The following is a 114,460-nucleotide window of genomic DNA, read 5'->3' as shown; positions in this document are numbered from 1 at the left end:
CACGAACGCACGGCGCTGCCCGGCACGTTCCGTCCGCGCGGCTGAGCCGGAGCATGTCCACTTCGGCCGCCCTGCTGTGCAGGGGCCGGCAGACGGTGTCGGGCAGTGCGATGTGTTCCGCGGCGGCCGGCACCGCGACAACCCCACACCTGCGAGGCCGGCACGAGCACACATGCAGCCCGGCGCTCCGCCGTAACCGCCCATATTCGGCTGAGGACGCTTTCGTCCAGAGCAGTGCCCCTTTACCCGGGCGGTTGCGGACCACGGGCTCGACCACGACGATCGGGCGCAGTTCCTCGCCGGCATCGACCTCATCACCGCGGGCATCACGGCTGGGCATGCACACCGATCAAGTTTCCTGTTACCCCTGCTGACGCTCACTCCGTCTCACCCTCGCCTCCCTCGCCGCGCCCTCACGCCTCAAGGGTGGATCAGCCCATGCCCGCGGCCCCACCGGCGACCGAGCGATTCAGCGACCCGACACGGCAGGTGCAGCTTGCGGGTCGGCCTGGGTCGACTGCCGCACGACGACGGACTCGGAGAGGGCCTGCGGGCTGCGCCTTCCCCTCCGGTCGGCGATGAGCGCGAGGGCGACTCCGAAGACGATCCATCCGGTCAGGACCAGGGCGGGCGATCCCGCCGTCGCGCTGTCGAAGAAGGCGTTGGTGCGCAGGAGACTGCCGGCGGCCCCCGGAGGGAGGAGCTGACCGAGGGTGGCCCAGCCCGAGGGGAGCCAGTGCGGGCCTGTGGCCAGACCCGACAGAGGATTGCCCAGCAGCATCATCAACGCTCCACCGAAGGCGAACCCTCCCATCCCCAGGAGTGCCTGAAGCCCGAGGAGGGTGGTGGACATGGCGGTCATGCCGAGAACGACACCGAAGGCGTTCAGCCAGTAGTCACCAGTGATGGAGTGGGTTCCGAACTGGAGGACTGCGGCAACGGCCACGCCCGCCACCAGGGAGAACAGAACAGCACCGGCCAGCCGGGTACGCAGGCCACGATGCCCGGGAAAGACGCCGCCGAGAATCAGGGCCGGGAAGATTCCGCCGAAGATCATCGGCATCAACGCCGCGGTGAGGCCTGAGCCACGAGGATCGTCCTGGGTGAAAGGCACCAGGTCGTGAACGGTCGCAGCGACGTTCCGGTCCGCGGCCAGAGAGTCGCCCAGAGCGGCTACGGCGCCGGTCGCGGAGGGGGCGCCGGCCGTGGCGGTGTAGACGTCGAGCGTGCCCGGCTGCAAGGCCAGACCGCCGACGACATCCTGACCCTCGACTGCCGCCTGGAGCTCCGACGTACTGGCGTACACGTCAACGTCCCACGTGTCACCGTCAAGGCCTCGCTGGAGGTCCTGCGCGGCCTGCTGGGTTCCGGTGACACCGATGGGGATGTGGTGGGGGCCGCTGTGCAGCGAGGGCAGGGCGAAGGCACACAGCATGGTGGTGATCAGAGCTGCCAGACCGAGGACAACGATGACCAGCTTGCGGTGCGAGTTCGTGGGTGCGGGGGCGGAGTGGCCCATGAAGATCATTTCCGATCGCCCGTCCCGCCGACAAGCAGGGCGGTAGGGGGCGTGACTGGGACGGGACGGCGGCGCGGGCGACGAACACATCGAGGCAAACCACCATCAACTTGAAACTCGATTACAGCTTAGATGTATACGGGAGTCAAATGTGGGCGCACGGGTCGCACAGCGTGGTGGACGGGTGCGTGCGGAGTCCCGTACGGCTGGATGTCGACCACACAGACGCTGGCCGGTACGGATCAGTCCCGGCGTCGAGGATGTCCTCGACCGTGCCCACCAGGAGCACGGCTTCTCGCTCCAGATGTGCACGGTGCGCTACATCGGCCGGTTTTCCCGGACGACCTACTGGAAGCACCGTGGCGGTGGTCGAGCACCTGGCCGCACAGCTCGGGATCAAGGACCCGTCGGTGGTGAAGCGGTACATGGAGCGGCCGAGACGGCGTACGAGCACGCGTGGGAGATTCGGGACGCCTGCGCGTACCACGAGTACGACAGTGTGGAGTGGCCGTCGGCGGCTTCGTACGTTCTTGCACGGCCGGGCGTGGGCGCACGCCGAGGGCCCGCATGCGGGTCTACCGGTCCCGAGACCGTAAACGGTCGGTGGGACGGGATCCCGGACGCTGCAGGCCATCGGCGTCGGCGTGCCCGGTGTCCGGGTGCCAGTGGACAACGACGTGAACGTCATGGCCCTGGCCGACCGACGCCGGGCCCGGTCCGATGCCCTACGCCTGTTGTATCCGAAGGTAGGCACGGGCATCGGCTGCGGCGTCATCGCCGGCCACGTCGTCGCGCCCGTGCGCTCTGCACAGCCGGCCGACGAGTTCACCAGAGCCGTCACCCGTCCCCTTAAGGCGTCACTGAAGCGCGTCAACGCGTCCGCGGGGACAGACACTCGGGCTTCAGGATCATCCCGTTACCCCTTTGGTGCACATCTCGCCCCCCTCACCCGCCTGGCCACGGGAAGACGGTGCGGTTGCTGTCAGGAACGTGCACTTGAGTAACAGGAATCCCGAACGGACCTGGCAGCTGAAACATCACGAAGGTTCCCGCGACGTGCCGCCCACCCCGGCCGAAGCCCCGTCAGCCCTTGAGTTGCTCCTACGAGCGCGCGCCGTCCGCGGGAGGAAGCGCGACGGCACGGAGGAAGGCGTGTGCGAACACGTCGACGGCCTCCCTCTTCGTGGTCAGGTACTCAGCGGCGACCTGACCCGTAACGGGGCGCAGCAGGAAGTGCAGGAGAAGTGGGCTGACCATCTGCTGAATCAGCAGAAGCAGGGGGAGATCGCGGATGCGCCCGGCGGCCACTTCCGCGGCGAGCCACTGCCCGAGACCGGCCAGCATTCGGGGGGTGAGGTTCTGGAAGGCGAACTGGACGCTTGCGTCCCCAGGGCGAGCGAAGACCTCCGCCAGAAGGGCCGGCAACACTCGCGGTTCGCGCTCCATCGCGTCACCGAGCAGGCGGTAGAGCTGGTGAACGGTCGCTTCCAGGTCGCCATGCGGTCCGGCCAGAAACGCCTCGACGTCGACGATCGGACTGTAGCGATCGAACACCGCACGGAGGAGTTCATCACGCCCCCCGAAGGTCACGTAAAGACTGGGCACCGAGCACTCGGCCGCCGCCGCCACGCGCTCGAACGTAACCCTCCCCAAGCCCTGCTCACTGATCAGAGCGCCCGCAGCCTCGATCGCACGCTCCTTGACCGGTTTCCGTCCTCCGAGGTCGACTCCGGCAGCTCGCAGCGCCTCGTCCAGCGAACGCCGGCTGCCGCCCAGCCTGCGCAACAGCGTGCTGCGGGACATTCCCGCCGCTTGGGCGATGTCCCGCAGAGTCACGTCGGCCGGAGGCTGGTCCCGCTCGTCGGCGGCCCGCAGCGTGGCCTCCACGATCTCCCGGGGAACACTGCCGACCAGCGCATTTTCGATACGTGACATGTTGCTCACTGTAATTTACATTCACGTGTCAGACCACCCAGCTGACACCTGCCACTGCGCCTCGCCGATCACCCCGAACCTACCCGCCCGCAGCCCCGTCGCCAGCGTCAAACAGGGGCAGACGGCGCCCGCGGCCGAACAGCACTGACAACAAGGTGCAGGGGTAGACTGAAACGCGACTACACAGTAGGTTAATACGAGTGTCACACATCAGGGTGTGTACGGAGTCGCGGCATGCGCCCGCACCAAAAGCGCCCCGCCACGCACAACGACCCGCATGCCTGCCCGAACTGCCCTGGAGACATCGGCCCCCCTCGGAACTCCCGGGTGGAAGCGCCCGCCCCACGGCAGGTGCCGAAAATCGGATGCGGCGTGCCGTGAAGGAGCTGGGCGAGCGGTGAACTCCGCACCGTGCAGGTACGTGAAGGAGAGCGAGTAGGTATGTCTGCAACACGCGACGACAGCGCGGTGGTCAGCGCGACGGCGGCCGGCTCCCGGCAGCGGCGGTTCGCACCGCCTGCCGATCTGGCCGCGAACGCCAACGTCACAGCGGAGGCGTACGAGCAGGCCAAGGCGGACCGGCTGGGCTTCTGGGCCGAGCAGGCCCGCCGCCTGACCTGGGCCACCGAGCCGACCGAGACGCTCGACTGGAGCAACCCGCCCTTCGCGAAATGGTTCGCGGACGGCGAGCTCAACGTCGCGTACAACTGCGTGGACCGTCACGTCGAGGCGGGCAACGGCGACCGGGTCGCCATCCACTTCGAGGGCGAGCCCGGCGACAGCCGTGCCATCACCTACGCCGAGCTGAAGGACGAGGTCTCCCGCGCGGCGAACGCGCTGGCCGAGCTCGGTGTCGGCAAGGGCGACCGGGTTGCCGTCTACCTGCCAATGATCCCCGAGGCCGCCGTCGCGATGCTGGCCTGCGCCCGCATCGGCGCCGCGCACTCGGTCGTCTTCGGCGGGTTCTCCGCCGACGCCATCGCCGCCCGCATCCAGGACGCGGACGCCAAGGTCGTCATCACCTCCGACGGCGGCTACCGCCGCGGCAAGCCCTCCGCGCTCAAGCCCGCGGTCGATGACGCCGTCTCCCGTATCGAGAGCGTCGAGCACGTCCTCGTCGTCCGCCGCACCGGTCAGGACACCGCGTGGACCGAGGGACGCGACGTCTGGTGGCACGAGATCACCGCCCGTCAGTCCACCGAGCACACCCCCGAGGCGTTCGAGGCCGAGCAGCCGCTCTTCATCCTCTACACGTCGGGCACGACCGGGAAGCCCAAGGGCATCCTGCACACCTCCGGCGGTTACCTCACGCAGGCGGCGTACACCCACCACGCGGTCTTCGACCTCAAGCCCGAGACCGATGTCTACTGGTGCACCGCCGACATCGGCTGGGTGACCGGGCACTCCTACATCGTCTACGGCCCGCTGGCCAACGGTGCGACGCAGGTCATGTACGAGGGCACGCCCGACACCCCGCACCAGGGGCGCTTCTGGGAGGTCGTCCAGAAGTACGGCGTCACGATCCTCTACACCGCGCCGACCGCGATCCGCACGTTCATGAAGTGGGGGGACGAGATCCCCGCCAAGTTCGACCTGAGCAGTCTCAGGGTCCTGGGCTCGGTCGGTGAGCCGATCAACCCCGAGGCGTGGATGTGGTACCGCAAGCACATCGGTGCCGACAAGTGCCCCATCGTGGACACCTGGTGGCAGACCGAGACCGGCGCCATGATGATCTCGCCGCTCCCCGGCGTCACGGAGACCAAGCCGGGAAGCGCCCAACGCGCCCTGCCCGGCATCAGCGCCACCGTCGTCGACGACGAGGCCCGCGAGGTCCCGAACGGCGGAGGCGGCTACCTCGTCCTCACCGAACCGTGGCCCTCCATGCTGCGCACCATCTGGCGCGACGACCAGCGGTTCCTCGACACCTACTGGTCGCGCTTCGAGGGCAAGTACTTCGCGGGCGACGGCGCCAAGAAGGACGAGGACGGCGACATCTGGCTCCTGGGCCGGGTCGACGACGTCATGCTCGTATCCGGGCACAACATCTCGACCACCGAGGTCGAATCCGCCCTCGTGTCGCACCCGGCGGTCGCCGAGGCCGCCGTCGTCGGCGCCGCCGACGAGACGACCGGTCAGTCCATCGTCGCGTTCGTCATCCTGCGGGGCACCGCGACCAACTCCGAGGAACTGGTCGCGGAGCTGCGCAACCACGTCGGCACCACCCTCGGCCCCATCGCCAAGCCCAAGCGGATCATGCCGGTCGCCGAACTCCCCAAGACCCGCTCCGGCAAGATCATGCGACGCCTCCTCCGCGACGTCGCGGAGAACCGCGCCCTGGGCGACGTCACCACACTGACCGACTCCTCGGTCATGGACCTCATCCAGACCCAGCTGCCCGCCGGCGCCTGACCTCGGCGCAGGGCCCTCTCCGAACCGCGCCTCCGCCCGACCAGGTGGTGCGGCTACCGGCCGCACACGGCGGAGAGGGCCCTGCGTACCCGCACGGGCTCGAACGTGGGTGATGCCATGGAGAGCACCACCAGAGCCGTTCGGCCCAAGTGGTTCGCCAGCGCCAGGGCGGCGGCATCCGGGTCGCGCGCCATGACAGCTTCGGCGATCTTGTGGTGCTGTTCGCTCGTGCCCGCTTGCCACTCGAGCGGATTCCAGGTGACGAAGGCCATGCGATACCGCGTGGCATGGTCGGACAGCAGGGCCAGTTCCCGCTCCAGGCGCTCGCCCGAAGGGTGGACCAGCGCGCGGTGAAACTCTTCGTGCGGGCATTCCCACTGCTCGACGTCGCCGGTACGCGCCGTCTCGTCCATCTCGTGCAGTAGCTGGTCGATACGGTGGAGATGTTCCTCAGTCATGCGCGGCACGGCGATTCCCACAGCCAGCGCTTCGAGACTGATACGCATGGCGTACAACTCGTCGAGGTCGTCGTCGCTGAACGTCGCCACCCGGGCGCGGTGCTGGGATTCCTGCTGGATGAAGCCCTCACGCTGCAGAATTCTGAGCGCTTCCCGCAGGGGCCCGCGGCTCACCCCGAGCTGCCGGGCGAGCTCGACTTGGGAGAGTGGATCGCCGGCCCGCAGTTCGCCTCGCATGATCGCCCGCCGCACAGCGTGATGGGCTCTGCTCACCTCGTCGGGATGGGCGAGCTTGTCCGCCACCTCGACCGACCCTGCTGTCATCGTGTGCTGGCCTCTCCCACGCTTCGACGTCCGATCGGTCTCCGGACCGCGGACTGGTTGCGGTACTACCGTAGCCGACTCGGTCCGCAGGACTGCCGACACTTTCCGATGACGTCGTTGCACCGCCGATGCAGCATCACAGTCCTGCCGCGCCTCCTACGCCGAATAGACAGCCTCTTCGCGCACCGTACACCGCAAAATGTTGACACCCCCCTACGATGCGACGTCGCCTACGTCCTCACGAACGGCATCGCGATCCCCGTGAAGGGCGTCCAGGATGTACTCGTTCAGTCGACCTGCTGGTCACTGCGCCGTGCCGCCAGACGCCCATGCGGCATCAACCGGGTCACCAGCCGCCGGGCCGACTCCCGATGGCCGGGTCGGGTGGACTCGACGAGCGTGACAGCACGTGCAACGACGACCGCCTGCCGGCGAGCACTCCCTCGACATACATGTCGAGATCGAGCTTCATGACGTTCCGGTCCCGGGCAGAACCTCGTGACCAAGTGAGGCGCCGAGGCGCGTCACCAGATCGTGGGCCGCGTCCGGGATCACCGTTCCCGGCGGGAACACGGCCGCCGCGCCCGCCTCGTGCAGCGCGTCGACGTCCTGCGGCGGAATCACCCCGCCCACCACGATCATGATGTCCTCACGGCCCTCGGCCGCGAGCTCCGCACGGAGCGCCGGTACGAGCGTGAGATGGCCGGCGGCCAGGGAGGAGACGCCCACGATGTGCACGTCCGCCTCGACCGCCTGCCGGGCGACCTCGCCCGGCGTCTGGAACAGCGGGCCGACGTCCACGTCGAAGCCCAGGTCGGCAAAGGCGGTCGCGATCACCTTCTGGCCGCGGTCGTGCCCGTCCTGGCCCATCTTGGCGACCAGGATCCGCGGACGCCGCCCCTCCGCCTCCTCGAACGCGTCGACCAGCGTGCGGGTGCGGTCCACGGACGGCGACTCCCCTGCCTCATTGCGGTACACACCCGAGATCGTACGGATCTGGCCCGCGTGCCGGCCGTACACCTTCTCCAGGGCGTCCGAGATCTCGCCCACGGTCGCCATCGCCCGTGCCGCGTCGACAGCCAGCGCCAGCAGGTTGCCATCGAGACCGGGACCCGGATCCCGCCCCGCTGCCTCCGTCAGCGCGCGCAGCGCGTCCTGGCAGACCCGTTCGTCGCGCTCCTCGCGCAGCCGTCGCAGCTTCTCCAGCTGCTGGGTGCGCACCGAGGAGTTGTCGACCTTGAGCACGTCGATCTTCTCGTCGGTCTCGACGCGGTACTTGTTGACGCCGATGACGGGCTGGCGGCCGGAGTCGATGCGGGCCTGGGTGCGGGCCGCCGCCTCCTCGATACGGAGTTTGGGGATGCCGGCGTCGATGGCCTTGGCCATGCCGCCCGCCGCCTCGACCTCCTCGATGTGCTGCCAGGCCCGCCGCGCCAGGTCGTAGGTGAGCTTCTCCACGTACGCGCTGCCGCCCCACGGGTCGATGACCCGTCCCGTGCCGGACTCCTGCTGGAGCAGCAGCTGGGTGTTGCGGGCGATGCGGGCCGAGAAGTCGGTGGGCAGGGCGAGCGCCTCGTCGAGGGCGTTGGTGTGAAGCGACTGGGTGTGGCCCTGGGTCGCGGCCATCGCCTCCACACACGTGCGGGTGACGTTGTTGAACACGTCCTGCGCGGTCAGCGACCACCCCGACGTCTGTGAATGGGTGCGCAGGGAAAGGGACTTGGCGTTCTTCGGTTCGAACTCCCTGACCAGCTTGGCCCACAGCAGCCTGGCCGCCCGGAGCTTGGCGACCTCCATGAAGAAGTTCATGCCGATCGCCCAGAAGAACGACAGCCGTGGTGCGAACGCGTCGACGTCGAGGCCGGCGTCGCGCCCCGCGCGCAGGTACTCCACCCCGTCGGCCAGGGTGTACGCGAGCTCCAGGTCGGCCGTGGCTCCGGCCTCCTGGATGTGATAGCCGGAGATGGAGATCGAGTTGTAGCGCGGCATCTTGCTCGAGGTGTACGAGAAGATGTCCGAGATGATCCGCATCGAGGGCTTCGGCGGATAGATGTAGGTGTTGCGGACCATGAACTCCTTCAGAATGTCGTTCTGAATGGTCCCGGCCAGCATCGAAGGCGCTACGCCCTGCTCCTCGGCGGCCACGATGTACAGCGCGAGGACGGGCAGCACCGCGCCGTTCATCGTCATCGACACCGACATCCTGTCCAGCGGGATGCCGTCGAACAGCTGCCGCATGTCGTAGATCGAGTCGATCGCCACACCCGCCATGCCCACGTCGCCGGTCACCCGCGGGTGGTCACTGTCGTAGCCGCGGTGGGTCGGCAGATCGAACGCGACCGACAGACCCTTCTGCCCGGCCGCGAGGTTACGGCGGTAGAAGGCGTTGGACTCCTCCGCGGTGGAGAAACCCGCGTACTGCCGGATCGTCCAGGGCTGGTTCACGTACATCGTCGGGTACGGACCGCGCAGATACGGCGCCACCCCCGGATACGTACCGAGGAAGTCGATCCCCTCCAGGTCCCGGCCGGTGTACAGCGGCTTGACCGCGATGCCCTCCGGGGTCTCCCACAGCAGGTCGCCGTCGGAGCTCCCGGAGGACTCCTTGACCGCGGCACGCCACTGGTCCTCGGTCACCTCGGCGCCGCCGCCCGGCCCGAGCTCGATGTCGGAGAAGTCGGGGATACTCATCGGGGCACTTCCATGCGGTCGAGGGCGGTGGACAGGGCGGCAACCGCATCATCACCGGCGAAGAGGTATGCGTCGACGCCCGGGTACTTTCCTGGTCCGCCGGCCAGGAAGACGTACTCGGCGCCCTCGGATCTGAGCTCCGAGGCGACGGTGGCTGCCTGCGCCTCGTAGTCCGCGTCGCTGCCACACATGCAGACGTGGCGCGTTCCGCTCTCGGCGAGACGTCCACCCGTGACCGGCTCGATCCCGCCCGCCTGAAAGAGATTGGCGGCGAAGGTGAGGCGAACCGTGTGCTCCGCCACGGTTCCGATGCCGGTCAGGTATATCCGCGGGCGGCTGCCGGTGGTGGCGAGGTGTGCGTCGGAGCGTGCACGCAGAACGTCGAACTCGTCGTCGCGCCGGACGCGGGGCAGCCCGCCGGTCGATGACCTGTGTCCTGGCGTACGTACCACCGGGTCCTCGGCCAGGTGCGGGAACTCGCTGACTCCGGTGATCGGTTCCTCGCGTGTGGCGAGTCGCCTCGCGCGGGCGGACCAGGTTGCGGCGAGCTTCTCACCGACCATGCCGGACCGGACAGCTTTCCTCTGCCCGCCCGTGCGCTCAATAGCCTGGAAGAAGTCCCATCCTGCGTGGGCGAGTTGGCCGGTCAGGCTCTCCACATACCAGGAACCGCCCGCCGGGTCGATCACGCGCGAAAGATGCGACTCCTCCATGAGGATGGCCGACGTGTTGCGGGCGATCCGTCGGGCGAACCCGTCAGGCAGGCCGAGTGCATCGTCGAACGGCAGCACGGTGACGGCGTCCGCGCCGCCCACACCGGCCGAGAGCGTCGCGATCGTGGTGCGCAGCATGTTCACCCAGGGGTCCCGCTTCGTCATCATCACCGATGAGGTCACCGCATGTTGGAGCTGACCTCCCCGGTGAGGGATACCGCAGGTCTCCGCCACGCGCGCCCACAACCGCCGCGCGGCCCGCAACTTGGCGATGGTCAGGAACTGGTCGGCAGTGGCTGCGTAACGGAACTCCAGCTGTGAGGTCGCTTGTTCGACGCTCAGACCCGCCCGGGTCAGTTCACGCAGATACGTGACGCCGGTCGCCAGCGCACACCCCAACTCCTGGGCGGCCGAGCCACCGGCTTCGTGGTAGGGCAAAGCGTCCACGGTCAGCGCTCGCAGTCCGGGATACGTGTCGGCACAACGCTGCGCCAGATAGGCAGCCATTTCGAGGTCGAGCACCTCACCGGTACGGGCCTCGTGGCCCAGCGGATCCGCGCCCAGATTGCCCCGGGCATCCCCGCGCGCGACTCCCCGCGTCTCGTACAGGCGCAGCAGTTCGGCCGACGCCGAGGCGGTTTCGCCACCCGCGTCGAGGGCGACCGGCGCCAGGTCGAGATGCACGCCGCCCAGAACACGGTTGAGCGCGGTCGCGGGGATGCCCTCGGAGCCGACGACGAGCCAGAGTGAGGTGACGCCGTTCTCCAGATCGGTCAGGACGGCGGAGTTGTCCGACACCGTGTGCCGCTGCCTCACGTCCCAGCCTGCGACGCTGTTGCCCGCGGCACGCGCCCCGCGTACGAACGGGGCGAGACCGGGAAACCCTGGATCGGGTGCTGCGTCGTCTGCCGTGTACAGGGGCTGGGTGACGATCCCGTCCTCCACGAAGGTCGACAGAGCCTCCTCCGCGGTGGAGTCCGCGGACTCCTCCCCCGCTCTGCGCAGGACACCGCGCACAAGGGCCTGCCACTGCTCGGAAGAGGCGCTGGGGAAGTCTCCGGCAAGCGGCAGGCCTTCGTCGGGCAGGACTGTCATGGAGGCCCTCACAAGATCGTTGGTAGCGGTGGCATCTCCCCAGCCGGTGGGACGTGTTGACCGTCCCTGGGATCAGTCGGGTGGTCCAGGCGTCGCCCCCTGAGTCCGCTCGGCGGATGCAGGGGCTTTGCGGCGGCTTACCGGCGCCGGCTGAAGCGTCTCGGGCTCAGGAGCCACGAGTGTGCGCGACCGACCCGGGGAAAGAAGTCGCCGCCCTGAGCAGAATAGTAGAAGCCGATCAAAAAATGTCAACACTTTGCGCGAACGGCGACAACCCGACCCCACCCCTGCCACACAAGGCCTCCCCGTGAGGCACACGACCCGTGCGACGCCAGCACGAGGCGCGAGCGGCCCCAGAGCGGCCCCGTTCAATCACAGAACACCCCTCGCACCCTGGGCCTGGTCGAGCACACCCCCACACCACCCTGACGTGGCGCACGGAGTTCGCCTCCACACATTCCCAATCATCAATGTTGACATTTTAACTCCCAGTGCGCCTATGGTGCTCCTGACCGCCACCCATTCCGCAGAGCCGGCCACGGCGGTCGCGCACAGGCAGTGAAGTCACCGCGTCCGCCTCACGGCAACGGGGTCCGGTCCGAGGACTGGCCGTCCATCGCCACCTGCCCCGCATCCGAGGGCACTGGCCCATGGACAGGTACACGTCTCCCACCGGCCACCCCCCGCCCGCGGCCCGTCAGCTCCGTCAGCTCCGTCAGCACAAGCGCCCGGCCTGCACGCTCAGCAAGAATCGAGTGCACGCTCATGTCGATAGACATCGCCCTGTTCGAAGAGGGACAGCCCTTCCAACCTGCCGGACACCATGGCGTCGGCCCGGTCCATCTTTTCGGCGGCCAGGACTACACCGGCGCCGTGACGGTCGCCCTGTCGCACTATCTGCCCGGCGGCCGGGCGGACCTCTCACCTGTCCCCGCGGAGACCCTCTACCTCGTGGTGACCGGCACACTGTCCCTGACCGACGGCGACGGCGTCACGCACACGCTGCGCGCGCTCGACGGCGCACGACTCCCGGCCGGCACCGTTCGCAGTGTGGAGAACTCGACCAACCTGCCTGCGAGCATGCTCGTCATCCGGCCGAACCCGGCCGCTACGCCGACGAGTGACGCCGAGGCCCAGTCGTGAGCGGGGCGCTCGACGGACTGCTCGTCGTCGACCTCACCCGAGCCCTGGCCGGACCGCAGGCCTCCATGATGCTGGCCGACCTCGGCGCCCGCGTGATCAAGGTCGAGAGTCCCGCCGGGGACGACACCCGCTCCTGGGGGCCGCCATTCGTCGGCGGGGACGATGGAATCCCCGTGTCGACCTATTTCCTGTCCTGCAACCGCAACAAGGAATCGATCACACTCAATCTGAAGTGTGACGAGGACGCGCAGGTGCTGGCCCAACTCGTGGAACGGGTCGACATCCTCATGGAGAACTACAAACCCGGAGCGTTGCAGCGACTGGGATTCGGCACCGATCGGCTGATGGAGCTCAACCCGCGTCTGGTGGTGCTCTCGATCAGCGGGTTCGGGCACGACGGACCCGAGGCCCATCGCGCCGGCTATGACCAGATCGCCCAGGGCGAAGCGGGGTTGATGTCGGTCACCGGACCGGACCCGGCCCATCCACAGCGCGTCGGTGTGCCGATCGCCGATCTCATGGCCGGGATGAACGGAGCCTTCGGCGTCCTCGCCGCGCTGCGGGAACGCGATCGCACCGGTCGTGGACAGATCGTGCGCACCTCACTGCTCGCCTCCGTCGTAGCCGCTCACGCGTTCCAGGGCACCCGGTGGACCGTCGCGGGTGAGGTCGGCGCCGCACAAGGCAACCACCACCCCGCCATCGCCCCCTACGGACTGTTCCGCTGCGCGGGCGGCAGCGTGCAGATCGCCTGTGGCAATGACGCCATGTGGGGCCGTCTCTGCGCGGCGTTCGATCTGACCTCCGACGACTCTCGGTACGGGACCAACACCGACCGCGTGGCGCATCGGGACGATCTGACCGCACTGCTGGAGTCCGCCTTCACGCGCTTCGAGCCCGATGAGCTGCTGCGACGACTCGCCGATGCCGGAGTGCCCGCCGGTCGGGTCCGAGCGCTGGACGAGGTCTACGCGTGGGAACAGACCCGCTCGCAACGCCTGCTCGTCGACGTCGAGCACCGGAGCCTGGGAAAGATCTCGCTCCCCGGATCGGCCCTGCGCACTTTCACCGTGGACACAGCAGGCACGGAGACAGAGACCACCCGTGTCGACCACGTGCCGCCGCCGGCCCTCGGCGCCGACGCCGAGGCCATCCGCGGCTGGCTGGACCGTTCCCCGACGCAGGCATAGGGGCACCTCCGCCATGGCCTCCGGCCGGGCGTGCTCCGGCACGCAGTCCGATCCCGTCACAAGAAGCGCACACCTGTGTCGCTACGACGTATGACCTGTACCGCACAAAGAGCATTCAAGTGTGCACAGCTTCGCCATCCCATCGATGGGCGATCAAGCTACTTTCGCGACGCAATCCCGCAAAGAGCCATGTAAATCGGCGAATCAAAGAGTGACGCATGAAACCTGCCGACCAAAGTGTTGACATTTTAGCGGCAAGAACTAGTGTTCAGGACAGGCGTCACGCGCGTATCACGTTCGCGAGGCACCAGCGAGACCGGCCGGGTCCGCGGCGAAAGTTGCGGCATCCGAGTGCGCGGCTCGACATCGACAGCCTCATCACAGCGGCTCTTCCAGGCACCTCGCCTGCGCAGTTCCCCGTCATCAGCACCATCCCGCACTACCTGGCGGCACCCAAGTGAGCACGCCCCACCTCGACCGAGGCGGACACTCGGCAGCTGCCGAACGAGGAGATTGAAGTGAGAGGTATCGAGCCGGTGACGGCAGCCGACCAGCTGCGGCGGGCCTTCGGGTGCTTTCCCTCCGGAGTCGCAGCGGTGTGCGCGCGCTACGACGGCGAGCCCGTGGGGCTGGCGGCGAGCTCGTTCACGTCGGTATCCATGGAGCCCCCACTGGTATCCATGTGCATTCAGCACACCTCGACCACCTGGCCGAAGCTACGGGAACAGCCGCGCCTGGGGCTGAGCGTACTGGCCGAGGGGCAGGACGAGATCTGCGCGCGACTGGCGAGCAAGGCGGCCGACCGCTTCGCCGGCACGGACTGGTTCGCTTCCGACGACGGCAGCATTTTCGTGGACGGTGCGACGCTGTGGCTGGACTGCACCATCCGCGAGGAGGTCCCCTGCGGCGACCACGACATCGTGCTGATGGAGATCCACGGTCTCAGCGCGACCCCGGACACCTCCCCGCTCGTGTTCCACGGCAGCAGGTTCCGGCGACTGGCCAGCGTCTGACGCTCGGCCCGCTGACCCGATCCCGCCATGTCCCGACCCACGAAGGCAGAGAACCATGCTGCGCACAGGAAGATTCGCAGGACCCGTCGTCGGACTGCGGTTCGAGACCCCTACCCACTCGGGCTTCACGGACGATGACGGCACATTCTGGTTCCGGGACGGCGAAGTCGTCGTTTTCTCAGTCGGGACGGTTCTGGTCGGTGCAGCACGCGGAGCGGAGAGGATCACCCTCGCCGACATCGTCGCGCGGGTCGACGGCAACATCGACAAGCTGTCCGATCCGGGGCTGACGAACATCGTTCGCTTCCTGCTCACACTCAATCGCAACGACAGCCCGGACGAAGGAATTCACCTCGCCCCGGAAACCCACGACCTGGTGGGCGGACGGGCCGTCGACTTCCGCTACGGACTCGCGTCGCTCCCGGGCGGACCGGCCGATCCCGTCCAGGCGTTCACCGACGATCCGACCGTCGCGAAACTGATCGACGACCTCAATCAGGCGGAGATCTACACCGGCGCCGAACCTCGTCGGCTCGCTTCGGCGTCGGCGGCACGCAACGAGGTACGGCGCAACGTCCTCGGAATCCGCCGCTTCCGCGATGTCAGGATCCCTTTGCGCAACGGCTCCTTCGTATACGCGGACGTCTATCGTCCGGACACCACGGAGCCGGTCCCCGTCGTCATGAACTGCGGTGTGTACGGCAGGGCTTTCGTCCATCACTCCCTCGCAAGCGATGTGGACGCCGAGCGCCACGAGGCGATGGAAGAGCGCTACTTCCGTGGGAATCCGGACGGGTACGAGTACGAGAACCACGAGAGCATCAATACCGAGGCGTGGATCCCGCGAGGTTACGCGCTCGTTCGCGTGGACAGTCCTGGCGCCGGCAAGAGCCCGGGAACGCTTGGCATTTGGGGAATCGACGAGGCGGAAGCGTACTACGACGCCATCGAGTGGGCCGCGGCACAACCCTGGTCGAACGGCAACGTCGGTCTGTGGGGCATGTCGTACTACGCGGTGAGTCAGCACGCGGTGGCCAGCCTCAATCCGCCGCACCTCAGGGCCATGATCGCGATCGGCACGGACACAGACCTCTACGAGGAGGTCATGTATACCGGGGGGATCCTCAACGAGGAGTTCTTCCCCGGATGGTTCGAGCACGGCATCGTTCCGGCGATCTGCGGCGAGGTCGACGCCAAGGACTTCCTGGGGATCGCCAGGGCCAACCCCTTCAGGGACTCGGACCCGTCAGCGATCTTCGGGCCCCGGGCCGAGGTGCTGATGAGCCCCGCTCTGGGCGAGGTGACCGTGCCTCTGTGGACGGTCGCCGCGACCACGCATCCCGGCAACTTCCACCAGCTCGGCAGCAGCGAGACCTACCTGAACACCGTCACACCGAACAAGAAGATCGACTTCTGGGAGGACTGGTTCCTGAAGTCCTACTCGACCGCAGCGGTCGAGGACCACATGGCCTTCTTCGACCACTGGCTCAAGGGCATCGACAACGGGATCATGGACAAGCCCCCGGTCCGCCTGGAGATCCGAACGGGAGGGGGTGCCTCCTACCTCCAGGAGGAGCACGAGTGGCCGGTGGCGCGCACGCAGTACGTGCGCTGGTACCTCGACGCCTCTCCGTCCGGTCCGGACGTCGATCTGCCCTGCGACAACGTCCTGCGGCTGGTACGGGCCACGCCGGAGGACGACGGGTCCGTGACCTACTCCGCCGAAGTGGATCCGACCGCACCCCGCTTCCCGCCGGCGACCGGTGAAGGCGCGGTGATGACCGCGCCGTGCAGCCCGGGTGCGACATTCGTCAGCGGGCCGCTGGAGGAGGACACGGTGCTCGCCGGGTACAGCACGGCGGTGCTGTGGATGGCCGGCACGAGCGAGGACATGGACATCTACGTGTCCGTGCGCGTGCTCGATGCCGACAACCGCGAGGTCGACTTCTGCGGACCTGCTCTGATTCCCGGCATCTCCACCCGGTTCTATCCGCTGGCCAAGGGATGGCTCAAGGCCTCGCACCGCACGTTGGACACCGAGCGGTCGACGGACTTCCGGCCGAAGCACACGCACCTGCGGAACGACTACGCCCCGCTTGGGGACGGCGAGATCGTGCCGGTGGAGATAGAGATCATTCCGAATACCGGTCTGGTGAGGAAGGGGTATCGCATCCGTATCGATGTCCAGCCGTACACAGGCGTCGGGCATGGAATGCGCCATGCCTACGACCCGACCTATCACGACGGCGCGCACAACACGATCTACACGGGTCCGAGCCATCCGAGCTATGTGCAACTTCCTGTTCTGCCCGCGAGGAAGTCCTGATCCGGTTCAAATCCTCACAAAAATGGCTCAAGGTATTCGTCTTCAGTGAGAGGAAAACATGAACATCGATGAACTGAGCGCCCGTGCCCACATCCACGACGCTCTGCTCCGGTACTGCCGCGGCCTCGACAGGGTGGACATGGACCTCGTGCGCGGCGTCTTCCACGAGGATGCCTGGGTCCAGTTCCCCGAGAGCCTGCACATCGGTCCCGTGTCCGGGTTCATCGAATTTCTGAGCGGTGAAATGCCGCGCTTCGTGCGGACCATGCACATGCTCGGAAACAGTCTGGTCGAATTCGACGGCCCCGACACCGCCCACGTCGAGACATATCTCCAGGCCGACCATCAGGGTTCGGAGAGCCACCAGTGGAAGGGTGAGTGCGTCAAGCTCTGGGCCCGTTATCTCGACCGTTTCGAGCGACGTGACGGCGTATGGCTGATCGCCCGCCGCCGACTTCTCGTCGACTGGATGTACAGGTACCCCGCGGACGGCTGGTTCGACGACCACCCCGACGCCTCCGCGGGCCGGCGGGACGGCTCCGATCCGGCCCTGCGACAGGTCGCCGGATTCGGCGGGGTGCCGTCCGCGGGCGACACCTGGCCCTCCTGATCCGCCCCGTCACCCCTCCGGAGACCGGGCCGCTGGCGCTGCCACCGAACGGCGAACCAGCAGACACGGACGCGCACCACTAGAAGATCGCGAGGCTTGAGACCATGGGCAGCAACACGAAAGCGCACCCTTCACAGGCTGAAGAGATGGTCGGACGCATTACCGAGCTGCGGCCCTGGCTTCGCGACCAGCAGCCCGTGGCGGAGCGACAGCGCCGCATCCCCCAGGAGAACATCGAGCGCCTGGACGCGGTCGGCGTCTTCAGCCTGACCACACCGAAGCGCCACGGTGGCGCGGACTTCACCACGCGCGAACTGCACGACATCTACCGCGCCCTCGCGGCGGGATGCGGGGCGACCTCGTGGGTCGTGTGGGCGGCCGCAGGGGGGAACCTGTGGAGCTTCTCCTTCGCGGACGACGTCGTCGCACCGGTGTACGAGGCTCCCTGGGCCGGGAACCGCACGTTCGCGGTGGGGGGATCGAGCCGACGGATGTCGGGAACCGCGCGGCGCGTGGATGGCGGCTGGATGGTCGAGGGGAAGTGGCCGTTCGCGACCGGGAGCGTCCACGCGTCCCACGGATATCTCGCTGTGTACTGCGACCCCACCGACGACGCGAAGGTCGGCATGGTCCTCGTTCCGAAGGACAGCCTCGTCGCCAAGGACGACTGGGAAGCCATGGGGCTGGCCGCCACAGGCAGCCAGACCGTGGCCACCGACGGCGAGCTCTTCGTACCCGACGAGCGGTTCAGTACTCCCGCCCTGCTCGCCTCGCGGATCGACGAACTCACCGCGCGGGGACTCGGGCCGCGGCGCGGCGGGCTCGCCCGTTCGCTCGTGACGGGCACGGGTACCGCGCTGGGCATGGCCGACCATGCGATGGAGGTCTTCCTCGGAACGCTCGGGAAGCGCACCCTCCCCTACTCGCCGTACGGGAACCAGGCCGATGCCCCCATCACCCATCTCACCGTAGGCCGGGCGCACAGCCAGATCCGGGCCGCGGGTCTGGTGGCCGATGCCGCGATCGCCGCTCTGGACGAGTGTGAACGCCAAGGAGTGGATCCCACCGACCGTGAGGTCCTCCAGTTCCACACCGACGTCGCCTATGTCTGGGACGCCTGCAGCTCGGCCGTCGAGACGCTCTTCCACGCCTCCGGGGCGTCCGCGATCGCGAAACGGCAGCCGCTGCAGCTGATCGCCAGGAACTGCCGCGCCGGCAGCCTGCACGCGGCCCACACCATCGACACGTGGCTGGAGAACCTCGGACGAGCACTGTGCGGGGCCGACTCCGCACCGACGTTCACGACCGTGCTCGAACGCCGCTCCTAGGGAACCTGAAGACGTTGAGAAAGCGCACACACGATGCCGGGCATGGCCCCGAGTCCCACCGTTCGGCGGCCACACACGAAACGGTCCGGGCGGCCGTCGTCGAGGCTCCGGGTGCCGAACCGCGCACGGGGTCGGTCGCCTGGAGGCCACGAGGAGAGGGCGAGACCTCCATTGCCGTGGTCGCGGCGCCGTTGAACCCGCTCGACCTGCTCATCGCCTCCGGAACCTTCCACTCGGCCCGCCACGAGGATCCGTACGTCCCGGGCAGCGAGTGCACAGGAATCGTGCTCGACTCCGACCTCTACCAGCCCGGCACATGGGTCTACGCCGAGTCCCACGCTTCCCCGTCCGCCCCCGGCACCTTCGCCGCCAAGGTGCTGGTCTCCGACGAGGACGTACTCCCGCTGCCCGGCGGACTCGACCCCGTGCGAGCGGCGGCTGTCGGGAACTCGGGGACCGCGGCGTTCATTCCGCTGCTCGAAGCAGCCGGTCTCCGCCCCGGGGAGACGGTGCTGATTCTCGGAGCCACCGGCGTGGTCGGGCGACTCGCCGTCCAGATCGCGCAGCGCAGCGGGGCGGGCAGGGTGGTCGCCGTGGCCCGCGACGCGGCAGCGCTCGAGTCACTGCTCGCCGTCGGCGCGGATGCCGTCGTCGTACTGCGCCCCGACGAGGGACCCGACGAACTGGCGGCACGGTTGTCGGCGGCGGCCGGCCCGGTGAACGTCGTTCTCGACGGCGTGTACGGGCCACCTCTGGAGGCTGCGCTGCGTGTATGCGCACCGCGCGCCCGCGTGGTGAACATCGGCAACCCGGCCGGTGCGACCGCCCAGGTGCCGGCGGGACTGCTCCGCGGGAAGCAGCTCACCCTGTCCGGCTTCGCAGGCCTGCACACCCCACTGCGGGACAAGCGTGCAGCGCTGACCTGGCTGTGGTCCGCCCTGGCCCGCGACGAACTGTGGATCGACGTGCGCACCGTCGCACTCGATGAGCTCCCGGCGGCGTGGCGGGACCAGGCTGCCTCACCTCACGCCAAGTATGTGGTCCTGCCCGCCGACGGCGAAGCTCACCGCACCACAACCGGCACCACCTTGACACCACCGGAGCGCTCGAACGTGAACGTGCCCCCCGTACCACCTGCCGTGGTGCCGGCCGACCCCCCGTTCGGGCCTGATGCCAACAGCCACACGGCGAAGGAGCCGGACGCATGACCGCCTCAGCAAAGAAGTCCGAACCGGCGCCGCTCCTTCGGCGGGCCGTGGACTGCGTCATCATCGGCGGCGGACCCGTCGGTCTGCTGACTGCCGTCCTGCTGGGCCAAGCCGGTCTTCGGGTGTCCGTCGTGGAGCGCTGGCCCGCGCGGTATCCCCTGCCTCGAGCGTGCACCATCGATCACGAAGCCCTCAGGATTCTCCAGGCTGCTGGGGTCATGCGTGACCACACAGACCTCTTCGAACCCTCCCAGGGCGAGCGCGGCGGGTACGAGTTCCGCAACGGTGAGGGCGAGCTGCTGCAGGCCATCGACTGGAACAGGCCGGCCGAGTCGGGCTGGGCGAACACCAACGGGTTCTACCAGCCCGACCTCGAAGCCGCTCTGGAGGATCTGGCCGCCGCGACACCGGGGGTGACCGTTCACCGTGGCTGGACCTTCCTGTCACTGGCCGACGAACACGGGCACGAGGGTGTGTCGGTCCGGGTATCCCGCACGGAGCAGCCGGACGAGGTCGAGCACCTTCGGGCGCGATGGCTCATCGGCGCCGACGGTGCGAACAGCGCCGTGCGCACGCAGCTCGGCATCGAGGTCGGAGATTCGGGATTCCAGGCCGATTGGCTGGTGGTGGACTACCGGCCGAAGGGCGAGGAGAACTGGAGCGCCTTCGTCACCCAGTACTGCGACCCGGCGCAGCCCGCGACCGCCGTCAACAGCGGGCCGGGTCGGCGGCGTTTCGAGTTCATGCGCCGCGAGGACATGGCCGTTGACGCACTGAATCGGGCCGACACGGCCTGGCGCCTCATGGAGCCCTGGGGCGTGACCCCGGAGACGGCCCGCCTGGAACGGCACGCCGTCTACACGTTCCGCGGGCGTTGGGCGCGTACGTGGCGGAAGGGGAACGTCTTTCTCGCCGGTGATGCGGCCCACCTCATGCCGCCGTTCCTCGGTCAGGGACTGTGCGCGGGTCTGCGTGACGCGCGCGCCCTCAGCTGGCGTCTCGCGATGACGCACCAGGGCCTGGCAACTCCCGCCGTGCTCGACACGTACGGTCCGGAACGCGGTGGCCATGTCCGGGAGATCATCGACGAGGCGGTGGCCGCCGGACGTGTCATCTGTGAGCTCGACCCTGTCAAGGCCGCTGCCCGCGACGCCGAAATGAAGAAGCGGTCGCGCGATCCGCTGGCCGACACCCGGCAGCCTCCGCACCCTCGCCTGGGCGAACCGTCGTTGACGATGACGAGCACCGGGTCCGAGGGCCGGCTGGCGCCGCAGGGGCGGGTCCGGTCCGGACGACGGGAGGGGCTCTTCGACGATGTGGTAGGCCAGGGGTGGCAGCTGATAAGCCGTGCCGGGAATCCCGCCGAGTGCTTGGGCGGGGCGGACCTGTCCTGGTTCCGGCAGATCGGCGGTGTGGTCGCCGACCTGTCGGGTCGGGGTTCCGTCGAGGATGTCGACGGCGTCTACGCGCGGTGGTTCGACGAGCACGCGTGCGAAGCGCTCCTCGCACGGCCGGACTTCTACGTGTTCGCGGCCGGCGAGCACGCAAGAATCCCCGCTTTTGTCTCTCAACTGCGCCGAACGCTTCAGCCCGATATGGGGCGGCACCGTCGGCGTCATGCTCCCGGGCCCCTCCATGAGGGTGAGGGCCGGTGAGCCCGTCACCGGCCGCAGCGCAATTCGGCGGCGCAGCAGATCGTGATCAACCGACGAAGAAGGGCATGACGACATGGCGGGGATGCGACATTCACACCACAGCGATGAGCTTCCCGAGGCACACCTGCCGCGGCCGGGTGGTTCCTTCGACGCGACCGCGGTCACCTTCGCCGCGATGGGCCTGTTCGACGCGCTGACCGCCGAGCAGCGGGCGAAGGTGCTGTTGCTGTCAACGGATCCGGGCCGGAAGCACTGGAACTTCCTTCCCGAGTCCGGCCGCCACGGCCTCGCTCTCGGGGAGCTCGACCGTCATCAGGAGGTATTGGCGCACCGGCTCATCGCCGAGTCGATGTCGATTCCGGCGTACGCGCGCTTGATCCAGGTGATGGCCAACGAGCATGTGCTGCGCGAGCTCAATCTGCCCGTGTTCGGTCACATCGCGGCGACGTTCCGTGATGCCCGCGGTTACTTCCTCACCTTCTTCGGACAGCCGCAGCCGGACGCTACCTGGGGCTGGCGCCTGGTCGGGCACCATCTGTCGGTCAACGTCACCGTCGTGGACGGCGACCTGGTCAACGCCACCCCGTTCCTGCTCGGCGCGGAACCCGCCCGCTTCGGTCCGTTCCGGATCCTCGGTGAGGAGGAGGACGCCGGCTTCGTCCTCCTGGACGGCCTCACCCATGCGCAGCGGGAAGAAGCGATCATCCACTCCAAGCCTCCGGCGGACTTCGTCACCCGCACCGTGGAGACCATCGGCGAAGTCGAGTACCCCGCCTACCACGGGGTCGGCCGTCGCGACGCGATGATCACCGATGTCGACCGCAAGGCTCTCGCCTACTTCCGCGCGCACCCTCGCGGTGTCCGCGTCGGCGACCTCTCGACAGCCCAACGCACCCAGTTCGACGACCTGCTCGCCCTGTTCGTCGAGCGGGCACGCCCCGGCCTGGTCGGCTTCGAGATGGATCGCATCACTGCCGCCGGCGGCGTCGAGGAGTTGCGTTTCGCCTGGGCCGGCGGCACGTCCGTCGACCAGCCGCACTACTTCCGTATTCAGGGGCCAGTGACCCTCGTCGAATTCGACAACGCCGAGGACAACGCCAACCACGTCCACAGCGTCTGGCGCGACCCCTCCAACGATTTCGGCGCGGACCTCCTCGTGCAGCACCACCTCGCGCACGACCACACGGGCTCGCCCGAGGACAGCGTCGACCAGTAGACCCGCAGCGCAGTGGAGACCGGTCAGGAACTCGAACCGGTTCCGGCAACGGGGTGGTCGGCAACAGACGGCTCCCAGGTCGCGTACACGCACCCGAGAAGCAGAAAAGGACAGACGATGAGAATAGTAGGCATCAAGCGACTCCACGACAGTTGCGGCGTGGAGGTCGCCGCGCTGATCGAGGAGCAGAAGCAGGTCTCCGTCATCGCCCCGCTCGCAGATTTCTGGGCCGATCCGACAGGGCATCTCTCACGGCCTCCCACCGGGCGGACACTTGCCCTCGCCGATGTCGAACTGGTTCCTCCGGTACTCCCCGACGCCCGCGTCTTCTGTATCGGACTCAACTACGCGGAGCACGCCGCGGAGGGCAGTTTTCGGGATCAGGACCTTCCCCCGTATCCCACCCTCTTCGCGCGGTGGACCCAGTCTCTGACCGTTGATGGAGCTGAGGTCCCCGTACCCTCGAACGAGGAGGGACTCGACTGGGAGGGCGAAGTGGTCGCCTGGGTCGGAACACCTCTCGTCGATGCCACCCCCGAGGCAGCCGTGCAAGCCGTCATCGGATACTCCACGTTCAACGATCTGACCGCTCGCAAGGCCCAGAAGCTGACCACCCAGTGGTCGTTGGGGAAGAACGGAGACCGATCCGGACCGATCGGCCCGATGGTTCCGGCCGCGGAGGTCGGCGACCTGAAGGACGGCCGGCGGCTGCGGACACGGGTCAACGGCGAAACCGTTCAGGACGCCAGTACCAGTCAGATGATTTACGGGGTCGGGGAAACGCTGTCGCTGATCTCGCACACGCTGTCCCTGCGCCCGGGCGATCTGCTCGCGACCGGCACACCGTCGGGCGTCGGCTACGCCCGTACGCCTCCGCAGCTGCTGCAGCCGGGGGACACGGTCGAGGTCGAGGTCGAGGGCTTGGGCATCCTGCGCAATGCCGTGGTCGGTAACCACTGCCGGTCGGTCAGCACGGCCATCTGACACTGCCACGCTTCCGAACCACCGTAGATGAGGGATACGTAGTAGGCGCACGTCTTCAGTGAGTAGGGCCTGCGCATGTGCGAGACCGTGGGCGGACAAGCGCGAAGGTGCTCCGGCAGGACACTCCCTGTGGGCCATCGCGTCCCCAGCGGGTCATCCGGGCGAGCGGCGGACCCCAGGTCGAGACTGGGAACGGCTCCTCCTTGACACATGTATGGGCCTCCGCGCTCGTTGACCGAGCGCGGACACCATGCGTCAGCGGGCTGACTCAGGCTGGCGGGAGTCCCGTCTCCGTTGTGGTGATCGTGCGCAGGAGGCGGTCGTAGTAGGCATGCAGACGGCCGACCATGTCGAACTGGTCAGGGTTGAGGGACCACTGGATCCGCAGTCCGTCCATGACGGCGATGATCTCCTCGGCGATGGCTACGGGGTCGACGTCCGAACGGATCTCACCACTGTCGATACTGCGCCGGAAGGCTCCAGAGATGTTGCCCACCAGCCGGGCGTAGCGCTGTGTGAAGAAGGCATGGGCGGGGTGTCCCGGCTCGGCGGCCTCCGCGGACAGCACGGTGAACATGCGCACAAGGCCGGGACGGGTGGTATTCAGGGCGACCAGCTTCAACGCGGCAGCCACGTGCTGCGCAGCTGTCACCTGCCGAGTGTCCGTCAGGCCGTCGTCGCTGAAGACCCACGCGCGGTCGCGTTCCTCGCTCTCGCCGAGAACGGAGAGCAGTAGGTCTTCCTTGCTGCGGAAGTGGTGCAGCAGGCCGCCCTGGGTGATGCCGACGTCGTGAGCGATCCGGGCGAGCGAGCTGGCGTGGTAGCCGTTGCGGGCGAAGTGCTCGACGGCTGTATCCAGGATGCGCTGGCGTCGTTCATCGCCCACGGCGTAGCTGCCACGAGGCTTTCGGGGAGGCATATGCCCAGCCTACGGGTCCGAAGGACGCGGATCGATATCGATCTCCATGCCCGATTCAAGTGCGACCCACGCCATGACTTCAAACCTGTCCTCGACTTTCATGACGGTTCGTCGCTTCTCCGGCGGACCGTCGACAGCAGCTCGACCGGACCGCAATGCCACCATTCGTCGGCCGGCCCGTTCGCTTGAGAGGCACCCCGGATCCCCGGTCGCCGCAACCAGCAGCCGCACCTACCTGACAACTACTGAACTTGATCGGGTGATGTCGGGCTGTTCGTCAGACAGCGTGAAGCTGGCCTCGGTAGAACTTGTCCGGTGAGATATGCGCAGGGCGGCGGCTTGACCGATGTCGAGAGAGCCGCGCGGGAACGGGTCCGGCGCCAGGCTGTGACTCACTTCGAGGCTGGCGGGAAGAACCGCGAAATCGCTGCCACGCTGCGAGTCTCGGAGCGGTCAGTGGAACGTTGGCGACGCCAGTGGCGCGAGGGCGGCCACGCTGGAGTCGCCTCGAAGGGGTCACCTGGTCGACCCTGACTATCTGACGCGCAGATGACCAGGCTGGAGCGGGAGTTGGAGCACGGCCCGCTGACACACGGGTGGGCCGACCAACGCTGGACGCTGGCCCGGGTGAAGACGATGATCGGCCGGCTGTTCCACGTCTCGTACACCGTGGAGGGCACGTGGCGACTGCTGCGGCGCTACGGCTGGTCCTGGCAGCAGCCGACGCGGCGTGCGATCGAGCGTGACGACGGCACGGTTGTGGAGGCGGGAGGTGTGGCCGCGGGTAAGAGCACCGCGGCGGCGAACGGAGCCTGGGTGGTCTTCGAGGACGAGGCCGGCCAGTCGATGACGCCGCCGCTCGCCAGGCCCTGGGGCCGCAGGGGTAGCACTCCGGTCGTCCGCGTTCGCGGGCGGGGATCGGGCCGAGTCTCCATGGCAGGGATGACCTGCTACAAGCCGGGTGAGCGGTCTCATATGTTCTACGCGATCCGCGAGTACCGGGGCCGCAAGGACGAACCGAAGGGCTTCGGCTGGAAGGACTACCGCGACCTGGTCATCCGCGCCCACACACAGCTCGGCTGCCCGATCGTGCTGGTGTGGGACAACCTGCGCATGCACCTGGTCGCGCCCCTGAGGGAGTTCTTCGGGGCCAACGCCTCATGGCTCACTGTGTTCCAGCTGCCGACGTATGCCCCGGACCTCAATCCGCAGGAGGGCATCTGGTCTCTGGTCAAACGCGACATCGGCAACCTGGCCGCCGCCGACCTTGGCCAGGTCACCCGCGCTGTGAAGCGCAAGCTCAAGATGCTGCAGTACAGGCCGGAGGTGATCGACGGATGCCTGGTCGGCACCGGCCTATCCCTGTCGATGTGATGGTCAGAAGATACCGAAGAAGCGATGCCACCAGCTGGGCCGCTGAACGTGCGAGGGCAGTCGGCTCGGCCCGTCGTAGTCGCTCTCCAGTAGTTCCTCGGCAACCACGGCATAGCCAAGCTCGGCCAGCGCCCGGTTGACCTTGGCAAGGTCCGCGCCGTCCAGCTCGCCCTCGGCCTGGGCGTCAGCCGTTCCGAGGAAGGCGCCCGGGTTGTCGGCGCAGACCAGAGCCAGTGAGCCGAACTTGCTCACGCAGACGACGATCCGAGTGCCGCATAGTGTTGCGTCCCCGGGCACGACGACGCGTCCGTACTCGCTGGAGTTCTGGGTGTCCTGCTCGGCCGTGCAGCGAGCTGCGAAGTCACCTTCGAGCCGGGCCGCCAGAGCACCGAAGTACATTGCGGCCTCGCCACGGTCATAGTGCTGCGGACGCTCCAGCCACCCCGGATCATCGAGCCCGCGCAGCAGCGCCGGTAGATCCGCATTGCTGTCACTCATGCGCTCATCCTGGCGCAGCAGCTCGGGGCACCACCACACTCACCGTTCCCCGACATCACCCATTCAAGTTCTGCAGCCGCCGTACCCTCTTGGCAACTTCGCGCAAGGCTCCGTGGCCTTCGTTCAGCCTGAGTCCAGCGTGTGGCCTGTCGGCCCGATGGTGATCGTCACGTAATGGCAGCCTCCAGGAAGGGCGAACTGGCCCTCGCCGCCGTGTGCTTCGGCCTCTGCGGCAGTGTGATCCGCATCGTCGCCGGGCACAGCATCTGGTGCAGCAGCCAGCCGCGGCCGATGGTTTGGGAATGCGCGGTTCATGGTCCCGACGGTGACCGCACGGTCCTTGAACCAATGCCGACCACTCCCCCCGCCCCCCTCTTGAGCTTTGCGATATCGCTGCGTTCCGGCTGGTTCGTGCGGTCAAATGGTCAAGTGCGGGCCGACAGGGCGGTCGGTGGCGAAGGGGGCTGCAGTGATACCTCGTGTCGAGACCTCTGCCCTACTATGCCCTGAGATATTCTGGCGGGTCGAAGAAGTACCGGCGTCAGTACGAGCAGCCATCGCCCATCGTCTAGAGGAGGTGACCGAGGCCCGCGGAGGCCTCCTCCACGCTTGCAGCGCGTTCAACTCCATCTACTTCGACTACGACCCGCGCCTCCGCCGCTATGTGCGCGACCCAGATCCCGACTGCTTCGCCACGGTCTCGGTCGGCGGCAGGCTTCCCGTGCTGCCAGCAGGGACGTTCGTCCGATTGACCCGCGGCAGTCGTGAACTATGGGGCGAGGTCGCTGCGGTGCTCGGCGCAGCAGCGGATGTCGATGAGGACGGTTGGACGGGAGCAGGCCGGTCCGGCGCTCCGGCGGAGGCGGATCAGGACCGGCAGCGCGTCATCATCGACACAGACATCTTTGGTCCCCTGAGTGTCAGCGAGTCGATTGAACGAGGGCGATGGCTCAGGCCAGGTGGCGGGCTAGAGAACGGACAGCTCTTAGGGCCCGTCCCTTCCTCGTGGGGCGATATCTCCGCGCGGGACCAGATCGGCTCGTTCGCCGCCTATCTCGCCGGTCCCGCCCGAGCTCTTCTCGACCTCGGCCCCCTGCCTGGCTGGCTCGCGTCCGACTCTACGAAAGTGAGCGACGCCGATATCGCGCGCTCAATCCGGACGGCTGTCGAATGCTTAGCGCAGATCATGACCACCGCCCCGGGCCTGCGTACGTGGGGCCTGTACGCCAGGCCTGCCGCCGACGCGGTCTCGTTCAGCACCTCGAATACGTTCCAAGAAGTGCGGAGGGCTGCCTGCCGGCCCGCCCCCGGCAATCGGGCCCGCTACTCAGCTCTGTGGCCGCTCCTGGACGCCCTTGTCCGAGGAGGTGAGCACGGAGGTGGCCTCACCGGCGTCGCCGGGGCGGCCTTGGCGATAGACGCGAACCTGGCTCTCGCGGACGCGACGACAGGCCGCCAACTACCCGACGGCATTGATCTCCGCGTAGATGACCTTTGGCAACATGGAGGCATCTGGAGGGCGCAACGTCTACCAGTGAATGACGTCCTCCGAGAACTCGACCCCCTCACCCCGGCCGGCATCGGGTTCACGGAGAGCCGCGAATCACGCACTGGTGTCCTATTGCCTCCATCCCCATCGGCCGGGTCGAGTAAGGCGAAATGCGGTGCGAGCCGGGTCACCGTCGTGCACATCGATGACGAGCTCATCGTCCTGTCAGTCGCGGTGAGCCAGGCTGACCTGTCGGCCGGCAGGCTACGACTCACCCGCGCCGTACTGGATCTACTGCCGCCCGGTGATCTGATTCTGCAGCTCCACCACGGCGGCTCCCCTCATTCGGACCACGGGGCAGAGCAACATGTACGCAGACACGAAGACGCTGTCCAAGCGATCAATTGGCCGACCGCGATACCACCAGGGCTTCACCTGACCGTCGCGGCGGCGCGCGCCGGAAGACGGCTGGTAGCCACGAGCCTTCGGCTAGCGAACCCCTTGGACGTCGCTGGCTTCGGGACCGTGAGCTGGCAATTCGACGAAGCACTCTTTTGCCTCGGCACCGGGTTGGACACCCCGCAAGGGACTCAGCAGAGTTGGCAGCCATGGGCGCCCCTGGTGACCAGGGGACCATGGCGACCGGCCGTGGCGGCGTTGGAACACCTAATCGTCGAGGCCCTTAAGAGGGACGGCGATCGGGGACTTGCCGACAGCCGCCAACTCGACGGCCGTCGTCTCACCGCGGCCCTCTTTGGTCCGAACGTACGTTCCGCTGCCCTGCTGTGGACCATCATTCACACCTGCGAAGACATGACCGTACTCGGATTGCTGACTCAGTCCCCGGGTCATTCGGGCGGGCCAGACGTGTTCACGTGGTGGCCGTCCACCCCTGAAGCAAAGGAAGCCAAAGCGGCGGCGGAATGGGGTGCCGATGATGCAGGTCCGCCTCTCAGTCGTCGCTGGATTCGCCCTCAGCGACGTCGGCTACCGCCTGAACAACGGCCTTCGCTCAAGGCGCAGCTCGACTACGCCCAGTGGCGTGTAGAAGTCGAGGGCATCAATGCCGACACCAAACTCCCGCCCGGCACAACCTTCGTGCACGGGCATCTGAAAGGGTCAGGGCCCGGGAAGCCCTGGCACCGACATGTACCCCATGAGCTGGAAGGCAATTCGGGAAACGGATGACCAAGGTCAAGATGACGTCTAAACCGCGCACCAAGGCTATCGGCCCGCCTCCCGAACTGGCGGAGGCAGTCAAAGAGGGGCTCGAACGACTAGGCGATCCCCTGAGTGATGTTCTCACCCTGCTCGATCAGTCCCGCCTGAGTGACCTACTCAATAGAATGGGCAAGACTCGGCGGACGCGCCTACTGCAGCGACTGCACGTCCCGGCCATGGGACGGCTCACACCCACCGTCTGTTCACACGCGTTGACGCAGCTACGTTCAAGTCGGCCCCCTGCACAGCGGCAACAGGATGCCGAAACCCTTGGCAGCCCCCTCTTTGAAAGCCTCGCCCAGGAGCGAGCCGAATGGCTGGAGGGTCGCCGCAGCGGCGCTCTGGAGGAGAGCCTTGAGCAGGCCCCGCGCGACGAGCTGCTCCTCGCGGCGATCGCCTTCTGGGATACAGATCCCAGTCAGTCACACGTGCTCGCCTGGACCCTGCTGAATCGGGCATTGCCATCCTGGCCCGCAACGGAGGTGGAGACGCTCGCACGCTCATGTGCCCGGCTTTCCACAGAGTGGGACGCGCTCTACGCGGTCGATCGGTTCTCGCCACCCGAGGCGGCGACAGGCCGGCCGACGTCTACAGAAGAATGGCCCACAATCGTTCTGGACGGCGCCCGCCAATGCGAAGACACCGCTGAGCGGCTGGAGACCCTGTTGGAGCAGGCAACCAGCTCCGCGCGACAGGCCTGGGAGTCTCTTGGCCGGGGAGTCTTACCAGACTCGAACGCTTGGGAGTCCGTCCAGGCACTCCATTCGATGGCAGGAGCGCTGACATCCGCTCTGACAACGATCGATCCTGCGAGCGGATCTTTGTTTGAAGTTCCGGTTCGACTCGACAGTCTTCTGACGGCTCTTCACCACCGCGGAGTTGAGCTCAGAGAGAGGGAAGACTTGTTGTCTGGGCTTGACCGCGTCGTGCGCGTGGTGACGTCCCAGTCTCATCCTGCATTCGACAGCCTTCGAGCCCAGGCAGACAGGCTCGCTGCGCATGCAATCTGGTCCGCCGAAGACGTAAACCTCGCCAGGCTGCTTACAGACGTCGTCGCACTCTCCGACGCCGTCCAACGCGACGACGATCTGGGAGTGGAGCACCTAGACGGACGGTTGCGTGGGGCGCTGCCCGAGGAGCTGCGCGCGGTCGTGCTCCTCGTAGTCCGCGGCAAGGCCTCATTCCCAGCGGACGCCGACACGAACCGGGCCCTACCCGCACCGCGCGCACCCGCCGCCGCGGCCACGGCGCCCGAGCACGAGTCAGCTGATCCAGTGGTTTCCGCGACCCAAGGCGTATCGCGTGATGCGCCGGAAACTGGCGACCCTCTTGGACTGGGAAACGTTGCCGGCACAACTGTTCCTGCTGCGATCGAACCGTTGGCGAACGACCCCCACGAGGTTCCCATCCCGGAAGGTACCTCGTCTCTAAAGAACGACGGAGCCACTCCTGGTCTGCCCCCAGGTGCCGACGATCAGGACCTGTCGCAAGAAGCGGAGCTGAGCCAGCCTCACATCGCAAGAAACTCCGATGCTGCTCACGCCGCGGCCGTCGAAACCCCTCCGAGAGTCCTTCCAGCCATTCCTCAGGAGCAACCCACCACTCCCGCGCCATCCTCGAATGAGGAAAGCAGTCATTCGAGCATCGTCCTGGAGTGCCTAGGCCAGCACGAGATCGCCCTGGCATATCACGCAGCGCAGGCAGCAGGCCTAGGAGAACTCGCCCCGGCCCTCAAGCTGTTCATCCTGGCCGACACAATGCGCAGCGCGACTGGGGTCTGCGCGGACATGTTCCTCAACGAGTCGGCGAATCGCCCCACCGAACCAGACAAGAGCCTCGGCTCGGTTGATCTCTTGCTGCGCGCCGCGGCCTTCCTACGTGTCTGCCTCGTCTGTGGAGATCCGGGAGTAGGCGAGGCCCTCCGCTTCGTCGCCGACCACGTTCAAGGCATGCCAACGCTCCACTCCATGCTCACGACGGTCGCTGAAGTCTGCGCCCGAGGCCAGTTGACCGGGCAGACGTTCGGACAAGAGGTAGATCGCCCCGCTCACGAAAACGATCTGAACGTCGATGTGACGTCGGTGAGCGCCCTGGCTCGCGAAAGCCTCACGGAGCCCCGAACCCTGCACTTCCCGCGAGCCAACGAAATCGTTCGTGCGTGGTGGGCCGAACACGGGCCCATCGGCTCGCTCTTGCATGCCGCTGCTGAAGACGACCGAACTCGCCTCGACACGGTCCGCTCCCAACTCCTGGCCCTGCGCAAGCCTGAGGCGCTGGGGAAGCTACTCTCCAAGACCGACACCGCTTTGAAGGGAAAGTCTTCTTCACGGCTCCAAGGCGCAGCGCGACGGCGGATCCTGCACTACGCGCACGAATCACTGGAGATCGTGCACGAGTGGCTGACCTCCGTCCGGAACTCGGCACCTATAGCGCCTTCACCCATCTTCAGCCACCTGGCCTCCCGTCTGGCTCCGCTGGCCACTGACCTGGCCACGGAGATCCGCGCATTGGAGGACTCCGTGAGCGCTTCTCGCGATGCCCTGCTGCCAACTGCAGCACATCTGACGCTCGCATCCGTACGCGGGAGCATTGCCCTCTTGCGCACAGGACAGCTCGGCGGCCTCGAAAGCGCGCCGAACATCGCGCTCAACGCCGACCTACTGCGATGCACGGACCTTGAGTTCGACGCTGAGCTCTCCCCGCTGCGCGATGCGACGTCAGATGATGTGTCCAAAGCACTCGTCACTTCATGGGAGACGGCAGCACGTGACCACGCCTCAGCGGAGAACTACGCCACCGCCCGCACATCTCTGGAAATGCTCGAGTTGCAGGGCGGCCGCAGCGAAGTCGTGAGCAAACTCAGAGGAGAGCACCACCGCCTGCGTGCCGACAGCCGTCGCGAGGTGGAAGCCCTGCGCCTCACTGTCACGCACCGTGCGGAGACAGCAGCTCGTCTCGGCCAGCTGGAAGAACCAGGACGCTCTCGAATCTCGGCACGCCTGGAGGCAGTCAAGCGGAACCTCGGAGGAGACAACCTGGGGACGGTACGACGCGAGTGCACAGAGATCCTCGGACAGCTCGACATCCAGAGGGAGGAGGAACGGACCAAATTCCAGACCAAGGCAACCCAGTTACTGAACAACTCCGACGCCTCAGCATCCATGGCAGACAAGATCCGCGCGTTGATCTCCCAAGGAGACCTGGCGACCGCTGAGGAGTTCCTACTGGCCGTGCGCGAGGGGAACGAGCCGCCGACCGTCGAGCCCGCCACAGACTTCAACGCCTTCTTTCCCACGGTCTGTGACGCACTGGAGTCAGGCATCACCCCCGAACTCATCCGGGAGGCCGGCAATGGAGGGACCCACCGCGGACTGGACTTCTCGGACCTGGCGCCCGCTCAGCGATCTCAGACCGCTGACGCCCTGACCGCCCTGCAACAACTGCACACCCAGTGGAATACCTTCCGCACCCGCAAGCACCACCTGAAACTCACTCTGCGCCTGGCAGGCATCGAATACATCGACGAGACAGACGCGGGACTCACGGGGCCGGCTACCCGGCGCTGGTTCGACATCACCGACGTGAAACTGGTCGGACCCTGCCGCCTTCCACAGTTTGGCTCGGGCTCGGACGGCCGACTGCGGGTAATGACCACCAGATCAGTATCCGACGCCCGCACCCTACTGGGTTGGATCGAACAGGACGTCAGTCCGCTCCCCGTGCTCGTGGTGGTAGCCGGGTCGCTAGGGGTCGCACAGCGACAGGCCCTCGCCCGTGAATGCGTGTCCCGACGGGACAAACCAGTACTCGTTCTCGACGCGTCCGCCCTGGCATTCCTGGCCGCTCGCGGCACCGGCCTGTTCGCCACGACCGAACGTGTCCTGGCGCCCTTCAGCGCAGTGATCCCCTACTTCCCGGAAGCAAGCGACACTCTGCCCGCCGAAATGTTCTACGGTCGCAGTGATGAACTGTCCGCCGTCCTGGACGCCCAAGGTTCGAGCATCCTGTACGGCGGCAGGCGGCTCGGAAAGTCCGCACTGTTGAAGGCCGCAGCCGCGCGGTACAGGAAAACACGGCATCACGTCAGTCGCTACATCCCACTGCCCTCGGGGATGGGCCTGACCCCGGGAGACATCTGGGACCTACTCGCGCGCAGCCTGCATCAGTCCGGCATCGCCGAACGGCGCGCTCACAGGGCGAGCACCATGCATCAGGTCGAGGAAGATATTGACCGCTGGCTCCAGCACGACAAGGCACGCAAACTACTCATTCTCTTCGATGAATGCGACGAATTCTTCGACGGCGACGCTCGCGAGAATTTCGTACACACCACGGCCCTACGTAACCTCATGAGTTCCAGCGGACGAAGATTCAAACCGGTATTTGCCGGCCTCCATCAGGTTCAGCGCTTCGCCTCACTTCCCAACCAACCGCTGGCCGGAGCTCACTTCGGAGAGCCCCTGGTAATCGGCCCCCTCAGCCCCGGAGCCGCATTCCGACTCCTCTACGATCCCATGCAAGTACTCGGTATCCGCTTCGAGAGCGACACCCTGATTCACCGCGCCCTCGCCTATGCGAACTACCACCCGAAGATTATTCAGCACATCGGGCTTGCACTGGTACTTGAGACACACAACCGACGAACCCCCGCAGAGGGGCCACCTTGGACCATCAACGAGGAGACCCTGGAACGAGTCATCGGGTCCACCTCACTCGACAAAAGCATCCGGGACACCGTCCGCCTCACCCTCCACCTCGACCCGCGGTACAAACTCATCGCACTCGTCCTGGCACTGCACGCATTCCGCCACGGAGTGGACCAGCCCATCGCAGGTCGCGAACTGCGCACCGAATGCGCCGAGTGGTGGCCAAAGACCCTCTCCGTCACTCCTCCCGACGAATACCGCGCGCTACTTGAGGAAATGGCCGGACTGGGCATCCTCGCCGCAGACGATTCCGGATGGCGTCTACGCTCATCCAACGTACTGAGGCTCTTGGGCAGCCCCACCAGCATCGAGGAAGAACTGTCCTCCCAGGAGGGCGAAGCCGTTACTGCTCTGTCTGCTGCACACTCGCGCAGGCCGCTCCCGGGCGGACTCATCAGCCCCCTAACCGAGGCACAGATCGCAGACCTGACCAGGCGCCGCAACGGCCTCAGAATCGTGATCGGCACCAGAGCAGCAGGGCTCGAAGACGTCGAAGCAGCGCTTGTCGGTCAACAAGAACGTGTCACAAGCATCGCACCCCTGATCATCCCCAGCTCACCGAAGGACTACCGCAAGGAACTGCAGGCGGGTCGGGCAGGCCGCCAGCACCGAATCATCGTCAGCGACACCCGAGGTTTCGGCCCCAGTGCCTTGCGTCAGTCGCTGGACCAGGCACTGGCACTCCAGCCCCCGGAGGGCGTAAGCCGCTGTGTGGTCGCACTCTTGGACCCCTCTCAGATGGAACACCTAAGTGAGTTGACCAGCGCGGACGAGGAAAATATCGTGCTCCTCCAGCTCACCACCGCGGACGGCCTCCGTAGCTGGACCTCCAGCGAGGACCCAATGACGCCTTACTACGAACCTGCGCAACGAGCTGCGCTCCTGGAGACCACCGGCGGATGGCCGATTGTCCTCAACCACCTCCTGACACTGGCCGTCAAGGGATACTCACCGCGAAAAGCCCTTGCGCAACTCACAAACGAGATCAAGGGCAATGAAGGTGTCCGCCTACTGGAAGCAACCGGTCTGACTGATGCCGTCGCACTCCACCCCTTGATGCACCAGCTGGTCGCAGAATTCGATGCCCCGCTCCCTCTCGACGACCTTCACGAACTACTCCAACCCGAGTATCCAAACATCGAATTCCTATTGACAGCTCTGCGCCGGATGAACGTCCTTGTCTATGGCGATTCACAAGGCCTCGCGGTAGAGCCGATCCTCGCCGCCGCATGGCGTCACCACGGGCCGCATTGATCCGAGACGGTGCCCCCGGCCGGACTGTGGGCCCGCTGAAACTACCCCAAGTCCACACCTCAAACACCACAGCTCCTCCAGCCGACCGCCACCGCGTGAGATATCTGTTGGTCGCGCACTGGTCCCACCCCTGGCCGACGCTCTTCGGCCAGGGGTGGCTACTTTCCGAGGTTGTTTTAGCCAAGGAGGGTGGATAGGAGGCCATGCCCAATGAGTCTGGGTCCCGACCCGTCACGTGGCTCTTGTTTCGGAACGCGGTGAGACAGGCAGCTGCGGATATGCAAGCGAGGGCGACGAACAGGCGGGGGTATCCGCCAGGGCGGCGTCATTCAGGTGACGTGTCCTGGTTGATCACATGATGCCGAGGGTGATCAGTGGACGGTTTGCGTCGCGGGTGTGGTGGCGGAGTCCAGCGGCGATGTTCGTCTGGCTGGCGAGTCGGAGAGCGCCGATGGCCAGGTTGCGTAGGGATGCCATGGCACGTGGAGCGGTGCCGGTGCGAACGCGGGAGGCGTCCTCGGCGTACGTGGTGTCTCTCACGTGGTGGATCTTGTTCTCGATGCCCCAGTGGTTGCGGACGCGGCGTGCGATCTCGGTTGCGTCGGCCTGCTCCGCGGTCAGGTCGGTTACCCCGTAGATGCGTTCCAGTGTGACCTTGCCGGTAGTGACGATCTGTCTGCGGCGCACGATCTGGATGGCCTGCACCGCATGTGGGAACGGGATCCCCGTCACGGTGGCGGCCTTGATCCGGCGGATCTCGTCGCGGCCGTGTGCGGTGGCCCGGGTCTTGTCCTGAAGTGGTACTTCCCGCCATGGCAGGGCCTTCAGCCACCGTTGCAGGGTGGGGTGGTTGCCCTTGATCAGTGCGATGTAGTGGGCGTGCTTGTCCTCGACGAGGAAGCGTGCGTGAGCGGTCTGCGAGTGGAGGGCGTCGAAGGTGACCACCGTGCCGTGCAGGTCGAGCGGGGCTAGTGCTGTGACCGGGAACGTTTGCCGGGTTGGGGTGGCCTGAGCCCGTTGTCAGAGCCTCCCGATAACGTGCCGGCAGCCAGATCCGACTCTTCTCCGGGAGAACATCCGTGGACATCTTGCTCATCGCCGGCCTGTGGTTCGACGGATCCGCATGGGACGAGGTCGTGCCCGAACTCACTGCACTCGGCCACCGTCCCTTGCCGCTCACCCTCCCCGGCCAGGGCGACGGCACCGCCTCCGCGACGCTCGATGACCAGCTGGCAGCAGTGCTCGCCGCCGTTGATGCGGCACCGGGGAAGCCCCTGGTGGTGGGGCACTCCGCTGCATCGAGCCTGGCCTGGCTGGCCGCCGACGCGCGACCGGAGAAGGTGGCCAAGGTCGCATTGATCGGCGGCTTCCCTGCCGCCGACGGGCGGGCTTACGCCGATCACTTCGCGATTGAGGGCAGCACCATGCCGTTCCCAGGCTGGGGCCCGTTCGAGGGAGCGGACTCCGCCGACCTGGACCAGGAGACCAGGGACCGCCTTGCGTCCGCCGCTGTTCCTGTCCCCGAGGGGGTCGCCCGGGGAGTCATGCGCCTGACCGACGAGCGCCGTTTCGACGTCCCCGTTGTGCTCATCTGCCCCGAGTTCACCCCCGCCCAGGCCAAGGAGTGGATCGCCGCTGGCGAGAGCCCTGACCTCGCCCGCGTGACCCACCTTGAGTACGTGGACCTCGACTCGGGCCACTGGCCGATGGCCACCCGCCCCCACGAGCTCGCCCGCATCCTGGCGGAGGCCGCGAACTCGTAGTGCTGTGGCGGGGTTGGGTCGTCAGGCCACTTCCGGTAGTGGTCTGCCGCCCCAGCGGATGCCCTTTTCGCTGCGGATGCGGGCGCGTTCCTTGCGTTGGGCGGCGAGTATGTCGGGGTGTCGGGCGTTGGCGTTGCGCCAGCGCAGGTAGGCGTGCAGGGCCCGGGTCTGCACCGGGTGGTTCGGGTGGTTGGAGTTGGCCAGGGTGAACTGCCGCAGCGGCCCGAAGTGCGCCTCGATCGGGTTGGCCCAGGAGGCGTAGGTCGGGGTGAAACATAGCTCGACCTTGTTGCGGGCCGCCCAGGCGCGGATCTTCGTGCCGCAGTGCGCGGACAGGTTGTCCAGGATGACGTAGATCGGGGCGCCATCCGGACGGGCCGCCCGAATCGACTTGAGCGCGGCGAGGGTGGGGCCGGCGCCTTTGCGGCGCCGGTTGACGCCCCATAGCCGATCGGTGCCCACGGCGTAGCAGCCGTGGAAGTAGGTGACGCCGTGGGTGCGGTGGTAGGTGGCCGGCAATCGGTCCGGCTTGCTCAGCTGGGCCCAGCAGGATCCGGCGGTGGGCCGGATACCGAGCGGCCCGAACTCGTCGAAGGCGAAGGTCCTATCCGGCCGCTCATGCAACGCGAATTCGATCCGCGCCAGCTTCGCCTCGAAGTGGGGATCCGGTGACTCCTTCCAGGTCTTGGTGCGCTGGAAGGTGATCCCGCGGCGGGACAGTAAGCGGCGCAGCGCCTCACGGCCAATGCGGATCGGCCCCGATGGCAGGCGCTGCAGGTGCTCGGCGAGCTTGCGGATCGACCAGCGGGTGAACGGCTTGCCGAGCCTGGTCGGGCGGGTGGTGGCCGTCGCCACGACGAGGTCCTCGTCGTCAGGCGTCAGTAGGCGGGGACGACCTCCCGCCCATCGAGGGTCCAGGCAGGCTAGGCCGATCTCGTTGAAGTGGTGAATGACGTCGCGGACGGTGTCCTCGTCCGCGGCCACCAGCCGGGCGAATACCGGCACGGTGTTCCCGCCGGCTGAGGCCAGCAGCATCATCGCCCGCCGATAGCGCACCGTGTTGGTGCTGCCCCGGCGCACGATCTGCTGCAGCCTCTGCCCCTCCTGCTCGGTCAACCTGCGGACCCTGACTGGTGGCGCCACCATGCCTCCCCACCCGAACGGACAGATCTCCTCCATCCAATCCGGGCAGGCCCAGCCACCGGGCAGAAACCGGTGAACCTATGTGGTCACAGCACTAGCTTCTCGCACCACGATCGTGTGGCCGTGCAGCGGCTGCCTGAGCGGATTGACCTGTTGCGCTATCGGGTCTTCGAGGGCGGCCTGCTGAGCTTGCTGCTCGTCGACTCCTCGCACGGCTCGGCGACCGCTGGTTCGTCTCGGCGGACCAGGGAGCGGAACGCTGCGGCCATCAGCCCGCCGTCGATGCAGACGACTTATGGGCCGGTGGGCGCGAGTCTCGTCCCGGCGTGCTTGCGGGATCTGTACAAGGAGTTGGACGAGGCGCTCACGGCATGGGACGAGGTCGAGGCGGCGGCCCTCCGGCACTACATCGCCTACCGACGGTTGGTGAATGTCGCCTCCGTGATCTTCCGTCCGAAACACGAGGCGATCCTGGTCTATCTCAGACTCGACCCCGACACGGCCGAACTGGAGGAGGGCTTCACCCGGGACATGCGCGGCATCGGACACCTCGGGACCGGCGACCTGGAGGTCCGCCTCGTCTCGGCGGGCGACCTGGAGAAGGCGGCACCGCTCATTCGGCGGGCGTTCGAAGCCGCCTGACACACCAGGAAGGGCGGCTGATGCAGCGGCTACTCGATGCACCAGCCGCCCTTCGGCGTTCCGCGGCCCGGCCCAGAGTTGTCCGCTCTCATACTCACGCCTCCGGTCCGGCGAGCTCGAAGTCATCCTTCGTCAGTTCGGCCCGCAGCCGCTCCTCGGCGACGTCGGCGTAGTGCGCGGACAGCTCGACCCCCACGAAATGGCGTCCCTCGCGCAGGGCAGCGACCCCCGTGGAGCCGCTGCCCGTGAACGGGTCTAGGACGGTGCCCCCCTCGGGGCAGACCTGGACGAGCTGCTGCATGACCTCGACTGGCTTCTGGGTGATGTGAACCCGGCCCTTGCGGGGCTGGGAGGCGATGTAGTGGCCCGGCAGGTAGAGGTCGCGGGTGTTGTCGAGGGAGCCCTTGACGCCCCAGATGATGAACTCCGAGTCCTGCTTCGGTCCGCCCTTGCGGGGCCGGCTGGAGGGCTTGATCCACGAGATGGTGCCGCTCCAGGTCCATCCCGCCATCTGCAGTGCGTCGGAGGTGGTCGGCTCCTGTCGCCAGTCGGTGAAGACCATGGCGACCGCGTGCTCGGCCGAGGCCCGGTAAGCCTCGGTGAGCAGTTCGGTGAGCCAGGAGCGGTAGGAACGCTGGTCGCGGTTCTCACCGGGGAAGTTGGCCAGGGCGTGGGCACAGTTACTGGTGACGTATTTGGCTCGCGCAGTGCGCCCGGTGCGGTCCGAGCTGGTCCGCCCGCCGGAGTTGTACGGCGGGTCGGTGATGACGGCGTTGACACTCTCGTCCGGGAGGGTCTTCAGCACGGTGAGGGCATCGCCTCGGTGCAGCGTGTAGCTCATGTGCGGGGCCTCTTTCAGGGCACGGCGGGACTGGACCAGCTCCGGACGTCGCTCATCAGCGTTCGTTCCGAGCGGGGTTGCGCCGGACGTTAGCCGCGTTTTCCGGCCAGCCATAACGAGCCGTTGCGCCGGCCGAGGACGCGGGCGCGAGTCGTTTGGTGCGGCCGGGATCCGGGTCTACTGTCTCGCCATGTCACCGGGGCGGAACAGCGCTCCACCCCAACTGACCTGTGCTTATTCGTGCTGTCTCCTCCAAATGGGCGACGCGACGGGCCCGTTAGACCCCATCTGAGTGGCCGTGAGGAGAGCTGGTGTACCACCTGAGATTACGAGCGCGGCTGACTGCCGCGCTTGACGCAAGACCGGCGTCCGGGAACTACCAGTTCCCGGACCCGGGCCCGCCCTGAAAGGCGGATTCACATCGGCGCAGTGCCGGCGGCTTTGCACGAGAAGCCGGCACTGCGCCTCCTACGAACCACGAGGAGCCGCTGCTATGCAGCATGCCCTGATGCACCCACGTTCCGACCCGATACCTCTGTCCCCCTGGCTCGACCTGGCCAGTGAACGGCAGCGACAGTGAAGAAGACCACCGGAGCCGTCGTCGGTCTCCTCGCGTCCGGTCCGCTATTGCTGGCCATTCCGATCGTCGCCTTCGGAGCCAGTACGGCGTCAGCCTCCTGCTCTGCCGGCGAGGCACAGTCTGTGGACGCCGCAGCTGTTGCCTCGCAGGTGAAGGCCATCCTGGACGGCGGCGACAAGGGTGCGGTCCCGGTGGCGGGGCTTGATGATCCTGTCGGCCAGATACCCAACGCCAAGACGATCCAGGCCACCGGCGTCGCGATGAACGTTCCGGCCCGGGGGCAGGTCGTGGCCCTGGCCACTGCCCTGCAGGAGAGCGGCCTGCGGAATCTCACCTACGGCGACCGCGATTCGCTGGGCCTCTTCCAGCAGCGACCGTCGCAAGGGTGGGGCACGGCGAACGAGATCCTCGATCCGGTCCACTCCTCGACCAAGTTCTACGAGGGGCTTCGGAAGGTCTCCGGCTGGCAATCCCTGTCCGTCGCGCAGGCCGCTCAGGCCGTACAGCGGTCAGGCTTCCCGGACGCATACGCCAAATGGGAGCCCCTGGCCACAGCCTTGCAGAAGGCCATCGAACCCCTGCTGTCGAACGCCGACGGCGCGGCACCGAGCCCCTCCCCCTCTGAATCTGCTGGCACCGGGACCCCTTCATCCGGTACCGCGGGGGGTTGCACGACCGACGGGGACGGAACCATCCCTCCCGGCGCGGTACCAGACGAGTACAAGATCCCGGCCCATGCTCCAGCAAAGGTTCAGACAGCGATCCGCTGGGCCCTCGGTCAGCTCAAGACGCCGTACCAGTGGGGCGGAAGCTGCACCGACTCCCACGGCAAGACCCCGATGGGCCGCTGCGACTGTTCCTCCCTCATGCAGCAGGCATACAAGGCCGCCGGGGTCACCCTGACCCGGACCACGTACATGCAGGTCAAGGATGGCAAGGCCGTATCGGTCGACGCTCTGAAGCCTGGCGACCTCCTCTTCACCGAGGGGACCGCCGCCGCGCCCGAGCACGTCGGAATGGCGATCGGGCAGGGCTTGATCGTCCACGCCCCGCACACCGGTGACGTCGTGCGAATCACGACCGTCGCGTCCTGGAAGTCGCGCGTTCTCGCGGCCCGCCGAGTCGTCTGACCGGCGCTCCACCGTTTCTCACTTCGCACACCGCTGCTTCGCCCTTCCGGACTGCGGCGCACTCATACGAACTGGGGTTCCCCATGCATCTCGCTGATCAGGTCATACAGCTCGCCTACGACCCCGGGATCCGGCCGAACGAGGGCGGCCTGCCTGGGCTCAGCGTGCTCAAGCAGGTGATGGGCTCGATCAACCTCTTCGGCATCATCGCCGTGGTCGGGGCCCTCGCGGTCAGCGCAGGCGTGTGGGCATGGGGCCACCACTCCGGCGGCCACCAGTCGGAGGCCAACGGCAAGAAGGGTGTGATGGTCAGCGCGGGCGCGGCCCTTCTGCTGGGAGCCGCGAACGGTGTGGTCGCGTTCTTCAGCACGCTGGGGACGCAGGTCCACTGATGCCCTCCCACTCCTCGAACCCCGGCGGCACATCTCGCGTGCGCCGCCGGGCGCTGCTCGGCACCGTCGTTCTGGTGGTGCTCGTCGCCCTCGCCGGCCTGGCTGCCTACCTCACCCGCGAGGGCAGGGGCTCCACCGAAGCTGACGCACATCCCGCGGGTTCGCCCTCCTCCTCGTCGACCCCCTCACCGTCCAGGTCGCCCTCGCCGAGGTCCCACCCACGGTCTCTCCCGGCGCCACTGGACACCCACGATCCGATCGCTTTCGGGAAGGCGGCCGCCGATGCGTTGTGGTCCTACGACACCCGCGTGTACTCCCAGCCAGAGCTGCTGACAGCCCTGCACCGGTGGTTGACCACGGAGCGCAAGTACGCCGACCCCGATTCGGTCGACGCAATCGTTCCCTCGCCCGTGCTGTGGAAGGAGATGGCCGCCAACGGCCAGTTCGCCACCTCCACGGTGAACGAGGGGCACTTCCCCGAAGCGTTTTCCCGCGCCCTGCAGGAGGATCCCGGAACGATCACGCAGGCGTACGTCTACGCCGTGACGGTCTCCGGTAAGCAGTCGATCGCCTGGAAGGGCTCGCCCGCCGGCGGCGCGGAGAACCGTGTAACGACGCTCGCGGTCCAGTGCCGCCCCTCCCACCCCTGCGCGCTGGCCGGCGTCATGCCGTCCGTTGCGCCCTGACCTCGAACCCTGAAAGGAGGTATCCCCATGGGAGTCTGCGACTTTCCGCTGATGGACAAGGTGTGCGGTGCTGTTGACTTCGCCAGCAACCCGGCCGGGGCCGTTACCGACGGCATCGGCGCGTGGATCGCCAAGTCGATGGGCGAGCTGGCATCCGCCGCTGCGGATCTCGCCGCCAAGGCGGTCAACGGAACCACCCTCATCGACCTGAACGCCGGATGGTTCAGGGACAACTACGAACTCCTGCTTCCCATCGGTCTCGCACTGACCGTCGGCACGTTCTGCATCCAGCTGATGTCCGCGGCCTGGCGACGTGACGAGCGCGCCCTGGCCCAGGCTGCCATCGGCACCATGACCGGCGTGCTGTTCAGCTTCTGCGCCGTCGCCTTCACCACTGTCGCCATCACCGTCGTCGACGCATTGTCCGACGGCTTGTTCAAGGCAGCCAACAGCTCCATCGACGACGCAGTCCGGCGCGTGGTCAAGGTCACCGAGCTGGGAGCCATGTTCGGCATGGGCTGGGGCGTACCAGCCATGGTCGCCCTGGGATGCGCCATCGGCGCGTTCATGTACTGGGGCGTGATGGTCGCCCGCAAGGTGGGGGTCCTGGTCATGGTCGCCCTCGTCGTGTTCGCCGGCGCCGGCGGCGGGTGGGAGGTCGCCAAACGGTGGCGGCGTGGCTGGATCGAGGCCACCGCCACCCTGATCGTCTCTAAGTTGCTGATGACCGTGGTGTTCCTGATCGGTGTCTCGGCGATGGGCAAGTCGGATGCGCACGGCGGCATGGCCGCTCTCTCCGACGCGATGTCCGGCATCGTCGTAATGGTCCTGGTGCTGCTCTGCCCGTACGCCACCTATAAGTTCGTCCACTGGGCCAGCGACGGCGGCGGCCACGACGACCTTCATCGCACCGGCGTCGCCGGTATGGCGGTGGCCGCCGGAGCCGCGAAGACCGCGGGCACCCTCGCCATGCGGGTAGGCACCGGCTCCCCCGCACCGCAGGGTCCCAGTCAGGTGCCCGGCGCGAGCACCGATGGTGTCGCCTCCGGAATCAACCCCACCGGCAGCACGCTCAGCAAGGAGGGGATCGACTCCGGACCACCCAAGGCGCAGACCAACTTCCGGTACGGCGAAGACCCGAACGCGACGGGCGATAAGGGCCGGGCCCTGATCCAGCGCCCCGGAATCCCGCCGCTCATCAACCGACCCGGCGGGGGCGGATCGGGAGCCTCCGAAGGAGACACCGCGGGCGGCGACCTCGTCGCCGCTCCGGCCCCGGGCAGCAGCGTGACGCGCGCCGGCAGCGCACCACCGGCGGCTCCTGCTGCAGCACTGCCCTCCTCCACGGGGCCGTCGGCAGCCGGTTCCCCGACGCCGACCACCTGGGTGCACCCCAGCCAGCCGCCCTCGGGTTCCTGACCCATCGCATCCGGGGGCGGGCTGTACTCGCGGCCCGCCCCCGTGCCCCGCACCGCCGATCACCAGAAACGGAGTCCCGCCATGACGTCCAGAAGAGCGCCGTGCGCCCCGCCCCCCGCCCGCTCCCACTCTCTGGAACAGCCATGTCCCACAAGCACCAGGCCGAAGCCACCACGGCCAGCGTCAAATTCCCGCACCGCTCGCGGCGCGGCATCCTGCTCGGCCTGACCGCCTCGCAACTGATTGTCGTGAGCCTCACCGGCGTGTTCCTGCTCGCGGTGATTGTCACCCGCGGCGTGGTCGGTGCCCTCGAACTCATTCCGGTCTGGGCCGCCATCGCCCTCCTCGTGTTCGTCCGCTACCGAGGCCGCGCCCTGGCCGACTGGGCCCCGATCGTCACCCGGTACGCCCTGCGACGTATGGGGGGCCAGTTGATCTGGCTCACCCGGCCTTCCCGCCGCCCGATCCGCGACGGTCTGCTCCACCTGCCCGGCACAGCGGCGAGCCTGCGCGTGGTCACCGCTCCCGACCGCCGATACGGCGCGGTCCACAACCCCCACACCGGCACCCTGACCGCCGTCGTCAAAGTCTCCTCCCGCGCCTACGCGCTGCTCGACCCCGGCACCCAGAACGCCAACGTCAACGGATGGGGACGCGTACTGGCAGCGCTCGCCCGCACCAGCCAGGTCGCCCGGATCCAGGTGATCGAGCGAACCGTGCCGGACTCCGGCGACGCGCTGCGCCGGTACTGGGAGGAGCACGGCCAGCCCCATGCCCCCGTAGCGGGTGCCGTCTACGGCGAGCTGATCCAGAGCGCCGGGCCGGCGGCTGCGCCACACGAGGCGTACGTCGCGGTGTCCCTGGACGCCAAGGCTGCACGACGGCTGATCAATCAGGCCGGTGGCGGCCTCACCGGCTCCTTCAGCGTGCTGGCGCAACTGACCTCGACCTTCGACCAGGCCGCGCGAACCGCTGGCCTCAACCCCACCGGCTGGCTCACCGCCCGCGAGATCGCGGCCGTCGTACGCACCGCATACGACCCCAAGGCCCATGCCTCACTGGACCGTTGGTCCACCGCAGGGCATCCGGAGGCCGAGCCTTCGGCGGCAGGCCCGGTCGTGGTCATCGAGAAGGCCGACCACATCGTGACCGACTCGGCCGTCCACGCCACGTACTGGATCGAGAACTGGCCCCGCACCGAAACGTCGGCAGGCTTCCTGCATCAACTCCTGTTCACCGCCGGTGTCCGCCGCACCCTGTCGCTGTCGTACGAGCCGAAGGGTCTGGACGCCGCCCTACGGGACGTCCAGCGTAAAAAGTCCAGCGTGATCGCGGATGCCGCCGAGCGAGCCCGACGGGGCCAGGTCGACTCCGAGGCGGACTCGATCGAGTACCAGGACATCAAGTCCCGCGAGCGCCAGCTCATCGCCGGCCACGCGGATGTCGCCCTGACCGGGCTATTGACCGTCTCGGCCGACTCGGCGGACGAACTCCGCTCCGCCTGCGCCGTCGTGGAGACCGCGGCCGTCGGCGCCCAGATCGACCTCCGGCCACTCACCTGGCAGCAGGCCGAAGCCTTCACCGCCGCCGCCATGCCGCTCGCCCTCGCCGCCTGACGCCGGCCCAGCCCCCTCCGAAAGAGCACCCCATGTCCCGCACCGCCAGCCCGTCCCCGCAGGACTTCGTGCCCTTCGCCACCGCCGCCCTCGACTTCCATCGCTCGCTCAACATTCCGGGCGGTCCCCTCGTCACCACCCGCGCCGAACTGGACACCCTGCACGCCCACCTGGTCTCGCTGCACGGCTTGCTCGACGCCCACGCCGCCCGCACCGGCCAGCTCGTTCCGGTCGAAGGCGACCAGCTCCGCGCCACCCGCACCCGGATCTGGCAGGCCGCCGACCACATCCACGCCGCGTACCACGCAGCACCCCGGCCAGACTCCGGCGAGGTGCCCGAACGCGAGTCGTGCCAGGCGGGTCTGCCTGAGGGGGCTCCGGAGCTGACCATCTGCCAGCGCCACCAGCGCACCGCGCACCTAGTACGTCGCCGCACCACCCCGGCCTGCACCCCGTTGCCCTTGTGTCCGGCCCCGTGTCGGATCTGCCGGGAGAAGATCCCGTACAGCGCCGCCACGGTCGACACGTCCATCAGGACCACCGTGTCGCAGGCTTCGAGCCGTACCTGCAGCGTCGAGTTGTAGTTGCCGTCGATCACCCACCGCGGCTGCGCGACCAGTTCGCGCTGCACGTCGGTGAACTTGTCCATGGGCAACGCGTTCCACTCGTCGTCGTAGAACGCGGCGTCCAGGTGCGTCACCGGGGCGTCGAGGATCCTGCCCAGTTCGCGGGCCACGTGGGATTTGCCGCTGCCTCCGCAGCCGACGATGGCGACCTTCTTCATGGTGCTCCAGCGTAGAGAGGTTCGGGTGTCCGGCGGCCCCATCCTCCGGGACGCGCCCGGAAGATCCGCGCGCCGTGGTCGATCGAGCGGTCTGCATCAAGCAGCTCCCCGCTCGGTCGCGGTGGCCTGGAGGAGGCCGTGCAGGACGGACTCCAGGGTGTTGACCTGCTTGCACAGGCCGAACAGGCGCAGCCGGTCCACACATGCGGCGATCAGGGCCGCGTGCTGCTCGGTGCCGGCGATCTCGCGCAGGTAGGAGAGGCGTTCGAGCACGTCGTCGCCTGAGCGCACGACCAGCTCCTTCGGGACGAACCGGTCGGCGAAGCGGATGTCCGCCGGGGCCAGGGGCAGGCATCCGGCGAGCACGGCCTCGAAGATGCGCTGGGTCATCTGCCCAACGGCGGCGTACCGCTCGGGCAGCATGAGCACCGTGGCCAGGGAGCGGCCGTAGATGTCGGCGGCGTCCTCGAACGGGATCCGGCCCGCGAAGCGGACGTGCGGCCAGCGGCCGGTCTTCGTCCACTTCCCGGCGACCAGGTGCTCGACGCGGGCGGCGGCCGGGGCGAAGAAGCGGTCGAAGGATTCGTCCCGGTCGTACTGGTTGCCCACGTAGCCGAGCGCGAGATCCCGAGGCCGCGCCGCGAGGGTGAGGGGATCGGTCTGGGCGAGGAGGTCCTCGGCGACGGGGAAGAGCAACGAGTACGCGCCGGGGCTCGGGGCGAGGGCGGCCTCGCAGACGCGGGTGTGCGCAGTGCGGCGCCACACGCTTTCGGCTCGTAGGGTGCGGTCCTTGTCCCAGATCACCGTAGGTGTCTGGTGCCGCACGGTGTAGTGGTTGATGAGCTGGGCCTGGCGGTGCAGGTCGCAGGTGTGTCCCTCGCTCCCGCACACGGTGGTGTTGCGGCCGGTGATCGCCCAGCGCCACTCCAGGAACAAGGCGTCGATGTCCGGAACGCCATCGTCGAAGGCGTACGTGCCGCCGAGGTCGTCGTCGGCTTCGATACGGTCGCGGTCAGCCTGCAGGAAGACGACGTCGTGCCCGCGGTCGAGGAGGGCGTCGATGAAGGGGCGGCGGTGGCTGCGGCCCCCGTCGGGGGTGTCGGTGACCCCGTTGCCGAGGAAACCCCAGAAGCTGTATCCGATTTTCACTTGGTGATCCACCGCCCTTCGAGGAGCAGGGCATCGAGCCCGGAGTTGGACAGGCAGTCCAGGGCCATCTCCGGTGTTCCGCAGATGGGCTTGCCCTTGACGTTCAGGGATGTGTTGATCAGCACGGGCACGCCGGTACGGCGACCGAAGGCGGTCAGAACCGCGTGCATGAACGGGTTCTGCGCCTTGGTGACGGTCTGGAGGCGGGAGGTGCCGTTGGCGTGCACGATGGCCGGCACGTGCTCGCGCGCCTTGTCCGTCACGCCGGAGGCCATGGACATGTACGGCGCCTGCTGGCCGAGGGTGAAGAAGTCCGCGGCACGCTCGGCCAGGATCATGGGGGCGAAGGGCCGGAACGGCTCGCGGAACTTCACGGTGGCGTTCAGCCGCTCGACGACGCCGGGCTCCAGTGGGGAGGCAAGGATCGAGCGGTTGCCCAGAGCCCGCGGCCCGGCTTCAACGGCCCCCTGGAACAGCCCGACGATGGTGCCGTGGGCCAGCTGACTGGCAAGAAACTCTGCGGTTTCGATGCCCAGGTTCTTCTGGTGAAGGCCGGGCCAGGTCGCGAGATCGAGGGGCCGGTCCTCGTAGGACGGGCCGAGGTAGCAGGTGCGGGCGACGCCGACCACCGGGCGTGGGCTGTGGCCGTCGACGTGCACGGCAAGGGCAGCACCGATCGCGGTGCCGGCATCACCGGGCGCGGGCGGCACGAAGACCTCTTCGAAGATGCCGGCCTCGATGATCCGCCCGATGCTCACGCAGTTCGTGGCGACTCCGCCGGCCACACACAGGCGGCGGGAACCGGTGAGCACGCGAGCACCGCGGGCGAGGTGCACCATCACCTGCTCGGTCCGTTCCTGAAGGGCCGCCGCCAGGTCCCGGTGGACTTCGGCCAGGGGCTCACTCGGGTGCCGTTCGGGGCAGGTCTCGGCGATGAAGCGGGGGGACGTCCGCTCGTATCCCGACGTCAGGGTGCGCGTGGGGAAGTAGGCGGGGTTGATGCGGAATCCCGTTGCCGTCGTACGGACGGCCTGGGCGAACAGGCGGCGGAAGCGGGCCGGATCGCCGAGGGCGGCCAGCGCCATCACGGTGCCCTCCTCGTCGCCCCGGCGCCAGCCCAGGTGCTCGGTGACGGCGCCGTACACATACCCCAGAGAGGCCGGGTCGTTGATCGCCTCCAGGGTCTGCGCGCGGGGCCGGAGCGTGTCGTGGCCGAGAGCGATGGTGGTGGTCTGGCGCTCGCCGAGGCTGTCGACCACGAGCACGGCGGCTTCGTCCCAGCCAGAGGCAGCGAAGGCCGTGAGCTGGTGGGCGCGATGGTGCAGGACCGGCATGACGCGGGCGGCGGGGAACTGCCGACCGATCAGACGCATGCGCTGCTGGGTGCGCACGGCCACCTTGGCGAACCCGTGTGCTCGGGCGATGGCCCGGTCGCGCGTCGCCGGGGAGAGCGCCAGCCGCAGAGCAGCGGGCGACTCGGCGAGGTAGCGGGCGGGCTGGAAGTTGTAGGCGACGGCGTCCACGTCGGCCGCGGTGAGCTTGGCCTGGTCGAGCAGCCATGCGACCGCGTGGGCCGGGTACGCCTTGGTGTGCTTCTGCTCTGAGAGGCGTTCTTCCTCGACAAAGCCGACCAGTTCGCCGGCCACCAGCAGGGCTGCCGACGAGTCATGGGTGTACGAGCACAAGCCGAGGACGACCGCGGGGGTGCGTTTCATGGCGGCCGTCACCTCGCCCCGACTGTCGCGGCGAGCTTGGACGAGCGACGTTCCAGCTCGCCGTACCACGCAGTGAGGGCCTGGCCGAGGGGGCCGTCGATCCCGACGGCCGCCCGCCACGCCTGGGTGCGCTGTCCGTCCTTCCACAGCCGGTAGCTGCGCAGCGTCTCGGACATCACGTCCCAGCCGGGGTGGCCGGTCACGTCGCGGGCCTCGACCTGGTCGAGCAGGCCGTCGAAGCCCTTCCACGGCGTTCTCAGTTCGGGCATGACCGGGCTCGCCGCCAGTGAGGTCAACTGCTCGGCCTGCTCTACGTGGTGGTCGTAAATGTGCAGCGAGCCAACGTGCAGGTGAAACTCGCCCAACTCCGCGTCGAGCCACCCGGCAACCAGCTCGTGCAGCACGGTGTAGAAGAACACGTCGTACGGCATGCCGATCCACACGTCCTGGCCACGCATCATGGTCGCCATATGCAGGCAGCCGGCGCGCAGATGGAAGCGAAAGCCGAGGGTGCAGGGCACGTCCTTGTGCCCGGTGGCGTCCTGGGCCGGGTCGTAGAGCTGGATCAGGGCCCGCCGGGAGTCGGGGTCCTCCTTGAGGATCTCCACCACGCGGGCCAGCTGGTCCACCTTGCCGACCCAGTTCCGCATCCTGGGCCCGTACGCGCCGAGCAGGACGCCGTCATCGGCGTACTTCCGCAGCCGCGCGTTGTAGTCGAAGATCCAAGGGGCGTCGGAGCCGGACAGGTGCCAGACGGTCTCGGCGACCGCGAAGGCCGGATTCACGATCCGGGCCGGGGGCGCGTAGAGCAGACGGGCGCGCGGCTGGGTGAGCAGGAGGTGGACGTCGCGGACTTCCCGGGTGGCCATGCCCCGGGGGCTGACTTTCTCGCCGGACTTGGCCAGCATGATGGCGCCGGAGAACAGCTCGGCCATGCTGTCGGCGGTGAGGTGCGTCATCGGGCAGGGACTCCTTCACCCTGGGGCGGCACAGAGTCCGCGCCGTGGGCATCGTGGTGGACGTGATCGAAAGACGTGACGCGGGCTTCGGCGCGCTGGGTGATGAGGCGAGCGACCTGGGCCGCGCTGTTGCCGCGCCACCGGCACACCGCGTCCGTGGCCGTCTGCGGGACAGGCGGCTGTGTATCGCGCAGCGCGGAGAGCGCCTCGGCGACGTCGTGAGCGTTGCTGCACCGCGTCGCGAGGCCATGGCTGGCCAAATCCAGCGTGCGTTCGCCCGGCGCGCCGATTTCGAGGACAGAGAGGCCGAGGAGAGCGGCCTCGATCCCGCACGTCGAATACGCGCTCGCCAGCACGTCGGCACCGGTGAGGCAGCCGCGGGCACCGACCCGCGGATCGGCGACGGCCACACGGGGCCCTCCGTCACTCCGCAGCAGTCGGGCGAAGCCGTCGGTGCTCTGTGCCGGATGCGGGGCGATGACGAGCCCCCAGTCGCCATCCGCCTCACGCAGTCCGTCCAGGAGAAGGTCTGCCTGGGCCTTGAGCCGATCGGGGCCGAACGGCTGGCAGGCCCATACCGCGATACGGGCAGGAGCGCGGCGGCTGCCGGGAGCCAGCACCTTCTCCAGGTACCGCCGCTGCGCCTCACGGCCGAGGTCCGCGAGAGCATCGAAGCGGGGCTGCCCCAGCACGTGCACCTCGGCGGCGGGGTGGCGCATCCACGCTGTCGCCAGCGGGCGGTCCCGTTCCCCCATCACGACGATGTCGCGGCTGTGCAGTGCCGGCCAGGCGACCGACTCCGCCGTCCACGCCCCGTGCTGGACGTGGACCGTGTTCGCGCCGTGGCGGTTGGCCGTGTGCACGGCCAGGGCGCCCAGCGGGCTGGTGTCGTTGCTGAGGAGGACGGTATGTGGCCGGGTCGCGGCAAGGACACCGGCCAGCCACGTTTCCGCTTGGACGAGGGCCCGCCACGAGGGCTGTGTGCACCCGCCGCTGGATTCCAGGAGTACGGACAAGAGTCTTACAAGTCGCGCAAGTTGGACGGAGTGGTCTTTGATGCGGACGGTGTGGTGGTCCTCGGGCAGGTGGAGGTCCTCGGCGGTGCCGGAAAGGGAGAAGAGGCCGCTCGGCGACGTGCACAGGTCGATACCCGTGCTCGCCGGTGCCGGGCATCGCTCCGCCGGGTCGGTGGCGAGGTCGAGCATCAAACTCGTCCGCCCGCCGCGCTCCAGCTCGACGAGCACAGGCATCAAGGTGTCGGCGTGCCGGGAGGACCAGGAGAGCGCTACGACGTCTCTCTCCCGTAGACGCGAAGGGAGCGGACTCGGCTCCGTGTTCGCCGTGCTGGCCGGGGAGAGATTGCGTAACTGGGCGGAGCGGGAGGGGTTGTACGGTGCCGCTGCTCCGAGCAGGTAGGCGATGCCGGACCAGGTGACGGTGTAGGCGAGGTACTCCCTTGAGCTGCTCGAACGCAGACCGACGAGCCCTTCGTACGGAGCAAGGGCCACGGGCCCCGGAGCTGCCGAGAACGGCTCCCAGGCGCTCAGGGCCAGCAACTTGCGCAATACCTCGGCCACGAAGCGCCGAACGGGAACGTGCTGCACATGCAACCAGCTGGCCCCACCAGGCGTCGACACGAACGCAGCGCTGTAATTCTCCAGGGCGGCCATGACGGTCTCGACAAGATGACGCAGTTCTTTTCGGTCGAGGGGGGCGGCCTCCAGCTCAGCCGTCTTGATGCACTCGGTCTGCACGTGGCCGAGGGCACCGGTGCCGACGAGAGCCCATCGGGGCTGGCCACCGAGGTCAGAACGGACCAGGCCCAGGCCGCCGGCAGGACGGATGCTCACACCAGGCTCCCCTCGATGAAGGGTTCGGACGGCTCGACGGAGTGGAGGAGCTGCAGCAGTTCCTGCGGAGACGCGAGGATCTCCGGAGTGGGTGAGGCGGGCTGCCCGTACCCCCACCCCGCGTGGACGTACGCGACGCCGGCGCGAGCCGCCGACTCCTGGTCGACCGCCATGTCCCCCACGTACGTGGCTTCAGAGGGATCGACCCCCAGGTCGATCAGCGCCAGCAGGATCGGGTCCGGTGCCGGCTTCGCGCGGCCCAAGTTGCCCGGCGTGCGAACCGTCGCGAAGGGGCAACCGAGTTGAGCGAGAAGCGGTGCGGCGCGGTCCAAGGGCTTTGACGTCACGACTCCCAGCCGCCAGTCCGCGGCAGCGAAGGCATGGAGGACCTCCGCGATGCCGGCGAACTGCCGGGCGAGGTGGGAGGCGGACCGGGACGCCGTCTCGTACGTCTCATTGACGAGCTCGGCGTCCCCCACTCCGAGGCGGTGCATGATGTCGATGAACTCGCGCCCCAAGTGGTGCTCGTACGAGGCAAACGGCATGGCGAGTCCGTGAGTCGCCTGGACCTCACGCCACGCCCTTTCCATGACCGGCCGGGTGTCGAGCAGGACACCGTCGAGGTCGAGGAGTAGGGCACGTGGTGACGTACCGGAGGAGGTTCGCTTCGTCGGCGCAGAGACAGACGAAGGCGGAGGGATCGAGTGGGTCGTCACAGCGAGATCTCCTCGAGGAAGGGGATGCGGTAGCGGGCGAGTGCGACCATCCGGTGTCACAAAGGCCGGCTGCACTCGCCGGACAGGAAGAGAGCGGTGTGCCTGCCGAGCCAGCAGCGTTCCTGCTCGGCCCACCCGTTCTGGAGGGCCTGGACCTGTTCCTCTGTGAAGCCGCGCTGCCATGGCCTCTCGTCCGGCTCGGCTCCGCGCCCGGGACAGACGCGTACGAGGACGTACAACTGCCCGCCGGGCCGCAGCCACCGTCGTGCTCCGACCATGAAGCGCTGGTGATCGATGAACGGCAGGACGTTGCGGCAGACGATGAGATCGAGCGAGTCGGGCTGCAACTGGGGCGGGATCGCGTCCGCGTCAACGTCGTGGACGCCGTAACGCAATCGATCTCCGGTGCCTTGTCTCTGAGCGGTCTGGATCGCCGCCGACGAGAAGTCCAGGCCCAGCACGTCGTACCCCCAGTGGACAAGCTGCCTGCTGAAGCGGCCGATGCCACAACCGACGTCGAGCACGGACGACCCGGCGGACGGGGTGATGTGCTGGAGGAAACGTTCGGTCTCGGAGGCGGTCACAAGGCGGTCTACGGCGCGGCCCTCGCGGTACCAGGTATCCCACTGGGCGGAGCTGAGGTGGTCCACGGCCGTCGTCATGCCTCGTCCTGAGGGAATCCGGGCAGAGCTGGAAGACGCCACTCCCCCAGAGGCCGGGAGACATGCGAGGCGGCGGAAGCGGTAGAGATCGAAGCCGCCATCGCGCATCTCGCCGGCGGGACCGGCGTGAAGGTCCAGCCCGGCCTCGCCGGGCGGTCCCGGGGCAGCGTCCTGGATGGCGAGGAGGGCCTCGCCATGGTCACGGCGCGGTGGGACTCGCGGCGCCCCGTCGGTGTGCCCCTCGAACGTCATGCTGGTCCCCCTGGTCAGGTGTAGTGGTAGGTGATGGCGAGCACGGCGAACACGGCGGCGATGAGGAGGACCTGGGCGCTGACCTGTCTCCAGCCCCAGCCCTTCGCATCCATCCAGAGCAGCGGATGCCTTCAAGTCGGCGCGTCCGGCTTTTCAGGGATCACGAGGTGCACGAACGCCTGGTACCGCTCGCCCAACTCCTTGATTACGGCGCGGTACTCGTCGTCATCCGAGCTGATGTTGTGCCGGTCGAGAACGATCACGCCGTCCGCGAAGCCGCCTCGGATCAGACGCTCTACCTCGCCCCAGCCAGGACGCTTCCAAGGTGGCGTGTAGACGCCACGGCTGGTGCGCGAGCCGGGGAAGTACGTCGTGGTCACGGGGACGGCCACGTCGTGAAGGCGTGCTCCCATCGCGTATCCGCACTGCTCGGCCTCGACCTGGAGGGTGTTCCAGTCCTCGTCCGGGCTCGCGCCCCGACCCAGCACCAAGCTGTATGCCAACACGCGGAGTTGGCGATCACTGGCACAATGCTCATGCCTTGCGGTGGCCTCGCGGCGGAACTGCTGACGAAGCCGACGAAGCTGCCCGCTACGCGACGGACGCTCCAGCGTGGAGGGCCCTTGATGCCAGCTTCGGATCCGAGAGTTGTCGGCATCCATCAGGTCAGCGGGCGTCTGCATCTCCGTGGGCACATCACGGTGGGTCGTCGTAGATGACGATGAACGAGGCATGACGAAACTCCCATCTGGGTCCAGCCAAGTTGCGTGCGGAACGGGGTGAGTGGCGCAGACGAAGTACAAAGTGCGTGATCTGGCGACTACGTTGAGCCAACCGCGGATTCGCGGAGAGGGACATCCCTGAGCGGCTGTCAGGGCCGCCAAAGTCGCCAAAGATCTTTTAGGAACCGAGGGGCACGCCATGGCCCGTACACGTAACAGCGCTCTCGCTGCGGTACTCGCGGAAACCGGCTGGTCGCAGACGCAGGCAGCGGCGGCCTTTGTCCGGGTTGCGTCCGAGTGCGGGGCCCGAGACCTGGTGGGAGTCTCGCGCTCGCATGTCTCGATGTGGGTGTTGGGCACGCGCCCGAGCGGGCAGGCACCCCATATCCTCTGCGAGACGTTGTCCCGCAAGCTCGGCCGCCGTGTGACTTCGGGGGAGATCGGGCTCGCTGCCGTCCCCGGGCAGTCGGAAGGCGGTTCCGACTGGAGCGTCGACCCTTTGACCCTGTTAGCCGAACTGGGAAGCGACGACTTGGACATGCATCGACGCAAGATGCTGGCAGCGACCGTCTACTCCGTAGCTGGTCTTTCGCTTCCGCCGGCAGCTTGGTGGGAAGCCGCCCCTGCCGCCGCAAAGGGCCGGCAAGCTGCCTCCTTCCGACGGGTATTGGCGGAGGACATCGATGATCTGCGCGACCTCACCAGCTACTTCTCCGCCCGTGACCAGCAGCGTGGCGGCGGCAGAGGGCGTCGCGCGCTCGTGGGGTACTTGCGGGAGGAGGGTGTGCCTCTGCTGAGTAGACACTTCATCACCGAGAAGATGCGACGCGAGACATACTCTGCCGTCGCAGAAATGACGTACCTCGCAGGCTGGATGGCCTTCGATGCCTCCGAGCACCGTACCGCTCAGCGCTACCTCACCCTCGCGGCCCGAATCGCGGCCGAAGGGGACGACGGACCGCTCAGCGGCCATATCCTGCGAGCTCTCGCCCACCAAGCCGTGGACTTGGGCCACCCCCAGCGGGCTCTTGACCTGGCAAGCGCTTCCATGTCGAGCGAACGCTACGGCCAAGCCGGTCCAAGGGAACGGGCCCTACTCAGCATCGTGTATGCACGTGCCCTCGCGGCAGCTGGCGACCACACCGGCACCCTCAGCGCAATCCGCCGAGCCGAACGGGACCTGTCCCACGCCGACACCGACGAAGCTCCAAACCGCGTCGGATTCTTCCAGGAAGCATCGCTCGCCCACGAGACGGCTTGCGCCCTCCGCGACCTCGGCCAGACTCGTGACGCAGAGATTCACTTCCAGCGAAGCGTCGCAACCCGCCGCCGTCAGCTTTTTGCCCGCACCCACAGCGTGACCTTGGGATACCTCGGCGCGGTCCAGGTCAAGCAGGGACACCTGGACGAGGCCTGCTCCACCTGGAACCAAGCTCTCGACGCCATGGCCGGAATCCACTCCGGCAGGGCACGCGACGTAATCGTTCGCATGCAGAGCGACCTCTCACCCGTCCGGAAGCGCGGTGGCCGGCACGTTGCGGAACTGGACCGCCGCGCACGCGAAATCCTGCGCACCATAGGGTGATCGCATAACTCGGCAGTTGGACCGCGGTCGGCTCGCATTACCAGTTGTAGCGCGAAGGGAGAGCGAAGAACGGTGACTACATACGAGGTCAGCTCGATCGCGACCATCGTAGGGGGCCACGAGCGCGTCCTGGACGATCACCAGGGTGGCGTGCAGTCCATCATCCGCGTCCACAGCACGTATCCGCTCGAAACGCTTCAGGGAATCGAGGAGTTCTCGCACCTGACGGTGACCTGGCGCTTCCATCTGGCATATCCCGAAGATGTGCAACTGCATGCTCGGAGCCCGCGAGGAAACCCGCGGTGGCCGGCGACAGGGACGTTCGTCCACCGCAATCACCGCAGGCCGAATCAGCTCGCGGTCAGCTACCCGCGTCTGCTCGACGTGGATGGCCGGGACCTCCTCGTCACCGACCTCGATGCCGTAAACGGCACTCCCGTGCTTGACCTGGCACCCTACTTTCAGCAGATGGGGCCCCAGGGCCCTGTTCGTCAACCCGCTTGGCCCGGAGAAATGCTCGATCCGTGCTATTGGGCGGACGCGAGCGATCGGCCCACACCTGACGGAGCACCGCAAACACCTGGGCTTGATTCGCTTTGACGGGCAGTCGAGATCTGGGGTTCAGCCCCGGGAGGACGCCCATCGTCGAGAGCATGGGGGAAGAAGAAGCCTTCGGTCCGGGACTGGGTAAAGCAGGCCAAAGTCGACGCGGGCGAGCGCAACGGGCTGACCAGCAGTGAGCTCGCAGGTCTGGCCGCGTTGCGGCGGGAGAACCGCAGGCTGCGTGACGCAGTTGCTGCTGGACAGCCACCGCGCCCTCGCCGACAGGTACCCGACTTCTCCCACGTGATGTACGGGGCCATCCTGCGCGGCGCGCGTCCGCTGAAGGCGAAGAGATCCTCCACCAGATCCTCATAAGCTGCGGCCAGGGTGGGTGAAGGCAAGGGCATAGGCCCGCTGGGGCTGGCTGGTTGCACGGTCGCCCGCGATGGAGACAGCACGAAGAATAGCGGCGGCCACGGTGAAGTCGAAGACGTCGGTTCGTACGGCGCGACGCAACGGGCACGAGTCGATCGGACTTGGGGCGACGATCGGCGCGCTGGGTACCGAGCGGGCCTGAGAGCTCCCGGCCGCCGGGGCGACGCTGGAACCTCGGTGCCTGGCCATCGTTCCCGAGCTGGCCCCGGCACGTCCGTAAGGGAGAGCTGCTTATTCTGGTGTCAGACTCATCTCGAACCACACGAGCTTGCCAGCTGAGAGCCTGGTTGCCCCCCACCGTCTGGACAGCCGGTTGACCAGGAAGAGCCCGCGCCCGCCTTCGTCGGTTTCCAGAGCGCGCCGCTGCTGGGGCAGATGCGGTGAGTCGTCGCCGACCTCGCAGCGCAGGATGTCGGTCCGCAGCAGCCGCAGGGTTACCGGCCGCTCCGCATACCGCACGGCGTTAGTCACAACCTCGCTGACCAGGAGCTCCACCACGTCCGCGATGTTGTCGAGCCCCCATCGACTGAGCGCCCTGCGGGCCCGCTTGCGGGCCCGCCTGGGTGCCTGGTCGTTTGGCTCCAGGAGTTAATAGGCGACGTCACTTGGCGCAATCCCGTCGAAGCGGGCGGCGAGCAGCGCGATGTCATCATCCCGGTCGCCGGGCGCCAGCACGGCCAGCACGTCGTCACAGATAGCCTCCAGCGGCGGTGACTGGTCCGGACTGGCTAGCTGGGTTGCGGCGGCCGCGAGCCGCTCTCGAAGCATCTCGATGCCCGTCCAGACATCCCGTGCCCGGGACTCCACCAAGCCGTCCGTGTACAGCAGGAGCGTGGCCCCTGCCGGTGCGTCCAGCTCGACTGCCTCGAAGCCGACCCCGCCGACGCCGATCGGGGCACCTGGCGGCACCTTCAGTACCTCGGCCCGACCGTCGATGTGGAGCAGGATGGGCGGCGGGTGGCCGGCGTTGGCGATAGTGACGCGGTGCGCGACCGGGTCGTACACCACGTACAGGCACGTCGCCATGCGGTCGCTGCCGAGACGCTGTGCCTGCTCGTCCAGGTGATGCAGCACCTCCTGTGGCGGCAGGTCGAGCCCGGCCAGCGTTTGGGCGGTGGTACGGATCTGGCCCATGATCGCCGCGGAGGTCATCGAGTGGCCCATGACGTCGCCCACGACCAGGGCGACCCGGCTGCCGGGCAGCGGAATCGCGTCGTACCAGTCGCCGCCGACCCGGGCCGTCTGAGCGGCGGGGAGGTAGCGGGAGGCGAGCCGGACCCCGGTGGGCTGGGGAAGTGAGTCGGGCAGCATGATGCGCTGGAGCTCGTCGGCGAAGTACGCCTCACGGCCGTACAGCACGGCCTTGTCGACACCGAGTGCGGTCTGGGTAGCGAGCTGAGCGGCGGCCAGTAGATCGTCCAACTCGAAGGCGGGCCGCCTGGCTCCGCGCAGGAAAACAGCGGCACCGATCACCCGCCGTCGCCCGCGCAGCGGCGCCAGAATCGTATGGCGTCCAGTGGGTTCGGTTCGATCGGGGCCTATCAGCTCGAGAAAGGCAGCTTGGGCAACAGCGGAATGCCCGAACACCGGCCGTACGCCACGCAGCACCTCAGCCAGTGAGCTGTTCGGGCGGACCTCGCTCACTTCGAGCACGGGCCAATCGATGGTTTCAGCTTCGCCAGCCAATCCTTCCCGCTGTTCCAAGCGACGCAGCTGCAACACGAGCGGGAAGGCTGGCCGTTCGTTGCCGACCGGGATCTGGTCACAGAGGTAGACGAGTACGGCGTCGGAGAACGCTGGCACGCTCGCTCTGCACAGGCCCAGCACGATCTCGTCCAGGTCGATGCCACGGGAGATGCGTCGGGTCGCGGCGCCAACGAACCGGAATCGATCTGAATTTCTTCGCACGACTAGCTCGGCTCCCGGCCCATCAACCCTGGTGGGGCGGTTGTTCAGGGTTGTTCGGGACAATCCTTCTTCACTGGGTGCCCACCTGTCGACCTCGAGAGTTTCAGGAATCAGGACTTCCGGCCCGAGTCCTTGCTGTGGGTCCGCAAGAGAGCTACGCCACCCCAGCTCGTCAGCAATTTCGTCGACGGTGTCATGCTCACGGTCGAGTAGAAAACGGGCGGTTTGGAGCGCTTCGTCTACCTGGTCAAGGGTGCTGTCCTCGTCGGAAGGGCCGGTGAACTGCTGGGGGAGTTCGATTTTGGAGGCCGACTCGGGTGAGAAGCCTGGATTGCCTGCGGTCCGGAGTTCCTGAATCTCGGCTTCCAGTACGAGAATCCGGCGCGCCGCCATATCTGCGACAGCCTGAGCCCGTACCCGTTCGGTTTCTGCTCGGGCGAGGTGAAGCTGCAGGTCTTCGCGCTGTGCTGTGGCGCGTCCCAGGCGGTGCTGCAGGGTTCCGGTGTCCGCGATGCCTGGGCTGCTCGGGGCTGCGGTCATTGCATCCAGACGCCGCGTGAGACCGGAAATTTGTGCCTGCGCCTGCCCGAGAAGGTTGAAGAGGACTGTGGCAACCTGCAGGGACTGGTTACGGGCTCGCTCGCTGGTTTCATACGCCTTGCGTACTCGATTGAGCTCTTCCAGTGCGTTGAGGGCTCGTTCCTGCGCCTGGAAGACTTCTCGTACGGATACCGCAGGTTCGCCGTCGGGGGCTATCACAGTGGGCCGAGCCTGAGCTGCCTCCCACAGAGTTCGAGCGGGTTCCATGCGACGGGTTGTCACCGTTTGCGGTTCGTGGTGAAAACACGAGTCCGCAACCGCCTCAACCAGGTCCCATGTCAGGCCGTCGCCAGCGAGCCGTTCACGCAACTTCCTCAGTGGGGGAACCACTCCGTCGTGGAAGTGATCCGCGACAAGCTGAGCGTGTAACTCCGGAACACGCATTTCCGCTTCGTCCAGCCACGACCTGACGATACCCACAAGATCATTGATCTCGGTGCAGGGCCCCCTGGCCGCCGCCCATGGACGGCCCGGCCGCTTCACAGCAGTCACCCTTTGTGTCCCTTCAGGGGATGTTGCGAACAACCCGACGTTGTCAGCAGAACAACATCCAACCCACGCATGGGGGCCCGTCGCAGGTGGATCATCAAATTGCCCGCCGGCAGGCGCATACCGCCAGTCGACGTCCGGCTGCGGGCGTAGCTTCCAGCCCCACCGGACTTCCGCACATCACCGAAGGAACGGAGTGCCTCGTGCACAGCAGCCACGACACCAACCCAACGACGAACCCCTCAGGGCGAGCTCACCATGCAAGGGCGTGGCTTCTGCGCCGACGTCCTGCCCTGCTGTCTAGCGCTCTCCGCGGTGCCGCCTATGCCACCGGGGCCGGCCTCGTAGGTCTCGGCTTCTGGTGGCTCCAGCAACAGTTGTAAACCGCACCAACTAGCAGAGCAGGCGATGCGCCGGGCCAGCTCGGCGTGCGGTGCCGCCAGCCCGACGGCCGCAGGGTGCGTCGAACGACGACGGCACCGTGACGGGTGTTCGACGACACCAGCCACCGGGAGCTTGGTGCGCAGCCCGCTTCGAATTGTCGGGGCGCGAACAAGTACAGGCAGTGATGGTGTGCTCGCACTGCCGGGCACTTCGAATGGGCGCGGATAGTCTCCTGGCATCCGGTGAAAGGGGCGGGGCATGCTCACACTCGGCGCGCAGGCGGCCAAGCGTCTGGCGTTCATCAAGTTGCTCTACCAGCAGGGCGTTGAGCAGGGGAGACTACCAATGCCGATGGCAGCGACGAGCCTGCTCTCGCTGCACGATTCAGTTGAGATGTTTCTTGTTCTCACAGGCGACAGCCTCCATGCTCCGTTGGACGCCAGGGTCGATTTTCTGGAGTACTGGCGGAAGCTGAGGATGGGGGGTGCGGGGGTCCAACTGAGTGCAGTTGCTGGCATGCGTCGGCTGCATGACCACCGAAACGGCCTGAAGCATGTGGGAAACACGCCCGTTCCCGATGTTGTGGCGCAGGCCGTCAGCGACACCACCGGGTTCTTCGAAGACAATGTTCCCAGGGTCTTCGGTATCGACTTTTTCACTCTCGACATGTCGGATGTGATTTCTCAGCCGCACATCAGAGACCTCGCGAAACAGGCTGTTAGCCGCTTCGCCGCCGGGAGCCATATGGAGGGCATGGGCGACCTCGCGTTGGCGTTCCGGGACCTCTTTGACGACCAGGTGCAGGGCAGCGGGTGGCTACCTGCCGCCTCCCTTGGACGGCCTATGCGAGAAAACCCGTCCTGGGGTAACGAGATCGCCCACACCCTGGCTGCACTGCACAACCCCGGCACCCAAAACGGTCCGACACCCCGCGAGGAGAAGATCGGCCGCATGATCAGCGACACCGCACACGCGGTAGCTGGCATGCAGAAAGTCCTTCATCTGATGGCGCTGGGCATCGGATACGAGGAGTACCTGCGCTTCGATCAACTGACACCAGACGTGCACGGCAGTCGGAGCCACCCCCGGCTGACCGTCCCGACGGGATACGCGCCGACGGAGGAAGAGTTTGACTTCTGCCACCAGTTCATTGTGACGGTCTCAGTGCGCCTGGAGAGCGCGCGGTCACACCGCCGGTCCCCGTCCTGGGCATCTGGGGCTACGGACGCAGACGAGACCTTCGCCCATGAATGATGCCGTCGGTTCGTCGGCCAGACCGTTCACCCGAGAGACACCCCGGGTCCCCCGGTCGCCTCAACCAGCAGCCTACCTACCTGACGACCAGTCAGGAAAGTCAGCATTGAGTCAGCATTCGTCCTGGCACACAAGGTCAGACGCGGGCACAGACGGGAACGTCGGTCCAGCGGAAGACCTTCCCCCGATGCACCCTCAGCCGCTTCCAGACCTCCCCCGCCAGCAGCACGACGCGGGCATGATCGGGGACGCCCCGAAACCCAAGAACCCGGAAGAACCCGCAGCTCAGCGCACCCGTCCACGCGGTTTCAGGGGCACAGCGGGCAGTGCGGGAGCCGGGAGTGGCGCACCGTCATAGCCACGTACGGTGCCGAACCGATCGCCGTTCATCCAGTCCTCACGCGCATGCGTGATATCGTCCTGGGTTCTGGCCACGAAGTTCCACCACATGACGATCTCCTCCTCGAAGGGCTCACCGCCCACGAGCATCAGACCGGCGTCGGACTCCGCGCGCAGCGGGAGTTCGGTGCGGCCGCAGCCGAGGTAGAGCATCGAACCCGGCAGGACGGGTACGCCGTCGACCTCCGCCTCACCGGACATCGACAGCACCGCGTACTCGAAGTCGGGGTCGAGCGGGAGACGGGCCTCGGCGCCCCGGCGCAGCGCCAGGTCGGCGCCGACGATCGGGGTGTACGCGGTGCCGGGCGAGAGCGCACCGTCGAGTTCGCCGAGGATCACCGTCGCGGTGAGGCCCGGGGCCGTGACCGTCGGCAGGTCCGTGTGGTGCTGGAAGTGCGGCTCGACATCGCGGTGGGCGCCCGGGAGCGCGACCCAGAGCTGCGCGCCGTGCAGCAGCGCGGCGTGCGGCCTGGGGCTCTCCTCGGAGTGGCTGATCGCCCGGCCCGAGGTCATCAGGCCGAGTTCGTACGGGCGGATGGTGGCCAGGCTGCCGAGGCTGTCGCGGTGCAGGACCTCGCCCTCGTGCAGCCAGCTGACCGTCTGCAGGCCCATGTGGGGGTGGGGCGGCACCTGCATCCCGGGCTCGTCGGTGATGTCGTCGGGGCCGTAGTGGTCGACGAAGGCCCAGGCACCGACCATGCGGCGGCCGAGGTTGGGCAGCAGTCTGCGCACCTCGGTGGACTCCCCGAGCTTCACGCGACGCGGGGTGAGGAGTTCACGTACCGGTTCGGCCACGACGAAGCCGCGCCCTCCGCAGGCGGAGGGAACTGCCTGGCGATCCAGATTGCTCATGGCGCTCAACCTATTCCCGTACGGGCCCGGCCGGACGGCACCCACGCCGAATATTTAGTGGAATGTTAAACCATCTGGGAGTGTTGTGACCATCGACGCATCCGGGACGGGCCCGGCGGCGAGCCTCGACCGGGGAGGACGAATGAGCGACACCTACTACGAGTTCGGTACCGCAGCCGAGCGGTGGGAGCGCGCGCAGTTCTTCTTCGAATCGAAGGAGTACCTGGTCGCGGCCCGGATCCTGGGCGGGCTGGTCGAGGAGGTGCCGGAGCAGGTCGCCCCGCGCCTGCTGCTGGCGAGGGCCTACTACCACTCGGCGCGGCTCGGCCGGGCCGAGACGGAGCTGCGGGCGGTGCTGGAGCTCGATCCCGTCGAGCACTACGCCCGGCTGATGCTCGGCCGCACGCTGGAGCGCCAGGGGCGGCAGACCGAGGCGTCGACGCACCTGCGGGTGGCGGCCGCGCTGTCCGGGGACTTCACCCCGGCAGGCGGCGCGTAGCCGCAGGTCGACCGAGGGCGCCGGCGGTCGGCGAAGCATGCGGTAAGGGCGGGCGGTCACCAGGAGATATCCGGGTGCGGCCCGCCCGGACCGCGTGATAGTCCACTGCGTCATGACCGTTATCGATACCCCGCGCCTCCTGCTCCGCGCGATGAGCGCATCCGACGTCGAGCACGTGGTGGAGGGCCGGCCACCGGAAGGCGTCCGGTGGGCGGCCGGATACCCGTCCCCGGGCGAGCGGGCGGCGGCCGCGCGCGTCGTGCGCACCATCGCCGAGACCGGGGATCCGACTCCGTTCGGCTCGTACGAGATACGGCTCGGTGCGGACGGGCCGGTGATCGGCGGGCTGGGGTTCCACGGAGTTCCCGACGAGGCCGGACACGTCACGATCGGCTACGGGCTCGTGCCCTCGGTCCGCGGCATGGGGTACGCCTCCGAGGCGCTCCGCGCGCTGCTGCGGTTCGCCCGCGACCGGGGCGTCGCCTGCGTGCACGGGGACACCGACCTCGACAACATCGCCTCCCAGCGCGTCATGACGGCCGCGGGGATGCGCCTGGTGCGTGAGGACTCCCTGCTGAAGCACTACCGCGTGGACTGGGACGGTCCCGCGGAGCGGTGACGCGCACCGGCCCGTGGCGCGGCGGAACCCGCGAGAAGAACTCACCTCGCGGGTTCCGGCGCCGCACGGGCCCGACGGCACGTCCGGGCGGGTCAGCGCGCCGCGGCCGCGGCGCGTTCCGCCGTTCCGCTTCCGGCCCGGGCAGGCTGTGCCCTCGGCACCAGCAGCCGTTCGGTGAGGTAGCCGAAGAGCAGCCCGAAGGTGGTCCACAGCGTGACCTGGACCGCGAGCGTGGCCAGCCTGAACTGCCACAGCAGGGTGGCCGGGAAGTCCTTTCCGACCTCGTTGAACGAGGGCAGGAAGACGTACGCGAGACCGATGAGCAGCACGTATCCGGCCGCTGCGGCGATCGTCGCGTTCCAGGCGCCCAGGCGGGGTGCCAGCCGCTTGCCGAGGATGACGGCGGCGACGGCCAGCAGCACGCTGAGGGCGACCATCAGGAAGAACAGTGCCGTGCGTCTGCCGATCGTGTCGGGGTTGCCGACGGCCGGCGGGTTCGCCGGGTACTTCAGGAACGGCACGACGTACACGGCCAGCAGGGCCGCGCCCGCGATCAGCGCCGCGGTGGCGCGCGGGCCGAAGCGGCCCGTCCGGCCGAGTGCGTAGCAGAAGACGAGTGCGGCGATGCCGCCGATGGCCACCCCGAAGACGAGTACGCCGGTGGCGAGTCCCGCGGTGGACTGCATGGTGCGGCTGACGAGTTCCTCGCCGCCGCCGTGGTCGTGGCTGTGCGCCTCCTCGAGGGCGATGGCGGCGTCCACCCGGGACTCGCCGAGGAAGTAGGCGACGGCCAGCGCGAGCGCGCCCGCGACGAGGCCGGCCAGCATGCCGCGGACCAGCAGAGCTCTGACAGATATGGAGTTCATGAGGGATTCCCCTGGATCAGCCCGGTGGGTCAGTGGCAGGGGAAACCGAGCAGGTGACGGCCGTCGTGGACCCACTCGTGCACGCCCGCGCCCGAGATGACGGAGGTGGCGCCCTGCTCGGCGCCGACGAAGTACAGCAGGATCAGCATGAGGATGCCGAAGAAGACCGCCCAAGGGGCGATGGCCTTCAGCGAGATGGGAGTGATGGCGGGTGCGCCGGTGGCGGGGGCAGCAGTCTGTGCCATGGCAGAACCTCCTGTGGGAACACGCGTCCCGATCGTGGTGCCTGAGACGAAGGTGCTGGGTCTGACTTCCCCGCACAGGTGCGGGTTCACAGTGGCGCGACCGTGCCGGATTCTCACCGGACTTCCGTCACACCCTCGTCGTGTCGTCGCGACCATACCGCCTGGGCGTGGGCGCCGCCATGGTGCGGTCCGGGCATCCGGGAAGCCCGGATGCCATGGTGTGGTTGGCCAAGTGGCCACCGTTCAGGGAGTTGAGAGCAGTAATGACGGTACGGGTGATGTTGATCTCACCGGCGATGAACGCGGCGCTGCGCGAGGCCCGGTTCGCCGGTGACGCGCCGCTGGACGACGCCGGGCTCCGGCAGGCGCGGGACGCCGCGCCCGCCGTGCCCTCGGCGGCCAGGCACGTGCGCGGCCCGTCCATGCGCTGCACCGCGACCGCGGACGCGCTGGGACTCCGCTCCGATCCCGAACCCGCCCTGCGGGACTGGGAGATGGGCCGCTGGACCGGCGCCCGGCTGACCGAGGTGAGCACGGACGAGCCGGACGGGGTGGCCGCCTGGCTGACCGATCCTGCCGCCGCGCCGCACGGGGGTGAGTCCCTGCTGGAACTGTGCGCGCGGGTGGGCTCGTGGCTCGACTCCCCGCACAGGAGCGACGACGGGCAGGTGCTGGCGGTGGCCGAGCCCGCCGTGATCCGCGCTGCGGCTGTCCACGCGCTGGACCTCCCGCCGCAGGCCTTCTGGCGGCTGGACGTGGCACCGCTGACGGTCACGGAGCTCAGCGGCAGGTCGGGGCGGTGGAACCTGCGCTGCGGCCGGCCGCTCCCGGCGGCACCGGAGAGCTGACGAACGCGGCGACGGGGCGGTAGGCCGGTGCGTGCAAGAACTGTGGTCTGCCAAGAGCCTTGACACGCTCTTGGTTCACTTCTTAAATCACGAAGTGAACTAAGGCCGCAACTCCCCCACGTGGCCGCCATGCCCCCACTTGTCATATGCATGGTGAGTCACATTCCCTCCGTCCCGTACGGAAAGGAAATCCACATGAGCTCCCCCCACCTGACCAGGCGCCTCCTGGTCTCCGCACTCTCGGTACTCGCCCTCGTCTCCGCCACCTCCGGCCTCGCCTCCGGCGCCCCCATGCCGTCTCCGGCCTCGAAGGGATCCGTCACCACGCAGGCGTCCGCCGCCGCCGCGACGTTCACCGACGACTTCGACGGAGCCGCAGGTTCCGCCGTTGACGGCGGCAAGTGGCAGATCGAGACCGGTGACAACGTCGACAACCACGAGCGGCAGTACTACACCGCCGGGAACAGCAACGCGGCGCTGGACGGCCAGGGTCATCTGGTCATCACCGCGCGCAAGGAGAACCCGAACAACTACCAGTGCTGGTACGGCACCTGCGAGTACACCTCGGCGCGGCTGAACACCTCGGGCAAGTTCACCCAGACCTACGGCCACGTCGAGGCCCGGATGAAGATCCCGCGCGGCCAGGGCATGTGGCCCGCCTTCTGGATGCTCGGCGACGACATCGGACAGGTCGGCTGGCCCAACTCCGGCGAGATCGACATCATGGAGAACGTCGGCTTCGAACCCAGCACCGTCCACGGCACCCTGCACGGCCCCGGCTACTCCGGCTCCGCCGGCATCGGCGCCGGCTACAGCCTCCCCGGCGGCCAGGCCTTCGCCGACGACTTCCACACCTTCGCCATCGACTGGGCCCCCGATTCCGTCACCTGGTCCGTCGACGGCAACGTCTACCAGCACCGCACCCCCGCCGACACCGGCGGCAACACCTGGGCCTTCAACAAGCCCTTCTTCCTCATCCTCAACCTCGCCGTCGGCGGCTACTGGCCCGGCGACCCCGACGGCAACACCACCTTCCCCCAGCAACTCGTCGTCGACCACGTCCGCGTCACCACCAGCGACACCCAGCCCCCGGCCTGAGCGAAGAGGTCCCGCCGGGCGGTCGCCCGGCGGGACCGCGTGCGCCGCCTGCGGCGCGGCCGTGAGCCCTGGCGCGGCTTCAGCCGCGAAGAGAAGCGGGTCGTTGTCCAGCGCTCGGCGCCACGGCCAGGGCGTCGATCTCGACCCGGAAGTCCGGGTGAACCAGGCCGGCGACCCCCACCAAGGAGCAAGCGGGCGGGTTCTCCGCGTCCTGGTGCTCGTCCCGCACTTTGCGGAACGCGCCCAGGTCGTCCAGATCGGTCAGGTAGACCGTCAGTCTGACCACGTGTTCCAGACCTGAGCCTGCTGCCTCCAGCGCGGTGATCAGGTTCGCGTAGACCTGCCGAACCTGGGCCTCCGCATCCTCTTTGCCGACCGGATTGCCGTCACCGTCCACGGGGACCTGCCCCGAGACGGCGACCATCGCTCCGGTGAAGGCGACCGCGTGGCTGTAGCCGTTGACGGGCGGTGAACCGCTGGGACGTATGAAGTGCTCCATGGCCGCCGATCATGCCACGACCGGAAATCGGCTACCTGTGGGCGGCGCCGCGACCCGCAGGGCCGGGGCCGCGGTTCGCGGTCCCGGCCCTGCGGGCCTCCCGGCCGTCAGTGTGCGGGGTACGTCATCGGCTCACGCCGGGTCGATGCGCGAGATGCTGCCGCCGATGGCGAGAACATACAGTTCGCCGTCGCCGCCCTCCACGAACGAAATGACCTCGCCGCCCTGGACTCCGAGGTCACCCTCGCCGGTGACCTCGCCGTTCTCGATCTGCAGGGTGCGGATCGTGCCGTCGCAGTAGTCGCTGAACACGTACTTTCCCTTGAGGTCGGCGATGGCATCACCGCGGTAGACGTAGCCGCCGGTGACCGAGCAGCCGAGGCCGCTGCGGTCGTACTCGTGGACCGGCGGCACGTGATTCGCGGGCTCGGTACCGCCGCGGAAGGGGTGGTTGCCTTCCATAGAGGACCAGCCGTAGTTCTCGCCGCCCTTGCTGGCCGCGGGAGCCCAGTCGATCTCCTCCCAGTCGCTCTGGCCGACGTCCCCGATCAGCAGGTCGCCCGTGCCCGCGTCGAACGAGAAGCGCCACGGGTTGCGCAGTCCGTACGCCCAGATCTCGCCCTTCGCCGCCGGGTCGTCCACGAACGGGTTGTCCGCCGGGATCGCGTACGGGTCGCCGCCGCCCGGATCGATCCGCAGAAGCTTGCCGAGCAGCGTGCCGAGGTTCTGGCCGTTGCCGTCCGGGTCACCGCCCGATCCACCGTCGCCGAGGCCGATGTAGAGGTAGCCGTCGGGACCGAACATGATGTCGCCGCCGTTGTGGTTCGAGTACGGCTGGGTCTGTGTCAGAACGGTGCGCCGGGTGTCTTGCCTGATCGCGCCGCCCTCCATGGCGAACTCGTCCACGGTGCTTGTGCCTTCGAGGTCCGTGAACGAGATGTAGAAGTGGGCGAAGTCCGGGTCGAACGCGATGCCCAGCAGGCCGCGTTCGCCGTCGATGGTTGTCTCGTCGGAGATGTCCAGGACCGGCTCGCCGATCCCCTGGGCATTCAGAACCCTTACGGTTCCCGCGCGTTCGGCGATCCAGACCGTGCCGTCCGGCCCGGCGGTGCCGGCGGACGGGCTCGTGGCCCGCGCGACTTCGTTGAGGACGACCGACGCCGACTGCTGCGGGGCGGCCGACGCCGTGGCGAGAGCCAGGGACGCGGCGAGACAGGCAGCGCCGATGGTCGCCGTGATTCTGGTGCGTACTTTCACCGTGGCCTCCTGGAGGCGGTGAGTGGGGGGAGGTTACCCAGCCGCTCGGGACAGAGTCGGCTGGGCATCGCGCTCGCCGGCACGCAACCAGGGGTGGGGAATGGCGTGCCGCTGGCACGCACGAGGATAGAGGGACAGGACCCTCTTGGCCTAGACCACAGAAGGGATGGCCCGTTCCGCCCACCGCACCCGCAGGCCTTCGCCGTCCGGCCTCAACTGCCGCTGCTACCCACGGAACGTCTCCAGGAGCCGCAGCCAGATCTCGCTGATCGTCGGGTAGGCGGGTACGGCATGCCAGAGCCGCTCGATGGGGACTTCCGCCGCGACCGCGATCGTCGCCGAATGCAGCAGCTCGCCGGTCCCCGGACCCACGAACGTGACGCCGAGCAGGATCTCCCGGTCGAGGTCGACGATCATGCGGGCGCGGCCCCGGTAGCCGTCCGCGTACAGCCCGGCCCCCGCCACCGCGCCGAGGTCGTGGTCGACGGCCCTGACCCGGTGGCCCGCCTGCTCCGCCTCGGCCAGGGTGAGGCCGACCGAGGCGGCCTCCGGGTCGGTGAAGACGACCTGGGGGACGGCCGCGTGATCGGCGGTGGCCGCGTGGGCGCCCCAGCGGTCCGTCTCCAGCAGCGGGACGCCCTGGGCGCGGGCGGCGATCGCCGCCCCGGCGATGCGGGCCTGGTACTTGCCCTGGTGGGTAAGGAGCGCCCGGTGGTTGACGTCACCGACGGCGTAGAGCCAGCCGGTGCCCTCGACCCGGCAGCTGTCGTCCACGCCGAGCCAGGAACCCGGCTTCAGGTGCACCGTCTCGAGGCCCAGGTCGTCGGTGCGCGGGGCGCGGCCGGTGGCGAAGAGGATCTCGTCGGCCTCGATGCTCTCGCCGTTGTCGAGTTCGACGGTGACCGGTCCGTCGGGCGCCGGGCGCCGCAGCGCGGCGGCCGAGACGCCGAACCGGACATCGGCTCCGGCGGCGGTGAGCGCCTCCGCCACCAGCTCACCGGCGAACGGCTCCATCCGGGGCAGCAGCCCCGCGCCCCGCACCAGCATGGTGACCTCGGAACCCAGCGCGCCCCACACCGTGGCCATCTCCACACCGACCACTCCCCCGCCGACGACGACGAGCCGGCCGGGCACCTCCTTGGCGCTCGTCGCCTCACGGCTGGTCCAGGGGCGGGCCTCCGCGATTCCCGGCAGATCGGGGACCACGGCCCGGCTGCCCGTGCAGACGGCGACGGCGTGCCGGGCGGCGAGCCGGTGCTCCGTGCCGTCGGGCGCAGTGACGGAGACCGCCTTCGTCCCGGTCAGCCGGCCGGTGCCCCGGTAGATGTCCGCGCCGATGCCCTCCAGCCAGGCCACCTGACCGTCGTCCTTCCAGTGCGAGGCGTACGCGTCCCGGTGGGCGAGGACCGCCTCGGTGTCCAGCGGTCCCTGCACGGATCCGCTGAGCCCGGGGACCCGGCGGGCCTCGGCGCGGGCGACGACCGGGCGCAGCAGCGCCTTGCTCGGCATACAGGCCCAGTAGGAACACTCACCGCCGATGAGCTCGGACTCCACGATCGCGGCACTCAGGCCGGCGGCCCTGGCCCGGTCCGCCACGTTCTCACCCACCGGACCGGCACCGATGACCACGACGTCGTACTCGACAGGCTCCACAGCATGTGTCATGAGGACCATTTTGGTCATGGGTGTGCGCGGCGGCCACATGGGCAGGCGGAATAGTGCAAGCAAAGGCACCGTTGTCCGGGGACACGTCCGCACGGGCACAGGAAGAGGTAGCAGAGCATGAGCACCGTAGAGCTCACCAAGGAAAACTTCGATCAGGTCGTCAGCGAGAACGAGTTCGTCCTGATCGACTTCTGGGCTTCCTGGTGCGGCCCGTGTCGGCAGTTCGCCCCGGTCTACGACTCGGCGTCCGAGCGTCACGCCGATCTGGTCTTCGCCAAGGTCGACACGGAGGCGCAGCAGGAGCTGGCCGCGGCCTTCGAGATCCGGTCGATCCCGACGCTCATGATCGTCCGCGACAACGTCGCGGTCTTCTCGCAGCCGGGCGCGCTTCCCGAGGCCGCGCTCGAGGATGTCATCGGTCAGGCCCGGAAGCTGGACATGGACGAGGTCCGCAAGTCCATCGAGGACGAGCAGAAGGAGCAGAAGTAGGCGTTTCGTACAAGCGCGCGAAACGCGTCGGGGCCCGGCCGGGACGGCCGGGCCCCGACGCGTTTCGGGTCGGCGGCCTGACTCAGCCGTCCGTGCCCTTCTCCGGGACGGGCTGCTCCGGGCTCTGCTCGTCCGAGGCCGGCTGGTCCCGGACAGGGTGCTCCGGGGCCTGCTCGTCCGGCTCGGACCCGTCCGAGATCCGGGCCGAGATTCCGTAGTCGAGTTCCGAGCCGTCGACCAGAATCGCCTCGACGGTCTGCGTGGCCGGGTCGATGTCCGCCACCATGCCCTCCCCGGCGTATCGGGGGTAGCCGGACTCGCCCGTCGCGCCGGTCGCCTCCACGACCGCCGACCGGATGGTCCGCCCCGGGCCGGGGGCGCCGGCACCGGCGTCCTTGGTGTCGGCGAACTGGGGGACCAGCAGGATCTCGTAACTCTGCGGATGGCTCATGGTCATGACGCTAGGCAAGGGAGGTCCGCCGCGCACGTTGCCGCGCTGGAGGGGCCGCTCAGCTCGATTCGCGGTGGACGGCCCGCGCCCGCAGCAGGTCGTGCCGCTCGGGTTCCTTTCCGGGACGCCGCACCAGCCGGTCGACCAGGTCGGCGAGCGACAGCTCCGTGTCCAGTCCCATGCGCACGCTGCTGAGCCTGGGCCGCAGCAGCCTCCCCAGCATCAGGTCGTCCGCGCCGACCACGGCGGTCTCGCCGGGGATGTCGATGCCCGCGTCCTGCAGCGCCCGCATCAGGAGCATCGCGTGGATGTCGTCGTGCGCGAAGACGGCGTCCAGGCCGAGCGTGCGCCAGCGGGCGGCGAGCGCGGCGGCCGACTCCTCGTCGTGGCGCAGTGGCAGTGGCACGATGCGGGCCCTGCCTTCGGCGGCCTGCCGGGCGCCGGTGAGTCTGGGTCCGGCGAACAGCGCGGGGCCCGGCTCCCCGGGCATCACCACGCCGATCCGGCGCCGGCCGCGTTCCAGCAGGTGGCTGACGGCGCAGTGGCCGACCTTGCGCTGGTCCATGATCAGCGCGTGGGCACCCGCCACGGGCTGCGGTCCGAGCGTGATCACGGCCTTGGCGCCGGAGCGCCGAAGCACGGCGGTGCCCTGCGGGGTGAGGGGGACGGAGCCTGGCGCGATGACGGCGACGGGCCGCAGCTCCGCCCAGGCGCGGGCCGCGTCGTCTGCGTCCAGTCCGAGGGAGCCGTACTGGACCACGGTGTAGTCGAGGCGGCGCAGTCCGGATTCCAGCTCGTGGAGGAAGCGGTGGTGCAGTGGGCCGGCGGGAAATCCCCCGATGGGCAGCAGCACCATGCGGGAGTGCCCGGCGCGCAGGCTCCGGGCGGCGGCGTGCGGTACGTAACCGAGTTCGGCGGCCGCGTCGCGCACCCGGCGGCGGGTCGGATCGCTGATCCGCACGGCCGCGTTGTTGTTCAGTACGTAGGACACGGTGGCCCGGGAGACGCCGGCGAGCCGCGCCACGTCGGCGCTGGTCGGAACGGGGCCTTCGGCGGGCTGCTCGGGTAACTGAATCATGGCGTCGGGCAGTCTTACAGACCCGTTCGGTACGGCCGCGCTCCGGTCCCCGTAGCGGTTTCGCAGCCCCGCTCCCCGCGAGGGGCCGTGCAGGTTCTACGGTGTTGCGATGACCATCCAGCACCGCAGCGACATCAATGACGGCTCGGCCGCCTCTCCCGGCCGCACCGGGCCCGGCGCCACCTCCGAGGCCGACCCGCACGGGGTGGGCCCGGTCCGCGCCACGTACGCCCCCGACCGGGACGGCGATCCCGACCCCGGCGAAATCGTCTGGACCTGGGTGCCGTTCGAGGAGAACGACGGGCGCGGCAAGGACCGTCCGGTTCTCGTCGTGGCACGCGAGGAGGCGGGCACCCTGCTCGCCGTTCAGCTGTCCAGCAAGCAGCACGACCAGCAGCGCGAGTGGGTGGCGCTGGGTGCGGGGCCCTGGGACAGCTCGGGGCGACAGTCCTGGGTCGATCTGGACCGGGTGCTCCGGGTCCACGAGGACGGGATGCGGCGCGAGGCGTGCGCCCTGGACCGGGACAGGTTCGACCTGGTCGCCGGGCGGCTCCGGGAGCTCTACGGCTGGAAGTGACGGCTCCCGCGGCCCGTCGCTTCCAGGGGTGCCCCCGTGGATCAGTGGCGGGCCGCGGACCCGAACGGCCCAGACCGGCCGTGCCGGCTGGCGTCGAAGCCTACGGCTCAACGTCAGGGTGAGGGTTGACCCGTCGCACCGAACACGCGATCGAAGGCCGCTCTGGTGGGCGATGCGCCGTCGCGGTCGAGGATGCCGAACACGACCTGCTCGAAGTGGCCCGCGAACCGGCCGCCGTCGGCCAGCAGCGCGCGGAACACGCCCGCCACCTCCGCCGGATCGTTTTGGAACACGCCGCAGCCCCAGGCGCCCAGCACCAGCCTGCGGTAGCCGCGCACCGCCGCGACCTCCAGCACCCGCTCGGCCCGGGAGGCGAGGGCGGCCGCGATCAGGTGCGCCGAGCCGGGAGCGGTGCGGCGGATCACCCCGGCGTTGGGGGCGGGCGAGGTGAGGAATCCCGCCATGTACGGGGTGCCGAGGAGCCGGCCCCGGTCGTCGCGGAAGACCGGCACGCCCGGTGAGTGGATGACCCGGTCGGTGTAGAAGGCGCTGCGTTCGGCGCAGTGGTGGGCGTAGAACTCCGGGGCGCGGCGCAGCGTGGCGTACAGGGCGGAGCCCCGGCACAGGGCCTCCTCCTGAGCCTGGGCCCCGTTGAGGTAACCGCCGCCGGGATTGCGGGCGGAGGCGTAGTTCAGGACGGCGACCCTGCCCGGCCGTTCGCCGGTCATCCGGGCGGCCGCACGCAGGCTGCTCTCGCCGGTCACCTCGATGGCCGGTGTGCGGTCGCGGTCCGGCGAAGCCACCGGCACCGGCTCGGGACCGTACAGCGCGGTGCCCGAGAGGGCGGCTTTCAGCGCCCTCTCGATGCTCACTTCCCGCCCCTGCGGCGTGCGGTAGAACCCCGCCTCGACGATGGACTCGGTCTCACGCGCGATGCCGCGCAGCCGGGCGCTCACCGGCCCTCCCCCTTATGGTGCATACGGGGCATGATCGACGCTCCCCCGGCTCGGACGCAACCGGGTTTCCGATGCGCCGGGGCACTCTTGTGCGAACTCCCGGCAGGGGTTTGGGTAGGACGGACGCACCGGCAAAGGAGGCCCGGCATGTCATCCGAAACGTCCGGCGGCCACGGTCCGCCCGACCACGCCCCGCCCCTCGGCGAGGGCGAGGCGGAGGATCTACTGCGCGGCATCTGCTTCAAGACGGGACCGCCGCGCATCGTTGGGGTCGAGCTCGAATGGCTCCTGCACGATCGAGACCGTCCGCACAGTCCCGTCCCGCACCACCGCCTCGAAGCGGCCGCAGCCGCCGTCCGGGCGCTGCCCCTGAACGCCGCGGTCACCTTCGAACCCGGCGGACAGCTGGAGCTCAGCTCACAGCCCGCCGATTCCCTCATGGCGTGTGTCAACGACACCGCCGACGACCTCGTCTGCGTACGTGCCGCGCTCGACCGGCTGGGTCTCACCGCCGTCGGGCTCGGCGTCGATCCCTGGCAAACGCCGCGCAGGCTGCTGCGCGAACCCCGCTACGAGGCCATGGAGAAGGCCCTGGACCGATGGGGTCCGGCGGGCCGCGCCATGATGTGCACGACCGCGTCCGTCCAGGTCTGCCTGGACGCCGGGGAGGAGGAGCCCGGCCCGCTCGGTTACGGGCGGCGCTGGCAAATGGCCCATCTGCTGGGTGCGGTGCTGGTGGCGGCGTTCGCCAACTCGCCGTTCCGGCAGGGCAGGCCGACGCCGTGGCGGTCCGCGCGACAGTCGCTGTGGGCCGACCTCGACCCGCTGCGCACGCTCGCCCCGGCCGGATCGCTGCCGGCCCGGGACGCCTGGGCCTCGCACGTCCTGGACACGCCGGTCCTGTGCATCCGTGGCGAGGAGGCGCCGTGGTCCGTACCCGAGGGGCTCAGCCTCCGGGAGTGGATCCGCTCCGGGGCGCCGCGCCGCCCGGACCGGTCCGACCTCGATTACCACATCACCACGCTGTTCCCGCCGGTCCGTCCGCGCGGGCACCTCGAACTGCGCATGATCGACGCGCAGTCCGGTACCGACGGATGGCTCGTGCCGCTCGCGGTCACCACTGCCCTGTTCGACGACCCGGAGGCCGCCGAGACCGTGTACCGCACCGTCAAACCGCTGGCCGAGACCGCGGGGCCGCTGGCCGCTCCGCGCAATCCGCTCTGGCTCGCCGCCGCCCGGGACGGGCTGGCCGATCCCGAACTGCGGGTGGCGGCCAACGCCTGCTTCGAGCTGGCCCTGGACGCGCTGCCCAGGATGGGTGCGACGCGGGCGGTGCGGGACGCGGTGGCGGACTTCCACGACCGGTACGTCGCACGGGGCCGATGTCCCGCCGACGATCTCCGGGCAGCCATGCTCGCACCCGACCGGACGGACGGCCGGTACGACCCGAAGGGGACCCTCTCATGACCGACTCCCCCGCGACCTCACCCGCCGGGCCGCAGCGCCCGGACGCACCCGGCGCACTGGACCCCGAGGTGCTCCGCGAGCGCGCCGTCGCCGCGCTCCTCACCGCACGGGAGCGCACCACGCTGCTCACCGACAGCGTGGACGACAACGAACTCATCGCCCAGCACTCACCGTTGATGTCGCCCCTGGTCTGGGACCTCGCGCACATCGGCAACCAGGAAGAGCTGTGGCTGCTGCGCGACGTAGGCGGACGGGAGGCGATGCGCCCGGACATCGACGGCCTGTACGACGCCTTCGAGCATCCCAGGGCCACCCGCCCCTCCCTCCCGCTGCTGGCCCCCGCCGAGGCCAGGTCGTACGCCGCCGAGGTGCGCGGCCGGGCCCTGGACGTACTGGGGGCGGCCCCGCTCGGCGGACGCCCGCTGCTGCGGTCCGCGTTCGCCTTCGGGATGATCGCGCAGCACGAACAGCAGCACGACGAGACCATGCTGATCACCCATCAACTGCGTTCGGGGCCCGCCGCGCTCAGCGCCCCCGAGCCGCCCCGGGCATCCGACGCGACCACGCTCCCGGCCGAAGTGCTGGTCCCTGGCGGCCCCTTCACCATGGGCACCTCGACCGAGCCGTGGGCCCTGGACAACGAACGCCCCGCGCACCGGCGCGAGGTTCCCGCCTTCTTCCTCGACACCGCCCCGGTGACCTGCGGTGCGTACCGGGCGTTCATCGAGGACGGCGGCTACACCGAGCAGCGCTGGTGGGCGCCCGAAGGATGGGCGATGGTCCGTGAACACGAGCTGACGGCACCGCAGTTCTGGCACCGGGAGGCCGGCCAGTGGCTGCGCCGGCGCTTCGGCGTGACCGAACCGGTGCCGGCTGACGAGCCGGTGCTGCACGTCAGCTGGTACGAGGCGGACGCGTACGCCCGCTGGGCCGGGCGCAGGCTGCCGACCGAGGCCGAGTGGGAGAAGGCGGCCCGCCACGACCCTGCCGCCGGACGGTCCCGGCGCTTTCCGTGGGGCGACGAGGAGCCCACACCGGAGCGCGCCAACCTCGGCCAACGTCATCTGCGGCCCGCCCCGGCCGGGGCGTACCCGGCCGGCCGGTCGCCGTCCGGCGCGGGGCAGCTGATCGGGGACGTGTGGGAGTGGACGTCGAGCGACTTCCTGCCCTACCCGGGCTTCGCGCCGTTCCCGTACCGCGAGTACTCGGAGGTGTTCTTCGGTCCGGGGCACAAGGTGCTGCGCGGCGGTTCCTTCGCGGTGGACGCGGTGGCCTGCCGGGGTACGTTCCGCAACTGGGACCTGCCGGTCCGGCGGCAGATCTTCTCGGGGTTCCGGACCGCGAGGGATGCCTGATGTGTCGTCATATCGCATATGTGGGGCCGCCGGTGCCCCTGGGCGAGGTGCTGACCGAGCCCGCGCACTCGCTGGTGCGCCAGTCCTGGGAGCCGCGCCGGCAGCGGCACGGGACGGTCAACGCGGACGGCTTCGGCGTCGGCTGGTACGCGGACGGGGACCCGGTCCCCGGACGTTACCGCCGGCCGGGGCCCGTCTGGGGCGACCGGACATTCGCGGATCTGGCCAGAGTGGTGCGCAGCCGTGCCGTGCTGGCCGCGGTCCGCGATGCGACCGAGTTCGATCCGGACGGCGAGGCGGCGGCCGCGCCGTTCGCCGGGGGCGAGGTGCTGTTCAGCCACAACGGCGCGGTGAAGGGCTGGCCCGGGTCGATGGCGCCGCTCGCGGCGACCCTGCCCGCGGCCGAACTCCTGCGGCTGGCCGCACGCTGTGACTCGGCGCTGGTCTGGGCCCTGGTGCGGCACCGGCTCGCGGCGGGCGACGCGCTCCCGCAGGCCGTCGCGGACACCGTGCTGGAGGTCGCCGAGGCGGCCCCCGGCTCCCGGCTCAACCTGTTGCTCACCGACGGTTCCACGATCGTGGCGACGGCCTGGGGCGACACCCTCTGGTACCGGTCCGAGCCCGGCCGCCACGCGATCGTGGCCTCGGAGCCCTACGACGACGATCCACTCTGGCGCGAGGTCCCCGACCGCACCCTGCTCACCGCGACCCGCGCCGATGTTCTGCTGACCCCGCTCAAGGAGCCCACCGAGTGAGTCCCTTTCTGCTGACCCGCAACCTGCCGGTGGACGCGACGGACGCGGCGCTGCGCGCCGACGTGCTGGACGGTCTGACCCGGCAGCCGAAGACCCTGCCGCCCAAGTGGTTCTACGACGCCCGAGGCAGCGAGCTGTTCGAGGAGATCACCCGGCTGCCCGAGTACTACCCCACCCGTGCCGAGCGGGAGATCCTGATCGACCGGGCCGGCGAGATCGCCGCCGCGTCCGGCGCCCGGACCCTGGTGGAACTGGGTTCGGGATCCTCGGAGAAGACCCGGCACCTGCTCGACGCACTGCCGGAGCTGCACACCTACGTGCCGGTCGACGTGAGCGAGAGCGCGCTGCGCGGGGCGGCCGAGGCGCTGCTCGAGGAGCGGCCCGGCCTGTCCGTGCACGCGCTCATCGCCGACTTCACCGGCGCGCTGACGCTGCCCGAGACCCCGGGGCCGAGGCTGGTGGTGTTCCTGGGCGGCACCATCGGCAATCTGCTGCCCAGGGAGCGGGCCGCGTTCCTGACGTCCGTGCGCTCGCTCCTCTCCCCCGGTGACAGCCTGCTGCTCGGTACGGACCTGGTGAAGGACGAGGACGTGCTCGTAGCGGCGTACGACGACGCCGCGGGAGTCACGGCGGCGTTCAACCGGAACGTGCTGTCGGTCGTCGACCGGGAGCTGGGGGCCGACTTCGAGCCTGCCGACTTCGAGCACGTGGCCCGCTGGAACCCGGAGCGGGAGTGGATCGAGATGCGGCTGCGGGCCCGCCGGGACCTGACGGTGAAGATTCCGGAGCTGGATCTGGTGGTGCCGTTCGAGGCCGGTGAGGAGCTGCGGACCGAGGTGTCCGCGAAGTTCCGCGAGGACGGTGTACGGGACGAACTGGGCCGGGCCGGGCTGCGGCTGGCTCAGTGGTGGACGGACGCTGCGGGCAGGTTCGCGCTGTCGCTGGCCACGGTGGACTGAGCCAGCCGGGCCAGGGCACGGCGGCCGGGCACCGTGCCCGCCGGGATCGGCGTGGCTACGTGGATCCCGGCGGTCAGCCCGGCCGCCCGCACCACCCGCCAGAGCGAGGCGGTCAGCGGGTCGTCGCCGACGAAGGCCGCGGCGCCCGCCCGGGCGCGGTGGTCCCGCGGTCCGTGCAGGTAGCGGATGCGCAGCGGCTGGACCGCGGCCCCGGCGTCGATCGCGGCCTGGAACGCGGCAGGCCGGAACCGGCCGCCCGGCCCCCGGCCGCACCAGGTGCTGCCCTCCGGGAAGACCACGACCCGCGCGCCGCCCCGCAGCGCCGACGCGACGGCGCGCACGGTGGCTGGCAGCGCACGCAGCCGCTCGCGTTCGACGAACAGGGTGCCGCCGAGCGCCGCCAGCGGGCCGAGCAGCGGCCAGCGGCGGATGTCGCTCTTGGCCAGCATCCGGCCGGGGCACACGGCCGCGACCAGCGGGATGTCCAGCCAGGAGACATGGTTGGCGACCACGAGCACCCCCGGGGCGCCGCCGCCTGCGCTCGCCGCGCCACCCCGCGCGGCGGGCGGCCCGGTGACCCGCACCCGTACCCCGAAGGCCCGCAGCACGCCGTGCGCCCAGCACCGGATCAGCCGCTCCCGGCCGGCCCCGCCGAGCAGGGGCAGGGTGAGCGGGGCGCACAGCACCCCGGCGAGGGTCAGCGCGCATCCGGCCAGCAGCAGGGCCCCCGCGGGGACCGGGTGTCTGGCCCGGCCGTCGTGGACCGCGCAGCCGGGCGGGGTGCACGGGGAGGCGGGCAGCCAGTGGCTCATTGCTGCGGGGCGAGCGAGAGGAAGTGGCGGAGGTAGCGCGGGTCGGTGCCGCGCAGCGACAGCAGTACGTACAGATCGGCGACGTTGAACTCGGGGTCGTGGGCGGGCGCCCCGCAGACGCGGGCGCCGAGGCGCAGATAGCCGCGCAGCAACGCCGGGAGCGCGGCGAGCCCGCCGGGACCGGCGGGAAGCGCGGCAGGGGCCTGCCAGAGCCGGTGCGGGGAGACCCAGTAGTCCTCGGGTGCCAGGTGCTTGTTCCGTACGGTCTCCCAGGCGCGGGCCGCCGCCCCGCCGCCGTCGGTCAGGGGTATCGAGCAGCAGCCGGCCAGCCAGTTGTGCCCGGTCCGCTCCATGTAGCGGGCCAGGCCGGCCCAGATCAGGGCGATGACGGCACCGTCGCGGTGGGCCGGGTGGACGCAGGAGCGGCCGACCTCGACCAGGTCGTCGCGTATCGGGTCGAGCCTGGCGAGGTCGAACTCGCCCTCGGCGTAGAGGCGTCCGGCGATCCGGGCCCGCTCGGGCGGCAGCAGGCGGTAGGTGGCGACGATGTCGCCGGTGGACGTCTCGCGGACCAGCAGGTGGTCGCAGTACGCGTCGAACGCGTCGCTGTCCAGGCCCGGTTCGGGGCCCTCGAGGCGGGCGCCGAACTCGGCGGCGAAGACCTGGTGGCGCAGACGCTGGGCGGCGCGCACCTCCTCCTGGTCCACGGCGAGGGAGACCCGGTAGCGCGGCGGGGCGGTGGGGCCGGCCTGCTGCTGCGTCTGCTGCCGCTGCGTGGGAACGGGCGGGACGGGAGCGGCAGGAGCGGCAGTGGGGGTCGGGGAGGTGGCGGGGGCGGTGGGCAGCGCGTGCATGACGGTCTCCGGGGACGGATCGGCAGGGGCGGCTGCCGGGCCGCCGCAACGGTGCGGCGGCCCGGCTCCCTACTTCTTCCGTGACCGGCTGGATTCGACGTGACCGCCATGGAGAGCCGGGATGTGCGACGGCTGAATCCCGCGGTGCGCGCCGGTCCGTCCCACCGTCCGACCGCTCGCGGTCAGCTCCCCGCGAGCACTGCGGTGATCTTCTCCGAGGCCGTCTTCGCCTCCTTGGCCGGGTCACCGCCCTCGAGCACGGCCGTCATGTACAGCTTGATCGGGTTGTCGGCCTCCACCGCCGCCCACTGCGGCGAGTTGGGGGTGGCGTGGCCCTGGGCGGCGCCCTCGGCCATCGCGGCGGTGCTCTCCTCGCCCTCGATGACATGGGCCAGGGTGGTCTTGTTGGGCACGTAGCTCATGGACTTGGCCAGCGCCTCCTGCCACTTGGCACCGGCCAGCTCCTTGATCACGTCGATGCCGGCGCTGCGCCGGTGCGCCTTCTCCGGGACGATCAGATCGGATCCACCGGTGAATACGGAACCGGGTGCCTTCGCGGTCTTGCCCGGGATCGGGAAGTAACCCAGTTTTCCCTTGAGTTCGGGATTCGCCTTCTCGATCAGCGTCGCGGTACTGGGAGTGGAAATGATCTGTGCGACATCCCCCTTGGCGAACACATTTGCCTGTGGGGGCTTTTCCTCGTCCGCGTCCTTGGGCCCGGCACCGAGCGCCTGGAGCCGCTCGTAGAACTTCATGCCCCTGAGGGCCGCGGCGGAGTTGAGCGCACCCTTCCAGTCGCCGGTCTTCTCGCTCGCGAGTTCGCCGCCCTCGTCCCAGATGAACCCGGCCAGTACGTACCAGTTCTGGCCCGGCAGATACATGCCCTGATCACCGTCGCTGTTCAGCATCTCGCTGTCCGCGATCCACTGCTCGCGCGTCTTCGGCGGGGACTTGATGCCGGCCTGCTCGAAGAGGTCCTTGTTGTAGATCACCACCCGGTTGGCCGCGTACCAGGGGATTCCGTACTGGACGCCGCCGATGCTGCCCGGTTCGGCGAGGCCGGGCAGCCAGTCCTCGCTGCCGAGATCACGCATGGACTCCAGGGTCAGATCGCGCAGTCCGCCGCTCTCCGCGTACTGAGCGACCTGGGTGTTGCCGACCTCGATGACATCCGGGGTGTCCTTTCCGCCCAGGGCTTTGATGACCTTCGGCCCGATACCGCTCCAGCTCTGGATCCTGAAGTCCAGTTCGACCGATGAGTGCGCCTCTTCGTACGACTTCTTGAAACGGTCCAGGAAATCGGGACTGACGCTGTCCTTCATCAGCCAGATCGTGACTTTCTTGCTGCCGGAGCCACCCGAACCGGGGATCACTCCGCAGCCACCCAGTGCGGCTACGGATATCAGGGCAACAGCTCCTACGAGCATGCGGTTCTTCACGGGGTCACCTTCTGCGAAACGGCACGACAAAATCAGGACCCGGTGTGGGGGACTGCGGGCTGCGCTCGCACGGGCGTGGCTGGATTTTGGTATGGACCAATACTTTGGTCAAGGCGGGTTCCGGACGCGCGACCGCCCGGCCAGCTCTCGCGAACCCAGCCAAGGTGGGGCACCTTGGTAGAGGCGAGAGGAGACATAAGATGTCAAACCATACGTATCGCGTCACAGAGATCGTAGGAACCTCCCATGAGGGCATCGACGCGGCAGTCCGCAACGGGGTCGCGAGAGCTTCGGAAACGTTGCACAATCTCGACTGGTTCGAGATGACCGAGGTGCGCGGCCAGATCAAGGACGGCCGGATCGAGCACTACCAGGTCGGCATGAAAGTCGGCTTCCGGCTCGACGACAAGGACTGAATCCGGGCGCTCCGGGCCGGGACCCCCGACCGGGCCACGCAGGATCCCGGACGGGCCGGGGCCCGCTACGACGGCCGCCGGAGACCCGGACGGGTCACGTACGCCCCTCCCGCTCCTGCGCGTCCTCCATCGCGGGTGACGTCCGCGCCCAGCGGGCCCGCACCACGGTGAATCCGGCCAGTTCGGCGGCGTCGCAGACCAGCTCGTCGTCGTCGACCAGCACCCGCACCTCACGCTCCCGGCCCAGCCGCTCAAGGATCTCCAGCTTGGTCCGGCGGGCCGGCCGGCGGTCGTCGTTGCGCCGCATGCGCAGCCTGCCCTCGGGCAGGCCGTGCCGGGCCAGCCAGGCCACGGTGTCCTTCCGGCAGCGTTCGGGGCGGCCGGTGAGGTAGGTGACCTCGCACTCCACGGCACTGCTCAGGGCGCACGGCCGGACACGACCCGGGCGTACGGCGGGACTCTGCGGACACGACCTAGAATCGGACTGTTTGTCCCGGCCGGCCCGCCCCGAACCGTACGGAGTCCCCACCCTCATGCCCACTCCCCACGACCCGTACGTCAGGGTCCGCGGCGCCCGCGAGCACAATCTGCGCAACGTCCGGGTCGACATCCCGCGCGACACCCTCACCGTCTTCACCGGCGTCTCCGGCTCCGGGAAGTCCTCACTGGCCTTCGGGACGATCTACGCGGAGGCCCAGCGCCGCTACTTCGAGTCCGTCGCCCCGTACGCGCGGCGGCTGATCCACCAGGTCGGCGCACCCGCGGTGGGCGAGATCACCGGGCTGCCGCCGGCCGTCTCGCTGGAGCAGCGCCGCTCGGCGCCGGGTGCCCGGTCCTCCGTGGGGACGGTGACCACGCTGTCCAACTCGCTGCGGATGCTGTTCTCGCGGGCCGGGACGTATCCGCCGGGCGCCGGGCGGCTGGACTCCGACGCGTTCTCGCCCAACACCGCCGCGGGGGCCTGTCCGCGGTGCCACGGGCTCGGCCGGGTGCACCGCACCACCGAGGAGCTGCTGGTCCCCGATCCCTCGCTGTCCATCAGGGACGGCGCGATCGCCGCCTGGCCGGGGGCCTGGCAGGGCAAGAACCTGCGCGATGTGCTGGACGCCCTGGGGTACGACATCGGCCGGCCGTGGGGCGAGCTGGACCCGGCCGACCGGGAGTGGATCCTGTTCACCGACGAGCAGCCGGTGGTGACGGTCCATCCGGTGCGTGACGCGGGCCGGATCCAACGCCCCTACCAGGGTACGTACATGAGCGCGCGGCGCTATGTGATGCACACGTTCTCCGACTCCAGGAGCCGGGCCCTGCGGGCGAAGGCCGAACGCTTCCTGACCAGCGAGCCGTGTCCGGTCTGCGAGGGCGGCCGGCTGCGGCCGGAGGCCATGGCCGTCACCTTCGCCGGCCGTACGATCGCGGAGCTGGCGGGCCTCCCGCTGACCGCGCTCGCCGAGGTGCTGGCGTCGGCCGGCGGCGGTGAGACGGCGCGGGTGCTGACGGAGGACCTGCTGACCCGGATCGAACCGGTCACCGAACTCGGCCTCGGCTACCTCAGCCTGGACCGCACGGCCCCCACCCTCTCCTCCGGCGAGCTGCAACGACTGCGACTGGCCACGCAGTTGCGGTCGGGACTGTTCGGCGTCGTCTACGTCCTGGACGAGCCGTCCGCCGGTCTGCACCCGGCGGACACGGAGTCGCTGCTCGGGGTGCTGGGCCGGCTGAAGGAGGCCGGGAACACGGTCTTCGTCGTGGAGCACCAGATGGACGTGGTGCGGCGGGCGGACTGGCTGGTCGACGTGGGGCCGCTGGCCGGTGAGCACGGGGGCCGGGTGCTGCACAGCGGCCCGCCGGCCGGTCTCGCCGACGTCGCGGAGTCGGCGACCCGCCGCTTCCTGTTCGACGACAAGCCCGCCCCGGCGCGCGAGGTGCGGGCGCCCGCCGGGTGGCTGCGGCTGCACGGCGTGGAGCGGCACAACGTGCGCGGCGTGGACGCCGCCTTCCCGCTCGGCGTGTTCACCGCCGTCACCGGGGTCTCGGGGTCGGGCAAGTCGACGCTGGTGGGCCAGGTCCTGGCGGACGTCCTGGCCGACCGGCGGGCCCCGGCCGAGGCGGAGGCCGGTCAGCCGCGCGAGCGGCCCGCACCGGGGTGCGCGTCGGCCGAGGGGCTGGCGGCGGTGGACCGCCTCGTCCAGGTCGACCAGAAGCCGATCGGCCGTACACCCCGTTCCAACCTGGCCACGTACACCGGGCTGTTCGACGTCGTGCGCAAGCTGTTCGCCGCGACGGACACCGCGGTGGAGCGCGGCTACCGGGCCGGGCGGTTCTCCTTCAACGTGGCGGGCGGACGGTGCGAGACCTGCCAGGGCGAGGGGTTCATCTCCGTCGAGCTGCTCTTCCTGCCCAGCACGTACGCGCCCTGCCCGGACTGTCACGGCGCGCGGTACAACCCGCAGACCCTCGAAGTCACCCTGCGCGGGCTGAACATCGCCCAGGTGCTGGATCTCACGGTGGAGTCGGCGGCCGGTTTCTTCGCCGGCACGCCCGCCGCCGAGCGCAGTCTGCGGACCCTGCTCGACGTGGGGCTGGGTTATCTGCGGCTCGGGCAGCCGGCGACCGAGCTCTCCGGCGGCGAGGCGCAGCGGATCAAGCTGGCCGCCGAGCTCCAGCGCGCCCGCCGGGGCCATACGCTGTACCTGCTGGACGAGCCGACGACAGGCCTGCATCCGGCCGATGTCGAGGTACTGATGCGGCAGTTGCACGGGCTGGTCGACGCGGGCAGCACTGTGGTGGTCGTCGAGCACGACATGGCCGTGGTCGCGGGCGCCGACTGGGTGATCGACCTCGGGCCAGGCGGCGGCGACCGGGGCGGCCGGATCGTGGCGACGGGACCGCCGGCCGAGGTGGCTCGGGCGGAGGGCAGCCGGACGGCGGCGTACCTCCGGGCCTCGCTCCACCTCGAATGACCGCTCTTTTCTACCCAACTCCCCTATTTGCCCTGCCGGTTGCCGGTTCGGGCAGGGGAAGGGAAATGAAACAGTAAAGAACGTTGACAGTTACTTGGTCCAGACCAATTATGGGCATGCCTCACGGCCGCTCCTCGCCGTGCGGCATGTGACCCCCGGCCGGGAATCACAGGAACGGACCACGCCCTCGACGGGCGTGGCAGAGCCGTGCGATCCGCCCGTTGTCTCAACTCCGCTGGGAGCTACCCCATGAGACGTCCAAGAACAGTCGCCGCCGTCCTGAGCGCCCTGGCCACGGCCGTCGCGTCCGCAGGCCTGGTCCTCGGATCAGGCGTCGGCGCACAGGCCGCCGCGACCGCCGCCACTCCCCTGCCCGCGCATGTCTTCGCCCCGTACTTCGAGGCGTACAACGGAGACAGCCCGGCCGCTCTCTCGCAGGCGTCCGGTGCCAAGTACCTGACCATGGCCTTCGTCCAGACCGAGGCCAAGGGCTCCTGCACCCCGTACTGGAACGGCGATTCGAGCACGCCGATCGCCCAGTCCGAGTTCGGCGCCGACTTCACGACCATCCGGTCGCGGGGCGGCGATGTGATTCCGTCGTTCGGCGGGTACGCGGCCGACAACGGCGGCACCGAGATCGCCGACAGCTGCACGAGCGTCGACTCCATCGCCGCCGCGTACGAGAAGGTCATCACGACCTACGACGTATCCCGCCTCGACATGGACATCGAGGACAACTCGCTCACCAACAAGGCCGGGATCGACCGCCGCAACCAGGCGATCACGAAGGTCCAGGACTGGGCCGCCGCCAACGGCCGCTCGGTGCAGATCTCGTACACCCTGCCCACCACGACCAGCGGTCTGGCCGCCAGCGGGCTCGCCGTGCTCAAGAGCGCGGTGGCCAACGGTGCCCGGGTCGACGTCGTGAACCTGATGACGTTCGACTACTACGACGGCGCCTCGCACAACATGGCCCAGGACACCCAGACGGCCATCACCGGCCTGAAGGGCCAGCTGGCCAAGCTCTACCCGTCGAAGACCGAGGCGCAGCTGTGGGGCATGACCGGCATCATCGAGATGCCGGGCATCGACGACTACGGCCCCGCCGAGACCTTCACCACGGCCGATGCCACCTCGGTTTACAACTGGGCCGTCTCCAAGGGTGTCAGCACCCTGTCGTTCTGGGCGCTCCAGCGCGACAACGGCGGCTGCCCCGGCACCGGCGGCAGCGACACCTGTTCCGGGATCGCGCAGGACACGTGGTACTTCAGCCACACGTTCGCACCCTTCACCACCGGCGGCGGCACGGGTCCGGTGACGGACGACTACTCGGTGGCCGTCGCACCCGGTTCGGCGACGGTCGCGCCCGGCGGTTCGGCCACGGCGACCGTGAACACCTCGGTCACCTCCGGCAGCGCCAAGACCGTCGCTCTGACGACGAGCGGGGCGCCGGCCGGTGTGACGGCAACGCTCAGCCCGACGTCGGTCACCGCGGGCGGCACGTCGGCCCTGAAGGTCACGGCCTCGGCGTCGGCGGCGCCCGGCACGTACAAGATCACGGTGACCGGCGCGGCGGGCACGCTGAGCCACGCGGCGGTCTTCACGCTGACGGTCTCCGGCCCCGGGGGCGGCACCGGCTCACTGGTGAACGGCGACTTCGAGACGGGTTCGCTCGGTCCCTGGACCTGTGAGTCCGGCGGCTCGGTCGTCTCCACCCCGGTACACGGCGGCACCCACGCGCTCGCGGCGGCGGCCACCGCCTCGCAGACCGGCGAGTGCACGCAGACGCTCACCCTGTCCCCCAACACCAAGTACACGCTGAGCGGCTGGGTACAGGGCAGCTACGGCTACCTCGGCGTCAAGGGCGGGGCCACGGCGAGCACCTGGGGCTCCTCCAGCGGTTACGCCAAGCAGTCGGTGGCCTTCACCACCGGGGCCAGCGGCGCGGTGACGGTGTATCTGCACGGCTGGTACGGGCAGGGCACGGTCCACGGTGACGACCTCACCGTGACGTCCTGACCCGCCGGGACGGCTGAGTCCCCGGTCCCGGAGGCGGGCGGCCTCCGGGACCGGGGCTCTTCGGCGGACTCAGCGGTGGACCTTGCGGGTCGCGCGCAGCCACTCCTTGTTCATCGCGGAGATCGACGGCAACGGGATGCCCTTCGGACAGGCCGTGGCGCACTCCCCGGTGAGGGTGCAGCCGCCGAAGCCCTCGCTGTCCATCTGCCCGACCATGTCCAGGACCCTGGTCTCGCGCTCGGGGGCGCCCTGCGGCAGCACGTTCAGGTGGTTGACCTTCGCCGAGGTGAACAGCATCGCGGATCCGTTGGGGCAGGCCGCGACGCAGGCACCGCAGCCGATGCACTCCGCGTGCTCGAAGGCGAAGTCGGCGTCCGGCTTGGGCACGGGCGTCGCGTGCGCGTCGGGTGCCGTACCGGTCGGGGCGGAGATGTAGCCGCCGGCCTGGATGATCCGGTCGAAGGCGGAACGGTCCACCACCAGGTCCTTGACGACCGGGAAGGCAGAGGCCCGCCACGGCTCGATGTCGATGGTGTCGCCGTCCTCGAAGGACCGCATGTGGAGCTGGCACGTGGTGGTGCGCTCCGGGCCGTGCGCGTCCCCGTTGATGACCAGGCTGCACGCGCCGCAGATGCCCTCGCGGCAGTCGTGGTCGAAGGCGACGGGGTCGTCGCCCTCCAGGATGAGTTCCTCGTTGAGGGTGTCGAGCATCTCCAGGAACGACATGTCCTGGGAGATGCCCTCCACCCGGTAGGTGGACATGGCGCCGGGGGCGTCGGCGTTCTTCTGGCGCCAGACGCGCAGGGTGAGCTTCATGCGTAGCTCCGCTGAGTGGGGTGGACGTACTCGAAGACCAGGTCTTCCTTGTGCAGGACGGGAGCGCCGCCGGTGGCGGTGAACTCCCAGGCGGCGGCGTAGGAGAACTCCTCGTCGCGCCGGGCGGCCTCGCCGTCCGGGGTCTGTGACTCCTCGCGGAAGTGCCCGCCGCAGGACTCGGCACGGTGCAGTGCGTCGAGGCACATCAGCTCGGCGAGCTCCAGGTAGTCGACGATGCGGTTGGCCTTCTCCAGCGACTGGTTGAACTCCTCGCCGGTGCCGGGCACCTTGATACGGCGCCAGAACTCCTCGCGGATCTGCGGCAGCCGGTCGAGTGCCTTGCGCAGCCCCTCCTCGGTGCGGGCCATGCCGCAGTACTCCCACATGAGTTCGCCGATCTCCCGGTGGAAGGAGTCGGGCGTCCGGTCGCCGTCGACGGCCAGCAGCAGGTTGATCCGGTCCTCGGTCTCGGCCACGACCTCCTCCACCTCGGGGTGCGAGGCGTCGATCTCGGCGTGGTGCGGGTTGCGGGCCAGGTAGTCGTTGATCGTCGACGGGAGGACGAAGTAGCCGTCCGCGAGGCCCTGCATCAGCGCCGAGGCGCCGAGGCGGTTGGCCCCGTGGTCGGAGAAGTTCGCCTCCCCGATCGCGAACAGGCCGGGGATCGTGGTCTGGAGGTCGTAGTCGACCCAGAGCCCGCCCATCGTGTAGTGCACGGCCGGGTAGATCCGCATCGGCGTCTCGTACGGGTTCTCCGCGGTGATCTGCGCGTACATGTCGAAGAGGTTCCCGTACTTCTCCTCGACCTTCGCCCGGCCCATCCGCTGGACGGCCTCCGCGAAGTCCAGGTAGACGCCCTGCCCGCCGGGGCCGACGCCGCGGCCCTCGTCGCAGACATTCTTCGCGGCGCGGGAGGCGATGTCGCGCGGTACGAGGTTGCCGTACGCCGGGTAGATGCGCTCCAGGTAGTAGTCGCGCTCGTCCTCGGGGATCTCGCCCGCGGGGCGGGTGTCGCCCTTGGCCTTCGGCACCCAGATGCGGCCGTCGTTGCGCAGCGACTCGCTCATCAGCGTCAGCTTGGACTGGTGGTCGCCGGTGCGCGGGATGCAGGTGGGGTGGATCTGGGTGAAGCAGGGGTTGGCGAAGTACGCGCCGCGCCGGTGGGCGCGCCAGATGGCGGTGGCGTTGGAGTTCATGGCGTTGGTCGACAGGTAGAAGACGTTGCCGTAGCCGCCGCTGGCGAGCACGACCGCGTCGGCGAAGTACGTGTCGGTCTTCCCGGTGACCAGGTCGCGGGCGACGATGCCCCGGGCCTTGCCGTCGACGACGACCAGGTCGAGCATCTCGGTGCGGGAGTGCAGTTCCACGTTGCCCGCGGCGATCTGCCGGGACAGCGCCTGGTAGGCGCCGAGGAGCAGTTGCTGTCCGGTCTGGCCGCGTGCGTAGAAGGTGCGGGAGACCTGGACGCCGCCGAAGGAGCGGTTGTCGAGCAGGCCGCCGTACTCGCGGGCGAAGGGGACGCCCTGGGCCACGCACTGGTCGATGATCTCGACGGAGATCTGGGCGAGCCGGTGCACGTTGGACTCGCGGGCGCGGAAGTCACCGCCCTTGACGGTGTCGTAGAAGAGGCGGTGGACCGAGTCGCCGTCGTTGCGGTAGTTCTTCGCGGCGTTGATGCCGCCCTGGGCGGCGACCGAGTGGGCCCGGCGGGGCGAGTCCTGGAAGCAGAACTGGACGACGTGGTAGCCCTGTTCGGCCAGCGTGGCGCCGGCCGAACCGCCGGCCAGGCCGGTGCCGACGACGATGACGGTGTGCTTGCGGCGGTTGGCCGGGTTGACCAGCTTCGCCTCGAAGCGGCGGGTGTCCCAGCGTTCCGCGACGGGACCGCCGGGGGCGCGGGTGTCGGCCAGCTGCTCGCCGGCCGCGTAGTCGGTGTAGTCGTTCATGTCAGCTCACCACTCCGGTCATGACGGCGACGGGGACCGAGACGAAGCCCGCCGTCAGCACCAGCGCGAGCACGTTGGCGATGGTCTTCAGGGCACGTTCACGGGTCGCGCTGCCCGCGCCGAGGGTCTGTGCCGCGCTCCAGAACCCGTGCTGGACGTGCAGACCCATGGCGAGCATGGCGACGATGTAGATGACGTCGCCGTACCAGGTGGAGAAGGTGTCGATGACGTTCTGGTACGGGTGCCCGGACTGGAATCCGCCCGAGTGCACGGTGCCGGTCGTCAGGTCCAGGATGTGCCAGACGATGAACAGCGCAAGGATGATGCCGCCGTAGCGCATGGTGTTGGTGGCATAGCTGGCCCGCGGCTTGCGGTGCACGTACTTGCTGGGCCGCGCCTTCAGGTCGCGGCGGCTGAGCTGGTAGGCGGAGACGGCGTGCAGCACCACGGCGGCGACGAGCACCAGCCGCACGATCCACAGCGCCCACTCGTGGTGCAGTACCGGTTCGCCCATCACGCGCAGCCAGTGCGCGTAGCCGTCGAACTCGCCGGGGCCGAAGAAGATCTTCAGGTTGCCGACCATGTGGGCGACCAAGTAGAGGAGCATGATCAGACCACTCACGGCCATGATCGTCTTCTTGCCGACGGACGAGTCCCAGAGCGAACGCGTCATGGACGGCCGTCGGTCCGTCCGTGTTGCCAATGCCATGGACACGACGGTAGGACCGGATGCCCTGATCAGTCCAAGACATGGAGTGGCTCATATCCATAGCCTCTGACTATCGGGCGAGCTATGGTGAGTGTATGCAGTTTCAGCAGCTCATGTACTTCGTGGCCGTGGCCGAGGCCCGGCACTTCACCCGCGCCGCCGAGGACGTACATGTGTCGCAGCCCTCGCTCTCGCAGCAGATCAGGGCCCTGGAGAGCGAACTGGGGGCCGAGCTGTTCAGCCGTGCCCGAGGCAACATCGCACTGACCGACGCGGGCGAGGCACTGCTGCCGCTGGCCCGGCGCATCCTGGCCGACGCGGACACCGCCAGGCACGAGGTCCAGGAGCTGGCCCAGCTGCGCCGGGGCCGGGTCAGGCTCGGGGCGACGCCCAGCGTCTGCACGGGGCTGCTGCCCGACGTGCTGCGCGACTTCCACGATCTGCACCCCGGCATCCAGCTGCTGCTGGAGGAGGGCGGTTCGCACGACCTGGTGCGGGAGCTGGCGCGCGGCGCCCTCGACCTCGCCCTCGTGGTGCTTCCGCTCCCCTCGGCGTCACCGGCCCTGACCACGGTCGAGCTGCTCCAGGAGGACCTGGTGGTGGTCTCCTCCTCGGCCGGCCCGCGGCCCGGCCGGGGCGGCAGTGTGCGGATCGCGGATCTGCAGGGCGAGCCGCTGGTGATGTTCCGGCACGGCTACGACCTGCGGGAGCTGACCGTTGCCGCCTGCCGGACAGAGGGCTTCGAGCCGTCGTTCACCGTGGAGGGCGGCGAGATGGACGCGGTGCTCGGCTTCGTGCGGGCCGGTCTCGGCATCGCGGTGGTGCCGAGCATGGTGGCCACCCGGGCGGGCCACGACCTGCGGACGACGCCGCTGGCCAGGCCGGGGCTCCGCCGAACGGTCGCGCTCGCGCACCGCAGCGACGTGGCCCCGCCGAGGGCGGCGCGCGAGTTCCAGCGGGTGCTGCTGGCGAGCCGGGCGGACACGCCGTCCCCGGGCGCCGGACGCGCCTGAGGACGGAGCGCCCGCCGGCTCACACCGCGTCGGCCAGCAGCAGCGAGTGGATCCGGTCCGGGGCGCCGGGCCGGGCGTAGTACCAGCCCTGGGCCGTGTCGCAGCCCAGCTCCCGAAGCTGCTCGGCCTGGGCCCCCGTCTCCACGCCCTCCACCGTCACCGCCAGGTCCAGGCTGTGCGCGAGCGACACGATGCCCTCGACGATCTTCAGGTCCACCGGATCGGCCGGGTGGTGCTGCATCCCCTGGGTGAAGGACCGGTCCAGCTTCAGCACGCTCACCGGCAGCCGCCGCAGGTTCGCCAGGTTCGAGTAACCCGTGCCGAAGTCGTCCAGCGCTATGCCGACGCCCATGTCGGCCAGTTGGCGCAGCGGCTTGAGCAGATCGTCGTCGGCGCCGATGAGCGCCGACTCGGTGACCTCCAGGCACAGCGCCGCGGGCTCGAGACCGGACCGCTCCAGGACGTCGACGGTCTCGGTGACCAGCCGGGGATGGTGCAGCTGGGCGGGCGAGAGGTTGACGTTGATCCGCAGCGGGCCCCCGTCGGTGTGCCGTTCCTGCCAGAAGTTGGCCTGCCGCACCGACTCCTCCAGCACCCAGCGGCCGAGCGGCACGATCAGCCCGGTGTGCTCGGCGAGCGCGATGAACCGGTCGGGACCCAGCACCCCGTGCTGCGGGTGGCACCACCGCACCAGCGCCTCCGCCCCGTGCACCGAGCCGTCCCCGAGGTGCACCAGCGGCTGGTACTCGATGAAGAACTCGCCGCGATCCAGCGCGGCCGGCAGTGCCGTGGTCAGCCCGTGCCGGGTGATGGCACGGGCGTCCGCCTCGGCGTCGGCCAGCTCGAAGCGGTTGCCGCCCGCGGACTTGGCCCGGTACATCGTGATGTCGGCGCTGCGCAGCACCTCGGCGGCGTTGCGTTCGCCGGCCGGGCCCTCGACGACGCCGATGGACCCCCGGACGGTGAGCTCGCGCCCGTCCAGCCGGATCGGGGTGGCGAGCGCCCCCAGGATGCGGCAGGCGAGTTCGTCGACCTCCGAGGCCGTGTCGGGGCCGGTCGTCAGCGCTACGAACTCGTCGCCGCCGAGCCGCGCCACCATCTCGCCCGGCGCGGTCGCGCAGCTCTGCAGCCGGTCCGCGACCTCGACGAGCAGCCGGTCGCCCGAGGCGTGGCCCAGGCTGTCGTTGATCGCCTTGAAGCCGTCCAGGTCCAGGTAGCAGAGGCCGAAACGGCTGCCGTCACTGGCCGAGAGCGCTTTCTCGAGGCGCTCGAAAAAAAGCGTCCGGTTCGGCAGACCGGTCAGCGCGTCGTGCGTGGCCTCGTACCGCAGACGCAGATTCAGCAGCCTGCGCTCGGTGGTGTCCTCCATCAGCGCCAGCTGGTACTCGGGCCGGCCCTCGGCGTCGCGCAGCAGCGACACCGTCAGATTGGTCCACAGGACCGTGCCGTCGTTGCGGTAGAACGCCTTCTCGACGCGGTAGTGCTCGCGCTCGCCGCTCACCAGCTCGTTGTAGTACTTCCAGACCTTCGGGGAGTCCTCGGGGTGGACCCACTCGTTGACGCGGTGGCTGCGCACGTGGTGGTCGAGCCCGCCGAACATCCGGGTGAGGGTGTCGTTGACCTCCAGCACGTTGCCGTCGAGGTCGGCGATGCCGATGCCGATGGCGGCGTCCTTGAAGACGGCCCGGAACCGCGCCTCGGTGGCGTGCAGCGCCTGTTCGGCGTGGGAGCGCGCGGTGAGCGCCGAGCGGGCGATGGCCTCCTGCTCGGCGAGGGTCCGCTCGCGCAGCGCCTGGCTGAAGCCGCCCGCGACGGCGTGCTGGATCCTGGCGCAGCGGGACCGGCTGTCCTCGGTCGTCAGTGCCACGGGGCCGTTGTTCCCGCAGTACAGGACGAGGTAGGAGTCGACGACGCCGAGTGTGGAGCTGAGCGCGTCCGGGTCGGTGCAGTGCGCGGCGACGAGTGCGCCGCCCACCCCGGCCGCCGCGACGGCGTCGAAGGGGCGTGCGTGCAGGGTGTCGCTGAGCATGCGGGCCAGCGGGAGCAGATGGTGCTCGAACTCCGGGCGGGTCAGGGAGGTGGCCGTCGACGGGAAGATGGCCCGGCTCCAGATCGTGGCGAATCGCCGGAGCCGGTCCTCGGGGCCGTCGGGCTCCGCGTCCGGTGCTCCGGACGACTGGGCGGGAATACTCACGCCTTGCGTCCCACTCCCGCGAAGCCCGAAAAGGCGTACGGGTCTTCGCCGCCCTGTGCCGCGGGGGTGTCGGGGCGCCAGCTCGGCATCGGCACCACTCCGGGGTCGACCAGTTCGTATCCGTCGAAGAACCGCCCGATCTCCTCGGACGAGCGCATGACCAGCGGGTTGCGGATGTCCTTGTACACCCCGACCGCGCCGCCGGCCTCCTCCCGGCTCAGCGGGATGCCCTCGTACGAGGCGTGGGTGACGACGAGAAGGCTGCCGGGGGCCAGGATGTCCCGGAGTTCCGCGACGGCCTTGTGCGGTTCGTCGGAGTCCTCGATGAAGTGGAGTACGGCGACGAGCAGCAGCGCCACCGGCCGGTCGAAGTCGAGGAGTCCGGAGATCTCCGGGTTGTCCCGGATCTCCTGCGGCCGGCGCAGATCGGCGGTGGCGATCACCGCTGCGGAATTGCCCTCGAGAACGGCCTGGCTGTGTGCGACCGCGACCGGATCGTGGTCGACGTACGCCACCCGGGCCTCCGGGGCGATGCCCTGGGCGACCTCGTGGACATTGCCGAAGGTCGGTATCCCGGAACCGATGTCCAGGAACTGGGAGATCCCCTCATCGAGTGCGTATCGCACCGCCCGGCGCATAAAGGCACGGTTCGCCTGCATGATCTTGGGAAGTCCCGGCATGAACTCCATGGCCTTGCGAGCCGCTTCCCGGTCCACCTCGAAATTGTGCGAGCCGCCCAGATAGAAGTCATACATTCGGGACACGCTCGGCACCGAAATGTCAATGCCTTGCGGTGCCCAGGCGGGACGCTCCATCGATCTCTCCAACAAGTCGCCACGGCGATCCGGCCATGTTCATGGTCAGTGTTGACCAGAGGCTACTGATCGCCCGCCAGGAGAGCGAGCGGAAACGGAAATTAGCGGTCCGTTATTGGTCACACACGTGGCAACTGCAACCGTGCCGTCGCTGCGTGTGACAATCAGTCGCCGAAACGCCTGAAAAAGGTTCGCAATAGAACTACTTTGACGCACCGCCGAACCTGTATTGCGGGGCGCCCCGCACCATCTTCCCCCGGCTGCGCGGCTGTTGGCGCCACTCGGCCCGCCGCCACCGGAGCGGGAGCGCGGCCGCCGCGAGTGGGCCGGATCGCCGGATGCGGGCACCAACCCTCCTGTGACCGCCGCCGGTTGCGATGAGGAATCGCACGGCGCGCGACCATGGACGGCTCCGCCCCGGGCCCTCTTTGTTCAATGCGTCCGCAGAATTTTCCCCGGCCGCAAACACCCAGTGCTTCAGGTCCCCACCATCAGGGGAATCAGGCGGGTGTGCGGCGTGCCGCCGTGCGGCCCGGAACATGCTCCCGGTCGTGTACGGATCACTCATCGGCCGGCTCTCCGCGGCCGTCGCCCTCATCTGGCTGCTCACCGCCCCGGTGCCCGCGGTCGCGAGCAACTGCGGATACGCCTCGATCGGCGACGACGGGGGCAGTTCGGCGGTCGCCACCAGCGGTGACGGCAGTTGTCACGCGGGGCCGAAGCCCGAGCCCACGCCACCGCCCACGCCTAAGCCACCTCCCCCGCCGCCTCCACCACCTCCGCCACCTCCGCCACCACCCCCGCCACCCCCGCCACCTCCGCCGCCGCCCCCTCCTCCACCGCCGCCGCCCGTACAGCCCGCGCCCCCCGCACCCGCACCCGAGCCGGCGCCACCGCCCCCTCCCCCACCGCCGCCGCCACCGCCACCGTCCCCCTCGCCATCCCCGTCCGCGCGCCCCACGCCGCGGCCGGTGGCCCTTCCCGCCTACCGCAGACCGGTCCGGAAGGCCCCGGAGCGACATACCTCCCTGGTCACGCTCACCTTGATGATCACAGCCCCCGCGGTGTTCGCCGTCGCCGTGCTGCGGCCCCGTTCCCGATGACCTCCGGAGACCCACATGTCGGAATGGCTTGTTCTCACCTTCGCCATGGTCGCGGCCAGCGCCGTGGTGCTCACCATCGCGGTACTCAACAACCGTCGGCTGCCCGAGGACGACGACCCGTCCGAAACCCCTGACGTCATCGAATACATGACGATGATGATCGGCGTGGTCTACGCGATCGTGCTGGGCCTGGCCATCGCGGGCGTCTGGGAGGGCCGCGGCGCGGCGCAGGAGTACGTCCGCCAGGAGGCGCAGGCGCTCCACGAGGTCGACGCACGTTCGTCCGTCTACCCGGTCGAGGTACGTACCCGGATCCGCGCCGACGTGGACGCCTACGTCAGCTTCGTCGTGCACGACGAGTGGCAGACCATGATCGACCACGGCACGCTCGACGACCGGGGCACTGAGCTCCTGGACCGGGTGCGCGCCGATGTCACCGACTACAAGCCCAGGACGGACCACGAGGGGCAGGCGTACCAGCCGCTCGTCGACCAGATCGCCGCGGCCGACGACGCCCGCAGCGCACGCGGCCAGAGCGCCGGGGCCACCATGCCGGGGGTCGTCTGGTTCGGGCTGATCACCGGGGCGCTGGTGACCGTGGGGCTGATCTTCACCCTGCAGATCCGGCGCACCTTCCGGGAACTCCTGCTGGCCGGTCTCTTCAGTGTCCTGATCGCGTTTCTGCTCTTCCTGATCTGGGACTTCGACTCACCGTTCGGCCGGGGGCTCTCGGCCACCGCGGCGCCCTTCCTCGACCTGTTCCCAAGGGCGTCCGGCGGTTAGGGCCTCTCGTTTGGATCAGGCCGGGCCCGCGGGGTCCGGCCTGATCCAAACGAAAGACCCCAGCTGCCCGCCCGTGCGCCGCTCGGGGGACAGCGGCGCCCCATTGGACGACTCCGATCGCGGGCGAAATGCACCACTTCTAGCGTTGGCGGCATCGAGGTGCATTTCTGATGCTTTGCGGGAACCCGTTCCGCAACTGCTCCTCGGGGACCCGGAGGAATCACCATGCGCGCTATACGTGTCGCTCCCGTCGCTCTGCTCGGCGCCGCAGCACTCGCCCTGACCGCCCCGGCCGTGACCGCGTATGCCGCAACCACGGGCGGACCGCCCAACAGCGGGAGCGGATACACCGTCACGCCATCGGTGATCGCGCCGGGCGGCCAGGTGACCCTGGCGGCCAAGGGGTGCTCGACGACGGCCACGGCGTCCTCCGGGGTGTTCGACACCGTCACCATCCCCAGGGGCGGCACCGCCAGGGCGACGGTCGACTGGGACGCCAAACCGGCCGCCGCGTACGAGGTGACGTTCACCTGCAACACATCGCCGAGCTCCACGGCGAAGGTGAACCTGACCATCAGCGCGGCCACGAACACGCCCACCACCAGCTCCACCAGCACCACCGGTTCGACGGCCTCGCCCGCCGGCGTCCAGGGTGGTCTCGGCGGCAGCATCGACAGCCCGAACACCGCGATGATCGTGGGCGGCACCGCGCTGGCCGTGGCCGCCGCGACCAGCACCGTCTTCGTGGCGAGGCGGCGCCGGGAGAACCGCTCGCACTGACCGGCACCGCCGGCCGAACGGAAGTCGCCCCGGGTCCTTTCACAGGACTCGGGGCGACGTCGTTATCGGGCCGGCTGGTATGTCCGTGCGGTCAGACCGCCCCATGGCCGTTCCTCCGGCGGCGCATGATGTACATGCCTCCGCCGAGGGCCGCCGAGGCGACCAGGCCCGCGCCCACGCCCATGTCCGCCGGGCTCGCGGCCATCGAACCGCCGAGGCCGCCCTGCGCGCCCCGGCTGTTGAGCACGGTGAACCGGTGCCCGGCCGTCCGGTCGGTGCCGTCGCAGCGCACCGTCAGGTTGTAGGAGCCGGGCGTCGCGTCGTTGAGGATCCGCACCCTGGCGTGACCGACCCGGCCCGCCGAAAGCCGCGTGGTACGGAAGGCGTTGGACGAAACGCTGCCGCCACGGCCGCAGCCCTCGGCACTGACCTGCATGGCCGCGCCCTGGTGCACGCGCTCGGGGTCGACGGTCACGTTGTTCGGGCCGTTGTTGCGGCCGTTCCCGTTCCCGTTCCCGTTGTTGTTGTTTCCGTTGCCGTTGCCGTTGCCGTTGTTGTTCCCGTTCCCGTTGTTGTTGCCGTTGCCGTTGTTGTTCCCGTTGCCGTTCTCCCAGTTGCCCGGGTCGTTCCAGTCGTTCTGGCTGTTCCCGTTGTTCTGGCCGTTCCCGACGTCTCCACCGGCTGCTGCCATCGGGGCGCCGAGCCCGAGAGCGGCGACGGCGGTCGCGGCGACAACGAGAGCGCGTGTAGCACGCATCGTTCGAACCTCCAGCGGGAAGCGCCCCCGGAGCTCGGTGCGCCGGGATGGATCGACGAGAACGCCTCCCATGACGAACCCTCACCAGATCCCTGATCCACCGCATTTCGGCACTGCTCCACCCCGGTGATCCGACACACCGTCCGCGCACCGGCGAAACTGATGGATCCGCAGGTCACAGAGCGTCAGAACTTTTATCCGCGCACTACTCCGATACGCAGCCGCCCGACGGGCCGCCACCCGTTCGCCCCTCCCTGATCGCCGCCCGGCCGCCCCGCGCCTAGCGTTCCCCTCGTCGCGACGAAGGGAGAACCATGGGCCGGGACAACTGGCACCCCGAACGGATCAGACACTCGCCCTGGGGCGCGCTCGCCCTGGTGATGCTCACCGGTCTCGCACTGATGCGGAACGGCGCGGACCTCTCGCCCGGCCCGCCGCAGCCGGTCGCCGCCACCTCGGTCGACCACCAGAAGCAGGCTCCCGCGGCACCAGCCTCCGGCCCGGTGGTGAAGCCGCTGGCGTACGCCCCCGTCGACCGCGTCGCCATCCCCTCGGTCCAGGTCGACGCACCGGTCATCGACGTGAACCTGGACCCGGACGGCTGGATCGAGACGCCGCCCCCGCAGGACCCGAACCTGGCGGGCTGGTACCAGAACGGCATCGCGCCGGGGCAGCTCGGCACCTCGGTCGTCGTCGGACACGTCGACAACGAGGCGGGCCCGGCGGTCTTCTACAGCCTGGGTTCGCTGAAGAAGGGCAACCGCATCGAGGTCACCCGGAGCGACGACCGGGTCGCCGTGTTCGAGGTCTACGGTGTCGAGGTGTTCGCGAAGGACGACTTCCCCGGTGCCCGGGTGTACGGCGACACCGGCAAGGCGGAGCTGCGGGTCATCACCTGCGGTGGCGGGTTCACCAAGGCCAACGGCTACGACGGCAACGTGGTGGTCTTCGCCCGGCTGGTCGCCACGCGCTGACGACCGCTGCCGGGGGCGGACCGTCCCCGGCGGCGGCCGCCGCGCGGCTCAGCGCCGTTGCGGCACGGTGAGCCGGTAGCCGTCGTCCAGGAGCTCGGGCAGGTAGCGGCCCAGCGCGGCCACGCTCTGCGAACGGTTGCCGCCGGCGTCGTGCGACAGCACCACGACACCGGGCGCCGCCCCCTCCCTGACCCGGTGGACGATGCTGTCGGTGCCGGGGACCGTCCAGTCCAGGGTGTCCACCGTCCAGGCCATCGGTTCCATGCCCATCGCCGCGCCGATCTCGAAGGAGTTGCGGTTCCAGGCCCCGTAGGGCGCCCGGTACCAGAGCGGCGGCGCGCCGGTGATCTTCTCGATCACCTCGCTGGTACGGCCCAGCTCGTCGGTGATGCCCGCCCTGGAGAGCTTGGTGACCAGCGGATGCGTCCACGAGTGGTTGCCGACCGTGTGTCCGTCGTCGGAGATCCTGCGCACCAGGTCCTGGTTGTCGTTGGCCATTTCCCCGCACAGGAAGAACATGGCCCGCACGTCGTGCTTGCGCAGGGTGTCCAGGATGTGCGGGGTGTAGAGCGGGTCCGGGCCGTCGTCGAAGGTCAGCACCATCGCGTGCCCGATGTCGGGCAGCTTCTCGAACGGGCGGGTCCGGACGGGGGGCGCCGCGGGGCGGTAGTGGGGCGGGGTGTTCGCTGTCATGGGGCTCAGACGATAGGACAGCGGCTTGGTCCGGAGGGCCGCCTGCGGCCCGGCCGCGGCGGTGGACGGCGCCGCGGGCCGCCGGAAGGGAGTGCCTGCGGTGTCCGCGGCGACCAGGCGCACGAGGGAGGCGGCACCCAGTCCTGCGGCCAGCCTCAGCAGCGTCCTGCGCATCGGCAGCCTCTGATCATTTTTCATGACCAACTGCTCGCACGTCCGGGCTCCCACCCACCTCAACGACACCGGTCACGCGGGGTTTTGCACCCAATGGGGGGAGCCCGTCCGTGGCAACCGGCGTCCGCGCGGCCGGGCGGCCGGCATCCGGGACGAGTGGGCCGCCCGGGAGCGGATAGCCTCACTGCCGTGACAGACCAGCAGCCTCACCAGTTCGAACGTGGCACAGACGGCCCAAAAGTGATCGTCGCGGGCCTCGACGGTTCGGAGTCGTCCATGCGCGCCGCGGCCTATGCCGCGGGTCTCGCCCGTCGGCAGCGGGCCATGCTCGCCCTCGTCTACGTGCAGCCCGTGCTGCCCGCGGGCGCCGCGCTCGGGGCGCCGGTCGGTGACACGACCGGGGAGGTCGCGGAGGGTCTGGTGAACGAGATCCGGGAGTCGACCGAGCGGATGAAGGACATATGGGATGTGCGCTGGGAGTTCCACACCTTCCGCGGTGATCCGTACAACGGCCTGGTCACGGCCGCGGACGAACTCAAGGCGGATGCCGTGGTGGTGGGCGCCTCGGAGTCGGCGGGGCACCGGTTCATCGGCTCGGTGGCCGTCCGCCTGGTGAAGGCGGGACGCTGGCCCGTCACCGTCGTCCCGTAGACCCCGCGCTCCGCAGGTCCCCGCAACGGCCCCGGCCGCTCCCCCTCCCCCGCACCGCCGCCGCCCGACCGCTCACCGCACCATTCGCCGCCCCGTGCGACCGCTCGTCGCACGGGGCGGCTTTTGTCCTGTTGCCCGGGGCCCGGATGCGTTCGTATACGCCAGTCAGCAGCGAGGCGGCAGGGACCTCCGCGGGGAAGGGCGTTCACGATGACCACGACGACGACCGACGAGCGGGCCCTCGCGGATCTGCAGCGTGAGCACGGCCCGGCCCTGTTCCACTTCCTGCTCGGCCTGACCTTCGGTGACCGCCAGCGGGCCGAGGACCTGCTCCAGGAGACCCTGGTGCGGGCCTGGCAGCACCCGGAGGCCTTCGACGGCCCGTACGAGTCGATGCGGCCCTGGCTGTTCACCGTCGGCCGCCGGCTGGCCATCGACGCCCGCAGGTCACGGCTGGCCCGGCCGGCCGAGGTGGGCGACGCGGTGCTGGAGAGCGCCCCGTGCGGGGAGGACACCGCCGAGTCCGCGGTCGCGGCGCTCGATGTGCGCGAGGCGGTGCGCGGCCTCAGCCCGGAGCACCGGGCGGTGCTGGTGCAGATCTACTTCCGGGGGCTGAGCGTGGCCGAGACGGCCGAGGTGCTCGGCATCCCGGCCGGGACCGTCAAATCCCGTTCGTACTACGCGCTGCGCCTGCTCTCGCGCGGTCTGCCGGGCTACTCCAGGAGGTCCTCCTCACTGAGCAGCGGCAGCAGTGCCGCGGCCTCCGCCACCGCCACGTAGTCGGCGGCGCAGCGGTCGCAGCTCTGCAGGTGGCGGGAGACCTCCAGCGCCTCCGGGGCCGCGAGCGCGTCCAGCACGTAGGCGCCGAGCAGCTGCCTCATGTGCGGTCCCTCCCCGGGGTCGGCGGTCATCGCAACCTCTTGTCTGTGACGTATCCGGTCCTACGGATCCTGCCCTTCTGGCCACGCGGGGCGCGCTCCCCCGGTTCAATGCTGCGTGTAGGGGCGTGCCGAGAACGGAATGGGGCGAGACGCGATGCGTCCGGAACGTCGTGACGGATCCGGTGGCGGCGGGCTGCTGATCCCGATGGCCTGGATGTACGCCGAGTACATCGCCGACGAACTGCTGCGGACCGGTGAGCTGATGGAACCGGCGACGCTGGAGTACCGGGCGGGGCGTGACGCGCTCGCCCTCACCGTCTTCCTCTCCGACGGCGCGGTGGCCGAGGCCCTCCCCGCCACCCGGGTGGACGAGCTGCGGCTGCTGACGGCGTACGGGACGCCGTGGCGCGGCTGGGTCTGTGAACGGCTCGACGGGCTGGAGGCGGCGCGGGGCGGCCCCGACCCGGATCTCGCGCTGGCCCGCGCGGCGTGGCGGTGGCTGGAGGACACCGAGCTGCTGGCGGCCGACCTCGACGCGATCGGCCCGCCGGCCCCCGAGCCGGCCGACGGCCCGCCCGACCCGGAGGCGGAGGGGGCCTCGGCCCAGGTGTGGACGCCGGCGTGGCAGCTGGGGCTGCCGCTGGGACACCTCTCGATCCACCTGTACTGAGGGCCCGGCGGCCGGTCCTCAGGAACCGTGCACCCCGGCGCGGTACTTCGGCAGCCGTACGGTGATCCGCATTCCGGCGCCGATGCCCGTCTCGATGACGAGCCCGTAGTCGTCCCCGTACACCTGGCGCAGCCGCTCGTCCACGTTGAGCAGGCCGACGCCGGTGGATTTGCCGCCCTCGCCGCGCAGGATGTGGCGCAGCCGTTCGGGGTCCATGCCGATGCCGTCGTCCTCGATGACGACCTCGGCCTCGGAGCCCGCGTCCAGGGCGCTGATGGTGATGCGGCTGGAGGTGAGCGCGCCTTCGAGCCCGTGCTTGACGGCGTTCTCGACAAGGGGCTGGAGGCAGAGGAACGGCAGGGCGACGGGCAGTACCTCGGGGGCGACCTGGAGGGTGACCGAGAGCCGTTCGCCGAAGCGGGCCCGGACCAGGGCGAGGTACTGGTCGATGGAGTGCAGTTCGTCCGCGAGGGTGGTGAAGTCGCCGTGGCTGCGGAACGAGTAGCGCGTGAAGTCGGCGAACTCCAGCAGGAGTTCGCGGGCCTGCTCGGGGTCGGTGCGGACGAACGAGGCGATGGCGGCCAGTGAGTTGAAGATGAAGTGCGGGGAGATCTGGGCGCGCAGGGCCCTGATCTCGGCCTCGATGAGCTGGGTGCGCGAACGGTCGAGCTCGGCGAGCTCCAGCTGTACGCAGACCCAGCGGGCGACCTCACCGGCGGCCCGCGCCAGGACGGCCGACTCCCGGGGCGCGTAGGCGATGAGCGCTCCCAGCACCCGGTGGTCGACGGTGAGCGGCACGGCTACGGCCCACCGCAGCGGGCAGTCCAGATCGTCGCAGTCGCTGCGGAAGGCGGTGTCGCGGCCGCTGGCGAGCAGCTCCGCCACCTGTTCCATGACGTGTTCGCCGTGGTGGCCGCCCTCGCCGTCCCAGACCAGTACGCGCTCGCGGTCGGTGAGGCACAGGGCGTCGGTGCCGAGCAGGGAGCGCAGCCGGCGGGCGGACTTGCGGGCGCTGTCCTCGGTGAGTCCGGCGCGCAGCGGGGGCGCGGCCAGCGACGCGGTGTGCAGGGTCTCGAAGGTGGCGTGCTCCACGGGAGTGCCCACGTCGCTGGTGCGGACGGGGCGGGCGGTGCGGCGTCCGGCCAGCAGGCCGGCCCCGAACAGCAGGACGCCGATGAGCACGATCACCGCGTATCCGGCCCCGGTCACCGGTGCCTCCCCGAGGTGAGCGCTTCGGGCAGGTGGAAGCGGGTCATGGCGGCGTTGGTACCGGCCGGTATCCGGCCGGGCGTGGCCAGCGAGACGAGGATCATGGCGAGGAAGCCGACGGGTACGGACCAGACGGCGGGCCAGGCGAGCAGGGCGTGCGGCCAGCCGGGCGGGCGCACCGCGCCGCTGACGGTGATCGCGACGGAGAGCAGCGCCGAGCCGCCGCCGAGCAGGAGTCCGGCGACGGCGCCGGGCGGGGTGAGCCGGCGCCACCAGATCCCGAGGACCAGGAGCGGGCAGAAGGAGGAGGCCGAGACCGCGAACGCCATCCCCACCGAGTCCGCCACCGGCACCCGGCTGACCAGCAGGGATCCGGCCAGCGGGACGGAGATGGCGAGGACGGTGGCCAGCCGGAAGTGCCGTACGCCCCGCGAGGGCAGCACGTCCTGGGTGATGACCCCGGCGACGGCCATGGTGAGTCCGGAGGCGGTGGACAGGAACGCGGCGAAGGCGCCGCCCGCGATGAGCGCGCCGAGCAGGTCCCCGCCGAGGCCGCCGATGACCCGGCCGGGCAGCAGCAGCACGGCGGCGTCCGCGTCGCCGCCGCCGATGAGCTCGGGGGCGTACAGCCGGCCGAGGGCGCCGTAGACGGGCGGCAGCAGGTAGAAGACACCGATGAGGGCGAGGACGGCGACGGTGGTGCGGCGGGCGTCGCGGCCGTTGGGGCTGGTGTAGAAGCGGACGACGACGTGCGGCAGGCCCATCGTGCCGAGGAAGGTGGCGACGATGAGCCCGTAGGTGGCGTACAGCGGGTGGTCGGCGCGGAAGACGGACAGCTGCTCGTCGAAGGTGACGCGGGGGCGTCCGTCGCCCTGCCAGGCCAGGACCAGGAAGATGGCGGGGACCAGGAGTGCGGTCAGCTTCAGCCAGTACTGGAAGACCTGGACGAAGGTGATGGAGCGCATGCCGCCCGCGGCGACGGCCAGGACGACCACGGAGGCGACGAGCACGTCCCCGAGCCAGCCGGGTGCCCCGGTGAGGATCTTCAGGGTGAGTCCGGCGCCCTGGAGCTGCGGGACGAGGTAGAGCCAGCCCGCTCCGACGACGAGCACGCTGACGAGCCGGCGCACCTGCCGCGATTCGAGCCGTCCCTCGGCGAAGTCGGGCAAGGTGTACGCCCCCGAACGGCGCAGTGGAGCGGCGACGAAGACCAGCAGGACGAGGTACCCGGCGGTGTAGCCGACGGGGTACCAGAGCATGTCGGGGCCGTGCACGAGCACCAGTCCGGCGATGCCGAGGAAGGAGGCGGCGGAGAGGTACTCGCCGCTGATCGCGGCCGCGTTGAGGCGGGGCCGTACGGTGCGCGACGCGACGTAGAAGTCGGACGTGGTGCGGGAGATGCGCAGTCCGAATCCGCCGACGAGGACGGTGGCGGAGACGACGGCGGCGACCGCCGTCACCGCGTAGGCGCGGCTCACTGTGCGGGGCGGCCTTCCACGAGCCGGGCGAAGTCGTGTTCGTTGCGCTCGGCCCGGCGCACGTACCACCAGGCGATCAGGGTGAGCGGGGGGTAGGCGGCGAAACCGAGGACGGCCCACACGACGGCGTCGCTGCGCAGCGCCTCGAAGACCAGCGGCAGGGTGCCCGCCACGGCGGCGAGCGCGGCGAAGGCGGTGAGCCCGGCGCGCAGTTGGCTGCGCATCAGCGAGCGTACGTAGGCACCGCCCAGCGCGGTCTGTTCGTCGATCTCCGACTGGGTGCGGTAGCGCGGCAGCGGCCGGACCCGCCGGGGCTCCCCCGTCACCACTTCGCGCCGGGGCGTTGACTCTGCGGACATGGGGCCGGAGTGTACGCAGCACCCGACCCCGCTGGGAAGGGATTCGAGCGCGGGTAGCCGCTGGTCAGCGACCGCCCTGCCGCATCAGCAGATCGCGCAGCGCGCGGGTGTGGCGGCGGCTGACGGCGAGTTCGGCGGTGCCGATGCGCACGCTCATGCTGCCCGCGTCGAGGCGGAGTTCGTCGATCCGGCCGAGCGCCACGAGGTGGCGGCGGTGGATGCGTACGAAGCCGCGGGTCCGCCAGCGCTCCTCCAGGGTGGTCAGGGGCACCCGGACCAGGTGGCTTCCGGTGGCGGTGTGCAGCCGTGCGTAGTCGCCCTGGGCCTCGGCGTACGCGATGTCGTCGATCGGGACGAAGCGGATGACGCCGCCCAGTTCGACCGGGATCTGGTCCTGTGCGGTGTCGTGGACGGGTGCGGAGCGCTCTCCGACCTGTTCGGCGACGCGGCGCACCGCTTCGGCCAGGCGCTCGCGGCGTACCGGCTTCAGGACGTAGTCGACGGCCTTGAGGTCGAAGGCCTGTACGGCGAAGTCCTCGTGGGCGGTGACGAAGACGATGAGCGGGGGCGCGGCGAATCCGGCCAGCAGCTGGGCGACGTCGAGCCCGGTCAGCCCGGCCATGTGGATGTCGAGGAAGACGACGTCGATGGCGGCGGCGTCCTCGGGCCCCGCGTCGACGGCGCCGCCGATGCGGCGCAGCGCCTCGGTGGCGCCGGTGGCTCCTTCGGCGCTGCGGATGCGGGGATCGGCGCGCAGGAGGTACAGCAGCTCCTCCAGGGCGGGTTCTTCGTCGTCGACGGCGAGTACGCGCAGCATGAGGCCGGAGTGTAGACCGGCCGGGTGACACGGGCGGATCAAGCGGCGCACCGGCCGGGCGGCGTGGACTGCTCAAGCAGCACACCGGCCGGGCGGGCTACTTGAGCAGTCTGGAGAGCCTGCGGTCGGCGAGCGGTTTCCCGCCGGTCTGGCAGGTCGGGCAGTACTGGAGCGAGGAGTCGCTGAAGGAGACCTCGCGGACGGTGTCGCCGCAGACCGGGCAGGGCTCGCCGGTGCGCCCGTGGACCCGCATTCCGCTGCGCTTCTCGGCCTTGAGTCTTCCCGCCGCGAGTCCGCTGGAGCGGGCGACGGCGTCGTCGAGCGTGGTGCGCAGGGCGGTGTGCAGCCGGGTGATCTCGTCGTCGGTGAGGTGTGCGGTGAGTTTGAACGGCGACATCTTCGCGGCGTGCAGGATCTCGTCGCTGTAGGCGTTGCCGATGCCGGCGATGAGGGACTGGTCGCGCAGCGCGCCCTTGATCTGCCGGCGTTCCCCGTCGAGCAGCGCGGCGAACGCGTCGCGGTCGAAGGACGCGTCCAGCGGGTCGGGCCCGAGGCGGGCCACGCCGGACACCTCGGCCGGGTCGTGCACGAGGTGGACGGCGAGGCGTTTGGTGGTGCCTGCCTCGGTGAGGTCGAAGCCGTCGCCGCCGGTGAGTACGGTGCGCAGCGCCAGTGGCCCCTTGCCGGGGCGCGGCGGGGTGGCGGGGAAGCTCTCCTTCCACTGGAGCCAGCCGGCCCGTGCGAGGTGGGTGAGCAGGTGCAGGGGGCCGACGGCGATGTCCAGGAACTTGCCGTGCCGCCGGACGCCGGTGACGGTGCCGCCGTGCAGGGCGGTGAGCGGCGGGTCGTACGTCTTCAGGACGCTGATGGCGAGCGGGAGTACGCGGTCGATCTCCCTGCCGACCAGGTGGTCGTCGAGGAAGACCCGCAGGGCTTCGACTTCCGGCAGTTCGGGCATGGTTCCCAGCCTGCCGCAGGCGTCGCCCCGGTGCCTACCGGAGGCCGTACACGCGCTCGGCGGTGGTGGCGAGGACGGCGGCCCGTTCACCGGGGGCAAGGCCGCTGACCAGGGTGTGGGCGGCCTCGACGACCTCGGTGTACGTGGCGGCGAGCCGGCACACCGGCCAGTCCGAGCCGAACATCAGCCGGGAGGGCCCGAAGGCGTCGATGACGGTGTCCGCGAAGGGGCGCAGGTCCTCGACGGTCCAGTGGTGCGGGTCGGCCTCGGTGACCAGGCCGGAGAGTTTGCACACGGTGTTGGGGAGGGCGGCCAGCGCCCGCACGTCATCGGCCCAGGGGCGCAGGGCGCCGGTCGCGATGGGCGGTTTGCCCGCGTGGTCGAGGACGAAGGTGAGGCCGGACAGCAGTTCGGCGGCCCGGACGGTGGCGGGCAGCTGGTGCGGCTGGACCACCAGGTCGTAGACGAGTCCGGCCCCGGCCACCGCGGCCAGGCCATGCAGGACGTCGGCGCGCAGCAGCCATTCGGGGTCGGGTTCGCCCTGGACCTGGTGGCGCAGCGAGACGAGCCGGTCGCCGCCGGGGAGCTCGCGCAGGGCGGCGAGGGTGTCGGTGATGCCGGGCGCCGTGAGGTCGCTCCAGCCCACGACGCCGGCGACGAGATCGCTGCCGTCCGCGAGTGCGAGGAACTCGGGGGTCTCCTCGGGGACGGTGACGGTCTGCACCAGCACGGTGGCGCTCACGCCGTTGGCGCGGGCCTCCGGCTCCAGGTCGTCGAGGGAGAAGCCGCGGCGCAGGGGTGCCAGTTCCTCGCCGGTGATCCACTCCTGGTCGCGTACCGAGAGGTCCCAGACGTGGTGGTGGGCGTCGACGATGCGCGGGGCGCCGGTCATCTCACAGCTCCCAGGCGACGGGGAGTCCGGCTCCGGCGCCGTCCGAGGAGTAGTCGTGCGTGACGTCGAGGAGCTCGTCCATCCTGGCCTGCCAGGCGACGTTGACGGGGAGTTCCTCCAGTTCGGCGAGGAGCCGGGCGTAATCCTCGCACTCGATGACGTGGAACAGTTCGGTGCCGCTGCGCCAGATCGTCCAGGAGGTGGCGCCGGCCGCGCGGATCGCCCGGGTCAGTTCGGCCGGCACCTCGCGGTGTGCGGCCTCGTACTGGGCTATGCGGTCGGCGCGGACCTTGGTGTGCAGGGCGATACGCATGTCAGTTTCCGTTCTCGGTCAGCAGGCCCTCTGCGCGCAGCTCGTCCCAGAGCCCGTCGGGGACCGGCTCGCGCAGCAGCGCGGCGGCGTCACGGACCTCTTCCGGGGAGCGGGTGCCGACGAGCACCCCGGCGACGGCGGGGTGGGTGAGCGGGTAGTGCAGGGCGGCGGCGCGCAGCGGAACACCGTGGGCCTCGGTGACGGCCTTCAGGCGCAGCGCCCGGTCCAGGAGGCTGATGGGGGCGGCGGTGTAGTCGTAGGTCGCGCCGGGTCGCGGGTCCGCGAGGAGGCCGGAGTTGAAGACCCCGCCGACGACGACGCTGCGGCCGCGAGCGGCAGCCTCGGGCAGCAGCTCGATGAGGGCGGACTGGTCGAGGAGGGTGTGACGGCCCGCGCAGAGCACGACGTCGGCGTCGGTTTCGCGGATGAAGCGGGTGAGCATCGCGGTCTGGTTCATGCCGGCCCCGATGGCGCCGATCAGGCCCTCGGCGCGCAGTTTCTCCAGCTCCGGGTAGGCCTGCTGGAAGGCGGCTTCCGCATGGTCGTCCGGGTCGTGCAGGTAGGCGATGTCGATGCGGTCGAGGCCGAGCCGTTCCAGGCTGTCCTCGATGCTGCGCCGGACGCCGGCGGCGCTGAAGTCCCAGCGGCGGCGGTGGGTGGCCCGTACGGCGAAGCCCTCGGAGAGCTCGTCGGACGCGGCGGGCGCACCGTCGGGCAACGGGTCGAGCACCCGGCCGACCTTGGTGGACAGCACGTACGAGTCGCGGGGCCGGGTGCGCAGCGCCTCACCGAGCCGTCGCTCCGAGAGGCCCAGTCCGTAGTGCGGGGCGGTGTCGAAGTAGCGGACGCCCTCGTCCCAGGCCGCGTCTACGGCGGCCGCGGCCCGGGCCGGTTCGACGGCGGTGAAGAGATTGCCGATGGCGGCCGCCCCGAAGGACAGCTCGGTGACCTCGACCGCGCTGTTTCCCAGCCTGTTGCGCCGCATGCCTGTGCCGCCCTCCCCGATGATCACTTCGTGCCACGGCAAATATTCATCGGATCACTTGGGCACGTCAACACCCCGGACGCCATCAACTACCTCAATTGCCCGGGAATCTGTCCGACCTATGGCCGCGCGAGCGGTCGGGCGGCCGAAGCCTGCGGCCCGGCCGGTCAGAGGGCGGGCAGCGCCGCGAGCAGCTCGGCCACCTCTTCCTCGGCGCAGCGACCCAGCCGCTCCAGATCGGGCAGCGCCTTGCCGTCGGCCACCAGCCCGACCTGCACCCGGCCCCCGTACGTCGTCAGCGCGACGGCGAGCGACTGGCCCCGGGCCAGCGGCGCCATCGGGTACAGCGCGCGCAGCGGGCACCCGGCGAGCGAGAGCGCGGAGCGCGGCAGCGGCACGCTGGTGACCAGTACGTCGAAGAGCATCCTGGCCGCGTTCCCGGCGAGCGGGGCGCCGAAGCGATGGGCGAGCGAGGGCAGCTGGTCGGCGAGTACGGCGACCGCACCGGCGCCGCGCAGCGGCCCGGCGGACTTGTTGCGGTCCATGGCTCCGCGGACCGCCCGCAGCCGCGCCCAGGGGTCGGGTTCCGAGACGGGGAGGCCGAGCAGGTAGGCGGACAGCCGGTTCCCGGTGGCGGCGCCTCCCGGGCGGCGCCTGGAGACGGGGACCAGGGCGCGCGGGTCGGCGCCGGGCAGCGGCTCGCCGCGCTCCAGCATCCAGCGGCGCAGCGCTCCGGCGACGACCGCGAGCAGCACGTCGTTGGCGGTGCCGCCCGCCGCCCGGCGGATGCGCTGCACGGCTTCGAGGTCCAGATCGGCGGTGGCGAGACGCCGGGTGCCGCTGGAGCTGGCGCTGAGCGCCGTCGCGCCGCGCAGGTCGAGGCGGCTGGCCCGCACCAGCGAGGCACCGACGCCGAACGCCCGGCCGAGGTCCTCGATCCGGCCGAGGGCGAGACCGGCGACCTGGCGCGGGCCGGGCATCCAGGAGCGCGGCGGTACCGGCCTGGCCCGGCCGGCCGGCGCACCGGCCCGGCCGGGGCCCGCGACGGAGGCGATCTCGTCGAAGATCCCGGCCCCGATGGCGACCGCCCGCATCCCGTCGGCGAGCGCGTGGTGGAGCTTGACCAGGACGGCGAAGGGGCCGTCGGCCGCGCCGCCGATCACGTACATCTCCCAGGGCGGCAGCCCCCTGCGCAGCGGCCGTTCCATCAGTTCGCCGGCGAGCCGGGTGGCCGCCGCCATGAACGCGCCCTCACCGTCCGCCGCCTCGGGCAGCTCCACCCGTTTGACGTGCCGGTGGACGTCGAAGTCCTTGTCCGCCGACCAGGCCGCGCCGCCGACCGGAAGCAGTACGTCGCGTACCCGCATCCGCAGCCGGGGGATCGCGGCGGCCCGGGAGCCGAGCAGCTCCAGCAGTGCGTCCGGCCCGGGCGACCCACCCCCGTCCGGGGAGAAGACGGCGAGCGCGCCGAGGTGCATGGGGTGGGCATCGGACTCAAGGTGCCAGAAGGCGAGATCGAGGGGTGCCAGTAGCTCAGTGCCCAACGGGTCCTCATGTCATCGAAGACAAATGACTGACGGAAATCACGAAATCACAGTCAATCCCTCTCGGTCGGTTACGGTCAAGTACAGACATGTTACGTTCTGTTACTTTCCAGTAGCGTTCATCGCCTCCGCCGCTGCCCGCGATACCGCCTCAGAGACTGCCGCCGGGCGGCGGCGCCGGTCCGGCGGCTCAGTCGCGTGGCGGAATGCTGAACTCGCACCAGACGCACTTGCCGGTGCCCCGGGACTCGACGCCCCAGGCGTCCGCCAGCTGGTCCACGAGCATCAGCCCCCGGCCCGACACCCCCGACTCACCCGCGTCCCGGCGGCGCGGCAGCGCGCTGGACCGGTCCTCGACATCGACCCGGAGCCGCCGCCCGGCCCCGGTGAGCACCCGGATGGTGACGATCGCCCCGCCGTCGGTGTGCATCAGCGCGTTGGTGGTCAGCTCGTCGGCGGCCAGCTCGACCTCGTCGGCCCGGCCCTTCGCGCCCCAGGCCCGCACCGCCGCACGGATCATGTGGCGGGCCGAGCTCAGCGCCTCGGGGTCGTTCTGCGCCACGTGCTGCTGGAGCCGGCCGCCGGGCTGCGGCGCGTGGGCGGCCCGGCGCCGCAGCAGCAGCACCGCGACGTCGTCCTCCCCGCCGCGCTCGTCGACCCACTCGCAGAGCCGGTCGGCCAGTGGCTGGAGGTCCTGCGGGCCGGTCCTGACCATGTCGGCCAGCAGCTGCATCCCCTCGTCCAGGTCGGCCCCGGGCAGTTCCACCAGCCCGTCGGTGAACAGCACCATGGTCTGGCCGGGATCCAGCTCGACCGTGCTGACCGGGTACTCCAGCCGCCCGAACTCGGCGGAGAGCCCCAGCGGCAGCCCGCCGTCGACGGGCACCTTGCGGCAGGTGCCGTCCGGCTCCCGGACCAGCGGGTCCACATGACCGGCCCGGACCAGCTGCACGACCCCGGTGGTCAGGTCGGCCTCGGCGTAGGTGCAGGTCGCGAAGCGGTCGGTGTCCAGCTCGTGCAGGAACACGGAGGCCCGCGCCATCACCGTCGCCGGGCTGTGCCCCTCGGCCGCGTAGGCGCGCAGCACGATGCGCAGCTGTCCCATGACGGCCGCGGCGTGGGTGTCGTGCCCCTGTACGTCACCGATGACGGCGCCGACCCGGCCGCCGGGCAGCGGGATGACGTCGTACCAGTCACCGCCGATGTCCCGCCCGAGGCGGGCCGAGCGGTACCGGACGGCGATCTGCGCGCCGGGCACCTCGGGGATCCGGCGCGGCAGCATGGCCTGCTGGAGTCCCTCGGCGAGGTCGTGTTCCTGCTCGTAGAGCATGGCGCGCTGCAGGCTCTGGGCGATGGAGCTGCCGAGGGCGACCAGCAGATTGCGTTCGTCGCCGGTGAAGCCGTCCTTGTCGCTGTAGAGCAGCCCGAGCGCTCCGATCGGGCGGGCCTGGGCGATCAGCGGCAGATAGGCCGCCGAGGTGATGCCGAGATGGCTGATGTAGGGCCACAGGATGGGGTATGAGGCGGCGAAGTCCTCCGCGGACTCGATGAAGCGCGGGGTGAGCGTGCGCACCACCTCGCTCATCGGGTACGGCTCGTCCGTCCGGGTGTAGCGGGTGCCCGGCACGAAGGAGCCCTCCGGCCCGTCCGCCACCAGATGGATGCGCCCGGCCTCGATCAGCCCCATGACCAGGCTCGTCGCCCCCAGGTGGGCGAGCCCCTGGGAGTTCTTGAGCACGTCGGTGACGTCCCGGACGGTACGGGCGTGCGCCAGCGCGGCCGTGGTGCCCTCCACCAGGCTGGTGCGGCGCCTGCGCTCCTGGTCCAGCTCGCGGCGGGCCGTGGAGTCGGCCAGCTCCTGGGTGGCGTCCCGGACGATGCCGATGATCCGGCGGGGGCGCCCGGTCGCGTCGCGCCGGACGAAGCCCTGGGTATGGGTCCAGCGCAGGCTCCCGTCGCGGCGCAGGCTGCGGAAGTACGCCCCGTAGTTGCTGCGCCCGCTCTTGAGCGCCTGCGCGACCAGCGCGTCCAGCCGCACCCCCTCGTCCGGGGGCACTCGCACGGCGAGCGACTCCGGCCGGTCGTCGTATTCGTCGGCCCGCAGGTCGAACACGTCCAGAGCGGGCTGATCCATGTGCATGAGGCCGCTGTCGAGGTCCCAGTCGAAGCTGCCCATACGGTTCAGGGCGAGACTGAGGTCCGGGTGGGCGGGCCAGTCGTCCGGGAGTGACAGGGCACCCGCTACCCGATCATCCATGTGGGTAACTCTGCCACCATTTGCCCGATTCTTCGACTGAGCTGTCCACCAGCTGAACGTGCGATGGGACACATTCCGCAGACCGCCCCGCAGGCCCGTATCCCAAGGAATCGGCCCGAGGAGCCCCGGCCCGGAGTACCGGATACCCCCGCAGAACGCCGACCCGCCCCGAAACCGGACCCGGGCAGCGACTAACGTGTGCGGAGGGGCGAACTAAGCCAAGCCTTACCAAGGCGCGCCCCGTCCGTGTTCGCCCGTCCTTCCGCCCGTTCTAAGGAACAGCCCTCCATGACACGCCCCGTCCGCGTTGCCATCGTCGGAGCCGGTCCCGCCGGAATCTACGCAGCGGACGCGCTGCTCAAATCCGAGGTCGCCACCGACCCGGGCGTGTCCATCGACCTGTTCGAGCGGATGCCCGCCCCCTTCGGCCTGATCCGCTACGGCGTGGCGCCGGACCATCCCCGGATCAAGGGCATCGTCCAGGCGCTGCACCAGGTCCTGGACAAGCCGCAGCTGCGGCTCTTCGGCAACGTCGACTACCCGAACGACATCGGCCTGGACGAGCTGCGCTCCTTCTACGACGCCGTGATCTTCTCCACCGGCGCCGACGCGGACCGGGCCCTGGACATACCCGGCAGCGAGCTGGACGGCTCGCACGGGGCCGCCGACTTCGTCTCCTGGTACGACGGCCACCCGGACGTCGCGCGCACCTGGCCGCTGGAGGCCGAGAAGGTCGCGGTCCTCGGCGTCGGCAACGTGGCCCTGGACGTGGCCCGGATGCTCGCCAAGACCGGTGACGAGCTGCTGCCGACGGAGATCCCCGCCAACGTGTACGAGGGCCTCAAGGCGAACAAGGCGCTGGAGGTGCACGTCTTCGGGCGGCGCGGCCCGGCCCAGGCCAAGTTCAGCCCGATGGAACTGCGCGAGCTGGACCACTCGCCCAACATCGAGGTCATCGTCAACCCCGAGGACATCGACTACGACCAGGGCTCGATCGAGACCCGGCGCGGCAACAAGCAGGCCAACATGGTCGCCTCAACGCTGGAGAACTGGGCGATCCGCGATGCCGGCGACCGCCCGCACAAGCTGTTCCTGCACTTCTTCGAGTCCCCGGTCGAGATCCTCGGCGAGGACGGCAAGGTCGTCGGGCTGCGCACCGAGCGCACCGAGCTGGACGGCACCGGCAACGTGCGCGGCACCGGCCGCTTCAACGACTGGGACGTGCAGAGCGTCTACCGCGCGGTCGGCTACTACTCGCAGGAGCTGCCCAAGCTCCCCTTCGACGTCGCCTCCGGCACCGTCCCGCACGCCGCCGGACGGGTCCTGGCCGGTGACGAGCCGATGGACTCGGTGTACGTCACCGGCTGGATCAAGCGCGGTCCGATCGGCCTGATCGGCCACACCAAGGGCGACGCCAACGAGACCGTCGCCTGCCTCCTGGAAGACCACACCACCGGCCGGCTGCCCGCCCCGGCGCAGCCCGAGCCGGCGGCCGTCACCGAGTTCCTGCGGGCGCGCGGGGTGCGCTACACCACCCGTGAGGGCTGGTACCGGCTGGACGCCCACGAGCGCGCCCTCGGCGCCGAGCAGGACCGCGAGCGGATCAAGGTCGTGGAGCGCGGGGCCATGCTCGACGCCTCGGAGCCCGGCAACTGACATCACGGACGTGGGGGGGGGGGGGGGGGGGGGGGGGGGTGGTTTTGGGGGGGGGGGGGGGGGGGGGGGGGGGGGGGGCCCCGGGCCCCGCGGGGGGGT

Annotated in this window: 96 protein-coding genes, 6 pseudogenes and 1 riboswitch; of the genes and pseudogenes, 51 read left to right on the top strand and 51 right to left on the bottom strand. The window is 69.4% G+C overall.

All coding sequences use genetic code 11. From position 1 onward, the window contains the following. Nucleotides 1–226: 226 nt before the first annotated feature. Nucleotides 227–334 (top strand): annotated as a pseudogene (locus tag ACGFU6_RS07140) (TetR/AcrR family transcriptional regulator); the annotation flags it as partial. 135 nt (nt 335–469) lie between these two features. Here ACGFU6_RS07140 and ACGFU6_RS07135 read toward each other — a convergent pair. After that, complete coding sequence (locus tag ACGFU6_RS07135; RefSeq protein WP_393608661.1) at nt 470–1,519, bottom strand: hypothetical protein; 1,050 nt, start codon at nt 1,517–1,519, stop codon at nt 470–472. A gap of 277 nt (nt 1,520–1,796) precedes the next feature. On the opposite strand from ACGFU6_RS07135, the pseudogene ACGFU6_RS07130 reads away from it, so the two are divergent. Both ACGFU6_RS07130 and ACGFU6_RS07125 read left to right on the top strand, forming a co-directional pair. Then, nucleotides 1,797–2,091: pseudogene (locus ACGFU6_RS07130) on the top strand (DUF4158 domain-containing protein); the annotation flags it as partial. A 72-nt stretch (nt 2,092–2,163) separates the two neighbouring features. After that, entirely contained in the window at nt 2,164–2,523 is a 360-nt protein-coding gene (locus tag ACGFU6_RS07125) for an ROK family protein (protein WP_393608660.1), read from the top strand. A 97-nt stretch (nt 2,524–2,620) separates the two neighbouring features. On the opposite strand, the gene ACGFU6_RS07120 is transcribed toward ACGFU6_RS07125, so the two are convergent. Beyond that, entirely contained in the window at nt 2,621–3,454 is an 834-nt protein-coding gene (locus tag ACGFU6_RS07120) for a TetR/AcrR family transcriptional regulator (protein WP_393608659.1), read from the bottom strand. Nucleotides 3,455–3,895: 441 nt separating this feature from the next. Here ACGFU6_RS07120 and acs point away from each other — a divergent pair, with 441 nt between their 5' ends. Next, nucleotides 3,896–5,863 carry an acetate--CoA ligase gene (gene acs / locus ACGFU6_RS07115; RefSeq protein ID WP_393608658.1) on the top strand — a complete coding sequence of 656 codons (1,968 nt, stop codon included), beginning with the start codon at nt 3,896–3,898 and terminating at the stop codon, nt 5,861–5,863. A gap of 53 nt (nt 5,864–5,916) precedes the next feature. Here the strand turns inward: acs and ACGFU6_RS07110 are convergent, their stop codons facing one another. The 4 genes and pseudogenes from ACGFU6_RS07110 to ACGFU6_RS07095 all read right to left on the bottom strand — a co-directional run bounded on the left by ACGFU6_RS07110 (nt 5,917) and on the right by ACGFU6_RS07095 (nt 11,144). After that, nucleotides 5,917–6,624, bottom strand: a complete 708-nt coding sequence (locus ACGFU6_RS07110; RefSeq protein ID WP_393608657.1) for a GntR family transcriptional regulator — start codon at nt 6,622–6,624, stop codon at nt 5,917–5,919. 332 nt (nt 6,625–6,956) lie between these two features. Further along, nucleotides 6,957–7,117: pseudogene (locus tag ACGFU6_RS07105) on the bottom strand (methylmalonyl Co-A mutase-associated GTPase MeaB); the annotation flags it as partial. Continuing rightward, a complete protein-coding gene (gene scpA / locus ACGFU6_RS07100) occupies nt 7,114–9,336 on the bottom strand; it encodes a methylmalonyl-CoA mutase (protein ID WP_393608656.1) in 2,223 nt (740 codons plus the stop codon). The gene scpA and the pseudogene ACGFU6_RS07105, both read right to left, overlap by 4 nt. Next, a complete protein-coding gene (locus ACGFU6_RS07095; RefSeq protein ID WP_393608654.1) occupies nt 9,333–11,144 on the bottom strand; it encodes a methylmalonyl-CoA mutase family protein in 1,812 nt (603 codons plus the stop codon). Before ACGFU6_RS07095 ends, scpA begins: the two co-directional genes overlap by 4 nt. 765 nt (nt 11,145–11,909) lie before the next feature. On the opposite strand from ACGFU6_RS07095, the gene ACGFU6_RS07090 reads away from it, so the two are divergent. The 10 genes from ACGFU6_RS07090 (at nt 11,910) to ACGFU6_RS07045 (ending at nt 23,817) form a co-directional block, all read left to right on the top strand. Next, nucleotides 11,910–12,287: a cupin domain-containing protein gene (locus ACGFU6_RS07090; protein WP_393608653.1), complete on the top strand. Its 378-nt coding sequence runs from the start codon at nt 11,910–11,912 to the stop codon at nt 12,285–12,287. Next, nucleotides 12,284–13,477, top strand: coding sequence for a CaiB/BaiF CoA transferase family protein (locus ACGFU6_RS07085; protein WP_393608652.1), 1,194 nt, complete (start codon nt 12,284–12,286; stop codon nt 13,475–13,477). Before ACGFU6_RS07090 ends, ACGFU6_RS07085 begins: the two co-directional genes overlap by 4 nt. Before the next feature lie 518 nt (nt 13,478–13,995). After that, on the top strand, nt 13,996–14,490 hold the full coding sequence (locus ACGFU6_RS07080) for a flavin reductase family protein (RefSeq protein ID WP_107421731.1): 495 nt from the start codon (nt 13,996–13,998) through the stop codon (nt 14,488–14,490). Nucleotides 14,491–14,545: 55 nt separating this feature from the next. Next, nucleotides 14,546–16,816, top strand: coding sequence for a CocE/NonD family hydrolase (locus ACGFU6_RS07075; RefSeq protein ID WP_393608651.1), 2,271 nt, complete (start codon nt 14,546–14,548; stop codon nt 16,814–16,816). Between the two features lie 58 nt (nt 16,817–16,874). Then, nucleotides 16,875–17,426 carry a nuclear transport factor 2 family protein gene (locus tag ACGFU6_RS07070; RefSeq protein WP_393608650.1) on the top strand — a complete coding sequence of 184 codons (552 nt, stop codon included), beginning with the start codon at nt 16,875–16,877 and terminating at the stop codon, nt 17,424–17,426. A 146-nt stretch (nt 17,427–17,572) separates the two neighbouring features. Beyond that, nucleotides 17,573–18,754 carry an acyl-CoA dehydrogenase family protein gene (locus tag ACGFU6_RS07065; protein ID WP_393608648.1) on the top strand — a complete coding sequence of 394 codons (1,182 nt, stop codon included), beginning with the start codon at nt 17,573–17,575 and terminating at the stop codon, nt 18,752–18,754. Between the two features lie 14 nt (nt 18,755–18,768). Further along, a complete protein-coding gene (locus ACGFU6_RS07060) occupies nt 18,769–19,962 on the top strand; it encodes a zinc-binding alcohol dehydrogenase family protein (RefSeq protein ID WP_393608647.1) in 1,194 nt (397 codons plus the stop codon). Continuing rightward, the gene (locus tag ACGFU6_RS07055) at nt 19,959–21,617 is read left to right on the top strand and encodes a bifunctional 3-(3-hydroxy-phenyl)propionate/3-hydroxycinnamic acid hydroxylase (RefSeq protein WP_393608645.1); all 1,659 of its coding nucleotides are present in this window, start codon (nt 19,959–19,961) and stop codon (nt 21,615–21,617) included. The genes ACGFU6_RS07060 and ACGFU6_RS07055 overlap by 4 nt, the downstream gene beginning before the upstream one ends. A gap of 82 nt (nt 21,618–21,699) precedes the next feature. Then, complete coding sequence (locus tag ACGFU6_RS07050) at nt 21,700–22,833, top strand: DUF3500 domain-containing protein (RefSeq protein WP_393608643.1); 1,134 nt, start codon at nt 21,700–21,702, stop codon at nt 22,831–22,833. A 12-nt stretch (nt 22,834–22,845) separates the two neighbouring features. Further along, the gene (locus tag ACGFU6_RS07045) at nt 22,846–23,817 is read left to right on the top strand and encodes a fumarylacetoacetate hydrolase family protein (protein ID WP_393608642.1); all 972 of its coding nucleotides are present in this window, start codon (nt 22,846–22,848) and stop codon (nt 23,815–23,817) included. A 268-nt stretch (nt 23,818–24,085) separates the two neighbouring features. On the opposite strand, the gene ACGFU6_RS07040 is transcribed toward ACGFU6_RS07045, so the two are convergent. After that, entirely contained in the window at nt 24,086–24,736 is a 651-nt protein-coding gene (locus ACGFU6_RS07040; RefSeq protein ID WP_393608641.1) for a TetR/AcrR family transcriptional regulator, read from the bottom strand. 315 nt (nt 24,737–25,051) lie between these two features. On the opposite strand from ACGFU6_RS07040, the gene ACGFU6_RS07035 reads away from it, so the two are divergent. Then, nucleotides 25,052–25,270: a helix-turn-helix domain-containing protein gene (locus ACGFU6_RS07035; protein WP_393608639.1), complete on the top strand. Its 219-nt coding sequence runs from the start codon at nt 25,052–25,054 to the stop codon at nt 25,268–25,270. A 15-nt stretch (nt 25,271–25,285) separates the two neighbouring features. Continuing rightward, nucleotides 25,286–26,110 carry an IS630 family transposase gene (locus ACGFU6_RS07030; RefSeq protein ID WP_393608637.1) on the top strand — a complete coding sequence of 275 codons (825 nt, stop codon included), beginning with the start codon at nt 25,286–25,288 and terminating at the stop codon, nt 26,108–26,110. A 3-nt stretch (nt 26,111–26,113) separates the two neighbouring features. Here ACGFU6_RS07030 and ACGFU6_RS07025 read toward each other — a convergent pair whose 3' ends face one another. Further along, on the bottom strand, nt 26,114–26,608 hold the full coding sequence (locus tag ACGFU6_RS07025; RefSeq protein WP_393608636.1) for a hypothetical protein: 495 nt from the start codon (nt 26,606–26,608) through the stop codon (nt 26,114–26,116). Nucleotides 26,609–27,185: 577 nt separating this feature from the next. On the opposite strand from ACGFU6_RS07025, the gene ACGFU6_RS07020 reads away from it, so the two are divergent. Together ACGFU6_RS07020 and ACGFU6_RS07015 are read left to right on the top strand one after the other, a co-directional pair. After that, nucleotides 27,186–29,285, top strand: a complete 2,100-nt coding sequence (locus tag ACGFU6_RS07020; RefSeq protein WP_393608635.1) for a hypothetical protein — start codon at nt 27,186–27,188, stop codon at nt 29,283–29,285. Continuing rightward, complete coding sequence (locus tag ACGFU6_RS07015; protein WP_393608634.1) at nt 29,282–35,278, top strand: hypothetical protein; 5,997 nt, start codon at nt 29,282–29,284, stop codon at nt 35,276–35,278. The genes ACGFU6_RS07020 and ACGFU6_RS07015 overlap by 4 nt, the downstream gene beginning before the upstream one ends. A gap of 351 nt (nt 35,279–35,629) precedes the next feature. On the opposite strand, the pseudogene ACGFU6_RS07010 reads toward ACGFU6_RS07015, so the two are convergent. Continuing rightward, a pseudogene (locus tag ACGFU6_RS07010) lies at nt 35,630–36,241 on the bottom strand (ISAs1 family transposase); the annotation flags it as partial. A 116-nt stretch (nt 36,242–36,357) separates the two neighbouring features. Between ACGFU6_RS07010 and ACGFU6_RS07005 the strand changes: the two are divergent. After that, complete coding sequence (locus ACGFU6_RS07005; RefSeq protein WP_328865053.1) at nt 36,358–37,041, top strand: alpha/beta hydrolase; 684 nt, start codon at nt 36,358–36,360, stop codon at nt 37,039–37,041. 21 nt (nt 37,042–37,062) lie between these two features. On the opposite strand, the gene ACGFU6_RS07000 is transcribed toward ACGFU6_RS07005, so the two are convergent. Then, a complete protein-coding gene (locus tag ACGFU6_RS07000) occupies nt 37,063–38,184 on the bottom strand; it encodes an IS630 family transposase (protein ID WP_393609059.1) in 1,122 nt (373 codons plus the stop codon). A 123-nt stretch (nt 38,185–38,307) separates the two neighbouring features. On the opposite strand from ACGFU6_RS07000, the gene ACGFU6_RS06995 reads away from it, so the two are divergent. Beyond that, nucleotides 38,308–38,826 (top strand): DUF5655 domain-containing protein, encoded by a 519-nt coding sequence (locus ACGFU6_RS06995; protein WP_393608633.1) that lies wholly within the window; start codon nt 38,308–38,310, stop codon nt 38,824–38,826. Between the two features lie 94 nt (nt 38,827–38,920). Here ACGFU6_RS06995 and ACGFU6_RS06990 read toward each other — a convergent pair whose 3' ends face one another. Next, nucleotides 38,921–39,667 carry a DNA-methyltransferase gene (locus tag ACGFU6_RS06990; RefSeq protein WP_393608631.1) on the bottom strand — a complete coding sequence of 249 codons (747 nt, stop codon included), beginning with the start codon at nt 39,665–39,667 and terminating at the stop codon, nt 38,921–38,923. A gap of 576 nt (nt 39,668–40,243) precedes the next feature. Between ACGFU6_RS06990 and ACGFU6_RS06985 the strand changes: the two genes are divergently transcribed. The 6 genes and pseudogenes from ACGFU6_RS06985 to ACGFU6_RS06960 all read left to right on the top strand — a co-directional run. Then, nucleotides 40,244–41,377, top strand: a complete 1,134-nt coding sequence (locus ACGFU6_RS06985) for a C40 family peptidase (protein ID WP_393608630.1) — start codon at nt 40,244–40,246, stop codon at nt 41,375–41,377. Nucleotides 41,378–41,460: 83 nt separating this feature from the next. Further along, on the top strand, nt 41,461–41,769 hold the full coding sequence (locus ACGFU6_RS06980; RefSeq protein WP_393608629.1) for a DUF6112 family protein: 309 nt from the start codon (nt 41,461–41,463) through the stop codon (nt 41,767–41,769). Then, nucleotides 41,769–42,455, top strand: coding sequence for a hypothetical protein (locus ACGFU6_RS06975; RefSeq protein WP_393608628.1), 687 nt, complete (start codon nt 41,769–41,771; stop codon nt 42,453–42,455). Before ACGFU6_RS06980 ends, ACGFU6_RS06975 begins: the two co-directional genes overlap by 1 nt. Before the next feature lie 27 nt (nt 42,456–42,482). Continuing rightward, nucleotides 42,483–43,874, top strand: coding sequence for an ATP-binding protein (locus ACGFU6_RS06970; RefSeq protein ID WP_393608626.1), 1,392 nt, complete (start codon nt 42,483–42,485; stop codon nt 43,872–43,874). A gap of 143 nt (nt 43,875–44,017) precedes the next feature. Then, a complete protein-coding gene (locus ACGFU6_RS06965) occupies nt 44,018–45,490 on the top strand; it encodes an SCO6880 family protein (RefSeq protein WP_393608625.1) in 1,473 nt (490 codons plus the stop codon). Nucleotides 45,491–45,522: 32 nt separating this feature from the next. Further along, nucleotides 45,523–45,936 (top strand): annotated as a pseudogene (locus ACGFU6_RS06960) (DUF6238 family protein); the annotation flags it as partial. Between the two features lie 434 nt (nt 45,937–46,370). Here the strand turns inward: ACGFU6_RS06960 and ACGFU6_RS06955 are convergent. From ACGFU6_RS06955 to ACGFU6_RS06925, 7 genes are all read right to left on the bottom strand, one after another. Next, nucleotides 46,371–47,423, bottom strand: a complete 1,053-nt coding sequence (locus tag ACGFU6_RS06955; RefSeq protein WP_393608623.1) for a hypothetical protein — start codon at nt 47,421–47,423, stop codon at nt 46,371–46,373. Next, complete coding sequence (locus ACGFU6_RS06950) at nt 47,420–49,138, bottom strand: carbamoyltransferase (protein WP_393608622.1); 1,719 nt, start codon at nt 49,136–49,138, stop codon at nt 47,420–47,422. The genes ACGFU6_RS06955 and ACGFU6_RS06950 overlap by 4 nt, the downstream gene beginning before the upstream one ends. 8 nt (nt 49,139–49,146) lie before the next feature. Further along, nucleotides 49,147–50,097, bottom strand: coding sequence for a thymidylate synthase (locus tag ACGFU6_RS06945; protein WP_393608620.1), 951 nt, complete (start codon nt 50,095–50,097; stop codon nt 49,147–49,149). Continuing rightward, nucleotides 50,094–51,947, bottom strand: coding sequence for a hypothetical protein (locus tag ACGFU6_RS06940; protein WP_393608618.1), 1,854 nt, complete (start codon nt 51,945–51,947; stop codon nt 50,094–50,096). The genes ACGFU6_RS06945 and ACGFU6_RS06940 overlap by 4 nt, the downstream gene beginning before the upstream one ends. Beyond that, nucleotides 51,944–52,663, bottom strand: coding sequence for an HAD family hydrolase (locus ACGFU6_RS06935; RefSeq protein WP_393608617.1), 720 nt, complete (start codon nt 52,661–52,663; stop codon nt 51,944–51,946). Before ACGFU6_RS06935 ends, ACGFU6_RS06940 begins: the two co-directional genes overlap by 4 nt. A gap of 56 nt (nt 52,664–52,719) precedes the next feature. After that, complete coding sequence (locus ACGFU6_RS06930) at nt 52,720–53,325, bottom strand: class I SAM-dependent methyltransferase (RefSeq protein WP_393608615.1); 606 nt, start codon at nt 53,323–53,325, stop codon at nt 52,720–52,722. A 383-nt stretch (nt 53,326–53,708) separates the two neighbouring features. After that, a complete protein-coding gene (locus ACGFU6_RS06925; protein ID WP_393608613.1) occupies nt 53,709–54,080 on the bottom strand; it encodes a hypothetical protein in 372 nt (123 codons plus the stop codon). 418 nt (nt 54,081–54,498) lie between these two features. Here ACGFU6_RS06925 and ACGFU6_RS06920 point away from each other — a divergent pair, with 418 nt between their 5' ends. The 3 genes from ACGFU6_RS06920 (at nt 54,499) to ACGFU6_RS06910 (ending at nt 57,004) form a co-directional block, all read left to right on the top strand. Beyond that, a complete protein-coding gene (locus ACGFU6_RS06920; protein ID WP_393608611.1) occupies nt 54,499–55,884 on the top strand; it encodes a Tat pathway signal protein in 1,386 nt (461 codons plus the stop codon). Between the two features lie 72 nt (nt 55,885–55,956). After that, entirely contained in the window at nt 55,957–56,484 is a 528-nt protein-coding gene (locus ACGFU6_RS06915) for an SAM-dependent methyltransferase (protein WP_393608609.1), read from the top strand. Nucleotides 56,485–56,872: 388 nt separating this feature from the next. Continuing rightward, the gene (locus tag ACGFU6_RS06910; protein WP_393608608.1) at nt 56,873–57,004 is read left to right on the top strand and encodes a hypothetical protein; all 132 of its coding nucleotides are present in this window, start codon (nt 56,873–56,875) and stop codon (nt 57,002–57,004) included. Between the two features lie 89 nt (nt 57,005–57,093). Here the strand turns inward: ACGFU6_RS06910 and ACGFU6_RS06905 are convergent. After that, nucleotides 57,094–58,950: pseudogene (locus tag ACGFU6_RS06905) on the bottom strand (SpoIIE family protein phosphatase). Nucleotides 58,951–60,501: 1,551 nt separating this feature from the next. Here ACGFU6_RS06905 and ACGFU6_RS06900 point away from each other — a divergent pair. Next, entirely contained in the window at nt 60,502–61,497 is a 996-nt protein-coding gene (locus ACGFU6_RS06900) for a hypothetical protein (protein ID WP_393608606.1), read from the top strand. 285 nt (nt 61,498–61,782) lie between these two features. Here ACGFU6_RS06900 and ACGFU6_RS06895 read toward each other — a convergent pair whose 3' ends face one another. Continuing rightward, nucleotides 61,783–62,748: a pirin family protein gene (locus ACGFU6_RS06895; protein WP_393608605.1), complete on the bottom strand. Its 966-nt coding sequence runs from the start codon at nt 62,746–62,748 to the stop codon at nt 61,783–61,785. A gap of 142 nt (nt 62,749–62,890) precedes the next feature. Here ACGFU6_RS06895 and ACGFU6_RS06890 point away from each other — a divergent pair, with 142 nt between their 5' ends. Together ACGFU6_RS06890 and ACGFU6_RS06885 are read left to right on the top strand one after the other, a co-directional pair. Continuing rightward, complete coding sequence (locus tag ACGFU6_RS06890; RefSeq protein WP_393608604.1) at nt 62,891–63,247, top strand: tetratricopeptide repeat protein; 357 nt, start codon at nt 62,891–62,893, stop codon at nt 63,245–63,247. A gap of 112 nt (nt 63,248–63,359) precedes the next feature. Continuing rightward, the gene (locus tag ACGFU6_RS06885) at nt 63,360–63,866 is read left to right on the top strand and encodes a GNAT family N-acetyltransferase (protein ID WP_393608602.1); all 507 of its coding nucleotides are present in this window, start codon (nt 63,360–63,362) and stop codon (nt 63,864–63,866) included. Nucleotides 63,867–63,958: 92 nt separating this feature from the next. On the opposite strand, the gene ACGFU6_RS06880 is transcribed toward ACGFU6_RS06885, so the two are convergent. Together ACGFU6_RS06880 and ACGFU6_RS06875 are read right to left on the bottom strand one after the other, a co-directional pair. Continuing rightward, entirely contained in the window at nt 63,959–64,732 is a 774-nt protein-coding gene (locus ACGFU6_RS06880) for a CbtA family protein (protein WP_393608601.1), read from the bottom strand. A 29-nt stretch (nt 64,733–64,761) separates the two neighbouring features. Further along, a complete protein-coding gene (locus ACGFU6_RS06875) occupies nt 64,762–64,977 on the bottom strand; it encodes a CbtB-domain containing protein (RefSeq protein ID WP_123530122.1) in 216 nt (71 codons plus the stop codon). 45 nt (nt 64,978–65,022) lie between these two features. Further along, a riboswitch (adenosylcobalamin (AdoCbl) riboswitch) is annotated at nt 65,023–65,117 on the bottom strand. Nucleotides 65,118–65,240: 123 nt separating this feature from the next. Here ACGFU6_RS06875 and ACGFU6_RS06870 point away from each other — a divergent pair. Beyond that, nucleotides 65,241–65,825, top strand: a complete 585-nt coding sequence (locus ACGFU6_RS06870; protein ID WP_393608600.1) for a histidine phosphatase family protein — start codon at nt 65,241–65,243, stop codon at nt 65,823–65,825. A gap of 195 nt (nt 65,826–66,020) precedes the next feature. Further along, nucleotides 66,021–66,923: a family 16 glycosylhydrolase gene (locus ACGFU6_RS06865; RefSeq protein ID WP_393608599.1), complete on the top strand. Its 903-nt coding sequence runs from the start codon at nt 66,021–66,023 to the stop codon at nt 66,921–66,923. Nucleotides 66,924–67,002: 79 nt separating this feature from the next. On the opposite strand, the gene ACGFU6_RS06860 is transcribed toward ACGFU6_RS06865, so the two are convergent. The 3 genes from ACGFU6_RS06860 to ACGFU6_RS06850 form a co-directional block, all read right to left on the bottom strand. After that, the gene (locus tag ACGFU6_RS06860; RefSeq protein WP_393608597.1) at nt 67,003–67,422 is read right to left on the bottom strand and encodes a RidA family protein; all 420 of its coding nucleotides are present in this window, start codon (nt 67,420–67,422) and stop codon (nt 67,003–67,005) included. A gap of 132 nt (nt 67,423–67,554) precedes the next feature. Continuing rightward, on the bottom strand, nt 67,555–68,679 hold the full coding sequence (locus ACGFU6_RS06855) for a PQQ-dependent sugar dehydrogenase (RefSeq protein WP_393608595.1): 1,125 nt from the start codon (nt 68,677–68,679) through the stop codon (nt 67,555–67,557). Between the two features lie 225 nt (nt 68,680–68,904). After that, nucleotides 68,905–70,344, bottom strand: a complete 1,440-nt coding sequence (locus tag ACGFU6_RS06850) for a dihydrolipoyl dehydrogenase family protein (RefSeq protein WP_393608594.1) — start codon at nt 70,342–70,344, stop codon at nt 68,905–68,907. 117 nt (nt 70,345–70,461) lie between these two features. Between ACGFU6_RS06850 and trxA the strand changes: the two genes are divergently transcribed. Then, entirely contained in the window at nt 70,462–70,833 is a 372-nt protein-coding gene (trxA, locus tag ACGFU6_RS06845) for a thioredoxin (protein ID WP_393608592.1), read from the top strand. Nucleotides 70,834–70,915: 82 nt separating this feature from the next. Here trxA and ACGFU6_RS06840 read toward each other — a convergent pair whose 3' ends face one another. After that, nucleotides 70,916–71,284 carry a hypothetical protein gene (locus ACGFU6_RS06840; RefSeq protein ID WP_393608591.1) on the bottom strand — a complete coding sequence of 123 codons (369 nt, stop codon included), beginning with the start codon at nt 71,282–71,284 and terminating at the stop codon, nt 70,916–70,918. A 58-nt stretch (nt 71,285–71,342) separates the two neighbouring features. Beyond that, on the bottom strand, nt 71,343–72,362 hold the full coding sequence (locus tag ACGFU6_RS06835) for a LacI family DNA-binding transcriptional regulator (RefSeq protein ID WP_393608590.1): 1,020 nt from the start codon (nt 72,360–72,362) through the stop codon (nt 71,343–71,345). A 109-nt stretch (nt 72,363–72,471) separates the two neighbouring features. Here ACGFU6_RS06835 and ACGFU6_RS06830 point away from each other — a divergent pair, with 109 nt between their 5' ends. After that, nucleotides 72,472–72,939, top strand: a complete 468-nt coding sequence (locus ACGFU6_RS06830) for a type II toxin-antitoxin system PemK/MazF family toxin (RefSeq protein ID WP_393608588.1) — start codon at nt 72,472–72,474, stop codon at nt 72,937–72,939. A gap of 113 nt (nt 72,940–73,052) precedes the next feature. Here the strand turns inward: ACGFU6_RS06830 and ACGFU6_RS06825 are convergent, their stop codons facing one another. Further along, on the bottom strand, nt 73,053–73,895 hold the full coding sequence (locus tag ACGFU6_RS06825; RefSeq protein WP_393608586.1) for a TIGR02452 family protein: 843 nt from the start codon (nt 73,893–73,895) through the stop codon (nt 73,053–73,055). Between the two features lie 147 nt (nt 73,896–74,042). Between ACGFU6_RS06825 and egtA the strand changes: the two genes are divergently transcribed. Genes egtA through egtD form a run of 4 tightly spaced genes read left to right on the top strand, consistent with a single transcriptional unit; the run spans nt 74,043 to nt 78,431 of the window. Then, a complete protein-coding gene (gene egtA, locus ACGFU6_RS06820) occupies nt 74,043–75,362 on the top strand; it encodes an ergothioneine biosynthesis glutamate--cysteine ligase EgtA (protein WP_393608585.1) in 1,320 nt (439 codons plus the stop codon). After that, on the top strand, nt 75,359–76,717 hold the full coding sequence (gene egtB, locus ACGFU6_RS06815; protein ID WP_393608583.1) for an ergothioneine biosynthesis protein EgtB: 1,359 nt from the start codon (nt 75,359–75,361) through the stop codon (nt 76,715–76,717). Before egtA ends, egtB begins: the two co-directional genes overlap by 4 nt. Further along, nucleotides 76,717–77,472 carry an ergothioneine biosynthesis protein EgtC gene (egtC, locus tag ACGFU6_RS06810; protein ID WP_393608581.1) on the top strand — a complete coding sequence of 252 codons (756 nt, stop codon included), beginning with the start codon at nt 76,717–76,719 and terminating at the stop codon, nt 77,470–77,472. Before egtB ends, egtC begins: the two co-directional genes overlap by 1 nt. Further along, nucleotides 77,469–78,431, top strand: coding sequence for an L-histidine N(alpha)-methyltransferase (gene egtD, locus ACGFU6_RS06805; RefSeq protein WP_393608580.1), 963 nt, complete (start codon nt 77,469–77,471; stop codon nt 78,429–78,431). Before egtC ends, egtD begins: the two co-directional genes overlap by 4 nt. Here the strand turns inward: egtD and ACGFU6_RS06800 are convergent. The 3 genes from ACGFU6_RS06800 to ACGFU6_RS06790 form a co-directional block, all read right to left on the bottom strand. Continuing rightward, nucleotides 78,374–79,243, bottom strand: a complete 870-nt coding sequence (locus ACGFU6_RS06800; RefSeq protein ID WP_393608579.1) for a lysophospholipid acyltransferase family protein — start codon at nt 79,241–79,243, stop codon at nt 78,374–78,376. The two genes, egtD and ACGFU6_RS06800, sit on opposite strands and share 58 nt — an antisense overlap. Continuing rightward, on the bottom strand, nt 79,240–80,097 hold the full coding sequence (locus ACGFU6_RS06795; RefSeq protein WP_393608577.1) for a GNAT family N-acetyltransferase: 858 nt from the start codon (nt 80,095–80,097) through the stop codon (nt 79,240–79,242). The genes ACGFU6_RS06800 and ACGFU6_RS06795 overlap by 4 nt, the downstream gene beginning before the upstream one ends. Before the next feature lie 182 nt (nt 80,098–80,279). Further along, nucleotides 80,280–81,536, bottom strand: coding sequence for an extracellular solute-binding protein (locus ACGFU6_RS06790; RefSeq protein WP_393608576.1), 1,257 nt, complete (start codon nt 81,534–81,536; stop codon nt 80,280–80,282). Nucleotides 81,537–81,736: 200 nt separating this feature from the next. On the opposite strand from ACGFU6_RS06790, the gene ACGFU6_RS06785 reads away from it, so the two are divergent. Continuing rightward, the gene (locus ACGFU6_RS06785; RefSeq protein WP_393608575.1) at nt 81,737–81,952 is read left to right on the top strand and encodes a dodecin; all 216 of its coding nucleotides are present in this window, start codon (nt 81,737–81,739) and stop codon (nt 81,950–81,952) included. Nucleotides 81,953–82,046: 94 nt separating this feature from the next. Here the strand turns inward: ACGFU6_RS06785 and ACGFU6_RS06780 are convergent, their stop codons facing one another. Beyond that, entirely contained in the window at nt 82,047–82,487 is a 441-nt protein-coding gene (locus tag ACGFU6_RS06780; RefSeq protein ID WP_393608574.1) for a hypothetical protein, read from the bottom strand. Between ACGFU6_RS06780 and ACGFU6_RS06775 the strand changes: the two genes are divergently transcribed. Beyond that, complete coding sequence (locus tag ACGFU6_RS06775) at nt 82,486–84,915, top strand: ABC transporter (RefSeq protein WP_393608572.1); 2,430 nt, start codon at nt 82,486–82,488, stop codon at nt 84,913–84,915. The two genes, ACGFU6_RS06780 and ACGFU6_RS06775, sit on opposite strands and share 2 nt — an antisense overlap. Nucleotides 84,916–85,164: 249 nt before the next feature. After that, on the top strand, nt 85,165–86,934 hold the full coding sequence (locus ACGFU6_RS06770; protein WP_393608570.1) for a glycosyl hydrolase family 18 protein: 1,770 nt from the start codon (nt 85,165–85,167) through the stop codon (nt 86,932–86,934). Nucleotides 86,935–87,003: 69 nt separating this feature from the next. Here ACGFU6_RS06770 and ACGFU6_RS06765 read toward each other — a convergent pair whose 3' ends face one another. From ACGFU6_RS06765 to ACGFU6_RS06755, 3 genes are read right to left on the bottom strand one after another with little or no spacing between them, the layout of a single operon-like run. Next, nucleotides 87,004–87,750, bottom strand: coding sequence for a succinate dehydrogenase/fumarate reductase iron-sulfur subunit (locus ACGFU6_RS06765; protein WP_024488731.1), 747 nt, complete (start codon nt 87,748–87,750; stop codon nt 87,004–87,006). Beyond that, a complete protein-coding gene (locus ACGFU6_RS06760; protein WP_393608569.1) occupies nt 87,747–89,696 on the bottom strand; it encodes a fumarate reductase/succinate dehydrogenase flavoprotein subunit in 1,950 nt (649 codons plus the stop codon). Before ACGFU6_RS06760 ends, ACGFU6_RS06765 begins: the two co-directional genes overlap by 4 nt. Before the next feature lies 1 nt (nt 89,697). Further along, nucleotides 89,698–90,405, bottom strand: coding sequence for a succinate dehydrogenase (locus ACGFU6_RS06755; RefSeq protein ID WP_393608568.1), 708 nt, complete (start codon nt 90,403–90,405; stop codon nt 89,698–89,700). Between the two features lie 95 nt (nt 90,406–90,500). Here ACGFU6_RS06755 and ACGFU6_RS06750 point away from each other — a divergent pair, with 95 nt between their 5' ends. Beyond that, a complete protein-coding gene (locus tag ACGFU6_RS06750; protein ID WP_393608567.1) occupies nt 90,501–91,418 on the top strand; it encodes a LysR family transcriptional regulator in 918 nt (305 codons plus the stop codon). Between the two features lie 19 nt (nt 91,419–91,437). Here the strand turns inward: ACGFU6_RS06750 and ACGFU6_RS06745 are convergent, their stop codons facing one another. The 3 genes from ACGFU6_RS06745 to ACGFU6_RS06735 all read right to left on the bottom strand — a co-directional run bounded on the left by ACGFU6_RS06745 (nt 91,438) and on the right by ACGFU6_RS06735 (nt 95,369). Continuing rightward, nucleotides 91,438–93,612, bottom strand: a complete 2,175-nt coding sequence (locus tag ACGFU6_RS06745; RefSeq protein WP_393608565.1) for a putative bifunctional diguanylate cyclase/phosphodiesterase — start codon at nt 93,610–93,612, stop codon at nt 91,438–91,440. Next, entirely contained in the window at nt 93,609–94,427 is an 819-nt protein-coding gene (locus ACGFU6_RS06740; protein ID WP_393608564.1) for an SAM-dependent methyltransferase, read from the bottom strand. Before ACGFU6_RS06740 ends, ACGFU6_RS06745 begins: the two co-directional genes overlap by 4 nt. A 747-nt stretch (nt 94,428–95,174) precedes the next feature. Beyond that, nucleotides 95,175–95,369, bottom strand: a complete 195-nt coding sequence (locus ACGFU6_RS06735; RefSeq protein WP_393608562.1) for a hypothetical protein — start codon at nt 95,367–95,369, stop codon at nt 95,175–95,177. Between the two features lie 176 nt (nt 95,370–95,545). Here ACGFU6_RS06735 and ACGFU6_RS06730 point away from each other — a divergent pair, with 176 nt between their 5' ends. Beyond that, on the top strand, nt 95,546–96,313 hold the full coding sequence (locus tag ACGFU6_RS06730) for a hypothetical protein (protein ID WP_393608560.1): 768 nt from the start codon (nt 95,546–95,548) through the stop codon (nt 96,311–96,313). Between the two features lie 225 nt (nt 96,314–96,538). Then, nucleotides 96,539–97,093 carry a hypothetical protein gene (locus ACGFU6_RS06725; protein WP_393608558.1) on the top strand — a complete coding sequence of 185 codons (555 nt, stop codon included), beginning with the start codon at nt 96,539–96,541 and terminating at the stop codon, nt 97,091–97,093. Between the two features lie 91 nt (nt 97,094–97,184). Here ACGFU6_RS06725 and ACGFU6_RS06720 read toward each other — a convergent pair whose 3' ends face one another. After that, the gene (locus ACGFU6_RS06720; RefSeq protein WP_393608557.1) at nt 97,185–97,850 is read right to left on the bottom strand and encodes a hypothetical protein; all 666 of its coding nucleotides are present in this window, start codon (nt 97,848–97,850) and stop codon (nt 97,185–97,187) included. A gap of 314 nt (nt 97,851–98,164) precedes the next feature. Between ACGFU6_RS06720 and ACGFU6_RS06715 the strand changes: the two genes are divergently transcribed. Beyond that, the gene (locus ACGFU6_RS06715) at nt 98,165–98,824 is read left to right on the top strand and encodes a class F sortase (protein ID WP_393608555.1); all 660 of its coding nucleotides are present in this window, start codon (nt 98,165–98,167) and stop codon (nt 98,822–98,824) included. Between the two features lie 48 nt (nt 98,825–98,872). On the opposite strand, the gene ACGFU6_RS06710 is transcribed toward ACGFU6_RS06715, so the two are convergent. Continuing rightward, nucleotides 98,873–99,715 carry a polysaccharide deacetylase family protein gene (locus tag ACGFU6_RS06710; RefSeq protein WP_393608554.1) on the bottom strand — a complete coding sequence of 281 codons (843 nt, stop codon included), beginning with the start codon at nt 99,713–99,715 and terminating at the stop codon, nt 98,873–98,875. Nucleotides 99,716–99,880: 165 nt separating this feature from the next. Between ACGFU6_RS06710 and ACGFU6_RS06705 the strand changes: the two genes are divergently transcribed. Both ACGFU6_RS06705 and ACGFU6_RS06700 read left to right on the top strand, forming a co-directional pair. Next, nucleotides 99,881–100,342 (top strand): universal stress protein, encoded by a 462-nt coding sequence (locus tag ACGFU6_RS06705; RefSeq protein ID WP_024491783.1) that lies wholly within the window; start codon nt 99,881–99,883, stop codon nt 100,340–100,342. 210 nt (nt 100,343–100,552) lie between these two features. Then, a complete protein-coding gene (locus ACGFU6_RS06700; RefSeq protein ID WP_393608552.1) occupies nt 100,553–101,122 on the top strand; it encodes a sigma-70 family RNA polymerase sigma factor in 570 nt (189 codons plus the stop codon). Here ACGFU6_RS06700 and ACGFU6_RS06695 read toward each other — a convergent pair. After that, entirely contained in the window at nt 101,056–101,253 is a 198-nt protein-coding gene (locus ACGFU6_RS06695) for a zf-HC2 domain-containing protein (protein ID WP_393608550.1), read from the bottom strand. The two genes, ACGFU6_RS06700 and ACGFU6_RS06695, sit on opposite strands and share 67 nt — an antisense overlap. 124 nt (nt 101,254–101,377) lie before the next feature. On the opposite strand from ACGFU6_RS06695, the gene ACGFU6_RS06690 reads away from it, so the two are divergent. Then, complete coding sequence (locus ACGFU6_RS06690; RefSeq protein ID WP_393608549.1) at nt 101,378–101,893, top strand: hypothetical protein; 516 nt, start codon at nt 101,378–101,380, stop codon at nt 101,891–101,893. A gap of 18 nt (nt 101,894–101,911) precedes the next feature. On the opposite strand, the gene ACGFU6_RS06685 is transcribed toward ACGFU6_RS06690, so the two are convergent. The 10 genes from ACGFU6_RS06685 to ACGFU6_RS06640 form a co-directional block, all read right to left on the bottom strand. Then, nucleotides 101,912–103,102: a sensor histidine kinase gene (locus ACGFU6_RS06685; RefSeq protein WP_393608548.1), complete on the bottom strand. Its 1,191-nt coding sequence runs from the start codon at nt 103,100–103,102 to the stop codon at nt 101,912–101,914. After that, nucleotides 103,099–104,580 carry a cation acetate symporter gene (locus ACGFU6_RS06680; protein WP_393608546.1) on the bottom strand — a complete coding sequence of 494 codons (1,482 nt, stop codon included), beginning with the start codon at nt 104,578–104,580 and terminating at the stop codon, nt 103,099–103,101. Before ACGFU6_RS06680 ends, ACGFU6_RS06685 begins: the two co-directional genes overlap by 4 nt. Then, complete coding sequence (locus ACGFU6_RS06675) at nt 104,577–104,939, bottom strand: hypothetical protein (protein ID WP_393608545.1); 363 nt, start codon at nt 104,937–104,939, stop codon at nt 104,577–104,579. Before ACGFU6_RS06675 ends, ACGFU6_RS06680 begins: the two co-directional genes overlap by 4 nt. Nucleotides 104,940–105,003: 64 nt before the next feature. Further along, nucleotides 105,004–105,756 (bottom strand): LytR/AlgR family response regulator transcription factor, encoded by a 753-nt coding sequence (locus ACGFU6_RS06670; RefSeq protein ID WP_393608544.1) that lies wholly within the window; start codon nt 105,754–105,756, stop codon nt 105,004–105,006. Between the two features lie 97 nt (nt 105,757–105,853). Further along, the gene (locus tag ACGFU6_RS06665) at nt 105,854–106,714 is read right to left on the bottom strand and encodes an Fpg/Nei family DNA glycosylase (RefSeq protein WP_393608543.1); all 861 of its coding nucleotides are present in this window, start codon (nt 106,712–106,714) and stop codon (nt 105,854–105,856) included. Between the two features lie 34 nt (nt 106,715–106,748). Beyond that, nucleotides 106,749–107,606: an amidohydrolase family protein gene (locus ACGFU6_RS06660; RefSeq protein ID WP_393608541.1), complete on the bottom strand. Its 858-nt coding sequence runs from the start codon at nt 107,604–107,606 to the stop codon at nt 106,749–106,751. A 1-nt stretch (nt 107,607) separates the two neighbouring features. Continuing rightward, nucleotides 107,608–107,919, bottom strand: a complete 312-nt coding sequence (locus ACGFU6_RS06655; RefSeq protein WP_393608540.1) for an L-rhamnose mutarotase — start codon at nt 107,917–107,919, stop codon at nt 107,608–107,610. Nucleotide 107,920: 1 nt separating this feature from the next. After that, nucleotides 107,921–108,904 carry an aldo/keto reductase gene (locus ACGFU6_RS06650; protein ID WP_393609058.1) on the bottom strand — a complete coding sequence of 328 codons (984 nt, stop codon included), beginning with the start codon at nt 108,902–108,904 and terminating at the stop codon, nt 107,921–107,923. A 167-nt stretch (nt 108,905–109,071) separates the two neighbouring features. After that, nucleotides 109,072–110,448, bottom strand: coding sequence for a wax ester/triacylglycerol synthase family O-acyltransferase (locus ACGFU6_RS06645; RefSeq protein ID WP_393608539.1), 1,377 nt, complete (start codon nt 110,446–110,448; stop codon nt 109,072–109,074). A 190-nt stretch (nt 110,449–110,638) separates the two neighbouring features. Further along, a complete protein-coding gene (locus tag ACGFU6_RS06640) occupies nt 110,639–112,705 on the bottom strand; it encodes a SpoIIE family protein phosphatase (RefSeq protein ID WP_393608538.1) in 2,067 nt (688 codons plus the stop codon). 288 nt (nt 112,706–112,993) lie between these two features. Here ACGFU6_RS06640 and ACGFU6_RS06635 point away from each other — a divergent pair, with 288 nt between their 5' ends. Next, a complete protein-coding gene (locus ACGFU6_RS06635) occupies nt 112,994–114,361 on the top strand; it encodes an FAD-dependent oxidoreductase (protein WP_393608536.1) in 1,368 nt (455 codons plus the stop codon). The last annotated feature ends 99 nt before the right edge of the window (nt 114,362–114,460 follow it).

The organism is Streptomyces sp. NPDC048462, from assembly GCF_043200175.1.
Classification (GTDB): domain Bacteria; phylum Actinomycetota; class Actinomycetes; order Streptomycetales; family Streptomycetaceae; genus Streptomyces.
Note: the sequence above shows the minus strand (reverse complement) of the source record. Positions and strands in the feature narration are given on the sequence as shown.

Bases quoted from the DNA above. Each gene is read 5' to 3' on its own strand.
- ACGFU6_RS07135 (WP_393608661.1), bottom strand. From the start codon at position 1,519: ATGGGCCACTCCGCCCCCGCACCCACGAACTCGCACCGCAAGCTGGTC.
- ACGFU6_RS07120 (WP_393608659.1), bottom strand. From the start codon at position 3,454: ATGTCACGTATCGAAAATGCGCTGGTCGGCAGTGTTCCCCGGGAGATC.
- acs (WP_393608658.1), top strand. From the start codon at position 3,896: ATGTCTGCAACACGCGACGACAGCGCGGTGGTCAGCGCGACGGCGGCC.
- scpA (WP_393608656.1), bottom strand. From the start codon at position 9,336: ATGAGTATCCCCGACTTCTCCGACATCGAGCTCGGGCCGGGCGGCGGC.
- ACGFU6_RS07095 (WP_393608654.1), bottom strand. From the start codon at position 11,144: ATGACAGTCCTGCCCGACGAAGGCCTGCCGCTTGCCGGAGACTTCCCC.
- ACGFU6_RS07090 (WP_393608653.1), top strand. From the start codon at position 11,910: ATGTCGATAGACATCGCCCTGTTCGAAGAGGGACAGCCCTTCCAACCT.
- ACGFU6_RS07075 (WP_393608651.1), top strand. From the start codon at position 14,546: ATGCTGCGCACAGGAAGATTCGCAGGACCCGTCGTCGGACTGCGGTTC.
- ACGFU6_RS07070 (WP_393608650.1), top strand. From the start codon at position 16,875: ATGAACATCGATGAACTGAGCGCCCGTGCCCACATCCACGACGCTCTG.
- ACGFU6_RS07065 (WP_393608648.1), top strand. From the start codon at position 17,573: ATGGTCGGACGCATTACCGAGCTGCGGCCCTGGCTTCGCGACCAGCAG.
- ACGFU6_RS07055 (WP_393608645.1), top strand. From the start codon at position 19,959: ATGACCGCCTCAGCAAAGAAGTCCGAACCGGCGCCGCTCCTTCGGCGG.
- ACGFU6_RS07050 (WP_393608643.1), top strand. From the start codon at position 21,700: ATGCGACATTCACACCACAGCGATGAGCTTCCCGAGGCACACCTGCCG.
- ACGFU6_RS07040 (WP_393608641.1), bottom strand. From the start codon at position 24,736: ATGCCTCCCCGAAAGCCTCGTGGCAGCTACGCCGTGGGCGATGAACGA.
- ACGFU6_RS07030 (WP_393608637.1), top strand. From the start codon at position 25,286: ATGACCAGGCTGGAGCGGGAGTTGGAGCACGGCCCGCTGACACACGGG.
- ACGFU6_RS07025 (WP_393608636.1), bottom strand. From the start codon at position 26,608: ATGAGTGACAGCAATGCGGATCTACCGGCGCTGCTGCGCGGGCTCGAT.
- ACGFU6_RS07015 (WP_393608634.1), top strand. From the start codon at position 29,282: ATGACCAAGGTCAAGATGACGTCTAAACCGCGCACCAAGGCTATCGGC.
- ACGFU6_RS06990 (WP_393608631.1), bottom strand. From the start codon at position 39,667: ATGAGCTACACGCTGCACCGAGGCGATGCCCTCACCGTGCTGAAGACC.
- ACGFU6_RS06980 (WP_393608629.1), top strand. From the start codon at position 41,461: ATGCATCTCGCTGATCAGGTCATACAGCTCGCCTACGACCCCGGGATC.
- ACGFU6_RS06975 (WP_393608628.1), top strand. From the start codon at position 41,769: ATGCCCTCCCACTCCTCGAACCCCGGCGGCACATCTCGCGTGCGCCGC.
- ACGFU6_RS06970 (WP_393608626.1), top strand. From the start codon at position 42,483: ATGGGAGTCTGCGACTTTCCGCTGATGGACAAGGTGTGCGGTGCTGTT.
- ACGFU6_RS06965 (WP_393608625.1), top strand. From the start codon at position 44,018: ATGTCCCACAAGCACCAGGCCGAAGCCACCACGGCCAGCGTCAAATTC.
- ACGFU6_RS06950 (WP_393608622.1), bottom strand. From the start codon at position 49,138: ATGAAACGCACCCCCGCGGTCGTCCTCGGCTTGTGCTCGTACACCCAT.
- ACGFU6_RS06945 (WP_393608620.1), bottom strand. From the start codon at position 50,097: ATGACGCACCTCACCGCCGACAGCATGGCCGAGCTGTTCTCCGGCGCC.
- ACGFU6_RS06930 (WP_393608615.1), bottom strand. From the start codon at position 53,325: ATGACGACGGCCGTGGACCACCTCAGCTCCGCCCAGTGGGATACCTGG.
- ACGFU6_RS06920 (WP_393608611.1), top strand. From the start codon at position 54,499: ATGGCCCGTACACGTAACAGCGCTCTCGCTGCGGTACTCGCGGAAACC.
- ACGFU6_RS06910 (WP_393608608.1), top strand. From the start codon at position 56,873: ATGGAGACAGCACGAAGAATAGCGGCGGCCACGGTGAAGTCGAAGACG.
- ACGFU6_RS06900 (WP_393608606.1), top strand. From the start codon at position 60,502: ATGCTCACACTCGGCGCGCAGGCGGCCAAGCGTCTGGCGTTCATCAAG.
- ACGFU6_RS06895 (WP_393608605.1), bottom strand. From the start codon at position 62,748: ATGAGCAATCTGGATCGCCAGGCAGTTCCCTCCGCCTGCGGAGGGCGC.
- ACGFU6_RS06890 (WP_393608604.1), top strand. From the start codon at position 62,891: ATGAGCGACACCTACTACGAGTTCGGTACCGCAGCCGAGCGGTGGGAG.
- ACGFU6_RS06885 (WP_393608602.1), top strand. From the start codon at position 63,360: ATGACCGTTATCGATACCCCGCGCCTCCTGCTCCGCGCGATGAGCGCA.
- ACGFU6_RS06880 (WP_393608601.1), bottom strand. From the start codon at position 64,732: ATGAACTCCATATCTGTCAGAGCTCTGCTGGTCCGCGGCATGCTGGCC.
- ACGFU6_RS06875 (WP_123530122.1), bottom strand. From the start codon at position 64,977: ATGGCACAGACTGCTGCCCCCGCCACCGGCGCACCCGCCATCACTCCC.
- ACGFU6_RS06870 (WP_393608600.1), top strand. From the start codon at position 65,241: ATGACGGTACGGGTGATGTTGATCTCACCGGCGATGAACGCGGCGCTG.
- ACGFU6_RS06865 (WP_393608599.1), top strand. From the start codon at position 66,021: ATGAGCTCCCCCCACCTGACCAGGCGCCTCCTGGTCTCCGCACTCTCG.
- ACGFU6_RS06860 (WP_393608597.1), bottom strand. From the start codon at position 67,422: ATGGAGCACTTCATACGTCCCAGCGGTTCACCGCCCGTCAACGGCTAC.
- ACGFU6_RS06850 (WP_393608594.1), bottom strand. From the start codon at position 70,344: ATGACACATGCTGTGGAGCCTGTCGAGTACGACGTCGTGGTCATCGGT.
- trxA (WP_393608592.1), top strand. From the start codon at position 70,462: ATGAGCACCGTAGAGCTCACCAAGGAAAACTTCGATCAGGTCGTCAGC.
- ACGFU6_RS06840 (WP_393608591.1), bottom strand. From the start codon at position 71,284: ATGAGCCATCCGCAGAGTTACGAGATCCTGCTGGTCCCCCAGTTCGCC.
- ACGFU6_RS06835 (WP_393608590.1), bottom strand. From the start codon at position 72,362: ATGATTCAGTTACCCGAGCAGCCCGCCGAAGGCCCCGTTCCGACCAGC.
- ACGFU6_RS06830 (WP_393608588.1), top strand. From the start codon at position 72,472: ATGACCATCCAGCACCGCAGCGACATCAATGACGGCTCGGCCGCCTCT.
- egtA (WP_393608585.1), top strand. From the start codon at position 74,043: ATGTCATCCGAAACGTCCGGCGGCCACGGTCCGCCCGACCACGCCCCG.
- egtB (WP_393608583.1), top strand. From the start codon at position 75,359: ATGACCGACTCCCCCGCGACCTCACCCGCCGGGCCGCAGCGCCCGGAC.
- egtC (WP_393608581.1), top strand. From the start codon at position 76,717: ATGTGTCGTCATATCGCATATGTGGGGCCGCCGGTGCCCCTGGGCGAG.
- ACGFU6_RS06800 (WP_393608579.1), bottom strand. From the start codon at position 79,243: ATGAGCCACTGGCTGCCCGCCTCCCCGTGCACCCCGCCCGGCTGCGCG.
- ACGFU6_RS06795 (WP_393608577.1), bottom strand. From the start codon at position 80,097: ATGCACGCGCTGCCCACCGCCCCCGCCACCTCCCCGACCCCCACTGCC.
- ACGFU6_RS06785 (WP_393608575.1), top strand. From the start codon at position 81,737: ATGTCAAACCATACGTATCGCGTCACAGAGATCGTAGGAACCTCCCAT.
- ACGFU6_RS06775 (WP_393608572.1), top strand. From the start codon at position 82,486: ATGCCCACTCCCCACGACCCGTACGTCAGGGTCCGCGGCGCCCGCGAG.
- ACGFU6_RS06780 (WP_393608574.1), bottom strand. From the start codon at position 82,487: ATGAGGGTGGGGACTCCGTACGGTTCGGGGCGGGCCGGCCGGGACAAA.
- ACGFU6_RS06770 (WP_393608570.1), top strand. From the start codon at position 85,165: ATGAGACGTCCAAGAACAGTCGCCGCCGTCCTGAGCGCCCTGGCCACG.
- ACGFU6_RS06765 (WP_024488731.1), bottom strand. From the start codon at position 87,750: ATGAAGCTCACCCTGCGCGTCTGGCGCCAGAAGAACGCCGACGCCCCC.
- ACGFU6_RS06760 (WP_393608569.1), bottom strand. From the start codon at position 89,696: ATGAACGACTACACCGACTACGCGGCCGGCGAGCAGCTGGCCGACACC.
- ACGFU6_RS06755 (WP_393608568.1), bottom strand. From the start codon at position 90,405: ATGGCATTGGCAACACGGACGGACCGACGGCCGTCCATGACGCGTTCG.
- ACGFU6_RS06750 (WP_393608567.1), top strand. From the start codon at position 90,501: ATGCAGTTTCAGCAGCTCATGTACTTCGTGGCCGTGGCCGAGGCCCGG.
- ACGFU6_RS06740 (WP_393608564.1), bottom strand. From the start codon at position 94,427: ATGGAGCGTCCCGCCTGGGCACCGCAAGGCATTGACATTTCGGTGCCG.
- ACGFU6_RS06735 (WP_393608562.1), bottom strand. From the start codon at position 95,369: ATGGCGAGGGGGACGGTGGCGGTGGCGGCGGCGGTGGGGGAGGGGGCG.
- ACGFU6_RS06730 (WP_393608560.1), top strand. From the start codon at position 95,546: ATGTCGGAATGGCTTGTTCTCACCTTCGCCATGGTCGCGGCCAGCGCC.
- ACGFU6_RS06725 (WP_393608558.1), top strand. From the start codon at position 96,539: ATGCGCGCTATACGTGTCGCTCCCGTCGCTCTGCTCGGCGCCGCAGCA.
- ACGFU6_RS06720 (WP_393608557.1), bottom strand. From the start codon at position 97,850: ATGCGTGCTACACGCGCTCTCGTTGTCGCCGCGACCGCCGTCGCCGCT.
- ACGFU6_RS06715 (WP_393608555.1), top strand. From the start codon at position 98,165: ATGGGCCGGGACAACTGGCACCCCGAACGGATCAGACACTCGCCCTGG.
- ACGFU6_RS06710 (WP_393608554.1), bottom strand. From the start codon at position 99,715: ATGAAAAATGATCAGAGGCTGCCGATGCGCAGGACGCTGCTGAGGCTG.
- ACGFU6_RS06700 (WP_393608552.1), top strand. From the start codon at position 100,553: ATGACCACGACGACGACCGACGAGCGGGCCCTCGCGGATCTGCAGCGT.
- ACGFU6_RS06695 (WP_393608550.1), bottom strand. From the start codon at position 101,253: ATGACCGCCGACCCCGGGGAGGGACCGCACATGAGGCAGCTGCTCGGC.
- ACGFU6_RS06690 (WP_393608549.1), top strand. From the start codon at position 101,378: ATGCGTCCGGAACGTCGTGACGGATCCGGTGGCGGCGGGCTGCTGATC.
- ACGFU6_RS06675 (WP_393608545.1), bottom strand. From the start codon at position 104,939: ATGTCCGCAGAGTCAACGCCCCGGCGCGAAGTGGTGACGGGGGAGCCC.
- ACGFU6_RS06670 (WP_393608544.1), bottom strand. From the start codon at position 105,756: ATGCTGCGCGTACTCGCCGTCGACGACGAAGAACCCGCCCTGGAGGAG.
- ACGFU6_RS06665 (WP_393608543.1), bottom strand. From the start codon at position 106,714: ATGCCCGAACTGCCGGAAGTCGAAGCCCTGCGGGTCTTCCTCGACGAC.
- ACGFU6_RS06660 (WP_393608541.1), bottom strand. From the start codon at position 107,606: ATGACCGGCGCCCCGCGCATCGTCGACGCCCACCACCACGTCTGGGAC.
- ACGFU6_RS06655 (WP_393608540.1), bottom strand. From the start codon at position 107,919: ATGCGTATCGCCCTGCACACCAAGGTCCGCGCCGACCGCATAGCCCAG.
- ACGFU6_RS06650 (WP_393609058.1), bottom strand. From the start codon at position 108,904: ATGCGGCGCAACAGGCTGGGAAACAGCGCGGTCGAGGTCACCGAGCTG.
- ACGFU6_RS06640 (WP_393608538.1), bottom strand. From the start codon at position 112,705: ATGGATGATCGGGTAGCGGGTGCCCTGTCACTCCCGGACGACTGGCCC.
- ACGFU6_RS06635 (WP_393608536.1), top strand. From the start codon at position 112,994: ATGACACGCCCCGTCCGCGTTGCCATCGTCGGAGCCGGTCCCGCCGGA.